The sequence below is a fragment of the Nocardia sp. A7 genome (assembly GCF_046549215.1).
Lineage (GTDB): Bacteria > Actinomycetota > Actinomycetes > Mycobacteriales > Mycobacteriaceae > Nocardia.
Map to the genome: position 1 here is coordinate 633,358 of NZ_JAJPWE010000002.1, position 115,343 is coordinate 748,700.

The 115,343-nt window shown below is 68.0% G+C and carries 102 protein-coding genes (2 of these 102 only partly in view); 50 read left to right on the plus strand and 52 right to left on the minus strand.

Annotation, left to right across the window (positions count from 1 at the left end; all coding sequences use genetic code 11):
• The 5 genes from ACLJPD_RS14355 to ACLJPD_RS14375 form a co-directional block, all read left to right on the plus strand.
• Positions 1–699, plus strand: partial view of an amidohydrolase gene (locus tag ACLJPD_RS14355; RefSeq protein WP_410872577.1) — the 3' portion only. It extends 894 nt beyond the left edge of the window; the window shows 699 of its 1,593 coding nt (coding positions 895–1,593); its start codon lies beyond the left edge, outside the window; its stop codon occupies positions 697–699.
• Positions 700–922: 223 nt separating this feature from the next.
• A complete protein-coding gene (gene lnt / locus ACLJPD_RS14360; protein ID WP_410873410.1) occupies positions 923–2,491 on the plus strand; it encodes an apolipoprotein N-acyltransferase in 1,569 nt (522 codons plus the stop codon).
• A 203-nt stretch (positions 2,492–2,694) separates the two neighbouring features.
• Positions 2,695–16,404, plus strand: coding sequence for an amino acid adenylation domain-containing protein (locus tag ACLJPD_RS14365; RefSeq protein WP_410872578.1), 13,710 nt, complete (start codon positions 2,695–2,697; stop codon positions 16,402–16,404).
• On the plus strand, positions 16,401–17,390 hold the full coding sequence (locus ACLJPD_RS14370; protein ID WP_410872579.1) for an ATP-binding cassette domain-containing protein: 990 nt from the start codon (positions 16,401–16,403) through the stop codon (positions 17,388–17,390). The genes ACLJPD_RS14365 and ACLJPD_RS14370 overlap by 4 nt, the downstream gene beginning before the upstream one ends.
• Before the next feature lie 86 nt (positions 17,391–17,476).
• On the plus strand, positions 17,477–18,277 hold the full coding sequence (locus ACLJPD_RS14375; RefSeq protein WP_410873411.1) for an ABC transporter permease: 801 nt from the start codon (positions 17,477–17,479) through the stop codon (positions 18,275–18,277).
• 172 nt (positions 18,278–18,449) lie between these two features.
• On the opposite strand, the gene ACLJPD_RS14380 is transcribed toward ACLJPD_RS14375, so the two are convergent.
• Positions 18,450–18,785, minus strand: coding sequence for an RNA polymerase-binding protein RbpA (locus ACLJPD_RS14380; protein WP_067453486.1), 336 nt, complete (start codon positions 18,783–18,785; stop codon positions 18,450–18,452).
• Positions 18,786–19,088: 303 nt separating this feature from the next.
• Between ACLJPD_RS14380 and ACLJPD_RS14385 the strand changes: the two genes are divergently transcribed.
• On the plus strand, positions 19,089–19,415 hold the full coding sequence (locus tag ACLJPD_RS14385) for a hypothetical protein (protein ID WP_056809772.1): 327 nt from the start codon (positions 19,089–19,091) through the stop codon (positions 19,413–19,415).
• Between the two features lie 79 nt (positions 19,416–19,494).
• Here the strand turns inward: ACLJPD_RS14385 and ACLJPD_RS14390 are convergent, their stop codons facing one another.
• Together ACLJPD_RS14390 and ACLJPD_RS14395 are read right to left on the minus strand one after the other, a co-directional pair.
• Positions 19,495–20,505, minus strand: a complete 1,011-nt coding sequence (locus ACLJPD_RS14390; protein ID WP_410872580.1) for a hypothetical protein — start codon at positions 20,503–20,505, stop codon at positions 19,495–19,497.
• Between the two features lie 104 nt (positions 20,506–20,609).
• Complete coding sequence (locus tag ACLJPD_RS14395) at positions 20,610–21,461, minus strand: SDR family oxidoreductase (protein WP_410872581.1); 852 nt, start codon at positions 21,459–21,461, stop codon at positions 20,610–20,612.
• 110 nt (positions 21,462–21,571) lie between these two features.
• Here ACLJPD_RS14395 and ACLJPD_RS14400 point away from each other — a divergent pair, with 110 nt between their 5' ends.
• Positions 21,572–22,174, plus strand: coding sequence for a TetR/AcrR family transcriptional regulator (locus tag ACLJPD_RS14400; RefSeq protein ID WP_410872582.1), 603 nt, complete (start codon positions 21,572–21,574; stop codon positions 22,172–22,174).
• 24 nt (positions 22,175–22,198) lie between these two features.
• Here the strand turns inward: ACLJPD_RS14400 and mqo are convergent, their stop codons facing one another.
• Entirely contained in the window at positions 22,199–23,641 is a 1,443-nt protein-coding gene (gene mqo / locus ACLJPD_RS14405) for a malate dehydrogenase (quinone) (protein ID WP_410872583.1), read from the minus strand.
• A 91-nt stretch (positions 23,642–23,732) separates the two neighbouring features.
• Here mqo and ACLJPD_RS14410 point away from each other — a divergent pair, with 91 nt between their 5' ends.
• Positions 23,733–24,635, plus strand: coding sequence for a LysR family transcriptional regulator (locus ACLJPD_RS14410; RefSeq protein ID WP_410872584.1), 903 nt, complete (start codon positions 23,733–23,735; stop codon positions 24,633–24,635).
• Between the two features lie 3 nt (positions 24,636–24,638).
• Here the strand turns inward: ACLJPD_RS14410 and ACLJPD_RS14415 are convergent, their stop codons facing one another.
• Positions 24,639–25,409: a M23 family metallopeptidase gene (locus tag ACLJPD_RS14415; RefSeq protein ID WP_410872585.1), complete on the minus strand. Its 771-nt coding sequence runs from the start codon at positions 25,407–25,409 to the stop codon at positions 24,639–24,641.
• 183 nt (positions 25,410–25,592) lie between these two features.
• Here ACLJPD_RS14415 and ACLJPD_RS14420 point away from each other — a divergent pair, with 183 nt between their 5' ends.
• Positions 25,593–25,931, plus strand: a complete 339-nt coding sequence (locus ACLJPD_RS14420; RefSeq protein ID WP_410872586.1) for an ArsR/SmtB family transcription factor — start codon at positions 25,593–25,595, stop codon at positions 25,929–25,931.
• Here the strand turns inward: ACLJPD_RS14420 and ACLJPD_RS14425 are convergent.
• On the minus strand, positions 25,913–26,887 hold the full coding sequence (locus tag ACLJPD_RS14425) for a glycosyltransferase family 9 protein (protein WP_410872587.1): 975 nt from the start codon (positions 26,885–26,887) through the stop codon (positions 25,913–25,915). The genes ACLJPD_RS14420 and ACLJPD_RS14425 overlap by 19 nt on opposite strands.
• A 162-nt stretch (positions 26,888–27,049) precedes the next feature.
• Here ACLJPD_RS14425 and ACLJPD_RS14430 point away from each other — a divergent pair, with 162 nt between their 5' ends.
• The 3 genes from ACLJPD_RS14430 (at position 27,050) to ACLJPD_RS14440 (ending at position 28,457) form a co-directional block, all read left to right on the plus strand.
• Positions 27,050–27,634: an HdeD family acid-resistance protein gene (locus ACLJPD_RS14430; RefSeq protein WP_410872588.1), complete on the plus strand. Its 585-nt coding sequence runs from the start codon at positions 27,050–27,052 to the stop codon at positions 27,632–27,634.
• A gap of 80 nt (positions 27,635–27,714) precedes the next feature.
• Entirely contained in the window at positions 27,715–28,065 is a 351-nt protein-coding gene (locus tag ACLJPD_RS14435) for a hypothetical protein (RefSeq protein ID WP_410872590.1), read from the plus strand.
• Positions 28,056–28,457: a VOC family protein gene (locus ACLJPD_RS14440; protein ID WP_410872591.1), complete on the plus strand. Its 402-nt coding sequence runs from the start codon at positions 28,056–28,058 to the stop codon at positions 28,455–28,457. Before ACLJPD_RS14435 ends, ACLJPD_RS14440 begins: the two co-directional genes overlap by 10 nt.
• Here ACLJPD_RS14440 and ACLJPD_RS14445 read toward each other — a convergent pair whose 3' ends face one another.
• The 3 genes from ACLJPD_RS14445 to ACLJPD_RS14455 all read right to left on the minus strand — a co-directional run bounded on the left by ACLJPD_RS14445 (position 28,458) and on the right by ACLJPD_RS14455 (position 31,468).
• Complete coding sequence (locus ACLJPD_RS14445) at positions 28,458–29,258, minus strand: HugZ family protein (protein ID WP_410872593.1); 801 nt, start codon at positions 29,256–29,258, stop codon at positions 28,458–28,460.
• A complete protein-coding gene (locus ACLJPD_RS14450; protein ID WP_410872594.1) occupies positions 29,255–30,511 on the minus strand; it encodes a lipase family alpha/beta hydrolase in 1,257 nt (418 codons plus the stop codon). The genes ACLJPD_RS14445 and ACLJPD_RS14450 overlap by 4 nt, the downstream gene beginning before the upstream one ends.
• A gap of 240 nt (positions 30,512–30,751) precedes the next feature.
• Positions 30,752–31,468, minus strand: a complete 717-nt coding sequence (locus ACLJPD_RS14455; protein ID WP_410872595.1) for a metal-dependent hydrolase — start codon at positions 31,466–31,468, stop codon at positions 30,752–30,754.
• A 145-nt stretch (positions 31,469–31,613) separates the two neighbouring features.
• On the opposite strand from ACLJPD_RS14455, the gene ACLJPD_RS14460 reads away from it, so the two are divergent.
• Complete coding sequence (locus ACLJPD_RS14460) at positions 31,614–32,069, plus strand: SRPBCC family protein (protein WP_410872596.1); 456 nt, start codon at positions 31,614–31,616, stop codon at positions 32,067–32,069.
• Between the two features lie 56 nt (positions 32,070–32,125).
• Here ACLJPD_RS14460 and katG read toward each other — a convergent pair whose 3' ends face one another.
• Both katG and ACLJPD_RS14470 read right to left on the minus strand, forming a co-directional pair.
• Positions 32,126–34,351 carry a catalase/peroxidase HPI gene (gene katG, locus ACLJPD_RS14465; RefSeq protein WP_410873412.1) on the minus strand — a complete coding sequence of 742 codons (2,226 nt, stop codon included), beginning with the start codon at positions 34,349–34,351 and terminating at the stop codon, positions 32,126–32,128.
• 11 nt (positions 34,352–34,362) lie between these two features.
• Entirely contained in the window at positions 34,363–34,770 is a 408-nt protein-coding gene (locus tag ACLJPD_RS14470; RefSeq protein WP_410873413.1) for a Fur family transcriptional regulator, read from the minus strand.
• Between the two features lie 458 nt (positions 34,771–35,228).
• Here ACLJPD_RS14470 and ACLJPD_RS14475 point away from each other — a divergent pair, with 458 nt between their 5' ends.
• Entirely contained in the window at positions 35,229–36,275 is a 1,047-nt protein-coding gene (locus ACLJPD_RS14475) for a fused (3R)-hydroxyacyl-ACP dehydratase subunits HadA/HadB (RefSeq protein WP_410872597.1), read from the plus strand.
• Between the two features lie 53 nt (positions 36,276–36,328).
• On the opposite strand, the gene ACLJPD_RS14480 is transcribed toward ACLJPD_RS14475, so the two are convergent.
• Positions 36,329–36,940: a TetR/AcrR family transcriptional regulator gene (locus ACLJPD_RS14480; protein ID WP_410872598.1), complete on the minus strand. Its 612-nt coding sequence runs from the start codon at positions 36,938–36,940 to the stop codon at positions 36,329–36,331.
• A 117-nt stretch (positions 36,941–37,057) separates the two neighbouring features.
• Between ACLJPD_RS14480 and ACLJPD_RS14485 the strand changes: the two genes are divergently transcribed.
• Positions 37,058–37,906: an SDR family NAD(P)-dependent oxidoreductase gene (locus ACLJPD_RS14485; RefSeq protein ID WP_410872599.1), complete on the plus strand. Its 849-nt coding sequence runs from the start codon at positions 37,058–37,060 to the stop codon at positions 37,904–37,906.
• A gap of 4 nt (positions 37,907–37,910) precedes the next feature.
• Here ACLJPD_RS14485 and ACLJPD_RS14490 read toward each other — a convergent pair whose 3' ends face one another.
• From ACLJPD_RS14490 to ACLJPD_RS14540, 11 genes are all read right to left on the minus strand, one after another.
• Positions 37,911–38,516 carry a GTP-binding protein gene (locus ACLJPD_RS14490; protein ID WP_410872600.1) on the minus strand — a complete coding sequence of 202 codons (606 nt, stop codon included), beginning with the start codon at positions 38,514–38,516 and terminating at the stop codon, positions 37,911–37,913.
• The gene (locus ACLJPD_RS14495) at positions 38,497–38,871 is read right to left on the minus strand and encodes a DUF742 domain-containing protein (protein ID WP_410872601.1); all 375 of its coding nucleotides are present in this window, start codon (positions 38,869–38,871) and stop codon (positions 38,497–38,499) included. Before ACLJPD_RS14495 ends, ACLJPD_RS14490 begins: the two co-directional genes overlap by 20 nt.
• Positions 38,872–38,883: 12 nt before the next feature.
• Entirely contained in the window at positions 38,884–39,288 is a 405-nt protein-coding gene (locus tag ACLJPD_RS14500) for a roadblock/LC7 domain-containing protein (protein WP_056809728.1), read from the minus strand.
• 1 nt (position 39,289) lies between these two features.
• Positions 39,290–41,626, minus strand: coding sequence for a nitrate- and nitrite sensing domain-containing protein (locus tag ACLJPD_RS14505; RefSeq protein ID WP_410872602.1), 2,337 nt, complete (start codon positions 41,624–41,626; stop codon positions 39,290–39,292).
• 219 nt (positions 41,627–41,845) lie between these two features.
• Positions 41,846–42,253 carry a DUF779 domain-containing protein gene (locus tag ACLJPD_RS14510; RefSeq protein ID WP_410872603.1) on the minus strand — a complete coding sequence of 136 codons (408 nt, stop codon included), beginning with the start codon at positions 42,251–42,253 and terminating at the stop codon, positions 41,846–41,848.
• Entirely contained in the window at positions 42,253–43,770 is a 1,518-nt protein-coding gene (locus ACLJPD_RS14515) for an aldehyde dehydrogenase family protein (protein WP_410872604.1), read from the minus strand. Before ACLJPD_RS14515 ends, ACLJPD_RS14510 begins: the two co-directional genes overlap by 1 nt.
• 106 nt (positions 43,771–43,876) lie before the next feature.
• Entirely contained in the window at positions 43,877–45,103 is a 1,227-nt protein-coding gene (locus tag ACLJPD_RS14520) for a transcriptional regulator (protein ID WP_410873414.1), read from the minus strand.
• A 203-nt stretch (positions 45,104–45,306) separates the two neighbouring features.
• Positions 45,307–45,627 (minus strand): hypothetical protein, encoded by a 321-nt coding sequence (locus tag ACLJPD_RS14525; protein WP_410872605.1) that lies wholly within the window; start codon positions 45,625–45,627, stop codon positions 45,307–45,309.
• A 63-nt stretch (positions 45,628–45,690) separates the two neighbouring features.
• Entirely contained in the window at positions 45,691–46,839 is a 1,149-nt protein-coding gene (locus tag ACLJPD_RS14530) for an alkaline phosphatase family protein (RefSeq protein WP_410872606.1), read from the minus strand.
• Positions 46,836–47,156, minus strand: a complete 321-nt coding sequence (locus ACLJPD_RS14535; RefSeq protein ID WP_410872607.1) for a nuclear transport factor 2 family protein — start codon at positions 47,154–47,156, stop codon at positions 46,836–46,838. The genes ACLJPD_RS14530 and ACLJPD_RS14535 overlap by 4 nt, the downstream gene beginning before the upstream one ends.
• 96 nt (positions 47,157–47,252) lie before the next feature.
• Complete coding sequence (locus ACLJPD_RS14540) at positions 47,253–47,876, minus strand: TetR/AcrR family transcriptional regulator (protein WP_410872608.1); 624 nt, start codon at positions 47,874–47,876, stop codon at positions 47,253–47,255.
• Positions 47,877–47,974: 98 nt separating this feature from the next.
• On the opposite strand from ACLJPD_RS14540, the gene ACLJPD_RS14545 reads away from it, so the two are divergent.
• Positions 47,975–49,030, plus strand: a complete 1,056-nt coding sequence (locus tag ACLJPD_RS14545) for an NAD-dependent epimerase/dehydratase family protein (protein ID WP_410872609.1) — start codon at positions 47,975–47,977, stop codon at positions 49,028–49,030.
• A gap of 91 nt (positions 49,031–49,121) precedes the next feature.
• On the opposite strand, the gene ACLJPD_RS14550 is transcribed toward ACLJPD_RS14545, so the two are convergent.
• The 3 genes from ACLJPD_RS14550 to ACLJPD_RS14560 form a co-directional block, all read right to left on the minus strand.
• Positions 49,122–49,703, minus strand: coding sequence for a class I SAM-dependent methyltransferase (locus ACLJPD_RS14550; protein ID WP_410872610.1), 582 nt, complete (start codon positions 49,701–49,703; stop codon positions 49,122–49,124).
• 68 nt (positions 49,704–49,771) lie between these two features.
• Positions 49,772–50,386, minus strand: coding sequence for an HAD family hydrolase (locus ACLJPD_RS14555; protein WP_410872611.1), 615 nt, complete (start codon positions 50,384–50,386; stop codon positions 49,772–49,774).
• A gap of 292 nt (positions 50,387–50,678) precedes the next feature.
• Positions 50,679–51,833 (minus strand): LLM class flavin-dependent oxidoreductase, encoded by a 1,155-nt coding sequence (locus ACLJPD_RS14560; protein ID WP_410872612.1) that lies wholly within the window; start codon positions 51,831–51,833, stop codon positions 50,679–50,681.
• Positions 51,834–52,012: 179 nt separating this feature from the next.
• Between ACLJPD_RS14560 and ACLJPD_RS14565 the strand changes: the two genes are divergently transcribed.
• The 9 genes from ACLJPD_RS14565 (at position 52,013) to ACLJPD_RS14605 (ending at position 63,424) form a co-directional block, all read left to right on the plus strand.
• Entirely contained in the window at positions 52,013–53,512 is a 1,500-nt protein-coding gene (locus ACLJPD_RS14565) for a flavin-containing monooxygenase (protein ID WP_410872613.1), read from the plus strand.
• A 151-nt stretch (positions 53,513–53,663) separates the two neighbouring features.
• Positions 53,664–54,935: a hypothetical protein gene (locus tag ACLJPD_RS14570; protein WP_410872614.1), complete on the plus strand. Its 1,272-nt coding sequence runs from the start codon at positions 53,664–53,666 to the stop codon at positions 54,933–54,935.
• Positions 54,932–55,897, plus strand: coding sequence for a glutamate ABC transporter substrate-binding protein (locus ACLJPD_RS14575; protein WP_410872615.1), 966 nt, complete (start codon positions 54,932–54,934; stop codon positions 55,895–55,897). Before ACLJPD_RS14570 ends, ACLJPD_RS14575 begins: the two co-directional genes overlap by 4 nt.
• Positions 55,894–57,066 (plus strand): hypothetical protein, encoded by a 1,173-nt coding sequence (locus ACLJPD_RS14580; protein WP_410872616.1) that lies wholly within the window; start codon positions 55,894–55,896, stop codon positions 57,064–57,066. Before ACLJPD_RS14575 ends, ACLJPD_RS14580 begins: the two co-directional genes overlap by 4 nt.
• Positions 57,063–59,522, plus strand: coding sequence for a tetratricopeptide repeat protein (locus ACLJPD_RS14585; RefSeq protein ID WP_410872617.1), 2,460 nt, complete (start codon positions 57,063–57,065; stop codon positions 59,520–59,522). The genes ACLJPD_RS14580 and ACLJPD_RS14585 overlap by 4 nt, the downstream gene beginning before the upstream one ends.
• The gene (locus ACLJPD_RS14590) at positions 59,519–60,529 is read left to right on the plus strand and encodes a PP2C family protein-serine/threonine phosphatase (RefSeq protein WP_410872618.1); all 1,011 of its coding nucleotides are present in this window, start codon (positions 59,519–59,521) and stop codon (positions 60,527–60,529) included. The genes ACLJPD_RS14585 and ACLJPD_RS14590 overlap by 4 nt, the downstream gene beginning before the upstream one ends.
• Positions 60,526–61,815, plus strand: a complete 1,290-nt coding sequence (locus ACLJPD_RS14595) for a VWA domain-containing protein (protein WP_410872619.1) — start codon at positions 60,526–60,528, stop codon at positions 61,813–61,815. The genes ACLJPD_RS14590 and ACLJPD_RS14595 overlap by 4 nt, the downstream gene beginning before the upstream one ends.
• Position 61,816: 1 nt before the next feature.
• A complete protein-coding gene (locus ACLJPD_RS14600) occupies positions 61,817–62,536 on the plus strand; it encodes an FHA domain-containing protein (protein WP_410872620.1) in 720 nt (239 codons plus the stop codon).
• A gap of 33 nt (positions 62,537–62,569) precedes the next feature.
• Positions 62,570–63,424, plus strand: a complete 855-nt coding sequence (locus ACLJPD_RS14605; RefSeq protein WP_410872622.1) for an SDR family oxidoreductase — start codon at positions 62,570–62,572, stop codon at positions 63,422–63,424.
• Here the strand turns inward: ACLJPD_RS14605 and ACLJPD_RS14610 are convergent.
• Positions 63,421–64,365: a threonine/serine dehydratase gene (locus tag ACLJPD_RS14610; protein WP_410872623.1), complete on the minus strand. Its 945-nt coding sequence runs from the start codon at positions 64,363–64,365 to the stop codon at positions 63,421–63,423. The two genes, ACLJPD_RS14605 and ACLJPD_RS14610, sit on opposite strands and share 4 nt — an antisense overlap.
• 282 nt (positions 64,366–64,647) lie before the next feature.
• Between ACLJPD_RS14610 and ACLJPD_RS14615 the strand changes: the two genes are divergently transcribed.
• From ACLJPD_RS14615 to thpD, 5 genes are all read left to right on the plus strand, one after another.
• Complete coding sequence (locus ACLJPD_RS14615; protein WP_410872624.1) at positions 64,648–65,361, plus strand: response regulator transcription factor; 714 nt, start codon at positions 64,648–64,650, stop codon at positions 65,359–65,361.
• Between the two features lie 68 nt (positions 65,362–65,429).
• A complete protein-coding gene (gene ectA / locus ACLJPD_RS14620) occupies positions 65,430–65,978 on the plus strand; it encodes a diaminobutyrate acetyltransferase (protein ID WP_410872625.1) in 549 nt (182 codons plus the stop codon).
• A complete protein-coding gene (gene ectB / locus ACLJPD_RS14625) occupies positions 65,975–67,246 on the plus strand; it encodes a diaminobutyrate--2-oxoglutarate transaminase (RefSeq protein ID WP_410872626.1) in 1,272 nt (423 codons plus the stop codon). The genes ectA and ectB overlap by 4 nt, the downstream gene beginning before the upstream one ends.
• Positions 67,243–67,650: an ectoine synthase gene (locus ACLJPD_RS14630; protein ID WP_410872627.1), complete on the plus strand. Its 408-nt coding sequence runs from the start codon at positions 67,243–67,245 to the stop codon at positions 67,648–67,650. The genes ectB and ACLJPD_RS14630 overlap by 4 nt, the downstream gene beginning before the upstream one ends.
• The gene (thpD, locus tag ACLJPD_RS14635; protein WP_410872628.1) at positions 67,634–68,560 is read left to right on the plus strand and encodes an ectoine hydroxylase; all 927 of its coding nucleotides are present in this window, start codon (positions 67,634–67,636) and stop codon (positions 68,558–68,560) included. The genes ACLJPD_RS14630 and thpD overlap by 17 nt, the downstream gene beginning before the upstream one ends.
• On the opposite strand, the gene ACLJPD_RS14640 is transcribed toward thpD, so the two are convergent.
• Together ACLJPD_RS14640 and ACLJPD_RS14645 are read right to left on the minus strand one after the other, a co-directional pair.
• Entirely contained in the window at positions 68,557–69,444 is an 888-nt protein-coding gene (locus tag ACLJPD_RS14640; RefSeq protein WP_410872629.1) for a tetratricopeptide repeat protein, read from the minus strand. The genes thpD and ACLJPD_RS14640 overlap by 4 nt on opposite strands.
• A gap of 117 nt (positions 69,445–69,561) precedes the next feature.
• Entirely contained in the window at positions 69,562–70,581 is a 1,020-nt protein-coding gene (locus tag ACLJPD_RS14645) for a hypothetical protein (RefSeq protein ID WP_410872630.1), read from the minus strand.
• A gap of 58 nt (positions 70,582–70,639) precedes the next feature.
• Between ACLJPD_RS14645 and ACLJPD_RS14650 the strand changes: the two genes are divergently transcribed.
• Positions 70,640–71,071: a MarR family winged helix-turn-helix transcriptional regulator gene (locus ACLJPD_RS14650; RefSeq protein WP_410872631.1), complete on the plus strand. Its 432-nt coding sequence runs from the start codon at positions 70,640–70,642 to the stop codon at positions 71,069–71,071.
• A gap of 86 nt (positions 71,072–71,157) precedes the next feature.
• Positions 71,158–72,429 carry a glycosyltransferase 87 family protein gene (locus ACLJPD_RS14655; protein ID WP_410872632.1) on the plus strand — a complete coding sequence of 424 codons (1,272 nt, stop codon included), beginning with the start codon at positions 71,158–71,160 and terminating at the stop codon, positions 72,427–72,429.
• Positions 72,430–72,489: 60 nt separating this feature from the next.
• On the opposite strand, the gene dmpG is transcribed toward ACLJPD_RS14655, so the two are convergent.
• The 5 genes from dmpG to ACLJPD_RS14680 form a co-directional block, all read right to left on the minus strand.
• Positions 72,490–73,524, minus strand: a complete 1,035-nt coding sequence (gene dmpG / locus ACLJPD_RS14660) for a 4-hydroxy-2-oxovalerate aldolase (protein WP_410872633.1) — start codon at positions 73,522–73,524, stop codon at positions 72,490–72,492.
• A gap of 15 nt (positions 73,525–73,539) precedes the next feature.
• Positions 73,540–74,448 carry an acetaldehyde dehydrogenase (acetylating) gene (locus tag ACLJPD_RS14665; RefSeq protein ID WP_410872634.1) on the minus strand — a complete coding sequence of 303 codons (909 nt, stop codon included), beginning with the start codon at positions 74,446–74,448 and terminating at the stop codon, positions 73,540–73,542.
• Positions 74,449–74,521: 73 nt separating this feature from the next.
• Positions 74,522–75,307, minus strand: coding sequence for a 2-keto-4-pentenoate hydratase (locus ACLJPD_RS14670; protein WP_410872635.1), 786 nt, complete (start codon positions 75,305–75,307; stop codon positions 74,522–74,524).
• Positions 75,301–76,803 carry an MDR family MFS transporter gene (locus ACLJPD_RS14675; protein ID WP_410872636.1) on the minus strand — a complete coding sequence of 501 codons (1,503 nt, stop codon included), beginning with the start codon at positions 76,801–76,803 and terminating at the stop codon, positions 75,301–75,303. Before ACLJPD_RS14675 ends, ACLJPD_RS14670 begins: the two co-directional genes overlap by 7 nt.
• A gap of 15 nt (positions 76,804–76,818) precedes the next feature.
• On the minus strand, positions 76,819–77,874 hold the full coding sequence (locus tag ACLJPD_RS14680; protein WP_410872637.1) for a 2Fe-2S iron-sulfur cluster-binding protein: 1,056 nt from the start codon (positions 77,872–77,874) through the stop codon (positions 76,819–76,821).
• A 192-nt stretch (positions 77,875–78,066) separates the two neighbouring features.
• Here ACLJPD_RS14680 and ACLJPD_RS14685 point away from each other — a divergent pair, with 192 nt between their 5' ends.
• Together ACLJPD_RS14685 and ACLJPD_RS14690 are read left to right on the plus strand one after the other, a co-directional pair.
• Positions 78,067–78,864: a mycofactocin-coupled SDR family oxidoreductase gene (locus ACLJPD_RS14685; RefSeq protein ID WP_410872638.1), complete on the plus strand. Its 798-nt coding sequence runs from the start codon at positions 78,067–78,069 to the stop codon at positions 78,862–78,864.
• A 1-nt stretch (position 78,865) separates the two neighbouring features.
• A complete protein-coding gene (locus ACLJPD_RS14690; protein WP_410872639.1) occupies positions 78,866–79,693 on the plus strand; it encodes a mycofactocin-coupled SDR family oxidoreductase in 828 nt (275 codons plus the stop codon).
• 72 nt (positions 79,694–79,765) lie between these two features.
• Here ACLJPD_RS14690 and ACLJPD_RS14695 read toward each other — a convergent pair whose 3' ends face one another.
• From ACLJPD_RS14695 to ACLJPD_RS14720, 6 genes are all read right to left on the minus strand, one after another.
• Positions 79,766–80,635: an alpha/beta fold hydrolase gene (locus ACLJPD_RS14695; RefSeq protein WP_410872640.1), complete on the minus strand. Its 870-nt coding sequence runs from the start codon at positions 80,633–80,635 to the stop codon at positions 79,766–79,768.
• The gene (locus tag ACLJPD_RS14700; RefSeq protein WP_410872641.1) at positions 80,632–81,423 is read right to left on the minus strand and encodes an SDR family NAD(P)-dependent oxidoreductase; all 792 of its coding nucleotides are present in this window, start codon (positions 81,421–81,423) and stop codon (positions 80,632–80,634) included. The genes ACLJPD_RS14695 and ACLJPD_RS14700 overlap by 4 nt, the downstream gene beginning before the upstream one ends.
• A gap of 21 nt (positions 81,424–81,444) precedes the next feature.
• On the minus strand, positions 81,445–81,702 hold the full coding sequence (locus ACLJPD_RS14705) for a hypothetical protein (RefSeq protein ID WP_410872642.1): 258 nt from the start codon (positions 81,700–81,702) through the stop codon (positions 81,445–81,447).
• Between the two features lie 10 nt (positions 81,703–81,712).
• Positions 81,713–83,374 carry an FAD-dependent oxidoreductase gene (locus ACLJPD_RS14710; protein ID WP_410872644.1) on the minus strand — a complete coding sequence of 554 codons (1,662 nt, stop codon included), beginning with the start codon at positions 83,372–83,374 and terminating at the stop codon, positions 81,713–81,715.
• Positions 83,375–83,385: 11 nt separating this feature from the next.
• On the minus strand, positions 83,386–83,757 hold the full coding sequence (locus ACLJPD_RS14715; RefSeq protein WP_410872645.1) for a nuclear transport factor 2 family protein: 372 nt from the start codon (positions 83,755–83,757) through the stop codon (positions 83,386–83,388).
• A gap of 103 nt (positions 83,758–83,860) precedes the next feature.
• On the minus strand, positions 83,861–85,396 hold the full coding sequence (locus ACLJPD_RS14720; RefSeq protein WP_410872646.1) for an FAD-binding protein: 1,536 nt from the start codon (positions 85,394–85,396) through the stop codon (positions 83,861–83,863).
• A 186-nt stretch (positions 85,397–85,582) separates the two neighbouring features.
• Here ACLJPD_RS14720 and ACLJPD_RS14725 point away from each other — a divergent pair, with 186 nt between their 5' ends.
• Positions 85,583–87,214 (plus strand): flavin-containing monooxygenase, encoded by a 1,632-nt coding sequence (locus ACLJPD_RS14725; protein ID WP_410872647.1) that lies wholly within the window; start codon positions 85,583–85,585, stop codon positions 87,212–87,214.
• A 45-nt stretch (positions 87,215–87,259) separates the two neighbouring features.
• Here ACLJPD_RS14725 and ACLJPD_RS14730 read toward each other — a convergent pair whose 3' ends face one another.
• Positions 87,260–87,766, minus strand: coding sequence for a flavin reductase family protein (locus tag ACLJPD_RS14730; RefSeq protein WP_410872648.1), 507 nt, complete (start codon positions 87,764–87,766; stop codon positions 87,260–87,262).
• A 128-nt stretch (positions 87,767–87,894) separates the two neighbouring features.
• Between ACLJPD_RS14730 and ACLJPD_RS14735 the strand changes: the two genes are divergently transcribed.
• Positions 87,895–88,590 (plus strand): PadR family transcriptional regulator, encoded by a 696-nt coding sequence (locus ACLJPD_RS14735; RefSeq protein WP_410872649.1) that lies wholly within the window; start codon positions 87,895–87,897, stop codon positions 88,588–88,590.
• A 24-nt stretch (positions 88,591–88,614) separates the two neighbouring features.
• On the opposite strand, the gene ACLJPD_RS14740 is transcribed toward ACLJPD_RS14735, so the two are convergent.
• Together ACLJPD_RS14740 and ACLJPD_RS14745 are read right to left on the minus strand one after the other, a co-directional pair.
• Entirely contained in the window at positions 88,615–89,700 is a 1,086-nt protein-coding gene (locus ACLJPD_RS14740) for a dihydrodipicolinate reductase (RefSeq protein WP_410872651.1), read from the minus strand.
• Positions 89,697–90,731 carry a Rieske 2Fe-2S domain-containing protein gene (locus tag ACLJPD_RS14745; protein WP_410872652.1) on the minus strand — a complete coding sequence of 345 codons (1,035 nt, stop codon included), beginning with the start codon at positions 90,729–90,731 and terminating at the stop codon, positions 89,697–89,699. The genes ACLJPD_RS14740 and ACLJPD_RS14745 overlap by 4 nt, the downstream gene beginning before the upstream one ends.
• Positions 90,732–90,955: 224 nt before the next feature.
• On the opposite strand from ACLJPD_RS14745, the gene ACLJPD_RS14750 reads away from it, so the two are divergent.
• Positions 90,956–91,510 (plus strand): TetR/AcrR family transcriptional regulator, encoded by a 555-nt coding sequence (locus ACLJPD_RS14750; protein WP_410872653.1) that lies wholly within the window; start codon positions 90,956–90,958, stop codon positions 91,508–91,510.
• 39 nt (positions 91,511–91,549) lie between these two features.
• A complete protein-coding gene (locus ACLJPD_RS14755) occupies positions 91,550–91,837 on the plus strand; it encodes a putative quinol monooxygenase (RefSeq protein ID WP_410872654.1) in 288 nt (95 codons plus the stop codon).
• Between the two features lie 54 nt (positions 91,838–91,891).
• Here the strand turns inward: ACLJPD_RS14755 and ACLJPD_RS14760 are convergent, their stop codons facing one another.
• A complete protein-coding gene (locus ACLJPD_RS14760) occupies positions 91,892–92,866 on the minus strand; it encodes an alpha/beta hydrolase (protein WP_410872655.1) in 975 nt (324 codons plus the stop codon).
• Positions 92,867–93,006: 140 nt separating this feature from the next.
• Between ACLJPD_RS14760 and ACLJPD_RS14765 the strand changes: the two genes are divergently transcribed.
• Both ACLJPD_RS14765 and ACLJPD_RS14770 read left to right on the plus strand, forming a co-directional pair.
• Positions 93,007–93,354: a hypothetical protein gene (locus tag ACLJPD_RS14765; RefSeq protein ID WP_410872656.1), complete on the plus strand. Its 348-nt coding sequence runs from the start codon at positions 93,007–93,009 to the stop codon at positions 93,352–93,354.
• Complete coding sequence (locus ACLJPD_RS14770; RefSeq protein WP_410872657.1) at positions 93,347–93,979, plus strand: Dabb family protein; 633 nt, start codon at positions 93,347–93,349, stop codon at positions 93,977–93,979. The genes ACLJPD_RS14765 and ACLJPD_RS14770 overlap by 8 nt, the downstream gene beginning before the upstream one ends.
• An 18-nt stretch (positions 93,980–93,997) precedes the next feature.
• On the opposite strand, the gene ACLJPD_RS14775 is transcribed toward ACLJPD_RS14770, so the two are convergent.
• The 4 genes from ACLJPD_RS14775 to ACLJPD_RS14790 all read right to left on the minus strand — a co-directional run bounded on the left by ACLJPD_RS14775 (position 93,998) and on the right by ACLJPD_RS14790 (position 98,350).
• The gene (locus tag ACLJPD_RS14775; protein ID WP_410872658.1) at positions 93,998–94,846 is read right to left on the minus strand and encodes an IclR family transcriptional regulator; all 849 of its coding nucleotides are present in this window, start codon (positions 94,844–94,846) and stop codon (positions 93,998–94,000) included.
• A 183-nt stretch (positions 94,847–95,029) separates the two neighbouring features.
• Positions 95,030–95,935, minus strand: a complete 906-nt coding sequence (gene bphC, locus ACLJPD_RS14780) for a biphenyl-2,3-diol 1,2-dioxygenase (RefSeq protein ID WP_410872659.1) — start codon at positions 95,933–95,935, stop codon at positions 95,030–95,032.
• Positions 95,936–95,961: 26 nt separating this feature from the next.
• A complete protein-coding gene (locus tag ACLJPD_RS14785) occupies positions 95,962–97,140 on the minus strand; it encodes an acyl-CoA dehydrogenase family protein (protein ID WP_410872660.1) in 1,179 nt (392 codons plus the stop codon).
• A 34-nt stretch (positions 97,141–97,174) separates the two neighbouring features.
• A complete protein-coding gene (locus ACLJPD_RS14790) occupies positions 97,175–98,350 on the minus strand; it encodes a Rieske 2Fe-2S domain-containing protein (RefSeq protein ID WP_410872662.1) in 1,176 nt (391 codons plus the stop codon).
• A gap of 204 nt (positions 98,351–98,554) precedes the next feature.
• On the opposite strand from ACLJPD_RS14790, the gene ACLJPD_RS14795 reads away from it, so the two are divergent.
• Both ACLJPD_RS14795 and ACLJPD_RS14800 read left to right on the plus strand, forming a co-directional pair.
• A complete protein-coding gene (locus ACLJPD_RS14795) occupies positions 98,555–99,142 on the plus strand; it encodes a hypothetical protein (RefSeq protein WP_410872663.1) in 588 nt (195 codons plus the stop codon).
• 128 nt (positions 99,143–99,270) lie between these two features.
• Positions 99,271–101,112 (plus strand): glycoside hydrolase family 15 protein, encoded by a 1,842-nt coding sequence (locus ACLJPD_RS14800; RefSeq protein ID WP_410872664.1) that lies wholly within the window; start codon positions 99,271–99,273, stop codon positions 101,110–101,112.
• Between the two features lie 32 nt (positions 101,113–101,144).
• On the opposite strand, the gene ACLJPD_RS14805 is transcribed toward ACLJPD_RS14800, so the two are convergent.
• The gene (locus tag ACLJPD_RS14805) at positions 101,145–102,428 is read right to left on the minus strand and encodes a PucR family transcriptional regulator (protein ID WP_410872665.1); all 1,284 of its coding nucleotides are present in this window, start codon (positions 102,426–102,428) and stop codon (positions 101,145–101,147) included.
• 814 nt (positions 102,429–103,242) lie between these two features.
• Between ACLJPD_RS14805 and ACLJPD_RS14810 the strand changes: the two genes are divergently transcribed.
• Positions 103,243–103,767, plus strand: a complete 525-nt coding sequence (locus tag ACLJPD_RS14810; protein ID WP_410872667.1) for an OmpA family protein — start codon at positions 103,243–103,245, stop codon at positions 103,765–103,767.
• A gap of 223 nt (positions 103,768–103,990) precedes the next feature.
• On the opposite strand, the gene ACLJPD_RS14815 is transcribed toward ACLJPD_RS14810, so the two are convergent.
• Positions 103,991–104,509, minus strand: coding sequence for a MarR family winged helix-turn-helix transcriptional regulator (locus ACLJPD_RS14815; protein ID WP_410872668.1), 519 nt, complete (start codon positions 104,507–104,509; stop codon positions 103,991–103,993).
• Between the two features lie 74 nt (positions 104,510–104,583).
• On the opposite strand from ACLJPD_RS14815, the gene ACLJPD_RS14820 reads away from it, so the two are divergent.
• Positions 104,584–106,071 carry an FUSC family protein gene (locus tag ACLJPD_RS14820; protein WP_410872669.1) on the plus strand — a complete coding sequence of 496 codons (1,488 nt, stop codon included), beginning with the start codon at positions 104,584–104,586 and terminating at the stop codon, positions 106,069–106,071.
• Here the strand turns inward: ACLJPD_RS14820 and ACLJPD_RS14825 are convergent.
• Positions 106,063–107,166 (minus strand): GGDEF domain-containing protein, encoded by a 1,104-nt coding sequence (locus tag ACLJPD_RS14825; protein ID WP_410872670.1) that lies wholly within the window; start codon positions 107,164–107,166, stop codon positions 106,063–106,065. The two genes, ACLJPD_RS14820 and ACLJPD_RS14825, sit on opposite strands and share 9 nt — an antisense overlap.
• Positions 107,167–107,369: 203 nt before the next feature.
• On the opposite strand from ACLJPD_RS14825, the gene ACLJPD_RS14830 reads away from it, so the two are divergent.
• From ACLJPD_RS14830 to ACLJPD_RS14840, 3 genes are all read left to right on the plus strand, one after another.
• Positions 107,370–107,978: a TetR/AcrR family transcriptional regulator gene (locus ACLJPD_RS14830; protein WP_410872671.1), complete on the plus strand. Its 609-nt coding sequence runs from the start codon at positions 107,370–107,372 to the stop codon at positions 107,976–107,978.
• A 19-nt stretch (positions 107,979–107,997) separates the two neighbouring features.
• The gene (locus ACLJPD_RS14835; RefSeq protein ID WP_410872672.1) at positions 107,998–109,191 is read left to right on the plus strand and encodes an oxygenase MpaB family protein; all 1,194 of its coding nucleotides are present in this window, start codon (positions 107,998–108,000) and stop codon (positions 109,189–109,191) included.
• 155 nt (positions 109,192–109,346) lie between these two features.
• Positions 109,347–110,234, plus strand: a complete 888-nt coding sequence (locus ACLJPD_RS14840) for a tyrosine-protein phosphatase (RefSeq protein WP_410872673.1) — start codon at positions 109,347–109,349, stop codon at positions 110,232–110,234.
• Positions 110,235–110,319: 85 nt separating this feature from the next.
• Here the strand turns inward: ACLJPD_RS14840 and ACLJPD_RS14845 are convergent, their stop codons facing one another.
• Positions 110,320–112,707: a beta-glucosidase family protein gene (locus ACLJPD_RS14845; RefSeq protein WP_410872674.1), complete on the minus strand. Its 2,388-nt coding sequence runs from the start codon at positions 112,705–112,707 to the stop codon at positions 110,320–110,322.
• Between the two features lie 160 nt (positions 112,708–112,867).
• Between ACLJPD_RS14845 and ACLJPD_RS14850 the strand changes: the two genes are divergently transcribed.
• From ACLJPD_RS14850 to ACLJPD_RS14860, 3 genes are all read left to right on the plus strand, one after another.
• Entirely contained in the window at positions 112,868–113,704 is an 837-nt protein-coding gene (locus tag ACLJPD_RS14850) for an LLM class F420-dependent oxidoreductase (protein ID WP_410872675.1), read from the plus strand.
• A gap of 128 nt (positions 113,705–113,832) precedes the next feature.
• The gene (locus tag ACLJPD_RS14855) at positions 113,833–114,957 is read left to right on the plus strand and encodes a TIGR03857 family LLM class F420-dependent oxidoreductase (RefSeq protein WP_410872676.1); all 1,125 of its coding nucleotides are present in this window, start codon (positions 113,833–113,835) and stop codon (positions 114,955–114,957) included.
• Positions 114,954–115,343, plus strand: partial view of a phosphotransferase gene (locus ACLJPD_RS14860; RefSeq protein ID WP_410872677.1) — the 5' end (the start) only. 693 nt of this gene lie beyond the right edge of the window; the window shows 390 of its 1,083 coding nt (coding positions 1–390); it begins with the start codon at positions 114,954–114,956; its stop codon lies beyond the right edge, outside the window. Before ACLJPD_RS14855 ends, ACLJPD_RS14860 begins: the two co-directional genes overlap by 4 nt.

Below are 115,343 nucleotides of genomic sequence, written 5' to 3' on the forward strand. Positions count from 1 at the left end.
CATATCCGCGCCTGCACCGAGGCGGGGATCCAGGCGGGCTTCCACGCCATCGGCGACGCCGCGATGGACACCGTGGTCGCCGGATTCGCCCGTGTCGCCGGCGAACTCGGCGGACCGGCGATCGCGTCACGCGGGCACCGCGTCGAGCACGCGGAGATGATCGACCCCGCCGCGATCGAAAAACTCGCCGCCCTCGGCGTGATCGCGTCCGTGCAGCCGGGCTTCGACGCCGCATGGGGCGGACCCGACGGGATGTACGCGACCCGACTCGGCGCCGAACGCGCCGCGGGCCTCAACCCCTTCGCGGCGATGGCCGCGGCCGGCATCTCCCTCGCCATCGGCTCCGACGCACCCGTCACCGCCATGAACCCGTGGGAACAGGTGCGTGCGGCCGTCCACCACCGCACCCCCGGCCACGGACTGTCCCCGCGCGCCGCGTTCGCCGCCGCCACCCGCGGCGCCTGGCGAGCGGGAGGGGTTCGAGACGGCATGGCGGGCACCCTGGTTCCCGGCGCGCCGGCCTCCTACGCGGTCTGGGAGGCCGGTGACCTCGTCGTCGCCGCGGCCGCCGACACCGTGCAGCGCTGGTCGACCGACCCGCGCTCCCGCGTGCCGGGCCTGCCACGTCTCGACCCGGGCGCGGACCTGCCGACCTGCCTGCGCACCGTGCACAACGGCACCACGATCTACACCGCCTGACCAGCCGTCAGCGCCGCGCACGCAACGAATCACGGAGCAGCACACCATGATCGACCCCGCGACGGGCGACCGTCCCGATTCCGCAGCCGACGAGCCGTCATCGGCCGACCGCGATCTGGATCCGGGTGGGTCGAAGTCGGCCACGGCGGCACCCGGACCGGAACTCACGTCCGTCGGGTCGCGCCCGGTGTCGGCTGATCCGGGGTTGACCGGGACGAAGCTGATGATGCTGCGGATGCTGGCCGCTACCGCAGGTGGGCTGTTGCTCTTCGGCAGCTTCCCACCGCGCCCGTTCTGGTTTCTCGCGCCGGTGGCCATCGCGTTGCTCGTCGTCGCGGTGCGCGGGCCGGGCAAGCCAGGTGGCGGGTTCGGGTACGGGATGCTCGGTGGGCTGGCGTTCTTCGTGCCGCTGCTGCCGTGGACCGGGATCTATGTGGGGCCGGTGCCGTGGCTGGCGCTCTCGACGGTCTGTGCGGTGTACTTCGGGCTCTGGGGTGTGCTCGCCCGGTGGTTGAGCGCGCTGCCGGGTTGGCCGGTGTGGCTGGCTCTGGCGTGGACCGCGACCGAATGGCTCAGATCGAGCTTTCCGTTCGGCGGATTTCCCTGGGGGCGTGTCGCTTTCGGTCAAGCCGATGGCTGGTACCTGCCGCTGGCCGCCTATGGTGGTGCTCCGCTGGTCGGTTTCGCTGTAGCGCTGACCGGCGCCGGTCTCGCCGCGTTGGCCCTGCGCCTGGTCGCGTGGTCGCGGACCCCCGCGCCGCGCGCGAAGGTTCACGGCGCGCGCACCGGATTTGCCACCGCCGTGGTGGCCGTGGCTATCATGCCCCTGGCCGGAGTGATCCTGCGGCCGACGCTGCCCGCCCCGGATGCAGGCACCCGGACGATCACGGTCGCCGCCATCCAGGGCAGTGTGCCGCGGCTCGGGCTCGACTTCAACGCCCAGCGCCGCGCCGTGCTGGACAACCACGTCCGGCGCACCGAGGAGTTGGCCGACGCCGTCACCCACGGCCGGGCCGCGCGGCCCGACATCGTGATCTGGCCCGAGAACTCCTCCGATATCGACCCACTGCGCAATGCCGACGCCGCCGCTGAGATCACCGAAGCCTCGGTGCGGATCGGGGCCCCGATCCTGGTCGGCGCAGTCCTGGTGAACGGTGACCGCACGACCACCAACTCGGTGATCGTGTGGAACGGCGCGGACGGCCCCGGTGAGCGACACGACAAGAAGATCATCCAGCCGTTCGGCGAATACCTGCCGATGCGTGGATTCTTCCGTTTGTTCTCTTCCTATGCCGACCGCGCGGGGTATTTCGTACCGGGTGACGGTGACGGGACTGTCACGGCCGCCGGTGTGCCGATCGGTGTGGCGACCTGTTACGAGGTCGCTTTCGATCGGGCATTTCGGGACTCTCTCGCCGCGGGTGCTCAATTGCTGACGGTGCCGACCAACAACGCCACGTTCGGCGAGAGCGAGATGACCTATCAGCAACTCGCCATGTCGCGGGTGCGGGCGGTCGAACACGGGCGTGCGCTCGTGGTCGCAGCAACCACGGGAGTCAGTGGGATCATCACCGCAGATGGCGAGCTCAGGCAGAGCACCGAGCAGGTTGTGCCAGCTGCGTTGGTGGCCCAGCTACCTTTGCGCGACACAACAACAATCGCAACCCGAATCGGTGCGTGGCCCGAACTCGCGTCCGTTATCCTGACCGCGATCGGTGTCGGATTGCTATTACTTCGACGCCGCCGTGCGAATCCGACGCACCTTGTGCGAAGTTCGGACAATTCTGAATAAGCGGTTTGTTTCAACCGGGGGAAAGCGGCACACAGTTGCGGCTTCAGGGGTGTAATTCGTTGAGCTCGAAATAAATTCACATCGGTAGCCATCCGGCCGCCGTAGTACTCCGAATCATGGGCGTGGATAAGCCACGCCCTGGGCCGTCGTGTGCCCGGGCGCTGCTCGGGGAGTTGTGACACAAGGCAGAAACGGAGTGCTTGATGAGTTCTTTGGCCACCGACCACGTCAGCTCTAGCGTCACCGACGAGGACCCGGGCCAACCGTTCGCCCTCTCACCCGGTCAGACAGCACTGTGGTACGCGCAACGGATTCGGCCCGATATTCCGCTCACCATCGCTCACTACGTCGAAATGCACGGTGATCTAGACGTCGGCCGGTTGCTCTACGCGGTGGAGCGCTACGGCGCGGAATCCCAGGTGGGACACGTGCGCCTACTCGAGATCGACGGCGTGCCCCACCAGCGAGTGGACCCCACGTGGCGGCCCGGCTGGGCTCGGATCGACCTCCGCGGTGAAGCCGACCCCCGGGCCGCCGCGCTGGCCTGGATGAACACCCACGCCAGCACCCCGATCGACATGGAGCACGAGCCGCTCACCATCAACGTGGTGTTGCGCATCGGTGACCGGGAGTGGTTCTGGTACGAGCGCGGGCACCACATCGTCATCGACGGCTACGGTGCGATGAACGCCCTCGCCCGCACCGCCGAGATCTACACGGCTGTCGGCGAGCAGCGCGAACCGTCGGTCTCCCGCGCCGCCGCGCTAGTCGACCTCTACGCCGACGAATCCCGCTACCGTGAATCCAGCCGGTTCCGCGCCGACCGCGAGTACTGGATGGAACAACTCGCCGGTGTGGGCGAACCGATGACGCTGTCGTCGGTCACCGCCGCGGGCGACACCAACGACGCCGGCCGCCACCGCGCCACCGCGGTGCTCGACGCCGACCTCGACACCCTGCTCACCGACGCGATCGCCAGGCACGGCTCGGCCAACTCCGCGCTGATCGTCGCCGCGCTGGCCGCCTACGTCCGTTCGGTCACCGGTGACCCCGATGTCGTGCTGAGCCTGCCGGTTTCGGCTCGCACCACCGTGGCGTTGCGCCGTTCGGCCGGCGTGGTATCGAACGTGGTGCCGCTGCGGGTCCGATTCGACGAGCACACCACCGTCGCCGACGTCGTGCGCCAGACCGAACTGCAGATCACCGGCGCCCTGCGCCACCAGCGCTACCGCTCCGACGACATCCGTCGCGACTGCGGCTACTCCCGCGACTCACGCGGCTTCTTCGGGCCGATGGTCAACATCATGCTTTTCCACGACGAGTTGAAGTTCGACGATATCGCCGGTCAGCTGAACGTTCTTGCCACCGGACCCGTCGAAGACCTCTCGATCAACATCTACAACCGCGACGGCGGCCGCATCCAACTCGACTTCGAGGCCAACCCGAAGCTCTACGGTGAGGCCGAGAACGCCGCCCATCACGGCCGCTACCTCGACTTCCTCGCGCGCTTCCTGGCTGCCGAACCGACCACCCCCACCTACACGCTCACCGCGATCACCGACGTCGAGAACGACCGGGTGCTGCGGGAGTGGAACACCACCGAGATGCCGATGCAGGCCGCGACGCTGGTCTCGCTGTTCTCCGAACAGGTGCACCGCAGCCCGCACGCCATCGGTCTCGAATTCGGCGACCGCACACTCGGTTACACCGAACTCGGTGACCGGGTGAACCAGCTGGCGCGCGAACTCATCACCCGCGGCGCGGGCCCGGAGACCACCGTCGGCGTGTGCCTGCATCGCAGCGTCGATCTGGTCGTCGGGATCTACGCGGTGCTCGCGACCGGCGCCGCCTACCTGCCGATCGATCCGGAACACCCGATCGATCGCATGGAAGCGGTGATGACGCAGGCGCATCCGGTGTGTGTGCTCACCGCGGACCGCGACGGGGTCGGGCTGCCCGCGGGCACGGTGCGGATCGATCTGGACACCCTCGATGTCAGCGGGAACGACGTCGCGCCGATCGCCGACGCCGACCGGCTCGCGCCGCTGCGGCCCGATCACCTCGCCTACGTCATCTTCACCTCCGGCTCCACCGGTAGACCCAAGGGCGTCGGCGTCACCCACGCCGCGATCGTGAACCGGTTGCGCTGGATGCAGGCCGAATACCCGCTCGACTACACCGACGCGGTCCTGCAGAAGACTCCGGCCACCTTCGACGTGTCGGTGTGGGAGTTCTTCTGGCCGTTGCAGGTCGGTGCCCGCCTGGTCGTCGCCGCACCAGAAGGGCATCGAGACCCGGCCTACCTCGCCCGCATCATCACCGAAAGGGCCATCACCACAGCGCATTTCGTGCCCTCCATGCTGTCGCTGTTCGTCACCGACCCGCGGGTGCGCGGCGGGGCGGGACTGCGGCGGGTGTTCTGCAGTGGTGAGGCGCTGCCCGGCGCCACCGTCGCCGATTTCCATGCCGCGCTGCACGGGCCCGACGGCGGACCGGAACTGCACAACCTGTACGGGCCCACCGAGGCCGCTGTCGACGTCACCTACTGGCCGTGCCCGGTCGGCGCCACCACGGTGCCGATCGGTTCGCCGGTCTGGAACACCCAGACCTACGTGCTCGACCAGCACCTGCGACCGGTGCCGCCCGGCGTCGTCGGCGAGCTGTACCTGGCCGGTGCGCAACTGGCTCGCGGCTACCTCGGCCGCCCCGACCTGAGCGCCGACCGGTTCGTCGCCAACCCCTTCACACCGGGGGAGCGGATGTACCGCACCGGTGACCTGGCCCGCTGGCAGATCGACGGCGGCGTCCTGGAATACCTGGGCCGCACCGACTTCCAGGTCAAGATCCGCGGCCTGCGCATCGAACTCGGCGAGATCGAATCCGCGTTGCTCGCCGAGCGCGACATCGCGCGCGCTGTCTGCGTGGCCCGCGCCGGGCGCACCGGTGAAGACGAGCTCGTCGCCTATGTGGTGGCTGTACAGGGCACCCCGGCGCCCGACCCCACCGCCTTGCTCTCGCTGCTGCGCCGCGGCCTGCCGTCCTACATGGTGCCCTCGGCTCTGGTCGTGCTCGACGAACTACCGTTGAGCGCCAACGGCAAGGTCGATCGTAAAGCGCTGCCCGCGCCGGAGGTGGGCGTGCGGGTCACCACCGGCGCCGCCGCACCGCAGACCGAACTGGAATGTGCCCTCGCGGAGATCTTCACCGAAGTACTCGCTCTGGACGGCACCGCGATCGGTGTCGAGGACAGCTTCTTCGATCTCGGTGGCAACTCCCTGATCGCCGCGCGCGCGGTTGCCAGGATCAACACCACCCTCGACGCGAACGTGACCATCCGCGAGATGTTCGAGGCGCCGACGATCGCCGCGCTGGCCGACTACATCAGCACCCACCGATCCGAAACATCAACGCCGAAACTGGTTCCCGTGCGCAGGCCCGAACGGGTACCGCTGTCGCTGGCCCAGCAGCGGCTGTGGATTCTCAACCGGTTCGCCGAACACGCCGCCGCCTACAACATGCCCCTGGGCCTGCGGCTCAGCGGACACCTCGACCTCGACGCGCTGCGCGTGGGTCTGCGCGATGTCCTCGACCGCCACGAGAGCCTGCGCACCAGCTTCCCCGAAGGCCCCGACGGCCCGTACCAGTTCATCCACCCGGCTGCCGGGGTGGAACCCGAACTCGCGCCGATCGACGTGGCCGCCGCCGACATCACCGCGCTGGTCGCGCAGGTGGCGGGGCGCGGGTTCGATCTGCGGACCGAGACGCCGCTGCGGGTCGCGCTGTACCGGGTCGGACCCGAGGAGCACCTGCTGCTCGTGGTGCTGCACCACATCAGCGGTGACGGTTGGTCGGTGGCCCCGCTGGCCAGGGACCTGATGGTGGCGGTGGCGGCGCGCGCGGGCGGTGCCGCACCACAGTGGGCGGCGCTGCCGGTGCAGTACGCCGATTTCGCGATGTGGCAGCGGGAACTGCTCGGTGAGGAAACCGACGCCGAGTCGCCCATCGCGCGCCAGCTCGGGCACTGGCGCGGCACCCTGGCCGGGCTCCCCGATCAGCTCGACCTCCCCCTCGACCGGCCACGGCCACTGCAGCGTGGCACCGGCGGGGACACCGTCGAATTCGTCATCGATGCCGAAACCCGTCGTGCGGCAGCCGAACTCGCGACCGGTCGCGGGGTGAGCATGTTCATGGTGCTGCACGCGGCACTGGCCACCCTGCTGGCCAGGCTGTGCGCGAGCACCGACGTCACCATCGGCACGCCGATCGCAGGCCGCTCCGATCCGGCCCTCGACGAGCTGGTCGGCATGTTCGTCAACACCCTGGTACTGCGCACCGACGTCGACCTCGCTGCCGGGTTCGACCGCATGCTCGATCTGGTGCGCGAGACCGACCTCAACGCTTTCGCCAACCCCGACGTGCCCTTCGAACGGCTCGTGGAACTGGTCAACCCCGATCGTTCGACCAGCAGGCACCCGTTGTTCCAGGTGATGCTGTCCTACGACCGCACCCCCGAACTGCGCGTCGAATTGCCCGGTGTCACCGCGGAACTGGTGCCGATCGAGATCGGCGTCGCCAAGTTCGACCTGCAGCTCGAGGTCCGCGACAGCCACGACGACGGACCGTTGCACGCCGAATTCGGTTTTGCCACCGACGTTTTCGACCGCGCCGCGGTGGAGGCCATCGCCCGGCGGTTCACCACCCTGCTGGCCGCCGCGGTCGCCGCACCCGCCGCCGCGATCGGCGACCTCGACGTGCTCGACCGCCGCGAGATCGCCCGACTGGTACCCGTGGCCGGTGCACCGGCCGAACCGGCGGGCACCCTGGCCCGGCTGCTCAGCGACACCGCCCAGCACCTGCCCGATTCGGTGGCGGTGCGTTACCTGGGCTTCGACACCACCTACGGGGAACTCGACGAACAATCGAACCAGTTGGCGCGCAGCCTCATCGCGCACGGTGCCGCGCCCGAAACGGTGGTCGCCGTCGCGCTGCCGCGCAGCCTCGAGTCGATCATCGCCATCTGGGCGGTCGCCAAAACCGGCGCCGCGTACGTGCCCGTCGACCCCGCCTACCCGGCCGAGCGCATCGCGCACATGATCGGTGACTCCGGCGCCACCCTCGGGCTCACCCTGCCCGAACACCTCGCCGCGCTGCCCACCGGCACCGGAAAGCACCGGTCGGCACCGGAGTGGATGGTCTTCGGGACGGCCGATTTCGAAGCCGACTGTGCGATCCGGTCGGCCACCCCGCTCTCCGACGCCGACCGCAGGCACCCGATGCGGGCGGGTCAGCCCGCGTACCTCATCTACACCTCGGGCTCGACCGGCACCCCCAAGGCCGTCGTGGTGACCCATGCGGGCATCGCCTCGCTGGCCAGTGAGCAGACCCAGCTGTTCAAGGTGACCGAGCACGCGCGCACGATGCACTTCTCCTCGCCCAGCTTCGACGCCTCGGTGCTCGAACTGCTGCTCGGGTTCGCCGCGGGTGCCACGATCGTGGTTGCCCCGGCCGACCTCTACGGCGGTGCGGAACTGGCCGGATTCCTGCGCTCGGAACGCATCACCCACGCGTTCATCACCCCCGCCGCGCTGGCCACCGTGCCCGTGGGCGACTTCCCCGCCCTCGGCACGGTCATCGTCGGTGGTGAGGCCTGCTCGGACGAACTCGTCGAAGCCTGGGCCTCGAAATACCGGATGCACAACATGTACGGCCCGTCCGAGGCCACCGTCGCGGTCACCGCGAGCGCGGCCATGGTGCCGGGGGAGCCGGTGCCGCTGGGTGGGCCCGTGCGTGGCATGCGGTTGTTCGTCCTCGACGGCCGGATGAACCCGGTGCCGCCGGGGACACCGGGCGAGCTGTACGTCTCCGGGCCGGGTCTGGCCCGCGGGTACTTCGGCAAGCTGGCACTCACCGCGCAGCGGTTCGTCGCCAACCCACACGGCCGGGTCGGTGAAAGGATGTATCGCACAGGCGATCTCGTGGTCGCCGAGATGACGGGCCGCCTGCGGTTCCTCGGCCGCGCCGACGACCAGATCAAGATCCGTGGCTTCCGCGTCGAACTGCGCGAAATCGACCACGTGCTGCGTGCACACCCGGGCGTGCGGTCCGCGCTGACCGTCGTCCATGTCGACGAGCAGGGGCAGCAGCGGCTGGCCTCCTACGTCACCGCCGACCGCCCGATCGACCCGGCCACCGTGCTCGACACCGCCCGCGCCACGCTGCCCGGCTACATGGTGCCCGCCGCGCTGGCGGTGCTGGACACGATGCCGGTCACCCCGGCGGGCAAACTGGACCGAAAGGCGCTGCCCGCACCGGAATTCGTCGTCACCGGCGGGTCGCGCGCACCGCGCACACACCTCGAGATGCGGGTGGCCGCGGTGTTCACCGAGATTCTCGGGCGCCCGATTCCGGGCGCGGAGGACAGCTTCTTCGACATCGGCGGCAACTCGCTGCTGGCCACCCGGCTCGCCGCCGCGGTGCACGCCGACTTCGAGGTCGACCTACCCGTCCGGCAGATCTTCGCGGCGCCGACCGTGGCGGGCATCGCCCGACTGATCACGGAAGCGCCCCGGACGCAGCGGGTGGCGCTGGCGGTACACACCCCGCGCCCGGGACGCATACCACTGTCGTTGCCGCAGCAACGGCTGTGGTTCCTGAACCGATTGTCTCCCGAATCGAGCGCCTACAACATCGCATTCGTCTTGCGAATCGGCGGAGATCTGGACATCGCCGCGTTGAGGGCCGCCCTCGCCGACCTGGTGGAGCGCCACGAAGTACTGCGCACGGTCTTCCCCGAAGATCTCTCCGGCGCCCAGCAGGTGATTCTGCCGCTCGCGCAGGCCATGCCCGCGATCAAGGTCGTCGACACCGCACCGGATCAGGCGCGCGCGGCGCTGACCGCAGTCGACACCGCACCGGATCAGGCGCGCGCGGCGCTGACCGCACTGGCCCGCCGGGGATTCGACCTCACCCGGCAGACACCGTTGCGAGTGTCGTTGCTGCGCACCGCAGCCGACGAACATCTGCTCGGTGTCGTGGTGCACCACATCGCCGCCGACGGTTGGTCGCTCGGTCCGCTGACGCGTGACCTCGCCCTGGCCTACGTGGCCCGGACCGGTGGCGTCGTACCCGAACCCGCGCCGTTGCCCGTGCAGTACGCCGACTTCAGCCTCTGGCAGCGGGCGGTTCTCGGCACCGAGGACGATCCGGACAGCATCACTGCCACCCAGCTCGCGTTCTGGCGCGACACCCTGGCCGAGCTGCCCGACGAGCTGCCGCTGCCGTTCGACCGGCCCCGTCCCGTCGAACCGACCGGGGCGGCGGGCACCGTGACCTGCCAGGTCTCGGCACCGCTGCAGCAGGCACTGGACGAGCTGGCGAGCACCACCGGTGTCAGCCTGTTCATGGTCGTGCGCTCGGCGCTGTCGGTGCTGCTGCGCGGCGTCACCGGCGGACGCGACATCCCCATCGGGACCCCGGTCGCCGGGCGCACCGACATCCAGCTCGACGATCTCGTCGGCATGTTCGTCAACACCCTGGTCCTGCGCTCCGATGTCGACCCCGGCCGCAGTTTCACCGAACTGCTGCACGCCGACCGCGACGCCGAACTCGCCGCGCTCGCGCACGCCGATGTGCCGTTCGAACGGGTCGTCGACGCGCTCGGCCGGGAGAGCAGGGCGAGCAACCGGCATCCACTGTTCCAGGTCGCGCTGAGCATGCAGGACGGCCGCACACCCGAGCTGGAGCTGCCCGGACTGCGGCTGTCGGCGGAAGAGCTCGACATCGCCCTGGCCAAGTTCGATCTGGAACTGCGCGTCGCGCCCGCCGACGAGGAAGGGCTGCGGTTCGACTTCGTCTACGCCACCGAACTGTTCGACACCGCCACCATCGACACCCTCGCCGACCGGTTCGTGCAGATCCTCACCCAGGTGACCGCCGACCCGGGGCAACTGGTGTGTGATCTCGACCCCCTCACGGTGTCCGAACATCGCGACCGGGTTCCCGCGCAGGGGCCCGCCGCGGTCACGCCAATCATCCTGGCCGACATTCTCGAGCGAGCCGCGACGAAGTATCCGCACCGACCGGCGCTGCGCTGGTTCGCCGACGGCAGTGTGGCCGGGGAGGTGGGCGAGCTCGACTACGCCGAAGTCGCCACCCGGGCACACCGGCTCGGCAGGGCACTGATCGCCCGTGGCATCGGCACTGGCGACCGGGTGGCCGTCGGCCTGACCCGCTCGCTCGACTGCGCCCTCGCCATCTTCGGCGTCGCGGCAAGCGGTGCGGCGTTCGTGCCCGTCGACCCGCGCTACCCGGCCGACCGGGTGCGGCACATGCTCACCGACTCCGGTGCCGCCGCGGTGCTCACCGCCCGTGCGGACGCGGACGCACTGCGCGAGGCCGCGGGGCCGATCGACACCCAGTGGTTGCTGATCGACGGCGACGAGCTGAACGCCGAGCTGGCAGGCTACAACGGCGCCCGGATCACCGACGCCGAACGAATCCGTCCGGTGCGCACCGCCGATCTGGCCTATCAGATCTACACGTCCGGCTCGACCGGTCTGCCCAAGGGCGTGACGGTCACCCACAGCGGTCTCACCAGCCTCGCGCTCGACCTGCGCGAACGCATGGGGCTCGACCGGTTCTCCCGAACGTTCTTCTTCTCCACGCCGAGTTTCGACGTCTCCGTGCTCGACATGCTCCTGGCCGTCTACTCGGGCGCCGAAATGGTGATCGGCCCGATCGATATCTACGGCGGTGACGAACTCGGGGCACTGCTGGAACACGAGCAGATCACCCACACGTTCCTGACGCCTGCGGTGCTGGCCTCGATCGATGCCACCCGCTGGCCGCTGCCGATGCTGCGCGGCCTGATGGCCGGTGGTGAGGCGGTGCCGCCGGACCTGGTGCAGAACTGGGCGCCGGGGCGGCGGTTCGTCAACGCCTACGGGCCCACCGAGTTCACCGTCATCGCCGCGATGTCGGAGCTGCGGGTGGGTGTCCCGGTGGCCATCGGAACACCGGTCCGCGGTTCGCGGGCGCTCGTGCTCGACGAACGGCTGCGCCCGGTCGTCACCGGGGTGCCGGGTGAGCTCTACATCGGCGGCGCCGGCATCGCCCAGGGCTATCACGAGCGCTACGGCCTGACCGCGGGACGCTTCATCGCCGACCCGTTCGGCCCGGCGGGCAGCCGGATGTATCGCACCGGTGACGTGGTGCGCTGGACCGCGACCGGCGAGATCGACTACCTCGGCCGCAGTGACCACCAGGTCAAGGTGCGCGGGTTCCGGATCGAACTCGGCGAGATCAGCGCCGTCCTCGGCAGCCATCCCGAGGTCCGCTTCGCGCACACCGAGGTCCGGCGGATCGCGGGCGACGATCGGATCGTCGCCTGGATCCAGTTGAACGAGGGTGTGGATCCGGCGGAGATGGCCGAGGTGAAACGTCACGCGACGGTGCGGCTGGCCGGGCACATGGTGCCCGCGTCGCTGAACCTGATCGAGCGGGTTCCGCTCACACCGGTCGGCAAGCTGGACCGCACCGCGCTGCCGGAACCGGAGTTCACCGCCTCCGCGGGCCGGGCACCACAGACCGAAGCCGAGCGGACCGTCGCGCGGGTGTTCGAAGATCTGGTCGGGGCGAGCGAGGTTCGCGCCACCGACAGCTTCTTCGACATCGGCGGCAACTCGCTGCTGGCCACCCAGTTGGTGGCCCGCCTGGCCGCGGCCAGCAATGTGCGACTGGAAGTGCGCACGGTGTTCGCGGCGCCGACGGTCGCCGAACTCGCCGCTCTCATCGAATCCGGACCGTCCGGCGACGAATACCGGCCGGACCTGGTACCCCAGCCGCGACCGGAGCGAATCCCGCTGTCCGCGGCGCAGCGCAGGCTGTGGTTCCTCAACCGTTTCAACGCGGGCGCCGACGTCGACGGTCAGTCGGCGGGCGCCTACAACATCCCGGTGGTGCTGCGCCTGCACGGCACCGTCGATCTCGATGCACTCATTGCCGCTTTGCACACGGTGCAACGTCGACATGAGACGCTGCGCACGGTGTTCCCCGAAACCGGGGGCGAGCCCGAGCAGTTGGTGCTCGACCCGGCGATCGCGGCCGTCACGCTGTTCCATGCGACGGCCACCGCGCGCGAGGTCGACACCGCCGTGACCCGTTTCGCCACTCCGGGATTCGACCTGTCGGCCTCGGTGCCGATCCGGGCGGCGCTGATCAGCGTCGACCACACCGGGAAGTCGGCACCGACCAAGGCCAAGTACGCGGTCGCGCGCTCGACCGAGCATGTGCTGGTGCTGGTCGTGCACCACATCGCGATGGACGGCTGGTCGCTCGAACCCCTCGCCGCCGAAGTGGCCGCCGCCTACCGGGGCATCCAGATCGGTGAACCGTTCGGCGCACAGGCCCCGGCGGTCCAGTACGCCGACTACACCCTGTGGCAGCAGGAACTCCTCGGCACCGAGGACGATCCGGACTCGCTGATCAGCAAACAGCTCGAGCACTGGCGGGGCGTGCTCGACGGGCTGCCCGAACTGCTCACCGTGCCCGCCGACCGGTCGCGTCCGCCGGTGCCTTCCTATCGGGGCGGCACCGTCGACTGCGCGGTCGACGCGGCGACCCACCGCGCCTTGCGTGGTATCGCCACCGCGAACAACGTCAGCATGTTCATGGTGCTGCACGCGGCACTGGCGGTGCTGCTGCACCGGGTCACCGGCACCGAGGACATCGCCGTCGGCACCGCAAGCGCGGGTCGTGGACACCCGGCGCTCGACGCGATGATCGGCATGTTCGTCAACACCCTGGTGCTGCGCACCGAGGTGGCCGACGAGCACGCGTTCGTCGACCTGTTGCGCACCGTCCGCGACGGGGACCTCGACGCCTTCGCCAACGCCGACGTGCCCTTCGAACGGCTCGTCGAAGTGGTCAATCCGGCGCGCTCCCAGTCCCATCACCCGCTGTTCCAGGTGATGCTGTCGGTGCGCAACAACCCCGTGCGCATGCTGGAACTGCCCGGCCTGCGGATCGAAGCGGTCGACGCCGACGCCGGTATCGCCAAGTTCGACCTGCAGTTCACCTTCACCGAAACGCAGACCGCTGACCGGGTGGGCGACGGGATCAGCCTGTCGGTGAACTACGCGGCCGATCTGTTCGACGAGGTCACCGCGCGCAGGCTCGGCGACCGTCTGGTCCGGCTGCTCACCGCAGTGGCCGCCGACCCGAACACCGCGGTGGGCGATCTGGCACTGCTCGACGCGGTCGAGTGGACCGCGTTGGCCCCGGTGCACGGCACCCGCGCCGAACCACCGGTCACGCTGCCCGCGGTGTTCGGCGCCGCAGTCGCCCGCTCCCGCGACGGTGTCGCGCTGTGCGCAGGCGAGACGGTGGTCACCTACGACGCCCTCGATCGCTGGACGAACCGGCTCGCCCGGCTCCTCATCGGTCATGGCATCGGGCCCGAAAGTCTGGTTGCCCTCGGCATTCCGCGCTCGGTGGAGTCGGTGGCGACTATGCTGGCCGTCGCCAAGGCGGGCGCCGCGTTCGTGCCCGTCGACCCGAACTACCCACCGCAGCGGATCAGTCACATGCTCACCGATTCCGATGCGGCACTGGGTCTGACGCTGCTCGCACATCGCGATCAGCTGCCGGGCGAAACCCGCTGGCTGGTCCTGGACGACCCGCAGACCAGGGCCACCGTGCTCGGCACCGACGACTCGCCGATCACCGACGCCGACCGGATTCGCCCACTGCGCCTGCACAATCCGGCGTACGTGATCTACACGTCGGGTTCCACCGGCACCCCCAAGGGCGTCGTCGTCACGCACGGTGGCCTGTCGAATTTCGCCGGCGAGACCGCCGACCGCTTCGATGTGCGGCCGGGCAGCCGGGTGCTGCACTTCGCCACCCCGAGCTTCGACGCCGCCATGCTCGACATCCTGTTCGCGCTCGGTGGCGCGGCGACACTGGTGATCGCCCCGGCAGGCGTGGTCGGCGGCGAGGACCTGCGTCAGCTGTTCATCCGGGAGCGGATCACCCACGCGTTCATCACCACCGCCGCGCTGGGCACCGTCGACCCGACGGGTGTGCACTCCCTCGCCCACGTGCTCACCGGTGGTGAAGCGCTACCGCCGGAACTGCTCGCGCGCTGGGCGCCGGGACGCAACTTCTACAACGTGTACGGCCCCACCGAGACGACCATCGTCACGCTGATGCCGCAGCCGATGAGCCCGCAAGGCCCGATCACCATCGGTGGGCCGATCCGCGGGGTCGCGGCCAGCGTGCTCGACCGGCGCCTGCACCCGACGCCCATCGGTGTCACCGGTGAACTGCAGCTGGCAGGCTCGGCCCTGGCCCGCGGCTACCTCAACCGGCCGGGTCTGACCGCACAGCGCTTCGTCGCCGATCCGTACGGCGCACCGGGTGAGCGGATGTACCGCACCGGCGACCTGGTGCGCTGGCGTGACGGCGCTAAGTCGGCACTGGACGTGGAGTACGTCGGCCGCACCGACCATCAGGTGAAGGTACGCGGGTTCCGGATCGAACTCGGCGAGATCGACGTCGCGTTCGCCCGGCACGCCGATGTCGAGCTCGCGCTCACGATCGGTCACACCACGCAGGCCGGCGTCACGGCCCTGGTCTCGTATGTGAAGGCCCGCAACGGGGCAGCGCCGAGCGTGCCCGACCTGCTCGAGCACGTCGCCGGGCATGTGCCGAACTACATGGTCCCGCAGGCGATCATGCTGCTCGACGAGGTCCCGCTGAGTCCGGTCGGCAAGCTCGATCGCGCTCGGCTGCCCGAGCCGGTGTTCACCGCGTCCGGGGGCTACCGGGCGCCGGTGACCACCGCCGAGGTGGCGCTGTGCGCGGTGTTCACCGAGGTGCTCGGGGTCGAGCGGGTCGGCGTGGACGACGGGTTCTTCGAGCTCGGCGGCAACTCGCTGCTGGCCACCAAAGTCGTTGCGCTACTGCGTGAGCAGGGCTACGAGATGCCCGTGCAGATGATGTTCGGCGGTGCCACCCCCGCGGCCATCGCGGCCAAGCTCGACGGCATCGACCCGGACTCGGTGATCGAGGCGGCCACCGGCCCGGTGCTGGCCATCCGTCCGTCCACCAGCCCGCACGACACTCCGCTGTTCTGCGTGCACCCGGCGATCGGCCTGGCCTGGTGCTACGCGGGACTGCTCGCCCATCTCGCCCCACAGCGCCCGGTCTACGGTCTGCAGGCTCCGCACGTCTCCGGCGACGAGAGCTTCACCTCGATTCCCGAAGCCGCCGGACACTATGTGGCCCACATCAAGTCGGTCCAGCCGCACGGCCCCTACCATCTGCTCGGCTGGTCGCTCGGCGGCCTGATCGCGCAGGAGGTCGCGGTGCAACTGCAGGACGCGGGCGAAGACGTCGCGCTGCTGGCCATGATGGACAGCTACCAGCTCGGCGACCGGTGGCTCGACACCTCGATGCCCAGCGTCGCCGACATCCTCGGCGAATTCGGCGCGGACCTGGTCGACGGCGCACCGATACCCGCCGACCTGGACCTGCACGAAGCGGCGGATCTGCTCCGGGCGCAGGCGGGCCCGTTCGCGGCGCTCTCGGTGGATCACCTGCAACGCCTCTACACCGGGTACGCCGACGGCACCGTCATGGCCAACCGGTTCCGGCCACGCACCTTCGACGGCGATCTCGTGTTCTTCACCGCCGCGGCGGACGAGATCAACGCCGCCGATCCGAACCGGTGTGCCGAAGCCTGGCAGCCGTTCGTCACCGGCAACATCCACAACCACGACCTGCCCTGCAGGCACGCGGCGATGACCACCCCGGAATCGCTGGCGGCGATCGGCCCTGTGCTGCATCGCCACCTCGACGCCGTCCCGGAGATCACCGTGTGCGGTAGCGGCCAGAAGGAGATGCACCAGTGAGTCTCGCGGTAGAAGTGCGCGGCCTTGCCAAGAGCTACGGCAAGGTGCGCGTGCTGAAGGAGATCGACCTGGAAATCCCGGCGGGCACCGTGCTCGGCCTGCTCGGGCCCAACGGCGCGGGCAAGACCACCACCGTGCGGATCGTCACCACGTTGTTGCGGCCCGACGCGGGCTCGGTGCGGGTTGCCGGCATCGACGTGCTGGCCGACCCGGCCGGCGCGCGCACCCGGATCGGGTTGTCCGGCCAGTACGCGGCGGTCGACGCGAACCTGACCGGCTACGAGAACCTGCGCATGGTGGCACGCCTGTACGGCATGGGCCGCAAGCAATCCGTGGCCCGCGTGGAGGAACTGCTCACCGCGTTCGGCCTCGATCACGCGGCGGGCAGGCGGGCGGGTACCTACTCCGGTGGTATGGCGCGCCGCCTCGACCTGGCCGGTGCGCTGGTGGCGCGGCCGCCGGTGGTGGTGCTCGACGAACCGACCACGGGCCTCGACCCGCGCGGACGCCTGGACATGTGGCAGGTGATCGGTGATCTCGTCGACGACGGCACCACCGTCCTGCTCACCACCCAGTACCTCGAAGAGGCCGACCTGCTCGCCGACCGGATCACCGTCATCGACAAGGGCACGGTCATCGCCCGTGGTTCGGCCGACGAACTCAAGACTTCCATCGGTGGTGACCGGCTCACCGTCACCCTCGCCGCCGGGCAGAGCCCGATTGCCGCGCTCTCGGTCCTGCAGCAGGTCGGCGTCGGCGAACCGATCCACGAACCCGGCAGCGGCGAAGTGTCGGTGGTGGTGGGCAACGGGTCACGCACGATGGTCGAAGCGCTGCGCCGACTCGACGACGCCGGGGTCTGGGTCTTGGACGCGAACGTCGTGCGCCCCACCCTCGACGACGTGTTCCTTTCCCTCACGGGTACCCCGGCCGAGCCGATCCCCGAACCCGAAACCGACGATGTGCAAGAGGAGGTCCTGTCGTGAGTGCCCCCGAGGTCACGGTGGACGAGTACGAAACCCGCGACCTGCAGATCCAGTCCGCCACCCCGCGGCCCGACCCATCCGACGAGATGGCACCGCGCGCCCGGTTCGTGCGCGACAGCGCGATCGTCGCCTACCGCAACCTGCTGACCATCCTGCGGGTGCCGACGCTGCTGGTCACCGCCACCATCCAGCCGCTGATGTTCGTGTTCCTGTTCGCCTACATCTTCGGCGCCTCACTGGGCGGTGACCAGTACCGGGAGTTCCTGCTGGCCGGCATCTTCACCCAGACGGTGGCGTTCAATGCCGCGTTCACCACCGTCGGCCTGGCCGGTGACCTGCAGAAGGGCATCATCGACCGGATGCGAACGCTGCCGATGTCGAGGCTGGCGGTGCTGATGGGGCGCACCCTCTCGGACCTGGTCGTCAATATCGTGAGCCTGGGCGTGATGTCGATCTGCGGGTACATCGTCGGCTGGCGTATCCACGGCAGCTTCGGCGACGCCGTGATCGCCTTCGCCATCATCTTGCTGTTCGCGTTCGCGATGTCGTGGGTGGGCGCCCTGACCGGCCTGATCTCCCCGACGGTGGAGGTGGCACAGAGTGCGGGTCTGATCTGGCTGTTCCCGCTGACGTTCATCTCCTCGGCGTTCATCTCCGCCGAAACTCTGCCAGGACCGCTGCGCGCCATCGCCGAATGGAATCCGATCACCGCGGTCTCGGCAGCGGGCCGCAAGCTCTTCGAAAACGACTCACCCCCGGCCTTCGTCCCCGCGACGGGCTGGGCCGCCGAGAACTGCATCCTCTACGCGATCATCTGCTCGCTGGTCATCCTCGCGATCGCGATGCCCGCGGCACTTCTGCAATACCGCAAGGTCGCCAGTCACTGAGTTGTTGGCGGCTGGCGCCGCGGTTCTCGGCGCTTAACTCCGCCTCTTCCCTCCCTACGGGCACTCCTTCGTCGCACCCTTCGGTCAGTCCATCGGCGGAGGCGCGCCGAGAACGCCGAAGGCCGCCTTCCCGAATCGGGTAGGCGGCCTTCGGCGTCGTGCGTTCGAACCGCTAACCGCGGCGGCGGGTCTTCAGGAGGTCGAGGCGCTCCTTGAGCAGCTCCTCGAGCTCCTCCTTGCTGCGACGTTCCAGCAGCATGTCCCAGTGGGTGCGCGGCGGCTTGACCTTCTTGGTCTCCACGGAGGTGCCCTCCATGAGCTGACCCTCCTGGCCGTTGCGGCACAACCAGGTGGGCGGGATCTCCGCGTCGTCGGCGAACGGGACGTCGAACTCCTCACCGTTGTCGGTGCGGTAGCGGGCGATCCGGCGCGGGGCCAGGTCGTGGTCGCGATCGGTCTCGTAGCTCACCGCTCCGAGCCGACTGCCCCGGAGTACGCGATCTGCCATGTGTGCTCCTGTATATATGGCGGCCGGGGCCGCGGTTTTCGGCGCTGAACTCCGCCTCTTCCCTCCCTACGGGCATTCCTTCGTCGCACCCTTCGGTCAGTCCATCGGCGGAGGCGCGCCGAAAACAGGACTAAGTACTACCTCAACGCGCGGGAGGTCTGAACTGTTCCATTGTAGTCGTAGGGCTACGTGGGCCGAGCAACCCCCGAATCTGTGGTGGCGGTGGGTCGGTGTCGCCGACGGTGCCCGCTCACCGAGACCTGAACCGGCGAATTGTTTCGCGGGCCGATAGGGTCTCCGATCATGTCGCGCAGTCGCCTGCTGTCCTGCCTGTGGTGCGGGCGGGAGATCGTGGATTCGGAGTCGGGGCGGCGTCGCCGTTATTGCCGCCAGTCGTGCCGCCAACGTGCCTATGAACACCGCAGCAGTCTCAAGGGGACCGGGATTCCCGAGGATGCTGTCGTGCTGACCGCGCAGGAGGCCGCCGATCTCGCCGATCGGTGGTTCGCGGCGCGGTGTGCGGCCGAGGACGTGGCGACGGCGGTGGGGGAGGGGGCCTCCCCGGCGGAACTGGCGCAGTTGAGTGCGACGTTGGTGCAGTTGGCTCGCGAAGCTGAGCGGCTTCGCTGAACGCACGAAACCCTGTGTGGCCCACTGGAAATGGGGCACGGGAGTTTCGGACCGGTGGCCTGCCCGGCCGGCGGTGGCGCTAGTTCGCGGCCGACTCCCTCGCGCGCAGGTACACGGCTGTCACACCTCCCGCGACACAGACCGCCAGCGCGGCCGCGGCACCGGCGGTCGAGAGGTCCGGGTCGGTCAGTGACTGGCCGCGCAGGGCCTGCCAGACCACGAGGGTGAGCAGACCGAAGTAGCCGCCCGCGGCGACCACGAGCAGGGCCGCGCGGGTGGTTTCGGCCCGCAGCCAGGAGTAACGCGGCGCGAGGGCGACCAAGGCGACGGCGAGCAGCAGGAGCACCTGGATACCGTGCAGGCCGACGAAATGCGGGATCCGCAAGTCGCCGCCGGTGGTGCTCCAGTGGGTGATCGGCATGCCCGCGGCACTGTCACGTGCTGTATCGCCGGGCCGCACCGTGTGCCCGGCGACCAACCCCACGACGGTGCCGTCGGACTGGCGGACGAGTTGCGGCCCGGTGAACCCCATCAGGTAGCCGAGCGCCATCCCGGTCACGGCCAGCCACAGGCCCGCTTTCAACGCGATCCTGGTCGGCCGGTCCGCCAGTTTCTGCCACGAAATGATCACCGCCAGTACGAGATTCGCGAGGAACAAGCCGGGCACGCCGGAGGTGAACACCAGCTGTCCGATCTCGTTGACCGGGTCGGTGGAGTCGTTGAAATGACTGAAGGTCCCGCGTGCCGCCTGCAGGGCGATGAACCCGACATCGACGACACCGGTGATCGCGAAGACGGTGCCGAGCCACCAGGTGGCCCGCCGCCCGCGATGCGGCAGCCGCAGAATCCAGGCCAGGGTCACGCCGTAGAGCGCGAAGGCGAGACCGAATTTGGCCGGCTTCAGCCACACGGATTCGCCGAGCAGTAACCGATCGTCGACCACCATCCCGACCATCGACACCACGACCAGCGCGGCCATGAGCACCGAATTCACCAGCAGTGGGCCGTGCCAGGGAGCGCGGTCGGTCGCATCGCCCGCAGTGCGGAACCTGATGCGGGACAGGGTGTGGGTGAGGTCGATCGTCGCCATGGATCGAAGGTAGAAATCCGCTGCACCACACCACGTCCCGCTGCGGAACGGTTCTACTTCGATACCGGGGTACGGGTCGGCCTACTCCGGTTCTAGGGGTTGGCTCAGATCCCCATGCGCCAGATCGCGGCATCGACCGCACGGGGCGAGACGAGGGCGAGTGCCTGCAGCACGCGGGTGTAGGTCGGGTACAGCTCGACCGGGCGGGTGCGGATCGCGGTGGTGATCCAGTCGGCGGCTTCCTCGGCCGACAGTGCCGCCGCGTCGGTGTACTTGCCGGTGGGCGCGATCATCTCGGTGCGCACCAGTGGATAGCCGATCGTGGTGACATGCACGCCGCGTCGCCTGGTCTCCGCGCCGAGGCTGCGCCCGAACGCGCCGAGCGCCGCCTTCGACGCGTGATAGGCGGTGAACAGCGGCATCGATCCGGCGGCCACCCCCCACGTCGCGACGTTCACGATGTGCCCGGCACCCGCGTCGAGCATCGACGGCAGCAGTCCCATCGTGAGCCGCGTCGCCCCGAAGTAGTTCAGCGCCATAGTTCGCTCGTAATCGTGAAACCGGTCGGTGGTGTCGGCGGCACCACGGCGGATCGACCGGCCCGCGTTGTTCACCAGCACGTCGACGGTCCCGAACTGCTCGAGCAGGGCTTTCACCAGCGCGTCGGTCTGCTCGGCATCGGCGAGATCGCAGGTGATCAGCTCGGCCTGCCCGCCTTCGGCGCGCACCGCATCGCGTACCGCGGCCAGCGGCTCGGCGTTCCTGGCAACAAGAATCACCCGCGCGCCTGCCCTGGCGAGCGCGTGCGCCGCGGCTTTGCCGACTCCCGACGAGGCGCCCGTCAACACCACGGTCTTGCCCGCGATCTCGTGCCGCTCACCACGGACCAATCGTGCGAGGACGCGGGGCAGCGCGGGCGGGTTGAGCAGCACCGATTGTGCGACTTTGGCGAACACGGGACTCCTGTCGAGTCGAACGGCGGGGACATGCACGTAATTTACTGAATAGTAAATTACAAAGGGGTCAATTGGTCAACAGGGAAGTGGGTCGATGGTTGGATGGACCTGTGAGTACAGCCGGTACCAAAGGCGTCCCGCGCCCCGAGCGCGAACAGCAGATTCTCGACGCGGCGGTCGCCGAGATCGGCCGCGTCGGTTACGCGGGACTGTCCCTGGCCGAGGTCGCCCAGCGCGCCGGCGTATCCAAGCCGCTGGTCTACACCTATTTCCAGTCCAAGGATGGGCTCTACACCGCCTGCGTCGATCGCGCGGCCACCGTCCTGTTCGACGCGATCGCGCCCGCTGTCGCAGGCGCGGGTGGTCTCGGCAAGGCCGAACGCACTCTCGCCGCGATCTTCGCCGCCCTGGAACCGCGCCCGCACGACTGGACCGTCCTGTTCGATCGCTCCCACCCTGATGAGGGCCCCGCCGCCGACACCGTCCGCGCCGCCCGCCGCCGCATCGCCGCCCAAGCCGCCCGCGGTGTCGCCGACGCCATCACCGCCGTCGACCTCACCGACCCCACCGATCTCTCCGCCCTGACCGATGTCTGGATGGGCGCGGTGACCTCCCTGGTCCTGTGGTGGCTACGCCACCCCGAGCAGACCGGCGCCCAGATGACCGCCCGCACCCACCGCCTGATCACCGCCCTCCTGTCCGCACCACGCTGAACGGTTCGGCTGTCCCACAGTCATTTACGACGACATCTCGGTCGGCGAACCGGCGGTCGGCAGCAATTCCGCGAGCAGCTGGGCCCACTCGTGGCGGCGTCCGGGGAAGCAGCGGTCCAGCAGGTCCTGCATGATCGACGGTGCGATCGAGGCGCCGGGGGAGGCGCCGAGTAGGCCGGCGATGGTGCCGTCGGCGCCGGTGACCAGTTCGGTGCCGAATTCGAGGACGCCGCCGCGCCGGCGATCGGGTTTCACCAGTTGGGCGCGTTGCCCGGCGTCGATCAGGGTCCAGTCGGTGGGGTCGGCGGTGGGGTAGAAGCGCTGGAGTTGGGCGAACTTGCGCCGGGGGGAGGCCAGGAGTTCGGTGATGAGGTAGCGGACCAGGTCGAAATTCTGGAGGCCGACCGCCAGGAGCGGGACGATGTTGTGCGGGCGCAGGGTGGTGAACAGGTCGGTGAGTTTGCCGTGGCGCAACAGGCGGGTGCTGAAAGTGGCGTAGGGGCCGAACAACAGCGCACCCGCGCCGTCGACTTCGCGGCGATCCAGATGGGGGACCGACATCGGTGGGGCGCCGAGGGCGGCTTGGCTGTAGACCTTGGCGTGATGCTCGGCGACGACGTCGGGGTTGTCGGTGCGCAGGAATTGCGCACCGAGCGGGAACACCCCGTACCCGCGCACCTCGGGCAGACCGGCCCGCTGCAACAGCCGCAACGCGTAGCCGCCCGCGCCGACGAACACGAACCGGGTCCGCACCACGAATCGCCGCCCACTGTCGAGATCGCGTCCGCGCACGGTCCACAGCCCGTCCTTGCCGCGCGTGAGCCCGGTGATCTCACGATGCATCCGGACCGCATTGCCCGCGCCCCGCATCGTCGACAGCAACGACCTGGTCAGCGCGCCGAAGTCGACATCGGTGCCCGCGGTGTGCCGGGTGGCCGCCATCGCCTCGCCGTCGGCCCGGCCGCGTACGAGCAGTGGCGCCCACTGCGCGATCACCGCACGGTCGGTGGTGAATTCCATCGCCGCGAACGCGGGCAGTTCACGCAGCGTCGCGTACCGCTGGCGCAGGTAGGCGATATCGCGCTCGCCGAACACCGCGGTGACGTGCGGTGTCGGAGTGAGGAAGGTGGCGGGTTCGAGCTCGCCACGGTGCGCCAGCGCGGACCAGAACCGGCGCGAGAGCGCGAACTGATCGGCGATCCCCGCGGCTTTGGCGCCGTCGCTCGCGTCGGGCATGTAGTTGAGCTCGCACATCCCGGAGTGCCCGGTCCCGGCGTTGTTCCAGGGATGGCTGCTCTCGGCCGCCGGTTCGCCGAGTCGCTCGAACAGCGCGATCGACCAGTCCGGTGCGAGCGTGCTCAGCAGGGCACCGAGCGTGGCCGACATGATGCCGCCACCGATCAGTACCGCGTCGAGAATGTCGTCGCCACTGCCGGATTCGGGCCGGGTGGGTGTGGTGTCGTTCATTGTCGAACCTCCCGTGAACTGGTGTACCGCTATCGTCCCGCCGGGAGCAGTCATCCGTCCAACACGGAATCGCCGAGGTTATAATCCGAATATGGATGATTCAGCGGAGGTGGGAGCGCAGGCAGTGGCTCCGCTGCTGGCGGCCTTCGACGCGGCCGCCGAAGCGGGGCACTTCACCCGCGCCGCGCAGCGACTCGGCGTGCCGCAGTCCTCGCTCAGCCGCCGCATCAAGACATTGGAGCAGCTCCTCGGAGTGGCCCTGTTCCAACCGGTCGGACGCGGGGTCGCCCTCACTCCGCAGGGGCGCGACCTCTACGAACACACGCGTGGACTGGTGAGCACCCTCGACGACGCCATCAGGCGGGTTCGCGCCGACGCCGATCCGGACAGCGGGCTGGTGCGTTTCGGGTTCCCGCTCACGCTGGGTCCGGTCAGCATCCCCTCGCTGCTCGCCCAGTTCCACACCCGCGCACCACGAATCCGGCTGCACCTGGTGCAGGCACACGGCGAGGCGCTGGCCGAACAGGTGCGCGACGGCAGACTCGACCTGGCGGTGATGATCCCGCCCCCACCAGACCTGCCGACCACCGATCTCGGGCGCCAACGCATCTACCTGCACGTGGCGCGCACGCACGCTATGGCCGGGCGCACCCGCATCGACCTCGCAGAACTCGAGGGCGAGGCGTTCATCGCGAACCCGCCCAGCTATCAGCTGCGCACGCTGCTCGATTCATGGTGTGCCGCATCAGGTTTCACGCCACGCGTGGTGTTCGAGATCACCGAATTCGAAACCTTGCGCGCGCTGGTCGCGCTGGGGCAGGGCGTCGCGCTCCTGCCCGCCGCCGAAGTCGAGAACCCCGACCTGGCGGTGATACCCATCGATGGCGAACGCGACCGCGAGGTCGGCCTGGTCTCGGGAGACCATGACTCGACGCTCGCGGTCGCGCGGCTTCGGGAATTCCTGATCGCGCGCCGGGCGGCGATCAGTGGGTAGGGGTCAGTCCTGGGCGACGCCGGCATCGACGCCACGCGCGGCGAGCCACGGGTGCGGGTCGATCGGGGCGCCGTACTGGGAGCCGTCCGGCACGTGCACCTCGTAGTGCAGGTGGGGGCCGGTGGAGTTGCCACGGTTACCGACGGTGGCGATGGTGTCACCGGCGTTCACGTGCTGGCCGGGAGCGACCAGAATGTCGTTGACGTGGCCGAACACGCCGATGGTGCCGTCATCCTGCTGGACGCGGACCCACAGGCCGAAGCCGGAAGCAGGCCCGGTCTCGATCACGGTACCGTCGGTGACGGCGAAGACGGGCGCGCCGATCGGGTCACCGAAGTCGATGCCGTTGTGCGCGGTGCCCCAGCGGGCGCCGTAGTAGGAGGTCAGCCGACCGTTGACGGGGCGAACGGTCTGCGGGCGCGGCGGCGGCGGGGGCGCGATGAACGGCAGCTGCGGCAGCTGCGGCAGTTCCAGGGCCACCGCTTCGCGGTGCTCCTCCCACGGGATCGGGGCGGACGCGGGGAGCTCGCCCTGCGGGCCCTGGGCCTCGGCGGGGGTGTACGCGGTGAAGCGGTACGGCGACTGGCCGGAGTTGATGGCCTCGGTGGAGTCCGCGGCGATCGTGGTAGTGGGGACAGGGCTCTCGGGCTCACTGAAAGTGGCGACGGAGGTACCAACGAGTGCGGACAAAGCCACCGCACCCGCGACCACGCCTCCCCAACGACCTGCGAAGGCGTCGGAGACTCGGGCAGATAACGGGTTGGTCACGAACATGTTTAAGAACGTAGCTAAACCGTAACCTTCGCGGCCAATCCTGTGGCTGCGATCACGAACCGCTATAACGCCAGTTGATCTATAACAATACCCTAACGAATGTCGACATCCTGGTACTCACCGGGTGAAATGCCGCCGTGCAAGATCGTTGCCGAAACGCGGCATCCCGGGGACACTGATTCAGTGGACGCTAACGGAGTCCGTGCCATCACAGCGTTGTCCGACCCCACTCGGCGCGCGATCTTCGAGTTGTTGCCGCAGGGTCCCCGCTCGGTGGCCGACCTCGCCGCCGCTACCGGAATCACCAGCTCAGCCGCTTCGCAGCACCTGCGAGCCCTGCGGGAAGCCCACCTCGTGCGGATGCGCCGCGCCGGGAACAGGCACCTCTACTCGCTGGACCCCCGTGGCCTCAACGACGCCCGCGACTATCTCGACAAGTACTGGCCCAGCGCACTGGCCGCCCACGCCGCCGCCCTCCGGGAGGCGGTCGACGCCGATCCGGCTCAGCCCACCCGGCGATAGCGCGACCTGCCGGACTCGGCCCACGCCTGCTTGTCCAGCTGCATGTCGACCGCCGAGATCACCTCGGGTACCCCGATCCGCAGCAGGCCAGGATCGGTCGACAGGCCGTCCGGATCGCCGACGGCCCCGGCCCACAACACCGCGTGCCTGCCGATCAGGTGGGCAGGCGGGCCGCCCCGGCGCGGTGGCGTCGGCCCGAACAGCAGGACCGTGCGGGTGCCGAACGCCGTCGCCAGATGCGCGACACCGGTATCGCCGCTGATCACGAGCGCGGCCTCGGCGACCGTAGCCGCGAGATCGGTGAGGTTCTGTCGGCCGGCGAGGACCCGGTCGTCGGGCAGACCCGCCTGCACGGCCACCTGGCTGGCGATCTCGTGCTCGAACGGGTCGCCGGTGAGCACCACGTCGCGGCCGAGCACCAGCAGGTGCCGCACCACCGCGGCGAACCGCTCCGGCGGCCACCGGCGCGCGGGAGCACCCGCACCGATATGGACGACGACGCAATCGCGGCGGCTGATCGAGGTCACCGGCGGCACCAACCCGAGGTTGCGCCGATCGGCGTCGATGCCCTCACTCTCGAGGAGTCGGCACCACCGGTCGACCACGTGCGCGTCGGGATCCCAGCGTGGACCGGCGAGTTTGGGCAGGGCGGGGGTGCGGTGGCCGATGATCCGGGTTGCGCCGGTATCGGCCAGCGCCCGTGCGCTGTCGCCGTCGGGGCCGTGCAGGTTCACCGCCAACTCCGGCGCGGGACCATCCCAGATCAGGGCGGCCGGATCGGCGGTGGCGACGAGTTCGTCGACCGAGGAGATCAGGTCGACGATCTGCTCCAGCCGATGTGGCGCCGCCAGGACGATCCGGCTCTGCGGTTCGGCCCGGCGCAGGGCACGCAGAGCCGGGACCGCGGCGAGAAGCTCACCGAGGCCCCGAGCTTGCAGCACGAGTACAACCGACACCTTCTTCATCTACCCGAGACGGTCGCGGACCAAACTTTTCGCGAGGGAAACGATGTGACGGGCGGCACTCGTGTCCGGCTATCGCGCCGTCCACGATCGCGACACGATGCCCGCTCCAGCTAATGTCCAGAAAACCGGAGCGAGCGGGCATAACATCTCGTCATGACGACAACTACCGTGGTAGGGAGCCCCTTTACGGCTCTTGCCAAGAAAACCTGGCAAACAGTTCTGGTCACCGGCCTGCTAGCGGTGGTCCTCGGCATCATCGTGCTCGTGTGGCCCGGTCCATCACTTCTCGTGGCGGGCATCCTGTTCGGTATCTACATGGTTGTCAGCGGCATCTTCCAGCTGATCGCCGCCTTCACCCATCTGCCGAGCACCAGCTTCCGGGTGCTGTCGTTCATCAGTGGCGTGCTGTCGCTGATCATCGGTGTGTTCTGCTTCCGCGACGACCTCGCCTCGATTGTGTTGCTGGGGTTGTGGATCGGCATCAGCTGGCTGTTCCGCGGCGTCGCGGTGCTGTTCTCCGCGATCGCGGAGCCGAGCGTGCCCGGCCGGGGCTGGCAGATCTTCTACGGGGCCATCAGCGCGCTGGCCGGTGTCGTCCTGATCGTGTGGCCGATCAGTTCCATCGCCACGCTGGTCTGGGTCGTCGGCATCTTCCTGATCGTCATCGGCGTCATGGAAGTGATCACCGCGTTCGGCATCCGGAAGGACGCGCACCTGCTGGACGAACAGCTGGGCTGACTCTCTCCACGGAAAGTTCGTCTGAACCGGCCGGTGCCTTCGGGCACCGGCCGCTTTCGTCTGAACTACGCTTGGAACCCATGGAATTCGTTTACAACCTGGTGGTTGTCACCCACCTGCTCGGCATGGCCGCGGTGGTCGGTGGGTATGTCGCGTCGCGTCCGGTGGTGTCGGAGCTGATGGTGTGGGGCGCTCGCGCGCAGCTGATCACCGGGGTGATCCTGGCCGGGCTGGCTTCGGGTGTCGATTCGCTCGACAAGGAGCCGGATACGACGAAACTGGCAGTGAAGCTGGCTATCTCGGTCGCGGTGGCCGCGTTCGCCGAAATGGGCAGGGGCGATGCCAAGCGGGGCAAGCAGATCGACTGGATGACCGACGCGGCGGGTGGGCTCGCGATCGTGAACGTGCTCGTCGCTGTCCTGTGGACCTGACCGGCGTGCGATTTCTCGGCATCCATCACGTCGCGATCATCGCCACCGACTACGCGCGCTCGAAACGTTTCTACACCGAAACCCTCGGCGGCACCGTCCTCGACGAGAACTATCGCGCCGATCGCGATTCGTGGAAACTCGACATCGAGTTGGCCGGCGGCGTTCGTATCGAACTGTTCTCGTTCCCCGACCCGCCCACACGCCCGAGCAGGCCGGAGGCGGCGGGCTTGCGGCATCTGGCCTTGGCCGTCGCGGATGTGCCCGCTGCCCTCGCGGAACTGCGGGCGCGGGGCGTCCGGACCGAGGAACTGCGCACCGATGAGCACACCGGCAAGCAGATGGCCTTCTTCTTCGATCCGGACGACCTGCCGCTCGAGCTGTACCAGGCCTGATCAGTGTGTCGCGCGGGCCCGACGCGTGAGTTCGACTGTCGCCGCGCGCAATTCGCTGATGTCCGACAGCGGTGCGGCGTAGCCGACACGGGTGCGGGCCACTCCGCGTGGTGATTCCACCCGCAGGTCGAGGCCGTAGCGATCGGCGCGCTCGCAGGTGGCGGCGATGGCGTCGGGGAAGCCACCGAGCTGCTGGGCCATCGCCAGCAGTGCTTCGGCGTGGTCGGCGTTGAGGTGCGCGATACCGGGTGCGGCGTGCGTGACGATCGGATCCGGCTGGGCGGCGAGGTACTCCGCGGCCGAGGCCGAATCCATCCGGCCGTAACCACCGACCCAGCGCACCCGTTCGATCCGCAGCACCCAGAGCGTGAAATCGCTGTAGTCGATGTAGTACTTCGCCGCCGGGATGGCCGTCAGGTGGGCCGCGCGGGCCGCCTCGGCCTCGGCGCCGGTGGGGCGCTCCACGTGTCCGGCGAGGGTGATCCGCGTGCCGGCGAGGGGATCGGCCGGGATGTCGGGCGTGACGATCGCGATGCTGGCGCGCGGATCGGCGGCCAGGTTGCGGCCGTGTTCGGCCAGGCGCGACACGCTCAGCACCGGAGCGCCGTCGAGCAGTCCATAGGTGATGAACGATGCCCACGGTGCGCCGTCGGCGGTGAGGCTGGCGAGGGTACCGGTATTGGTGCCCGCCGCGATCGTTCTGGCTTCTTCGGCCGGCGAGGGGCGGGCCTCGTTGGCCAGGGGGGCGGTCGGCAGCGGAATGGCAGGTGCGTCGCCCGGGTCGCCGTGGTCGAGAGTCATGGCGACAGCGTATCCACCTGACGCTGGCGGCGTGGCGTGCTCGACAACCAGCTGTGCAGCGCATCGTAGACAGCGTCGTGATTGAGCAGGCTGAAATGGTTCGCCGCGGGGATGTGCAGGCTGTTCACCGCGTCGAAGTCGAGGCGTTTGGTCCGCCCGCGCCCCGATCCGCTGCCCGAGAGCACCATGCCGTCGCCGATGATCACGCCGAGCGGATGCTTCGGGCTGTGGGTGATGGTCGTGGTGACGAAGTAGTGGTCGACCCCGGGCAGCAGCGGTACTTCCTTCACCGCTCGCGCGCGCAGGGTGTTCACGTCGAGGTCACGCCAATCGTCGTCGACCAGTGAGCCCTGCCGCAGATCCCGGATGCCCGCGCTGCGTCTGCGCAGCAGTGTGCTCAAGGGTCTGGTCTCGGGCAGCAGGTCGAGCGCGGCGGACGCGTAGTGCACGAACTGTTCGAGTGGGGCGCCGAGGTGGGGCGAACCCAGGCACACCACCTGCCGCACCGACCGCACCCACGTCTCGCCTGCCTGTTCGGCCTGATGGCAGGCGCTGCGCATGACCAGCCCGCCCATCGAGTGCCCGATCAGGCAGATCTCGTGGACGGGCATCGGCCAGCTGTCGACCAGGCGGGTGAGCAGGGCGCTGAGCTGGGCGGCATTCTCGGAGATGTGCAGGCCGGAATTGAAGCGGACGAAGACGGGGGTGTAGCCGAGGTCGTCTTCCAGGCGCTCACCGTAGGTGGGGCGCCCGCCGAGGCGCCAGGCGTGTTCGGTCTCCACGAGTCCGTGCAGGAGCACGACCAGCCGGGTGGTCGGCACCGGGACATAGGCGGCGAACTCCTCGGGCGGGACTGGGGTGCCGTCGACGCGAAAGGTCATGGGGGAGGAGAGGATCGGGGCCTCGTCCGCGAGCGTGTCACCGATCAGCCCCTGGATCGCGGCCAGTATGCCCGCGCCCCACACGGTCCGCGACGGTGCGGTGACGCCGGACAGTTGGACCGCGCTCGCCATTTCGCCGACGACGAAGCCGGTGCCGCTGACGGCCGCGTACACGCTGTCGGTGATGGCGTCGTGCACGAGCTTCGCCGGAGCCGCGGCGGGTCCGACGCCCAGCCGAACCGCCGCGAACACCCGGTCGGAGATGGCGCGGTGCATCGCTGCGACTCCCTCGACCGCGCCGATGAACTCGTCACCGGCCAGCCGCGTGAGCGCCTGTACTTCAGCCTGGGATTGGGGGAGCTGCTCTGTCACAAGGTTGAGAGTACAACTGTGCACTGAATTGCACATAGGAAGGGGTGGGTTCTGTGACCAGCGACGATTCCTGACCTTCCGTGCTGTTGCGCACCAAAATCCATCCAGATACAGAGATATGCGCATTAAAACATGTGGGTGCAGATGGTGAAATGCGCGAAGGGTCGGCTACGCCGACCTGGCAGGGGGGCGTCGGCCGGGTTCGCCGACGGCGGTGTGTGAGGCCGCCGTCGGTGACGATCACGGCTGATGCGTGATCGCGTACCAGAGCGCGCCCATCGTGCCGAGCACGAAAAGTGGTGAGATGACCCAGGTTTCGACCCGGTTTCCGGTTCGCTCGATCAGCGGAACCCGCGTGCGCAACGGGAACGGCCACAGCAGTCGACACCCTCGATCTGTCAGGCAGTCGCCGAGCAGGTGCGCCAGACACCCCAGTCCCACACAGATCGGGAGCCACACCGGTCGGTCGACGATCCAGTGGTCGACAGCGAAGGTCCCCGCCGACGCCAGCACGATCACCGTCCCGTAGGTCCGCACGCTCTTCCCCGGTGGGCACAGGTGCAACGACCGCACCGCCAGTGCGAGCAGAAAGAACACCAGGCTCAAGGTGAACGGCCGCCCCAGATAGTGCTCGCCCGCCCAGGTGGCCGCGATCGCCGCGACCACGAACAGCAGCGAATGCGTTCCGTGCCGATGCCCGCCCGACACCCAGGAGATCAACCGGCACAGGTGATGCGACACCGGCCCGAGCACGTGGGAGATGGTGCCGCTCGGATGATCGGCGTCCGGCAACAGCGCCGCTCCCGCGGTGAGGAACGTACCTATGATGAGTTCGGCGATGCCGAATTGCGTTGTGTCGCTGTCGAACAGGGGGAAAGCGGCGACCGTGAGCGGTAACGCCGCGGCCGTACCGGCCCAGGCCAGCGCCCCACTCGTCGCATGTGAATGTCCTAGCACCCCGCAACGTTAGAGTAAGTCACGACCTCGGCGCATATGCCGTGCACAGCGCCGAATACGGGGCGAGCGTTGATCGTTGAAGGACTTGGCGACTGCCTCGAGCGGAAAGGTTGTCGGGGTGGTGAGCTGCTGGTTCTATCGCCTGGTGACCGAAACCATCGACGTGCCACGCATCGTCCACGCCTCCCGCGACATCGCGGCGAGCCCCGCTGTGATCTTCGACCTGATCGCCGATCCCGCGCAGCAGCCGCGCTGGGACGGCAACGACAATCTCGCGCAGGCGAGCGAGGATCAGCGGGTCCGCGCGGTCGGTGACGTGTTCACCACCACGCTGACCAACGGAGCCGTGCGCGACAATCACATCGTCGAGTTCGAGGAGGGTCGGCGCATCGCATGGAACCCGTCCGAGCCCGACAAGACCCCGCCCGGTCACCTGTGGCGCTGGGAGCTCGAGCCGGTCGACGACACCCACACCCGGGTGACCCACACCTACGACTGGACGGCACTGCACGACGAGCTGCGTCAGGTGCGGGCCAAGGCGACGACCGCCGACAAGCTGCAGGCGTCGGTGGACCGGCTGGCCGCGCTCGCCGAGTCCTGAACAACAGCGAGAGGCCCTGCGAATCGTGCTGATTCGCAGGGCCTTTCGTCGTGGGATCAGACCAGGTCGAAGCGGTCCAGGTTGCTCACCTTGGTCCACGCGGCGACGAAGTCGTGCACGAACTTCTCCTTCGCGTCGTCGGTGGCGTAGGCCTCGGCCACGGCCCGCAGCTGCGAGTTGGAGCCGAACACCAGGTCGACCCGGCTACCGGTCCAGGTGACGGCACCGGTGACGCGATCGCGGCCCTCGTAGACGCCGTCGTCGGTCGCCGACGGTGTCCACTCGGTACCCATGTCGAGCAGGTTGACGAAGAAGTCGTTCGTCAACGCACCCGGGGTCTCGGTGAATTCGCCCAGCGGCGCGGACCGGTGGTTCGCGCCGAGCACCCGCAGACCACCGATCAGCACAGTCATCTCCGGTGCACTGAGGGTGAGCAGGTTCGCCTTGTCGATGAGCAGGAACTCCGCGGGCAGCTGCGCGTCCTTGGACACATAGTTGCGGAATCCGTCGGCCTCGGGCTCGAGTGCGTCGAACGACTCGATGTCGGTCTGCTCCTGGGTCGCGTCGGTGCGGCCCGGCGTGAACGGCACCGTCACCGGGAAACCGGCGGCCTGGGCTGCCTGTTCGACACCGACCGCGCCGCCGAGGACGACCAGATCGGCGAACGACACCTGCGTACCGCCCGTGGCGTTGAACGTGTCCTGGATACCCTCGTAGACCCGCACCACCTGGGCGAGTTCGTCGGGCTGGTTGACCGCCCAGCCTGCCTGCGGCTGCAGCCGGATCCGGCCACCGTTGGCACCGCCGCGCTTGTCGCTGCCGCGGAACGAGGAGGCCGCCGCCCACGTCGTCGACACCAGCTGGGCGATGGTCAGACCCGAGGCCTGGATCTGGCCCTTGAGCGCGGCGATCTCGCCTTCCCCGATGACCGGCCCGTTCTGGGCGGGAACCGGGTCCTGCCACAGCAGTTCCTCGGACGGGACCAGCGGGCCGAGGTAGCGGACGATCGGTCCCATATCGCGGTGGGTGAGCTTGTACCAGGCGCGGGCGAAGGCGTCGGCGAACTCGGCCGGGTTCTCCAGCCAGCGGCGGGTGATCGGCCCGTAGACGGGGTCGAACCGCAGCGACAGGTCGGTGGTCAGCATGACCGGTGTGCGCTTCTTGCCCGGGATGAACGGGTCGGGCACGGTGTCGGCGCCCGCGCCGTCCTTCGGGATCCACTGGTGCGCGCCCGCCGGGCTCTTGGTGAGCTCCCACTCGAACCCGTAGAGGGTTTCGAGGAAGTTGTTGTCCCAGGTGATGGGCGTGCTGTTCCAGATGCCTTCCAGGCCGCTGGTGATCGCGTCCTCGCCGACACCGGTGCCGAAGCCGCTCTTCCAGCCCAGACCCTGCAGTTCCAGCGGGGCGGCCTCGGGTTCGGGGCCGACATGGTCGGCGGGGCCCGCACCGTGGGTCTTGCCGAAGGTGTGGCCGCCCGCGATGAGCGCGGCGGTCTCCTCGTCGTTCATCGCCATCCGCGCGAAGGTCTCGCGGATGTCGACGGCGGCGGCGATCGGATCCGGATTGCCGTTGGGGCCTTCGGGATTGACGTAGATCAAGCCCATCTGGACCGCTGACAGCGGACGCTCGAGGTTGCGGTCACCGGTGTAGCGTTCGTCGCCGAGCCAGGTGCGCTCGGGACCCCAGAAGACGTCTTCCTCCGGCTCCCACGCGTCGACGCGGCCGCCACCGAAACCGAAGGTGGGCAAGCCCATCGATTCGAGCGCGACATTGCCGGTGTAGACGATGAGGTCGGCCCACGACAGTTTGCGGCCGTACTTCTTCTTCACCGGCCAGAGCAGGCGGCGCGCCTTGTCGAGGCTGGCGTTGTCGGGCCAGCTGTTGAGCGGGGCGAAGCGCTGCAGGCCGGCGCCCGCGCCGCCGCGGCCGTCGCCGACGCGGTAGGTGCCCGCGGAGTGCCAGGCCATCCGGATGAAGAACGGGCCGTAGTGGCCGAAGTCGGCAGGCCACCAGGACTGCGAGGTCGTCATGACCTGCTCGATGTCGGCCTTCACCGCTGCCAGGTCGAGAGTGGCGAACTCGGCCGCGTAGTCGAAGTCCGAGCCCATCGGGTTGACCGCGGGCGGATTCTTCTGCAGCAGTGTGAGATTGAGCTGGTTCGGCCACCATTCGCTGTTGGCACCACGCGCGGCGGTGGCGGCGAACGGACGGTGCATGACGGGGCAACCACTGTCACCGGGTTCCGTTTGGGCTTCGGCGATGGGTGGGTGTTCCTCGGGCAAGGTGGATCCCTTCAAGAGAGTGAACGTGATGTCGTGCAGTCGGGGCAGCGGCCCCAGTAGATGACCTCGGCCTCGTCGACGACGAAACCGCGGTTGTCGTGGGGAGTCAGACAGGGTGCGTCGCCGACTGCGCACTCGACATCGACGATCACCCCACAGGACCGGCACACCAGGTGATGATGGTTGTCACCGACGCGGGTCTCATAACGCGCGACGGTGCCCATCGGCTGGATTCGCCGGAGCAGGCCGGCGCTGGTGAGGGCCCGCAGTACGTCGTAGACGGCCTGCTGGCTGACGGCCCCGAGGGTGGCTCTGACTCGGCTCAGGATGGTGTCCGTGTCGGCATGCGGATGCTGGTGCACTGCGGTGAGCACCGCAAGGCGCGGCGCGGTGACGCGCAGTGAGGCGGCACGTAGCATCTGCTCGAAGTCCGGTTGTTTGGACACATTCCAGATTATGACTTATTCCAGATAGCTTGGCAAGGGTCTTCGCGAAATTCTCGACATGACATCGCTGGCGAATCACGCGATAGCTGGCGAGGAAGACCGGCTCGGGGAGTCCGGTCCACGAGTACGGGGGTCGAGGCCGCGCCGACGAGCAGCACGGCGAAGACCACCACCACGACCACCTCCGCCGCGCCGGTCCAGAACCGCCGAGGCGAGAACGGCGCCGTGGTCCAGCAGGACGGGCTGGTCGGTGCGGGCTGGACGATCACGCTGCAGCCCTCGATCGGTGGCAACGCCAGCACCAGCGACGTACCCTCTTTATGACCGCGGCGACCGGGCTCAGAACTGTGAAGTGTGCCAAGGAATGCCCGGTCCGCCTGCGCGTCGACTAGCCTGCCGGGTGTCCGTTCCCCGAACGAAGGTGATACATAGTGACTTCCGTAGTCGATGCCCCGCCCGTCGATGGCCCTGATGTCGCGTCGAAGGTAGGGCACTACTACCGGGTAGAGGGTGTCTACGAGGTCGGCCGCGAGAAGATCCGCGAATACGCGCGCGCGGTCCAGGACTTCCACCCCGCGCACTGGGAGGACGAGGCCGCCGCCGCGCTCGGCTACTCGGGTCTGGTCGCGCCGCTGACCTTCGTCTCCATCCCAGCTATGGCGGCGAACAGACTGCTCTTCGAAACCGTGGTCGTCGGCTACGACATGTTCGTGCAGACCGAGCAGGTCTTCGAACAGCACAAGCCGATCGTGGCCGGTGACCGCCTCGTCGTCGACGTGGAGCTGTCGTCGGTGCGCACGATCGCGGGCAAGGACCTGATCACCGTCACCAACACCTTCGTCGACGAACTCGGCGAGACCGTGCACATCATGCACACCACCGTGCTCGGCGTCAGCGGCGAGGACGACATCGACCCCGAGATCACCCGCGCGGTGGAGAACGTCATGCTGCACGGGGTGAAGGTGTACAGCGCGGACCGGGACTCCGTCGTGGAGACCACGTTGCGACCCGAGGGTGAGGTGCGCCTGTCGGTCGAGGGCGCCGCGCGCGTGCCGAACACCGAGCTGTCGTTCGACGAGCTCTCCGTCGGCGACGAGATCCCGCTCCGCGACGCTCGCATCTCGCGCGGTGACCTCGTCAACTACGCGGGCGTCTCCGGCGACAACAACCCCATCCACTGGGACGAGAAGATCGCCGAGCTGGCCGGCCTGCCCGACATCATCGCCCACGGCATGCTGACGATGGGCCTGGGCGCGGGCTTCCTCTCCGCCTGGTCCGGCGACCCCGGCGCTGTCACCCGCTACGGCGTTCGGCTGTCGAACTACACCGTGGTCGCCAGGGAAGGTGGCCAGGTCGAATACACCGGCCGCGTGAAGTCGCTCGACCCGGCCGCCCGTACCGCCATGATCGCCATCGTCGCCAAGTCCGGCGGTCGCAAGATCTACGGTCTCGCCACCGCGAACCTGCGCTTTCGCTGACTCCTGGTCGCGGTGAACCTGTTCGGATTCACCGCGACGACCAAGGGCTGAGGTCAGCCGCGCAGGCCGCGCAACGCGGTCTCGACCACGCGGTCGGCGAACTCGGTGGTGAGCGTCCCGCTCCGCAGCAGCCAGCGGTCCATCAGTGGACCCCAGATCATCGCGATCGCGACGTCGAGGTCGATGTCGTCGGCGATCTGGCCTGCGGCCTTGGCGGCTGTGAGCCTGCGACGTTTCAGGTCGTCGACCGGCCCCTGGAGGCGTTCGACGTAGGTGGCGGCCAGCGCGGTGTCGTGCATGATCGCGCTGGTCAGGCCGCGTAGCGGCAGATCGAAGCGCGGGTCGGCGAGCTCGTCGACCGTGGCACGGAGGACGAGTTTCAGGTCGGCTTCCAGATCGCCGGTGTCGGGCAGGCCCGGCCCCTCGTCGCCGGCCTCGCTGAGCATCAGGAAGGCGTCGAGCAGGACGGCGCCCTTGGACGGCCACCAGCGGTAGATCGTCTGCTTGCCGACGCCTGCCCTGGCGGCGATCGCCTCGATGGTCAGCTTGTCGTAGCCGATCTCGCCTGCCAGCTCGAAGGCGGCGGACAGGATCGCGCGTCGGGATCCTTCGTTACGCCGGGTGGCGTCCGCCGACGGCCGGGGCGTGGGTTTCACCTGACTCATGACGTCATCCTAGCAATCAAAGAGACGAGACGTTGCGTCTTGACGACGTAAGGAATCGGTGGCATTCTCGAAGCATCAGGCGAGACGCAACGTCTTGTCTAGCTGAGGAGGAATATCATGACCACCGCACCCCGGGTCTGGTTCATCACCGGAGCGAGCCGCGGTCTGGGCCGCGCCTTCGCCAAAGCCGCACTGGCGGCGGGGGACCGGGTCGCCGTCGCGGCCCGCACCCGATCCGCACTCGACGAGCTGGCTGCCGCACACCCGGACAAAGTGCTGCCGCTGACTCTCGACGTCACCGATCGCGCCGCGGTGCACGAGGCGGTCGATGCCGCCGTCGCGCACTTCGGCCGCCTCGACATCGTGGTCAACAACGCGGGCACCCTGTCGATGGGCATGATCGAGGAATTCACCGAAGCGCAGGCGCGCGCCCAGATGGAGGTCAACTTCTTCGGCGCGCTGTGGGTGAGCCAGGCCGCGCTCGCGCACCTGCGTGCCCAGCGGTCCGGACACCTCGTGCAGGTCTCCAGCATCGGCGGACTCGCCGGATTCCCGCTGTCGGGGATGTATGCCGCGAGCAAGTTCGCGCTGGAGGGCATGAGCGAGGCCATGGCGATGGAAGCCGCGCAATTCGGTGTGCGCGTGAGCATTCTGCAACCGGGCGGCTACTGGACCGACCTGTACGCGGCGATGCGGAACACCACCCCGATCGAGGCCTACGCCCCGTTGCGCGCCCAGCTCGAGGCGCAATGGGCCGAGGGGTCGATCGACAGTGAACCCGCGCTGGCCGCCGAGGCGCTGCTCACCCTCGTCGGCGCCGAGGAACCGCCGCTGCGCCTGCTGCTCGGAAACATGGTGTACGACTTGGCCTTCGACCTCGCGCGCGCCAAGATGGCCACCTGGTCGGCCTGGGAGCAGACCAGCCGAGCCGCGGAACGGGCAGTCCCCGCGCCGGGCTCGGCGTAGTCGCTCAGGTCGTGACGGGCGTGCGTGCGGCGCGATCGATCAGGTACTCGACCAGGTGGGTGAGCACCGCCTTGGCCGAGGGCCGATCGCGCGCGTCGCACAGGACCACCGGGGTGTTCGGGTCGAGGTCGAGTGCGTCGCGCACCTCGTCGACCGTGTAGCGCGGCGCACCGTCGAAGCAGTTCACCGCGATCAGGAACGGCAAGCCGCGCCGCTCGAAGAAGTCCACCGCCGCGAAGGAATTGCTCAACCGCCGGGTATCCGCCAGCACGATCGCGCCGAGCGCGCCACGGCACAGCTCGTCCCACAGGAACCAGAAGCGGTCCTGGCCGGGCGTGCCGAACAGGTACAGCACCAGGTCCCGGTCGATGGTGATACGCCCGAAGTCCAGCGCGACGGTGGTCGTGTGCTTCTGCTCCACGCCCGACAGATCGTCGACACCGGTGCTGACCTCGGTGATCAGCTCTTCGGTCCGCAGCGGCGCGATCTCGCTGATCGCGCCGACCATGGTGGTCTTGCCGACGCCGAAGCCGCCGGCGATGAGAATCTTGACCGAGGCGGCCATGTGCTGGTCGCCTGCGGACGTCAGGTCAAAGTTTTCGGATGCCATCCAGAACCGCTCGCAATATGTTGAGGTCACCGGCACCGGCCTCGGCCGATACCGGAGCCCGGAAGATGAGGTGGCCCTCGGCGATGAGATCACCGACGAGGATCTTGGTCACCGCCAGAGGCAGTTTCAGCACGGCCGAGACCTCGGCCACCGACTGTGGACGCTTGCACAGCTGTGCGATCGTCCGGTACTCGGGTTCTGGTCTGCGCAGGGTAGGGGCAGGATGTACTGCTACCACCACCGTGAGCATGTCCAGGTCGTGCGCCGCACCCATGGTGCGGCCGCGGGTCACCGCGTACGGCCGGACGAGAGGTCCGGCCGCTTCGTCGAACCACGGATCGCCGAGTCGAGTCATTGTCGAAACTTTCTATAGCTGCGCATGCCCGTGCCGCGGCTCCGTCGACAGATAGCTGCCGACCCGCTGCACAGTGAGATTCATTTCGTAGGCGACCATGCCGAGATTGGCCGACTCGTTGGCTTGCAGTGCCAGGCAAGCATTTTCACCTGCCGAGGTGACGAACAGCACTGCCCGATCGAGCTCGATCACCGCTTGGCGCACGCCGCCACCGTCGAACCGGCTGCCCGCGCTGCGCGCGAGACCGTAGAGGGTCGAGGACATGGCGGCGAAGTGTTCGGCGTCTTCACGCTTCATCTGCGAGGAACGTCCGAGCAGCAGTCCGTCGGTGGACAGCACGACCGCGTAGCGGACCCCTGCCAGCCGGTCGACGAGATCGTCGAGTAGCCAGTTGAGATCACCGGGGGAAGAGTTCACCTCAGCCTTCCTGTTCGTCCTGATTCGAAGGGGTCTGTTGTTTGCGACCCTGGCGGGTGCCGTTCTCGATCGCGGACATGATGTCGCGCGCCTGTTCGGGGGAGCGAGGACGCTCCGGTGCACTCGGCGACTCGGCGGCGGGCTCGGAGAGCTCGGGCGCCAGATTCGCCTGCCTGCTGCGACGCGGCAGCGCGGGACGTTCGTCGGAGTCGGTGTCATAGCGCGCAGGTGCCGCGGCGGGCCTTTCCGGGGCCGGTGCCATCGGACGCGGCGTCGGCGGATCGGCCACCAGCGTCGCGACCGGCGCCGGTGCCGATTCGAGGGCGGCGACCGGTCCGGACTCCTGCGGCGCGGGCAGGCCACGGCGCAGCGGGCCGGTCGTCGCGGGCGGCACACCCGCCAGCTCGGCCTCGCCCGCCAGCAACTGCTGGGGGATCAGCACGATGGCACGGATGCCGCCGTAGTCGGATTCGCTCAGCCGCACAGACACACCGTGCGCGACGGCGAGGCGGGCGACCACGAACAGACCGAGGCGCGAGTCCGAGGACAGCGTGCCGACGCCGAAGTCCGGCGGATCGGCCAGCATGGAGTTGTAGCGGACCAGGTCGTCGTCGCTCATTCCCATGCCCTGGTCGGTGATCTCGACGACCACGCCCTTGCCGACCACATTGCCGCCTGCCTCGACCCGCGACTGCGGCGGGGAGAACGCGGTGGCGTTGTCGACGAGCTCCGCGAGCAGGTGCACGAGGTCGGCCACGACGGTGCCGACGACGTTGACCTCGGGCAGCTTGGTGACCCGCACGCGCGCGTAGTCGAGCGTCTCGCCGATCGCACTGCGCACCACGTCCATCACCGGCACGGGCTGACGCCACTGCCGTCCCGGCCGACCGCCGCCGAGGATGATCAGGTTCTCGGCGTTGCGGCGTTCGCGGGTGGCCAGGTGGTCGAGCCGGAACAGGGTCTCGAGCAGTGCCGGATCCTCTTGTCGGCGTTCGGCTTCGTCGAGGATCTCGAGCTGACGGTGCACCACGATCTGGCTGCGGTGGGCGATGTTGAGGAACACCGCGCGCACACCCTCACGCGTGCGGGCCTCGTCGACAGCGGCACCGATCGCGGCGGCGGCGGCGTGCTCGAAGGCCTTGGCGACCTGACCGATCTCGTCGGTTCCGAAATCGAGGGTCGGCGACGTCTCGGCCGGGTCGACCTCGCCGCCGTCGCGCAGGGTGCGCATGGTGGCGGGCAGCTTTTCGTCGGCGAGCTGCAGCGTGGCAGTGCGCAGGCGGCGCAGGCGGCGAATGATCCGATTGGCGAGGATCAGCGCGATCAGGAAGGCGAGCACGCTCAGGGCGATGACGCCGCCGCCCGCCGCGGCCGCGGTCGCCTCAGCGCGCTGCGAGGAGTCCTTCGCCAGGGTCTGGATGAACCTGTTGTGACCGGTGTAGATATCGAGCAGCCCCCGGTTGACGGTCGCCGCGGCGCTCTGCCATTCGGCGGCGGGCATCGGCAGCGCGGGCGGGGTGGCCGTCCTGGCAGTGCCCGTGGTGACCGCGGGAGTGGCGAAGCGCGCGATGATCGCGTTGTCCATCTGGGTCAGTTGCTGCCACTGCGCCGAGGCGGTCAGCGCGACGACAGCGTTGCGCTCGGACTCGGGGAGCTCGGCGGTGAGGTTGGTGAGTTCGGTGCGGTAGAAGCCACTCTGGCGGATGAATTCGTCGATCCCGACAGCGAAGTCGCCGTCGGAGGCGACCAGGGCCGAACCGAGCGCGTTGCCGCGCGACATGGCCTCGATGATGTTGAGCAGACGCAAACCCTCACCCACACCGGAGGACACGGTCGCGTCGGGCGCGGCGAGTACGGCGATCTTGGTGCCCTGGATGAACGAGTCGATCACCAGATTGAAGAACATGTAGGCGTCCGTGGCGGGCAGCATGCCCGCGTCGGCGCCGCCGCGCATGGCTTTGAGATGCTGCTGCGAGGTGGCGAATTCGGCCTGACTCTCGCCGATATCTGCGCCGTCGACGGCCTGCATCTGCTGCACGATCTGGTTGAGCTTCACGAACGCGGCGTCCGTGCGCGTTCGCGCGGCGGGTAGCGCGAGCGTCGCGGTCATGTCGCCCGCGACCAGCGACATCGTGAGGTGGCGCTCGGACTGGATCGACTCGACCATCTCCTGCGTCGAGGGGCCTGCCTGTTGGAGCTCGGTGGCCCACGCTTTGGCCTTGTTGCTCTCGTTGACCAGATAGCCGGCGGTACCGACGCCGACGACCACCAAAGTTAAACTCGGGATGAGAGCAATCGCCAGAATCCGGGTGCGCACACCGAGTCTCGCTAAGAACATCGCCATAACGTAACGGAATCGTTGCACTGTTGTCGTGTCTGTCTCGGTGAGCGAGACGCGATTTGGTTTGTGTCCGAACACCTTTGCTATATAGGGCCGAAACGAAAAAACGGCGAGCTCACCCCGCCGGCTGAGCCTCGATGGCCCAGTCGGCGGGGGCTCGCCGCGACCTGGCAGCGCCGGGAAAGACGCTGCCAGGTCAGGTTTTCGACGGCGCCGCTACAGTGTGCGGTCGGCGCCGGTGCGTGGTGGCGGAGCGGCCGCCAGTGCCGCGTTCTCCGCCGCGGTCAACTGTCGGGCGCGCAAGACGAAGTGCTGGCCGTGACCGGCGTCGAGGGAGTCCTCGGTGGCCTCGCCGCGCGCCACGTCGACGGTGAGGTGGGTATCTTTCCAGCATTCGAACTGTTCGGGGCTGATCCAGAATTCAGTGTGCCAGCTGAGCCGCCCGAGCAGGATGTCGGCCTTCTCGATCGGGAACTGTTTGGCCGACAGGCACACCGGGGCGCTGTCGTCGTCGCAGCTCTCACCCGTATGCCGGAACAGTACCGGCCCGTTGTCCTCGATGATGCGGCGTAGCAGGTTCTGGGCGCGCTCGGTGATCTCGACACGGTGGATTCGATTCTGCATCAGAACATCCCGAGTTTCGTCGTCGAATAACTGACCAGCATGTTCTTGGTCTGCTGGTAGTGCCCGAGCATCATCGCGTGGTTCTCCCGGCCGAATCCCGACTTCTTGTAGCCGCCGAACGCGGCGTGGGCGGGATAGGCGTGGTAGCAGTTGGTCCAGACCCGGCCTGCCTTGATGCCGCGGCCCAGACGGTGGGCGGTGTTCAGATCGCGGGTCCACACGCCCGCACCGAGACCGTAGAGGGTGTCATTGGCGATGCGGATCGCTTCGTCGACGGTATCGAAGCGGGTGACCGCGACGACCGGGCCGAAGATCTCCTCCTGGAAGATCCGCATCGTGTTCTCACCTGCGAAGACAGTGGGTTCGATGTAGTACCCACCCGGTAGGCCGTCGACCTTGCGTGCTTCCCCTCCAGTGAGCACGCGGGCGCCTTCGGCTCTGCCGATGTCGAAATAGGACAGAATCTTCTCGTACTGGTCGTTGCCGGCCTGCGCGCCGATCATCGTTTCGGTGTCGAGCGGATGACCGGACACTATGGCCTCGGTGCGGGCGATGGCGCGGGCGAGGAACTCGTCGTAGATCGACGAGTGGATCAGTGCCCGCGACGGGCACGTGCACACCTCGCCCTGGTTCAGGGCGAACATGACGAACCCCTCGACGGCCTTGTCGAGGTAGTCGTCGTCGGCGGCGAGCACATCGGGCAGGAAGATGTTGGGGCTCTTGCCGCCGAGTTCGAGGGTGACCGGGGTGATGTTCTCGCTGGCGTACTGCATGATCAGGCGCCCGGTGGTGGTCTCGCCGGTGAAGGCGATCTTGGCCACGCGCGGGCTCTGCGCCAGCGGCTTGCCCGCCTCGACGCCGAAACCGTTGACCACGTTGAGAACTCCGTCGGGCAGCAGGTCGGCGATGAGTTCGACGACGAGCAGCAGCGAGGCCGGTGTCTGCTCGGCCGGTTTGACGACCACACAGTTGCCCGCCGCCAGCGCGGGCGCGAGTTTCCAGGCGGCCATCAGGATCGGGAAGTTCCACGGGATGATCTGCCCGACCACTCCGAGCGGTTCGTGGTAGTGGTAGGCGACCGTGTCGGCGTCGATCTGTGACAGCGAACCCTCTCGGGCGCGAAGCACTCCCGCGAAGTAGCGGAAGTGGTCGATGGCCAGCGGCAGGTCGGCAGCCAGGGTTTCGCGGACCGGTTTGCCGTTGTCCCAGGTCTCGGCCACGGCCAGTGGTTCGAGGCTGTTCTCGATCCGGTCGGCGATCTTGAGCAGGATGTCGGATCGTTCGGTGGCCGAGGTCGCGGCCCAACGCTCGGTGGCGCGATGCGCGGCTTCCAGGGCCATGTCGATATCGGCGGCCGTGGAACGGGCTACCGCGCAGAATGTCTCACCGTCGACCGGCGAGGTGTTGTCGAAATAACGGCCTTCGACAGGGGGAGCCCAGTCACCTCCGATGAAGTTGTCGTATCGGGCGGCATAGCTGACTATGCCGGTATCCGATCCGGGTTTGCCGTAGATCATTCGCCTCGCTCCTCGCGACCTGTTGAACGCTTCGCGTCCTTCGCGTCGTGCTGCACACTATGGTCGGCGAAGGTTGGTACGAGGTTGGTGACGGCGTTTGCGCAGGTCAGCCCTGGCGTGCGGTGAAAAGTCGGGCGGTGACGACGGCGCGGCGAACATCGTCGCGTGGCAGTAGCCGCAGAGCGTGCTCGTGCACGGCGACATCGCCGGGGCACCGCTGCCCGAACGCGACCGCGTGTTCGGGCCGGTCGCTGCCGAGCACCGCGTTGCGGATGCCGACGTCGAGGTGGGCGCGCCACTGTTCGACGCCGGGCAGATCCGATCCGGGTAGCAGCGGCCCGCGATACAGCCAGAGCGCCGAGGTGAGGTCGCCGCCCTCGATGGCGGCCAGCAGGTCCACCGCGTCGCAGGACACGGCGCCGGTGAGCATGTAGCGCCGGTTCGCGATCTCGCCGCGGGTGGCCCGGCGCAGGTGTGAGACATCGGCTTTGAGCGTGTTCAGCGACACCGACCGCTCACCGTAGACCGCGGCGTGCAACTGCTCAGGGGTGTAGCCGTCGGGCTCGAGCGCCAGCAGAGCCAGGATCTCGAGTTGACGCGGCGGCAGCGGCACCGGTCGGCCGTCGCGCAAAAGCCTTGCGGCGCCCAGGCATTCGAGTCGCACCCCGGGTGCCGGGGTGGGTGCTTCGGCGCGAAGCATCGTCTCCACGGCGGTGACAAGCGCGCGTACCGAGGTCATCACCATCGGATGCGAGCGTTCCCATGTGGAGGACAGGTCGAGCACGCCGACCGTGCGGCCGTCGGGGCCGTGGATGGGCGCGGAATAGCAGACCCAGCCGTGCAGCGCGGCGACGAGGTGCTCGGCGGAGAACACGGTGACGGCCCGGTCGTCGTGCAGGGCCAGCGAAAGCCCGTTGGTCCCCATGTGGCTTTCGTCCCAGACCCCACCCGGCGCGAAGTTCACCGCTTCCCCTTGGCGGCGCAGCGTGCGGTCGCCCGCGGTCCACAGGATGGTGCCCGATTCGTCACTGACGACTGCGAGATAGCCCGATTCCTCGGCCATTCCGCGCAGTTGGCCCGCGAGTTCGGTGACGGGCCTGCGCAGCGGGGATTCCGACCAGCGGTCACTGATGTCGCTGAATCCGGGCGCGACTTCGGTGGCGGGGTCGACGGTGTGCAGGGAGCGCTGCCAGGATTTGGCGACATCGTTGCGCACGGCGCCGGTGTCGCGGGGCAGAGTCAGCGGACGGGAGGGCGCGGCGAGACGGTTCCACTGCTTCTCGAGCTCGACGCGGTAGTCGGAGAGGCGTTCGGGCCTGTGTGCTCCGGCGATCGGGTCGACTGCGGCGCCTGGTCGAGCCCTGCTGGGTTGCTCGTCCACGTTCGCTCCCTGCTCGTCGGTGACGCACCGTTCCTGCGACGAGAACGGGTGTGGCGCTTATTGTTTATCAGTTGCGCCACCACCATGGGAACGTTTACGCCGAGGACTGTCGGGTCACCGGACTTGTGCCTGTCGCGTCGCCTTGACGCGCCCGACTACTTGTTGAGGAAGATCCCGGCGATATCGGCGTTCTTGATCGGGGTGTCGACATTGCGCTGGGTCGCGCACAGCAGGTCGACCTGCACGATCATCGAGTCGACCACGGTGCCCGCCGGTTCGTTGTCGTTGCCGGTCTGCTGCTTGATCGCCTTGGTGATGGTGATCCGCTTGGTGTTCGCGTCCTGATTGACGTAGTCGCGACAGCTCGTGTCGCCGCCCTGGTTGAGCACCCGCTCGACCTCGGTGCATCCGGTGACCAGTGCCGCCAGCACCGCGACGCCCACCGCGGCAGCGCCGGTTCGGGTGTTGGCAGCCATGTTTCCTCCTGGAATGGTTCCCTGCGCGCGTCTGCGCGTCGGTGCCAGCTTAGGTGGTGGTGCTCAGGCGCGATGGATCCGCAGGGGTACCCGCAGTTCGGTGGGGGTGAGGGAGCCGTGGTGGCCGATCATCAGCGATTGCAGCGGTTCGGCGCCGGAGCGGATGACACCGCCGTTGCCGGTCGCGATCACCACGAGATCGCCGATGCGCGCGGCGGCGTCGCGGGTCACCGCGGGCCCGAACCAGCCCGCCTCGATCGCCTCCGCGCGGGTACGCACCAGGAAACCGTCCCCGAGAACGCCGCGCCAGGTATCGGCCACGGACGTGCTGTCGTCGGTGTAGACGTGGCGGGCGCGCGGTTCACCGCCGAGTGCTGCGACGTTGTCGGACAGGTGCGGGTGCGTGTCGAAGTCGATGCGCTCGACGAGTTCGACCATGCCGTGATCGGCGGTGACGATCAGCGCCGAGCGGGCGGGCAACCGCGCCGCGATCTCGGCGGCGATCCGGTCGACATTGGCGAGCTCGAACCGCCATGCCCGGCTGGCGGGACCGCGGGCATGGCCGGTGGTGTCGAGTTCCGAATGATAGGTGTAGACAAGTGTTTTCGGGGCCGAGGTGAGTGCGGTCAACACGCCGTCGACGAGATCGCCCACCGAATAGGCCGTGCGGAATCCACCGCCGCGCCAGCCGGCCAGCGTCAGCCCGGATCCGTCCTGGTAGCTCGGCGCGACCTGCACCGCCGCGATGCCCGCGTCGGTGGCGCGCTCGAAGATGGTGCGGTGCGGCTGGATTCGGTCGGGCGGCAGCGTGGTGCGCGCGTCGACCTTCGGCCCGTCGCCCATGAGCTGCCACCGCAGCGAATTGAACAGGCGTTCTTCGCCGGGCAGGCGCATGCAGTAGCCGACGATGCCGTGCTCGCCCGAGGGCAGGCCGGTGCCCAGGGTGGTCAGGCTCGTGGCCGTGGTGCTCGGGAAACCGGCGTCGATGCTCGCCTCGGGCAGGCTCGTCAGGAATGGTGCCGCAGCGGATTCGGCCGCCAGGGCTTGTGCGCCGAGTCCGTCGACGAGGAGCACGCAGACCCGGTCGACATCGAGGGCGAGGCCGAGGCGGTCGGTGTCGCCGGGTGCGCCTAGGCACGACAGGACCGAGGGGAGCAGATCGGCGAGTGAGGCTGTGCCGTAACGCGGGGCGAGCAGAAGATCGTCGATCACGCCTGTCCTGTTTCGAATCGGCTGATCAGCCCGTCGCGCAGGACGAACCGCCAGGTGGTGCGCATCGAACCCCACCGGCTGTTGGTGTAGTCGGCGGTGAGTGCGAGACCGTCGTCGGAGTCGATCGTGTCCACGACGAGATGTCCGTTGCTGCTGAAGATCTCGGCCTCGGTCCATTGCGTGAGATTGCGTTCGACACCATCATCGGACATGGTCGCGTCCTCGGTGAGCACACCGTAGAACTGGTCGGTGTCCTGCGCGTTGAGCGCGTCGACGAACGCCTCGACCACGGGATCGAGTTTCGCGGTGCCAGACATCGTGCCTCCTGCTCGAAACGGCTACGCAACGACAACACGGGTTTTACCCACTGTAGGCGAGTGACCGCGCCCGGTTGTCGCAAAATCGGCGGCGCGTCAGGCGGTGGACGGGTCCGGCGGGATCAGCGTGGTGAACATGCGCATGATCGTGTCGACGAGCTCGGGCGCGTGGGTGCCCATCTGTTCGCTGCGTTTCTCGAGATGACCGTCGAGCCACAGCGAGGCCAGCCCGTGCGCCAGCCCCCACCACGCGACGGCGAGGGTGTCGGCGCGGTCGGCGGGCAGAGCGCCTGCGGCGACACCGTCGGCGACGGTGTCGACCAGGACGTTGAAGGCGGCGTCGCCGGCGGCGTTGGCGGCGGGGTGCTTTTCCGGTTGGGACAGCTCCGGCCGGAACATGAGCCGGAACTGGGCGGGGTGCTCGCGAGAGAACCGCACGTAGGCGTCGCCGAGTTCGGTGAGCGCGGTCAGTGGGTCGGGCGACGCGGCCCTGGCGGTGATCATGTAGGTGGCCAGCTGCTGGAAGCCGTCGATCGACAGCGCGGACAGCAGCGCGGCGCGGTCGGCGAAATGGTGATAGGGCGCGCCGCTGCTGACGCCGGCCTCCCTGGCGACCCGGCGCAGGCTCACCGCGGCCAGGCCCTCGTTCTCGATCAGGCGAAGGCAGGCGTCCATCAGCGTGGCGCGCAGGTCGCCGTGGTGGTACCTAATGCGCTTCACCCTTGCGAGCGTAGGCGAGAAACCGGCCGGAATTGGCACTGGACAGGAAATCTATGCAGTGCTTAGATTAACTGAGCATTGCTTAGATTGGAGACATCATGACCACTCGGGTACTCGTCACCGGCGCGACAGGTTTCGTCGCGGGCCACTGCATCGCCGAACTCCTCGACCACGGCTACGCCGTCCGCGCCACCGTGCGCGACCTCAGCGCGCACACCAGGCGCGCACACCTCACCGAACTCGCCCGACGCACCGGGGGTGAGCTGGAATTCGTCGCCGCCTCGCTCGACGACGACGCGGGCTGGGCCGCGGCGGTCACCGACTGCGACACCGTGCTGCACGTCGCGTCACCGTTCCCTTCCACACCGCCCGAGAATGAGCGAGACCTCATCGAACCCGCGGTCGGGGGCACGCTGCGGGTGCTGCGCGCCGCCGCGGCCGCCGGGGTCCGTCGCGTCGTGCTGACTTCCTCGGTCGCCGCCGTCGCCTACGGCCATGACGTGGACGCGGTGCGCACCGAGGACGACTGGTCGGTGGTCGACCGCATCCCCGCCTACCAGAAGAGCAAGACGCTCGCCGAACGCGCCGCCTGGGATTTCATCGAATCCTCGCCCGCCACAACCGAACTCGTGGTGCTGAACCCCGGCATGATTCTCGGCCCACTGCTCGAAGCCCGGACGAGCACCTCCCACGAACCGGTCCGCCGCCTGCTGGCCCGCGACGTCCCCGGCTCGGTGAACACCGGCTGGACCCCCGTCGACGTGCGCGACCTCGCCATCGCGCACCGCCTGGCGATGGAAACCCCCGCGGCCGCGGGCAACCGATACATCTGTGCCGCCGATCCGCTGTGGATGGGCGAGCTGGCCCGCCTACTGGCCCGCGACTACGCCGCCGCGGGTTTCCGCGTCCCCACCAGGGTCCTGCCGAACTGGCTGATCCGCCTCGTCGCGGTCTTCGACAAAGGCGTCCGCTTGACCGTGCCGGGTCTGGGCCGAACCGAGAACGTCAGCGCCGACAAGGCCCGACGCGAACTGGGCTGGACCATGCGCCCGATCGAGGACACCATCCGCGACACCGCCGACAGCCTGATCGCGTTCGGCATCGTCACCGGCCGTCCCGCGAAGTCGTCGCGTGCCGCTGTCGGAACACGGTGAGTCAGCGCCGTTCCCACACCCACACCGGTTCCGCCGACTGCTGCTCGTCGTCGACGGCGGCCAAGTCGGCTTTCCGGCAGTGACGGGTAGCTCAGCGGGGGCGGTGCCAGCGCAGGGTGTACCGCCACATCAGGCGGCGCCGGATCTCTGCGCCGGGGAGGTGTTCGGCCGCCGCCGCGCGGATTTCGGCCATCGTCTCCTGTGCGTCCCGAACGGCTACCGCCGGGTCGCCGTAGGACCGATGCCGCCAGCGGTCCAGCCCCCAGATCGCGGGTAGCAGCGGGAGGTAGTGAAAGTCGGTGACGGGGTGCATCTTCCAGAGCCCGACCACCGCGAGGGTGCCGCCGGGGGCGACGAGGTGGCGCAGGGTGGAGATGCCGTCACGCACGGGAACATGGTGCAGGGTGGCGACGGCGGTGACCACGTCGAAGGTCTGGTCGAGATCGCGGAAGTCGGCGTGTTCGAGGTGGACGTTGGGTGCGGCGGGCGCGTTGGCGATGACCTGGTCGTCGATATCGACCCCGAGGACCGCGTCGCACCGGGTCGCCAGTTTGCGGGCGAGCAATCCGTCACCGCAGCCGATATCCAATGCCGTGCGGGCATCGTCGGGCACCTGATCGAGTACCCAGGGGTGGTAGTGCACATTGTGGTTCCAGTAGGGGTCGGTCGGCATGACCGGTCAACGTGCCGGGTCTGCGATGGGTTCCGGAACTGGGTTGCGTCACACACTGTTTCGACGAACTATCGGGCCACCGCCGCGTGAGCGGACAACCACTCGGCGAACTGGGTGAGATCGTCGAGGACCACATCCGCGCCCGCGGCCCACAATCCGTCGGCATCGTAGGGCCCGGTCGTCACGCCGACGGCCACCACACCGGCGGCCTTGGCGCCGCGCATGTCACCCGCGTGATCACCGACGAACACGTGCGCCGATTCCTCGCGCAACACATCGGTCTTCCCGGTCGACCACAGATCACCGGCGAGACGGTCGACCTGCCAGCCGAGGTGATCGACGTGCAGTCGCGCGTGCGGCTCGAATTTCCCGGTGACGACCAACGTGCGCCCACCCCCCGCGCGCACGGCGGCCAAGGCGTCGTCGGCGCCGGGGAGCGCGGGGATGCGGTCGATGACATTCGGGTAGAGCTCGCGGTAGCGGGCGACCAGATGGGGGACCAGGTCATCGGGCGCGCCCGCATCGCCCAGGAGCGTGGCCAGTGGCGGCCCGAGGTGCTCCGCGAAGTGCGAGCCGTCCATCGGCAGATCGAATTCGCGGGCGAGGGTGTCGATCGCCAGTGCGACTCCCGGACGCGAGTCGATGAGAGTCATGTCCAGGTCGAAGCCGACGGTGATGGTCACGCTGTGGAGCCTATCGCCGGGGTCGCTGCCCCTGCTGATCGCTGTCCGACCTGCTCTGATTCACGTGGAACCCCGGCTGCACTCGATGCCGAAATCAGTTGGGGGAGTGCGGTGCAGCGAAGCACGGTGTGCGTCACGGCATTTCGGGCCGACTGGTCGGTAACCCGAAGATCGGCAGGTCACACCCGCATCGAGGAGGTGGCGAAATACGTTGGCTCACCGCATCACCGGACGTGCGGCGGTGAGCGCAACAATGCAACGACTGCCATCTCGTCGCCGCGATCTCTCGGAATCAACTACTGGCAGCCGCGGTGAACGGTGCGACCGTGGGCACCGACACCGGTCGCGACGGATGGGTCCACACCCCCTTGCCCTCCAAGATCGGCAGCACCCCCTCGCCGAACCAGTACGCCTCCTCCAGGTGCGGGTACCCGGAGAGGATGAAGTGGTCGATTCCGATCGCGGCGTATTCGAGCAGGCGATCGGCCACCTCGGCATGCGAGCCGACCAGCGCCGTCCCCGCACCGCCGCGAACCAGGCCGACGCCCGCCCACAGATTCGGGGCGATCTCGAGCCCGTCGGTGCGCCCGTTGTGCAGCCGCGCCATCCGGCGCTGCCCTTCGGAGTCGCTCTTGGCCAGGTTCGCCTGCACCCGCTCGATCTCACCGGGGGAGATGCCGTCGAGGAGCCGGTCGGCCTCGGTCCACGCCTCGGCGGCGGTATCGCGGCTGATCACGTGGATGCGCAGGCCGAAGTCGACGGTGCGGCCCTCGATCGCGGCCAGCCCGCGGATCCAGTCCAGCTTCTTCGCGACGGCGTCGACCGGTTCACCCCAGGTGAGGTAGGTGTCGGCGTAACGGGCGGCGATCGGCCCGGCCGGACCCGAGGAGCCGCCGAAGAACACGGGCGGAATCGGGTCGGGGCGGGCGCTGAGGATCGCGTCCTTCACCCGCAGGTGTTCGCCGGTGAAGGTGAACGGTTCGGTCGCCGACCAGAGTTCACGCACGATGTGCAGGAACTCGCCGGTGCGCGCGTAGCGCTCGGTTTTGTCGAGGAAGTCGCCGTAGGCCTGCTGCTCGCGCTGTTCGCCGCCGGTGACGACATTGAGCAGCAGCCGCCCGGCGGAATGGCGCTGGAAGGTCGCCGCCATCTGGGCGGCGAGGGTGGGGCTGGTCAGTCCGGGGCGCAGCGCGACCAGGAACTTCAGCGTCTCGCTGGTCTGCACCAGCATGGCCGTGGTCAGCCACGCGTCCTCGCACCAGGCGCCGGTCGGCGTGAGCACCCCCTCGAAGCCGTTGTCCTCGGCGGCGGCGGTGAGCTGGTTGAGATAGCGCAGCGTCGCGGGACGATCACCGGACATGAAGCTGCCGTGTCCGCCCGCCATCAGCCCGCGGGAATCGCCGTAGGTGGGCAGGAACCAGTGAAACGACAGTCGGTGCTCGGTCATCCCTCGATGCTGACCGGTGCGCCCGCCCTCGTCACGGATTCCGATCACCGTGCGCGCAACCCCCGACACGCCGCGGCGCGAACACACCGAACTAGACGTAACTATGCGAAACACGTAACCTCGATGCAGGCTCGGGCGACGATGCTCGGGTCGGCGGCCCTACGAAACGAGTTTCCTTCATGACGCGGCATGTCGACGTACTGATCATCGGCGCTGGCCTGTCCGGAATCGGCACGGCCTGTCACCTGATCCGCGAGCAGACCGGACGCACCTACGCGATCCTCGAGCGCCGCGAGAACATCGGTGGCACCTGGGACCTGTTCAAGTACCCCGGCATCCGCTCGGACTCGGACATGCTCACCTTCGGTTTCGGCTTCCGTCCCTGGATCGGCACCAAGGTTCTCGCCGACGGCGCCAGCATTCGCCAGTACGTCGAGGACACCGCCAAGGAATACGGCGTCACCGACCACATCACCTTCGGCCGTAAGGTCTCCCACCTCGCGTTCGATCGCGCCGCCGCGCTCTGGACCGTGACGGCCGAGATCGAGGCCACCGGCGAGACCGAGACCTGGACCGCCAACTTCGTCGTCGGCGCCAGCGGCTACTACAACTACGACAAGGGCTACCAGCCGGAATTTCCCGGTCAGGCCGACTTCACGGGCCAGATCGTGCATCCGCAGCACTGGCCCGAGGATCTGGACTACACCGGCAAGAAGGTCGTCGTCATCGGTTCCGGTGCCACCGCGATCACCCTGATCCCGTCGATGGCCGACACCGCCGCGCACGTCACCATGCTGCAGCGTTCGCCCACCTGGATCCAGGCGCTGCCCTCGGACGACCCGGTCGCGATCGGTTTCAAGAAGTCGCGTGTGCCCGACGCCATCGCCTACAGGATCGGCCGTGCCCGCAATATCGCGCTGCAGCGCGCCAGCTTCCAGCTCTCACGCACCAACCCCGAGCTGGCCAAGAAGCTGATGCTGGCTCAGGTGCGCCTGCAGCTCGGCAAGAAGGTGGACCTGCGCCACTTCACCCCCAGCTACAACCCGTGGGACCAGCGCCTGTGCGTGGTGCCCAACGGGGATCTGTTCAAGGTGCTCAAGAGCGGCAAGGCCGACATCGTCACCGACCGCATCGCGAAGTTCACCGAGAAGGGCATCCTGACCGAGTCGGGTCAGGAACTCGAGGCCGACATCATCGTCACCGCGACCGGCCTGAACGTGCAGATCCTCGGCGGCGCGACGATGAGCATCGACGACGAGCCGGTGAAGATGAACGAGACGGTCGCCTACAAGAGCGTGCTGTACTCCGACATCCCGAACTTCCTGATGATCATCGGCTACACCAACGCGTCCTGGACGCTCAAGGCCGACCTCGCCGCCGCCTACCTGTGCCGCGTGCTCAACATCATGCGCGACCGTGGCCACACCACCTTCGAGGTGCACGCCAACCCCGATGACTTCGCCGCGGAATCCCTCATGGGCGGCGCACTTACCTCGGGTTACATCCAGCGCGGCAATGGTGAGATGCCCCGCCAGGGCGCGCGTGGCGCCTGGAAGCTGGTCAACAACTACTACCGCGACCGCACGCTGATGCACAAGGCCCCGATCGAGGACGGCGTGCTGCAGTTCAGCAAGACCGGCACCGCTGTCGAACCCGGCGTGAAGGCCGTCGGCGCGTAGCCACCGAAGCTGACCAAGGCCCGCCACATCGCAGTGTGGCGGGCCTTTTCGCTGTCGGTGATCGACCGATTTCCTTTACCCGGGCGAACTTTCAGCTCCTCCCGTACTATCGCGATCGAAGACACCGCCCGGGGAGATGAAGGAGGACGGTGTGGGATCTCGCCTACCGGCGACCATCCGTGACGCGGGGACGTGGCTGCGGCGATTCGCCGCGACGACGCCAGGTGTGATCGGGGTGGTCCTCGTCGTGACCACGGTGGCCTGTCTGATCGCCGGACTGACTGTGGGACAACAACTCGACGCCAAGATCGCGCGCACCGAACAGGTCCTCGACCGGACCGAGCCCCTGGCCTTCGCCGCACAGAGTCTGTATGTATCGCTGTCGGCCGCCGACGCGGGCGCGGCGACGGCCTTCCTGTCCGGCGGGATCGAATCACCGCAGGTACGAGACAGTTACGAGCAGGCACTCGCCGAAGCCGCCGCCGCGCTGGCGGAAGCGACCGCCGGTGCCACCGACGCGCAGACCAGGGCGATCGTGGCCCGCATCGCGGCCGACCTGCCGACCTATACGGGCTTGGTCGAGACAGCGCGCGCCAACAATCGTCAGGGCTTCCCGGTCGGCTCGGCGTATCTGCGGCAAGCCTCGGATCTGATGCAGACCTCCCTGCTGCCCAATGCCGAACAACTCAGCACGGCTCGCTTCGCCGCGGTGCGCGAGGACCAGCAGCGCGTCGGCGCGTTGCCGTGGACGAGCATCGTGCTCCTGCTGCTCGTCCTCGCGGCCTGCGTGGTCGGCTCGGTCGTGTTGCTGCGTCGCACCAATCGGCTGGTGAACGCCGGCATGGCCATGGCGGCACTGGCCGCCCTGGTGGCACTGCTGTGGACCGCGGGCGCCACCCTGACGGCCGCGCAACTGCTCGAGACCGGGAGTTCCGGTGCCGGTGCGCGCGTGGAGAACCTGGCAGGCGCCCGCATCCTGGCCCAGCAGGCCCGCACCGACGAAACCCTGGCCCTGATCACCCGCGGCGACATCACCGCCACGGAGAAGTCCTTCCAGACCCACAGCGACGACCTTGGCGGGCGCCTCACCGCCGCAGGTGGCCGCGACTCCGATGCCGAACGCGCGCTCACGAATTGGCGTGCGGGCCACAACGCCCAGCGCACCGCCTACGAGAAGGCCGACTACCCCGGCGCGGTCACCCAGGCGATCGGCACCGGCCCCGACAGCTCGGCCACCAGCTTTGCCCGCCTCGACCAGGAACTGCGCGACGATCTCGCCCAGGCCCGCGACGATCTGCGCGACGGCGTCGCCGCCGCCGGAAACTCGTTGACACTGAGCCCCTTCGGCACACTGCTCCTGCTGCTGGCCGCGGCCGGCGCGGTGATCAGCGGACTCTGGCCACGCATGAAGGAGTTCCTGTGAGACGCCCCTTGCTCCTGGTGTTCGCCGCGGCCGTCCTGGTGGTCGCGGGGTGCGGTGATGCTCCCGAACCGTCGACCGTTCCCGCCACCGCCGTCGCCCCACCGCTGCCCGGCGCGGAAGCGATCACCTCGGCACCGACGGCCGAAGGCACCGGATCCTGCGATACCGAAGCGACTCTGGCGCCGACGGCCCAGCCGCGACCGGGTGCGATGCCCGCGGGATCGGCGATGGCCGCGATCGTGGCCAACGGCAGGCTGCGGGTGGGTGTCGACCAGAACACCTACATGTTCGGGTTCCGCAATCCGACGACCGGCAGGCTGGAGGGCTTCGACATCGACCTCGCCAGGGAGATCGCCCGCGACCTGTTCGGTGACCCGGACAAGATCGAACTGCGCTCCGTCACCGCGGCCGACCGGATCCCGCTGCTGCAGGACAAGAAGGTCGACATGATCGTGCGCACTTTCTCGGCGACCTGCGAACGCCGCCGTGATGTCGACTTCTCCAGCGTGTACTACCGCGCGGCGCAACGCATCGCGGCCCCACACGGCGCGGGCATCACCAGCGGGGCCGGGCTCGCGGGCAAGCGGGTGTGCGTGGCGAAGGGCACGACCGCGGCCGCACCACTGTTCACCTTGCCGACACCCCCGACGGTGCTCGGCGTGACCAACTGGACCGACTGCCTGGTCGCCCTCCAGCAGGGCACCGTCGACGCGATCAGCGGCGACGAGCCGATCCTGGCGGGCCTGGTCGCCCAGGACCACAACCTCGAGGTGGTGGGCGACCCGATCGGTGCGGGCGCGTACGCGGTCGGCGTGCCGCGCGGCAGCGACGAACTGGTGCGTTTCGTCAACGGCGTGCTCGACCGCACCCGCACCGACGGCACCTGGCAGCAGATCTACGGCAGGCACCTGTCGACCCTCGGCGCCTCACCGGGTCCGCCGGTGCCCCGGTACGTCGGATGACCTGGCCGATGCTCGGCGTACTCGAGATCGATCGTGAACTGGCCGGGCGCACAGCGGAATTGGCGAAGGTGACCACGACGCTGCTGGAACTGGACCGCCACCCCGGCCTGGCCTTGGTCCGCCGCTACCCGCCGACGGGGGAGACCGCGCGGCGCTGGGTGTCGGTGGAGCAGGCACTGGGCCAACTCTGGGAGGACCTCGGTCGGGTGCGGGCCATCCTCGGCGAAGCCGAGACGGTGCGTGCCGGGCGCGGCAAGGTCGACGATCGTGCCCGCGGGCGACTCTCCGAGCTGCTGCGTGGCCGCCCGCACGAGGTGGCGAGGATCCCGATCCCCTTGGCGCAGCGGGGCCTGACCGGCCCCAGTGAAACCGTCGTGACGGTGGGCATCGCCGATTGCCTGGACCGGATGCGCGCCGCGTTCGCTTTCGTCGCGCCGTTCGCCGACGAGGTCGCGACGGTGGACGAACGGGTACTCGGCACGCTCGCGCCCTTGCAACAGCGTGTCGAACAGGCCAGGGGCGCGCTGGATGCGGCCGCCGAACCACTGGCCACCCTGCTGCGTCGCGCAGGCACCGATCCACTCGGTTTCGGACCGGGCGAGATCGATACCGCCCTCGCCTCGCTCACCGCGCTGATCGACACCGAATCTGCCCGCCACAGTGCGCATCTCGCCGTTGCCGCCGACCTGCCCGGCGCGGTCGCCGACCTGCGGGCCCAACTGTCCGCGCTCGGCGAACTCCAACAGCACGCCGACCACACCGCCACCCAGGCCGAGCACAAGGTCGCGACCGGCGAGCTACCCGACGGCGGCGAACCGGCCACCCGGCTGCGCGCCGAACTCGACACCCTCGGTGATTCACCCGACCGCGCGACGGTCGAACACCTCTTGGCGTTGCGGGTGCGCACCACCGACGCGACCGACAAGGCAACGCAGCGAGACGATTTGGCACGCGGGCTGCTCGATCGTCGCGCCGAACTACGCGGCCGACTCACGGCCTACCGCGCCAAGGCTTCGCGGCTGGGGGTGAGCGAGGACCGTGACGTGCTCGCCGCCGACCGGATCGCGGCCGGTCTGCTCACCCGCACACCATGCGATCTGGCCGCGGTCACCCGGGCGGTCGCGGACTATCGTTCGATCATCGGGGAGAAAGCGGGGCGGACAGCATGACGTGCAATGAACCGGGGTGCGGCGGCACGATCGAAGACGGCTACTGCGCACTGTGCGGTACCGCCCCCGTCGCGAGCGCACCACCGGCACCGGCACTCGCCGCGGGTAACGGCCGGTCCGGGCGCACCACAGCGCAACCGCGCAGCGGAAACCGTGAGGCCCCACCGGCGCCCCTGCCGGCGCCCGGTGCCTGTGGCGAACCCGAGTGCGGCGGAACGATCGTCGACGGCTACTGCGACACCTGCGGTACCGCACCGGCTTCGGTGACAGCCTCGATGCACAGCCCGTCCGCCTCGACGGTCAGCGCGAGCGGGCGCACCTCGAGCCGTTCGGTCCGCACCCGTTCGAGCTCGGCCCGTTCGGCCGCGCGCGGCAGGCTCGGCGCCGGACTCGTCGAAGTACCACCGGTGCCGCGCGTCGACCCGGTCACCGCGGTGCTCACCGACCCGCAGGTCCCCGAATCCGACCGCTTCTGCGGCAAGTGCGACAAACCCGTCGGCCGCGGCCAGGCAGGCGCGCCCGGCCGCACCTCCGGGTTCTGTCCGCACTGTGGCACCCGCTATTCGTTCGTGCCCCGGTTGCGCGCGGGTGATCTCGTCGGCGGCCAGTACGAGGTGGCCGGGGCACTGGCCCACGGCGGTCTCGGCTGGATCTATCTGGCCACCGACCGCGCCGTCAACAAGCGCTGGGTGGTGCTCAAGGGCCTCATCGACACCGGCGACGCCGACGCGCTGGCCGCCGCGCTCGCCGAGCGCAGGTTCCTGGCCGAGGTCGACCATCCGAACATCGTCAAGATCCACAACTTCACCGAACACGCCGACGCCGACGGCGAGCCGGTCGGCTACATCGTCATGGCCTACGTCGGCGGCACCTCGCTCAAACAGATCCTGCGCGCCTACCGCGCCGAAAACCAGCGCTATCTGCCGCCGGCGCAAGCGATCGCCTATGTGCTGGAAATGCTGCCCGCCCTCGGCTATCTGCACGCCCGTGGCTGGGCCTACTGCGATTTCAAGCCCGACAATGTGATGCAGACCGAGGAACGCCTCGAGCTGATCGACCTCGGCGCGGTGATCGCGATGGACGACCGCACCAGCCCCATCTACGGCACGCTCGGTTACCAGGCACCCGAGATCGCCGAAACCGGACCCACCGTGGCCACCGAGATCTACACCGCGGGCCGCACACTGGCCGTGCTGATGATGCGAGTGCCCTCCGTCGACGGCAAACTGGGCCCGATTCCCGGCCCCGACACCGAACCGTTACTGGCCGAACATGATTCGCTGCACCGATTCCTGCAGCGGTCCACCGACCCCGACCCACTGGCCCGCTTCGCCTCGACGAGCGAAATGGCCGACCAGCTCACCGGCGTCCTGCGTGAGGTGCTGGCCACCGGCGACGGCATCCCCCGGCCCGGCATGTCGAGCCAGTTCGGCCCCGCCCGCGCGGTCTTCGGAATCGACAGCGCCACACCCGAACCCGCCGCGCTCATCACCGGTCTGCCCGCCCCGCTGGTCGACCCCGGCGACAGCGGCGCGGCCCTGCTGGCGACCACCGATGCCGCGACTCCCGCCGAACTCGAGCAGGCACTCACCGCCGGATTGCGTGCGGTGGTCACCGGATCGGGCGAGTCGGTCGAGATCCCGCTGCGACTGGTCCGCGCCGAACTCGAAGCAGGCGACGCCCCAGCGGCACTGAACCGTCTCGCGGCCCTGGACGCCGATCTCGAATTCGACTGGCGCCCGGTCTGGTACCGAGCGCAGGCGGCCCTGCTGGCAGGCGACTATTCGGCTGCCGCAGCGGATTTCGAGTCCGTCTACGCGGCGCTGCCCGGTGAACCCGCCCCTAAACTCGCCCTGGCCGCCGCCCTGGAACTCGGCGCCGGGGCCGCCCGCAGCGAGAACCCAGACACCGCGGTACCCGTTCCGAACCCGCCCCTGTCCCGCGAGCGCAGCCGCGCGCTGGCGCTCTACGAAGTCGTCTGGCGCACCGACCACACCTACCTGTCCGCCGCCTTCGGTGCCGCACGACTGCGCCGCACCAACGGCGACCGCACCGGTGCGGTCGCGATCCTCGACCAGGTCGACCGCACCTCCTCGATGTTCACCGAGGCCAGGGTCTCCGCCGTCGAAACCCTGTTGGCGCACCGTGACCCGGCCGACCTCGACGAAACACTGCTGCGTGCGACCGGTGCGCGCGTCGAGGCGCTGCGTCTCGACTCGCGCACCCGCACCGCGCAGGTGCGCATGTTCGTGCTCGAGGCGGCACTGAACTGGATCCGGTCGGGACAACGACCGAGCACACCAGGCAAGCTATTGGACGTGGAATTCACCGAACAGGGCGTGCGGACGGGACTGGAACGATGCTTGCGGACACTGGCGCGCGAGGCCGACGACATGTGGACCCGATTCGTCCTGGTGGACCAGGCGAACACGGTGCGCCCGAGGACCACCCTGTGACCGCCCCCGGCTGCGCCGACTGCGCGGGCTCGGCACGATCGGGACACCGCTTCTGCGAAGGCTGCGGTCGCGAACTCGGGGTGCGTAAAGTCGCGCTGCCCGTCCATGATCCGGTCGCGGTGCCGCAGTGCTCGACCTGTGGCGAACGGGCCTACGAGGGCGGCTTCTGCCTCAAGTGCGGCAGCCCCAAGCCCGTCCCCGACCGTTTCGAGGAAGACCTCGGTGCGGTGTATGTCCTCACCGATCGCGGAATCAGCCACTCCCGCAACGAAGACGCGGTCGCGGCCGCGGTGCGCGAGGGCGACGGCATCCGGGTGATCGTGGTCAGCGACGGCGTCTCCACTTCCCAGGACCCCCAGGCCGCCTCCGGCAACGCCGCCCGCACCGGCGTCGATGCGGCACTGGCCGCACTGGCCGAGGGCCGCGCCGACTCCGACGCCGCGATGGCGGGTCTGGCCGCGGCGACCGCCGCGGTGCGCGGCATGTCACGTACCCCCGAGTACGCGCCGTCGTGCACCTACGTCTCCGCGATCGTGCGCGAGACGGGCCTCGGCACCGACATCACCATCGCCAATGTCGGTGACAGCAGGGCCTTCTGGCTCGCCGCGGGCGATCCCACCGCCTCACGCCGACTCAGCATCGACGATTCGTGGGCCCAGGCACTGGTCGACGCGGGCGCCCTCGACGAAACCGCCGCCATGAACGACCCGCGCGCCCACACCCTGCTGCGCTGGCTCGGCGCCGACGGCGGCGAAGCGCCATGGTCGGCGAACTGCCTGCAACGCATGCTTGCCACCGAACCGGGCACGCTGCTGCTGTGCACCGACGGCCTGTGGAACTACCTGCCCGAGGCGATCACGCTCGCCGGCTTCACCGTCGAGACCTCACCGCAGGCCGCGGCTCGCGCGCTCGCCGACTTCGCCCTGAACAGCGGGGGCAGTGACAACATCACGGTCGCACTGGCTCCGGTGCCCGTCGCCGTATCGCAAGAACCAGGAGTGTCATGAGTTCCCCTGAGACAGCCGGTATTTCGATCGCCGTCGACCAGAACGAATTCCTCGCCGAAGGCGCGAACGTGGTGGACGCGGTGCTGACGGTGGCCACCGGTCCCGAACTCGCCGCCGTCGCCACGCCGCCGCCGCGACTCGAGATCCTGATCATCGACTGCTCCGGTTCGATGGGCAACAAACGCAAATTCGAGAACGCGCGCAACGCCACCCGCACCGCCATGGACGAAATCCCCGACGGCACCGCGTTCGCCATCATCGAGGGCACCGAAGCGGCCCGGATGATCTACCCGACCGGCAGAGTCATGTCCGCGCCCGCCGATGACGCGCACCGCGGCTCGGCCCGCCGGGCGCTCGACCGGTTACGTCCCGACGGCGGCACCGCGATGGGCTCGTGGCTGGCGCTGGCCCGCCAGGTCGCCGCCGCCCACCCCGGTGCCCAAGCGCACGCGATCCTGCTCACCGACGGCAAGAACGAACACGAGACCCCACAGCAGCTCGCCACCGAACTCGACCGTGCCGAAGGGCTTTTCGTCTGTGACTGCCGCGGTGTCGGCGACGACTGGGTCGCCGAGGAACTGCGCAAGATCGCCTCGAAACTGTCCGGCGACGCGAACATCGTCGCCGATCCGAAGGACCTGGCAGCCGACTTCGCCGCGATGATGCGCTCGTCGGCCGCCCGGGTGATCCCGGAACTGACCCTGAAGGTCTGGACCCCCGCCGGTGCGCGGGTGCGGATGGTCAAGCAGGTCTCGCCGGTGCTCGAGGATCTGACCGAGCGCCGGACCGACGTGGGCGCGCAGGTGGGGGAGTACCCGCTGTCGTCGTGGGCCGCCGAGGAACGCGAATACCACGTGCAGATCGAACTGGAGCCTGCCGCGCCGGGCCGGGAGAAGCTGGCCGCGCGGCTGAGCGTGCTGGCCGGTGACGAGGTCCTCGGCCAGGGCCTCGTGCGCGCCGTCTGGACCACCGATTCGACCCTGTCGACCCGCATCAGCACCCGCGTGGCCCACTACACCGGCCAGGTCGAACTGGCCAAGGCGGTCCAGGAGGGTCTGGCGGCCCGCCGCAACGGCGACGTCACCACCGCGACCGCGAAACTGCGGCGCGCGGTGGAACTGGCCGCTGCCTCGGGCCACGAATCCACCGCCAAACTGCTGCGCGGGGTGGTCGAGGTCGACCACGACGGCACCGTGAAGCTGCGTGGCCAGGTCGCCGCGGCCGACGAGCTCGCCCTCGACATCCGCTCGACCAAGACCGCCAGGGTGCGGCCGGAGGGCGGCTGACATGCCCGTGTGCGCGGACGGACACCAGTCGCAGTCGACCGATTACTGCGATGTGTGCGGCTCGGCACTCGGCGGCGCGCCCGCGCCCGATCAGGCGGCCCTGCGCCTGTGCCCCCACTGCCAGGCCCCGACGAGTGGGCGCTTCTGCGAGGGCTGCGGCCACGATTCGGCCCTGCCACCGGCAGCCGCGCCGCGCCCGGGGGACCGACCGGAAACGGTTGACCCGTTCACGGCAGGTGCTCGACCCGACGATCGGGGTGGGTTCGATTCCACCGTGATCGCGTCGGGCACGCCGGTCGACAGCGCCGGGTCCGGGATATGGGTCGCCCGGATCTTCGCCGACCGCGAGTTCTACGCGCGCGTCCAAGCCCGTAAGGGGCCCGATGCCGAACGCGTCGAGTTCCCCGACTTCTACCCCGAGCGCCGAATCACCTTGCGTGGCAACCAGTTCCTGATCGGAAAAAGATCGGCCTCGCAGGGCATCGTGCCCGAGATCGACCTCGGCATCGCCCCCGCGGATATCGGTGTCTCGCGCGCGCATGCGATGATCCAGGTCGATCAGGGCGGTGCGCTCACCATTACCGACCTCGGCTCCACCAACGGAACCAGCCTGGACGGCGCCGAAACACCGATCGCTCCGCAGCAGGCGGTCGCGTTGCGCGAAGGCAGCCGGATCCACGTCGGCGGCTGGACCACCATCGCGATCACCGCGGAACCGTAGACGCAGCTGTTCACCAAACGTAGGGTCGGGGCCATGACGAAGTTCGACGGGAAGACCTGCCTGATCACCGGCGCCGCCAGCGGCCTCGGCCGCGCCACCGCCTTCGCGGCCGCCGCCAAAGGGGCGTCACTCGTCCTGACCGACATCACCGCCGACGCGCTCGCCACCACCGCCGAGGAGCTGCGCGCGGCCGGAGCCACGGTGCATCTGGCACACGCGGCCGACGTCAGCGACCATTCCGCGGTCATCGGCTTGGCCGCCCACACCTTCGAGGCGGTCAGCAACGTCGACATCGTCATGAACGTGGCCGGCATCGCCACCTGGGGCACCGTCGACCGGCTCACGCCCCAGCAGTGGCGCCGCACCGTCGACATCAACCTGATGGGCCCGATCCACGTGATCGAGGAGTTCGTGCGCCCGATGATCACCGCGGGCCGTGGCGGTCACCTGGTGAACGTGTCCTCTGCGGCGGGCATCTTCGGCCTACCGTGGCACGCCCCCTACAGCGCCACCAAGTTCGGCCTGCGCGGCGTCTCCGAGGTACTGCGTTTCGACCTGCGCCGCCACAAGATCGGCGTCAGCCTGGTCTGCCCCGGCGCGATGGCCACCCCCATGGCCGACACCATCGACATCGCCGGTGTCGACCGCGACAACGCGGCCTTACAGAAGGCGATCCGCCTGTTCATGCGCCACGCCGTCACACCCGACCAGGCCGCCACCGCCGTGATCAAGGGCGTCGAACGCAACCGCTACTGGGTCTACACCTCCCGCGACATCCAGCTCGCCCACTGGGGCCAGCGCTACTTCCCCTACGGCTACACCCTGGCCATGCGCGGCCTGAACTCCGCAATGACCAACTACGCCGAGAAGAACGCCCTGGTCCGCTAGGTGAGGTCGCTCGGGTCGGTGTTGGCGCCGCAGAGGATGACGCACACTCGTTCGCCGGGTTCGGGCTGGTAGGCCGGTCCCGAACCGGTGTCGAGCAGGGCTGCCAGGGCGGTGGCCGCGCCGTTTTCCACGGCGATGCGGTGTGAGTCCCACAACTGCTGTCTGGCCGCGCGGATCGCCTCGTCGGGCACCAGCAGGGAACGCACGTTCGGATGCTGGGCCGCGGCCAAGGCCATCGCGGACACGTTCGGTGCGCCGAGGGAGTCCGAGGCGATCGAGTCGACGGTGACCTCGACCGGGCGGCCTGCTTCGAGGGCGGCGTTGAGCGATCGCGAGCCCTGTGGTTCGACGGCGACCGTGTGAATCCCGAAATGCTGTGCGGCGATCGCTGTTCCGGTGAACAACCCGCCGCCACCGACCGCGACGAGCACCGTATCCAGATCAGGGATTCGCGCCTGGATCTCGCGCATCAGCGTGCCCGCGCCCGCGGCGATCAGTGGGTGGTCGTAGGCGTGGGAGGCCAGCGCCCCACTGGTCTCGGCGAATTCTCGGCACGCGGCGAGCGCCTGCTTGTACTCGGGACCGATCAGTCGTACCGCTGCGCCGTAGTCACGAAGTCGACCAATTTTGACCGGGGGAGCGGTCTCGGGCAGAAACACCGTGGCGGGCACCCCCGCCTCCCGTGCCGCCCACGCACACGCCAACCCCGCGTTGCCACCTGAGGCGATCGTCACACCCGCGTCCGGCAACGTCCCCGCAGCCGCGTGCGCGCGCACGAAATTCTGCGCCCCACGCGCCTTGAAAGTGCCGGTGAACTGCAGGAATTCCAGCGCGAACCAGAGCGGGTCCGTGCCTGGTCCCGCGGGTGCGACGGTGATCGGGCGAACCAGTCCGTCGATGCGCGCCGCGGCGGCTTCGATGTCAGCGAAAGTCGGGGTCACGCCCACGACTATGCCACCGGATCGGCCGTGCCGAACCGCCCGTTGACCCGGCGCATTGTTACGACGGGTTTACGCCGGGGGCAGTCTGGGTACATAACAGAACGGTAACAAGCTCGAAGGCGGGTAGTCGTGTCGGTCTGGGGACGCGAAACCCCCCAGTGCACCGGCACACGCCCGGCGTGTCAGCAAAGGATGTGCACACACAATGAGCGAGCGAAGCGAGCGGGTAGATACAGCCGCCATCGCGGTCATGTCGGCGCCGAGCGTCAGCGAGGTGTCGGCATGAGCGCGAACCTGATGATTGTCGACGATGACGTCCAGATGCGTGGCGACCTCCGTCGCGCGATGGAGGACGAGGGGTACGCGGTCGCCGAGGCGGGCGTCCCTTCCGACGCCCTCGATCGGCTGCGCAACGACGGGCCACCCGATCTGATGATCGTCGACCTGATGCGCGGCGAGGCCGACGGCTTCGACTGCATCCGGGAGATCCGTCGCGACCACGACGTGCCGATCATCGTGATCAGCACCCGTTACGACACCCACGATGTGGTCGCGGCCCTGGAGGCGGGGGCCGACGACTTCGTGAGCAAACCGTTCGAAATCAAAGAGATCACCGCCAGGATGCGCGCGCTCCGCCGTCGCGCCCGCATCACCGCCGACCGCGACACGACTCCCGAGGCCGTACTCGACGCCGATCCGCACGCTCCGCTGGTGCTCGCCGCCGACGCGGGCGCCGTGCGACGCGGCACCGAGGAGATCCACCTCACGGTCACCGAATTCCGTTTGCTGTGCGAATTGGCGGAGACCCCGGGCCGGGTGCTGAGTCGATCTGTGCTGCTCGAAAGAGTATGGGACCAGGGCTTTTTCGGTGACGAGCGGATCGTCGACGTCCACGTGCGCCGACTGCGCACCAAGATCGAACGCGACCCGTCCGACCCGCGCATCGTGGTTACCGTGCGCGGTCTCGGGTATCGCCTCGATGTGCAGGCGAAGTAAACGATTCGTCATGCAACCGCAAAGAGTTCGACACAAAGACCGCAAAGTCGGCTGGGCACCTTAGGTATATGACAACGTCCACCATGCCCATCGAGCCGACCGCCAGCGCGGCCTCTGGTTCGGAACCGAGATTGCGTCATCCGCGACTGGGCGATGGTGCCCAGCTGTGGCGGATCGCTCGCGACTCGCAGGTACTCGACGTCAATTCCAGCTACGCGTACCTGCTGTGGTGTCGCGATTTCGCCGCGACCTCGCTGGTCGCCGAGCTCGACGGTCAGCCCGTCGGATTCGTCATCGGATATGTGCGCCCGGAGGCTCCGGACACGCTGTTCGTCTGGCAGATCGCCGTCGACGCGCAATGCCGTGGCCGCGGCCTGGCCGCCACGATCCTGCACGCACTGCTCGATTCGGTCGCGGGCGCGGGCATTACGACGTTGGAAACCACGATCTCACCCGGAAACACCGCCTCGCAGGCGCTGTTCTCCGCGGTGGCCCGGGAACGCGGTGCCGATTTGCGCACCGTGGACCTGTTCGAAGAAAACGATTTCCCCGATTCACACGAGGCCGAGCTGCTGTATGTGATTTCACCGGCTCAGCGCCAGGAGGAACGACGATGATCACGACCACCGACACCAGCATTTTCGAGGCTATGGAATCGAACGTGCGCGGATACTGCCGTGACTGGCCGGCCATCTTCAGCACCGCCGAAGGCGCCTGGCTGCGCGACGAGCAGGGCCGCGAATACCTCGACTTCTTCGCGGGCGCCGGCGCGTTGAACTATGGACACAACAACCCGATTCTGAAGAAGGCGCTGCTGGACTACATCGGCAGCAACGGCATCACCCACGGTCTCGACATGTCGACCGTGGCCAAACGCGAGCTACTCGAGACCATCCGCGACAATCTCCTCTCGCCGCGTGGCCTCGACTACAAGGTGCAGTTCCCTGGGCCGACCGGCGCGAACGCCGTCGAAGCCGCGCTCAAGCTGGCTCGCAAGGTCACCGGGCGCAAGACCATCCTGAGCTTCACCAATGCCTTCCACGGCATGACCCTCGGTGCGCTGTCGGTCACCGGCAACGCCGCCAAGCGGGCCGGTGCCGGGGTGCCGCTCGAGCACTCCACCCCGATGCCCTACGACGGCTACTTCGACAACACCATCGAGGACTTCGGCTGGATGCAGCGCGTCCTCGACGACAGCTCCTCGGGTTTCGATCGCCCCGCCGCGGTGATCGTGGAGACCGTGCAGGGTGAGGGCGGGGTCAACCTGGCCCGCGCCGAATGGCTGCGCCACCTGGCCGGACTGTGCGCCGCGCGCGACATCCTGCTCATCGTCGACGACGTGCAGATGGGTTGCGGGCGCACCGGTCCGTTCTTCTCCTTCGAGATCGCGGGCATCACCCCCGATATCGTGACGCTGTCGAAGTCGATCGGTGGCTACGGCCTGCCGATGGCGCTGGTGCTGCTCAAGCCCGAGCACGACCAGTGGGCGCCCGGTGAGCACAACGGCACCTTCCGCGGCAACAACCCCGCCTTCGTCACCGCCACCGCCGCCCTGCGCGAGTACTGGTCCGACGACAAGCTGGCCCAGCGCACCGCCGAGAACGGCGCATACGTGGGCCGCACGTTGAGCGCGGTCGCCGACCGCCACTCCGGGGTGTCCACCCGGGGCCGCGGCATGGTGCACGGCATCGTCTTCGACGACCCGTCGCAGGCGAGCAAGGTGTGCCGCACCGCGTTCGAACAGGGCCTGCTGGTGGAGACCTCGGGTTCGATGGACGAGGTCGTGAAACTGTTGCCGCCGTTGACCCTCGGGAGCGACGAACTCGATCAGGGCCTTTCGGTGCTGGTCTCCTCGATCGACACCGTGTGTGGCGGTGCCGCATGATCGTGCGCACCACCGAAGAGATCACCGGCACCGACCGCGATGTGGCAGGGCCGGGTTGGCGTAGCAAGCGCATCGTGCTCGGCGGCGACAGGGTCGGCTTCTCCTTCCACGAGACGACGATCGAGGCGGGCACCGTCCACAGGTTCCATTACCAGAACCACGTGGAGGCGGTCTGGCTGGTCGAGGGCGAGGGCACGCTGCTCGATCTCGACAACGAGACCGAATACCCGCTGGGTCCTGGCTCGATGTATCTGCTCAACGGCCACGAACTCCATCAGGTCACCGCCCGCACCCAACTGCGGATGCTGTGTGTTTTCAATCCGCCGGTCACCGGCCGCGAGGTGCACGATGAGAACGGGGTGTACCCGCTGATCGTCGAGGAGGAGGATGCCGCCAGTGTCTGATCAGGTCGACCGCTACCCGACCCGGTTGTCCGAGCCTGCCCCGCACATCGAACGCACCGATTCTGCGGTGTGGGGCAAGGTCACCTCGCCGGAGCTGGCCGGATTCGACGCGAACGGTTTCGCGACGATCCCCGACCTGCTCACCCCCGACGAGGTGGCCGCCTTCGGTGCCGAGATCGGTCACCTGGCGGCCGACCCCGTGCTCTACGGCGACGAACGAGTGATCGTGGAACCGGTAGCGGGGCAGGTGCGCTCGGTGTTCGGGGTGCATCAGCTCAGCAAACCGATCGCGGAGTTGATCACCGAATCGCGGATCGTCGGTCTCGCCGAGCAGATCCTCGGTTCGCCGGTCTACCTGCATCAGACCCGGGTGAACTACATGCCCGGTTTCGGCGGTAGCGGTTTTGCCTGGCATTCCGATTTCGAGACCTGGCACGCCGAGGACGGCATGCGCGCGCCCCGGGCGGTAAGTCTGTCGATCGCGTTGACCGACAACTATCCGTTCAACGGCAGCCTGATGATGATGCCGGGTTCGCACCGCACCTTCGTGCCGTGCCTGGGCGAAACGCCCACCGAGCATTATCGGGAGTCGTTGCGCGAGCAGCGAATCGGGATTCCGACGCCGGACGACATCACGTTCCTCGCCGCCCGCTACGGCATCACCCAGTTCATCGGGCAGGCCGGTTCGGCGCTGTTGTTCGACTCCAACCTGATGCACGGATCATCGAACAACATCACCCCGTTCCCCCGCTCGAACATCTTCGTGGTGTTCAACAGCGTGGACAACGCCTTGGTGGAGCCCTTCGCGGCCCCCAAGCGCCGCCCGCAACACATCGCGGGCCGCGACTTCACGCCGGTGCGTGCGGCCACGCCGGAAACTGTTGGCGTACTGGCGGAACAGACGCCCTAGGGCAGCTCGGACAGCGCGGTGAGGGAGGCCGCCGCTCGCGGATCGTCGCGGGCGGCGGCCTTCCACCATTGTTCGGCGGCGTCGCGCTCGCCCTGTTGCAACAACAGGGCACCGAGGTCGTAGGCGGCGCCGCTGTGGCCTGCCTGGGCCGCCTGGGTCCAGAGCGCGCGGGCCGAATCGTGTTCGCCGCGTTCGTGCATCGCGGTTCCGAGATCGTGCAGGGCGCCGCCGACGCCCTGGCTGGCCGGTCGCGGGGGAGGCGGTGCGATGGGGCCTTCCGGCACGGGATCGGCGACCGCGGGTGCCGTGACAACGGGAGTCGGTTCGACAGTGCCGACCGGCCTGATCGGCACGGCGGAAATGACGGGTGTGCGGGGGCCTGTCGGTTCGGCAGGCCCGGTCGACAGCTCGACGACCAGCTCGTTGAAATCGGGTGTCCCGGGGCCGGTGCTGCACCACAGTGTCGACGCCCCGTCGGGGAGCAGGTCGACGACCATCCCGTAATTGCCGGTCCAGGACTGATGGGTGCCCGACCCCGCCACCCAGACGGGCGTGAGGGTGAACAGCGCGTCGGGTGCGTCCGCGGTCACCGAGATGTCGATGCCCTCGGCCAGCGCTTCGTACCAGACGTCCACGCCCGCCAGCGATCTCCCGTTCAGATTCACGTGCCCGTCGTGGACGGAGAGCCCGAGACCGAGGCCCGTCACGTCCTCGGGTGCCATCACCGAGAGCGCACGCAGATGGACCGCGGTCGTCCCGGCGGGCAGCGCTTCGGTGTACATCGGATACACCTGCGCGCCACACCATTCGATCGGATCGGCCCCGTGGTAGCGCTGATCGAGCGGCACCGGGTCGCCAGGGCGTTGCGCGCCGGGATCATTCATCGGTGGCACCCACCCTTTCCGCTGTCGAACCCCCTCGCGGCGTCGAGCGATCCGCGGTTGCGCGCTACACCGTACTCGTGTCTACGCGGGGCCGTGGCCGATTCGCGGCGTCGGCGGTCAGACGGCGACCGATTCGCCGATCTCCTCCTCGACCGCGGCTGCCGCGATCGGTGTCGGCGCGTGGCGTGCCTCGTACCGGCCCGCCACCACGACGAGCACCACACCGACCGCCAACCAGACGAACAGGCCGATCAGACGAGAACCGAACCCGGCGCCGCTGTCGAAGTAGAGCAGATCGCGCAGGCCTTCGACGAAGTCGGCACCGTTCCAGAACGAGTGCAGCGCACCGAAGAAGCCGTTCTGGAGTTCGGGACCGTAGACGCCGCCGGAAGTGGTGAAGTTCAGCATCACGAACAGGGTGATCAGGGCCAGGGTGGTCCAGCGCTTCAGGAAGGTGTGCAGGCCGACACCGATCAGGATGATGCCGCAGCTGTAGAGCCAGGCGATGCCGAACACGCTCGCGAAGTCGCTGTCGATCACGCCGAACACCGGGCCCGCCACGAGCACACCGATCAGGCTGACGATCAGCGCGGTAGCCACCCCGACCGCCGCGCGCATCCGCATCCGCAACATCGCGCCCGCCGCGCCGATCACCGCGACGCTGCCGTACGCACCGACGCTCAACGCGACCAACAGGAAGAAGATGCCCTGCCCCGTCGGATCACCGTCGGCCTTGGTCGTCACATCGGTGACCATCAGCGGCACCCCTTGATGGTCGGACACCGACCGGAACGCCACTTCCGCGGCCATCGCGGTGGTATCGGAGCTCGCCGTGGCGACGAGCAGTTCCGGCCTGGTGGCGTCGGGCACGTAGGCGCCGACGAGCTCGCGGTTCTGCAGCGCGCTGATGGCCGCAGCACGGTCGGGCACGGTGACCATATCGAGGCCCGCGCCGCCGCTGTCCTTCATCGTCTGCGCCAGCACCATCGCTTGCGGTGAGTCGCCGACGACGGCGAGCGTCAGATTGTTCGGCTCGGGCTGGTGGAACGCGCCGAGGTAGGCGAAGGCCATTCCGAGGCACATCAACAGCGGTGTCAGCAGATGTCCGGCGAGGTGCCGGAACTGTGTGCGCGTCATCGAGGAAGATCTCCAAACAGTTGGTAAATGCAACTATGTATGGTTGTAGGATACAACTATGAATGCGCGCGACACAAGAACCGTGGCTGTGGACACCATCCAGCGCGAACTCACCGCCTTCGCCCGTCGCGCCCGCGGCCGCGCCGCCGAACTACACCCCGAGCTGAGCCTGGTCGCCTACAGCATTCTCGACCTGATCCTCGAGCGTGACGGTTGTCTGGCCACCGACCTCGCCGAACAGTTCCTGCTCGACAAGTCGACCGTCAGCAGGCAGGTCGGCGCGCTCGAGCAGCTCGGTTATCTCGAGCGCGTGGTCGACCCAGGCAATCGGCGCAATCACGTCCTGCACGCCACCGCTGCGGGCCGAACTGTCGTCCGGGCCGCCGAGCGTCGCCGCAGGGAGGCCTTCCAGGCGCGTTTCGCCGACTGGACCGACTCCGACGTCGCGGCGATGGCCGGTTACCTGACCCGCTACAACCGCGGCGACTGACCAGCATCCAGTCGGCTATTGCGCGCGTCACTCCCGCCGGTGGGCGGTGCCCCGGTGACGCACGCGAGTCGGTATAGTCGCCGCGGATGAGTAGTGACACCACCCACCCCGAGCAAGCGCGTTCCCCACGCCCGATCAATCGAGCATGGTGGCTGGTGCCGGTGTTGCTCACCATTGTCTCGGTCGTCTGTGTCCGGACGCCGATCTGGCCCTTCGAACGCTATTCCGACGTGTTCATCGATCTTCAGGTCTACCGTCTCGGCATCGAGGCCATGCGCGACGGCGCCGACATGTACGGGCAGCTGCCCAAGACGTCCTTCGGCATCGGCCTGCCGTTCATCTACCCGCCGTTCGCGGCCATCGCGCTGGCACCGTTCGCGCTGCTGCCGTGGGGTGCGGCGAAAATCCTTTACGTCGTGGTGTCGATCGCCGCCCTCGCCTGGACCCTGTACCTGGTCGCCCGCCGCTACCACCCCGACCGCAAGCAGGCTGCGCTGCTCGTCACCGCCTGCGCGGTCCCGCTCGCGATGCTGCTGGAACCGGTCCGCTCGACCATCGACTTCGGCCAGGTCAACCTGCTGCTGATGGTGCTCGTCGCCACCGACTGCTTGCTCCCGAAAACCCGCTACCCCCGTGGCATGCTGATCGGCCTGGCCGCGGCCATCAAGCTCACGCCGGCCGCGTTCGTTCTCTACTTCCTCGTCCGCAAGGACTACAAGGCCGCCGCGACCGCCGCGGCCACCGGCGCGATCGCGACCGTGGCCTCGTTCGCGTTCCTGCCCAAGGAGTCGACGAACTACTGGTTCGGCGGACTGGGAAATGTCTCCGGTCTGAGCGGCTCGGCCTTCCACACCAATCAGTCGATCCAGGCCGTGATGGCGCGCCTGCACATCACCGGGCTCCCCTTCGACGTGCTGTGGCTCGTGCTGGGCGCGCTGCTGCTGGTCCTCGTCGTGGCCGCGATGCGCAAGGCCGCCGACGCCCCCGCGATCGCCCTGTCCCTCAACGCGGTCTTCACACTGCTGCTGTCGCCGATCTCGTGGTCGCACCACTGGGTCTGGATCGCGCCCGCGTTGCTCGCGATGGTCTGCCATGCCCGCACCCTGCCGGTCAGCAGCGCTCGCGGCTGGTACGCCACCGCCGTCGTCGTCGCCGCGGTCTTCGTGATCGCCCCGCACAGTTTCCTGCCCGACGGCGAACACCGCGAGACCTCATGGACGTGGGATCAACACATCATCGGCGACACGTACGTGTGGCTGGCTGTCGCGCTGGTGGTGCTGTTCCTCGTGACCGGTCGACGCTCCGCGCCCGCGCCGAAGGAACCCGTTGCGGTCGACGAGCACGCGCGCGTCGCTTGAGCGATTTTCGTAACGACAGAGGCCCCGATCCATGGATCGGGGCCCCTTTTTTCGTACCGGTCAGATGGTGACGGAGGCTTCGCGTTGGAGTTCCAATGCGATGTCGATGAGTTGGTCTTCTTGGCCGCCGACGAGTTTGCGTTTGCCCGCGCGGACGAGCATTTCGGCTGCGGAGACGTTGTAGCGTTCGGCTTGGCGTTCGGCGTGCTTGAGGAAGCTCGAATACACCCCCGCGTAGCCCATCATCAGCGATTGACGGTCGAGCAGACATTCCTGGGGCATCGCGGGGCGGACGACGTCTTCGGCGGCGTCAGCGATAGCGAAGAAATCGACACCGGTTCTGATGCCGAGTTTGTCGGCGACTCCGACGAACGCTTCGACCGGGGTATTACCCGCACCCGCGCCGAAACGACGTGTGGAGCCGTCGATCTGGGTGGCGCCGGCGCGGACCGCGTAGACGGAGTTGGCGACGGCCAGACCGAGGTTTTCGTGGCCGTGGAAGCCGACTTGGGCGTCGGTGCCGAGTTCGGCCACGACCGCCGATACCCGATCGGAGACCTGTTCGAGGACCAGTGCTCCGGCGGAGTCGACGATGTAGACGCATTGGCAGCCGGCGTCGGCCATGATCCGGGCTTGCTCGGCCAGGACCTCGGGGGGTTGGGTGTGCGACATCATCAAGAATCCGACGGTTTCCAGGCCGAGGTCGCGGGCGTAGCCGAAGTGTTGGATGGAGACGTCGGCTTCGGTGCAGTGGGTCGCGATCCGGCAGATCGAGGCGCCGTTGGCTTGGGAGATCTTGATGTCTTCTTTGACACCGACACCGGGCAGCATGAGGAACGCGATCTTCGCGTTCTTGGCTGTTTCGGCCGCGATCGTGATCAGTTCTTGTTCCGGGGTTTTGGAGAACCCGTAGTTGAACGAGGAACCACCGAGGCCGTCGCCGTGGGTGACTTCGATGACGGGGACACCGGCGTTGTCGAGGGCGGCGACAATGTCGCGGACTTCGGTGGTGGTGAATTGGTGGCGTTTGTGGTGGGAACCGTCACGCAGACAGGTGTCGGTGATACGGATGTCGAGTTCTGTTGAATAGACCATGGTTTCACAAGCTCCTTACACCCGGGCCGAGAGGATCTGGGCGGCGATGACCTCGCCGACGCGGGTCGCGGCGGCGGTCATGATGTCGAGGTTGCCCGCATACGGGGGCAGGAAATCGCCCGCGCCTTCGACTTCGACGAACACCGACACCTTCGCCAGCCCACCGGAAACGACCGACGGCTCGTCGAACTGTGGTTCGTTCAAAAGCCGGTAACCGGGGACGTATTGCTGGATATCGGTCACCATTTGGTGGATGGAGGTGGTGATCGCGTCGTGGTCGGCGTCTTCGGGGATGGCGCAGAAGATGGTGTCGCGCATGATCATCGGTGGTTCGGCCGGGTTCAAGATGATGATGGCTTTGCCACGTTGGGCTCCGCCGATGGTTTCCACGCCACGGCTGGTGGTTTTGGTGAACTCGTCGATGTTGGCACGTGTACCCGGGCCTGCCGAGACCGAGGAGACGGAGGCGACGATTTCGGCGTATGGCACGGGCACGACGCGGGAGACGGCGGCGACGATCGGGATGGTGGCCTGTCCACCGCAGGTGATCATGTTGACGTTCGGTGCATCGAGCAGCGAGGCGAGGTTCACCGGGGGGACTACAGCGGGCCCGACTGCGGCGGGGGTGAGGTCCACGGCGCGGATGCCGAGTTCGGCGTAGCGGGGTGCGGCGGCGCGGTGGACGTAGGCCGACGTCGCCTCGAAGACCATGTCGGGCAAGGTGTCTTGGGCGAGTAGCCAGTCCACACCGTCGGCGGAGGTTTCCAGGCCGAGCCCGCGAGCGCGTTTGAGGCCTTCGCTGTCGGGGTCGATGCCGATCATCCAACGCGGTTTGAGGCCTTCGCTGCGCAGCAGTTTGTAGAGCAGATCGGTGCTGATGTTGCCGGATCCGACGATCGCGGCGGTGACGTTGGCGTGGGACACGGTAGGCCTCCTAGGGGCGGCCGGAACAGACCGGCGAGATGGATGGCTCAGGCGATGAGCGCACGGCGATGGCCTAGGCGAAGTTCAGGCGGACGGAACCGAGTCCGGTGAACTCGGCGTGGAAGGCGTCGCCGGGTCGGGCGTCGATGGCGCGGGTGCAGGAACCGGGCAACACGATGTCACCGGCTTTCAACCGGACACCGAAGTCGGCGACTTTGCGGGCCAGCCACGCGACCGCGATCAACGGGTCACCGAGGACGGCGTCGCTGCGTCCTTCGGCGACGACCTCACCGTTTCGGGTCAGGACCGCATCGATGGCGGTGATGTCGATGTCAGCGGGTGCGACGCGTTGCTTGCCGAGCACCCATCCGGCCGAGGAGGCGTTGTCGGAGATGGTGTCGGCCAGCCCGATTTTCCAGTCGGTGATCCGGGAGTCGATCAACTCGATCGAGGGGGCGTAGGCGACGGTCGCGGCCAACACGTCGGCTTCGGTGCAGTCCTGACCGGGTAGGTCGGTGCCGAGGACGAACCCGACCTCGACCTCGACTCGGGGCAGCAGGAATTTCGAGGTGTCGACGGGGACGTCTTCGTAGACTTCCATGTCGGCGAGCAGGTGTCCGTAGTCGGGCTCGTCGACGCCCATCATCTGCTGCATCGCCAGCGACGACAGACCTACCTTGTGCCCGACGACCTTCCCGCCCTCATCGAGCCTGCGCCGGATGTTGAGCAGCTGGATCTCGTAGGCGTCCACCACATCGATCCCCGGATACCGGTCGACGACGGGGGACACGGCCACCCGATCCAGCTCCGCCCGCGCCAGTTCGGCGGCGAGCCCGGTGCGCATGCCGGTTGTCAGCATCCTGGTTCCCTCTTCTCGTCTGATGTTGCCACCCCATGCTCGTGGTCGAGACCACCCACCGGGCCGCGCCTTCCCGCTGGATGGACAGGAAATTCCGCAGCCGGGCCGGGAATCGCCGCGCACGCGATCACCAGCACGACGGTCGTGACCGCGATGGTCGCGAACACCAGATGTATTGCGGCCGAGAGAGATTGCGGTGTCGACACACCTGCACCATCGAGGCGCGCGTTGACGATCGCGCCGAATATCGCGACGCCAACCGCACTGCCGAGTGACCGCGCGAACATGGTGGCAGAGGTGACGACACCACGTTCGGCCCATCGCGCGCTCGTCTGCGCCGCGATGAGCGTGGGTGTGGCCACCAAACCCATCCCCGCCCCGACCACGAAACACGACGCGGCGACCTGCCACAGCGCCGAAGACTCGTCGAGCAGCAGAGTCGTCGCCGCACCTATCGCCGCGACGGTACTGCCGATCACCGCGCACATCCGGAATCCGAAGCGCAGGTACACCTTTCCCGCCCTGGCAGCGGCCAGCGGCCAGCCGAGGGTCAGTGCTCCGGTGACCAGTCCCGCGACCAGCGCGCTGGTGCCGAGCACGCCCTGATTGAACATCGGCACGTACGTCGTGAATCCGAACAGCAGCGCCCCGCCCAGCATGGCGGCGACGCTGCTCGCGATCACCACCCGCCGGGTGAACACCCACAGCGGCAGAATCGGTTGCGCCGCACGAGATTCGACAATCACGAACAGGATCAGAGACAGTGCGGCGCACCCGAAGACCGCGAAGCCGACCGGCGATCCCCACGCCCAGGCTTGACCGCCCTCGAGCAGTCCGAGCACCAACGCTCCCGCACCCAGCGTGAGAAGCACCGCCCCCGCGTAGTCGATTCCGCGGCGATGCCGGGGCGCGGACTCGTCGAATTTGCGGACAAGCATCCACGCGGCGAGCGCGGCCAGCGGCAGGTTCACCAGGAAGATCCACCGCCAGCCCAGGTAGTCGGCACAGATACCGCCGAGCAACGGGCCCGTTACCGATGCCGCCGCCCACACCCCGGCCAGATAGCCCTGGACAGTGGCACGTTCGGCCAGCGTGTACAGGTCACTGGCGATCACCATGGTCGTCGGCTGGATGGCACCGGCGCCGATGCCCTGAATCGCGCGGAACACGATCAGGGCGAGCATGCTGCTCGCCAGCCCACACAGCAGCGAGCCGAGCGCGAACACCGCGATCCCGAACAGCATCACCGGCTTTCGGCCGAACGTGTCCGCGAGCGCGCCGTAGATCGGCACCGTGACCGCCTGGGCGAGCAGATAGCTCGTGAACAGCCACGGGAACAGTGTGAAGTCGCCGAGACTGTCGGTGATCGACAGCACCGCGGTCGCCAGGATCGTCGAATCGAGCGCGACGAGTCCGGTGGCGAGCATCAGCGAGGCGAGTACCGGCCCGCGTTCCGAGCCGAACCCGACCTCGGATCGTGCGGTATCGGTTGCCACAGAACACCTTTCGCCTCAGAAGCGGATACGGACCTGATCGGTGCGCGGACGAGCCTGGCAAGCCAGGGTGTAACCGGCGTCGATGTCGTCCTGATCGAGGATCGCCGAGTCGGTCATGGTGACCTCGCCGTCGACGACGGTGCACGCACACGAACCGCATTCGCCTTCGCGGCAGGAATAGGGAACATCGAGCCCGTCGGCGAGCATGACGTCGACGAGGGTGCGCGAGCGCGGCCAGCTCAGCGTGTGCACCGCCCCGTCGAGCTCCACCTCCACACGCGCGGCGTCCTCGGAGTCGACGGGGTCGAGCGGCTCCGGCTCGGCGAACGGATCACCGGACAGCGAGACGAACACCTCGGTGGTGACGCGCTCGCGCGGCCACCCGGCACCGGACAGCGCCCCGGTCACCGCCGACATGAACGGGCCCGGCCCGCACACGAACGACTCGAAGGCCGAATAGGGCGCGGCGAAATCGGCCAACTGGGCCGCCGTGGGTAGCCCCTGGAGCGATTCGAGCCAGTGTGCCACGGTGATTCGGCCCGGATACCGCGCGACGAGATCGCGCAGGGCGTCGGCGAAGATGACCGACTCCTGGTCGCGATTGGCGTAGAACAGCACCACCCGGCCCGCACCGTGGGCCAGGGCGGAGCGCAGGATCGACATGAGCGGCGTGATGCCACTGCCCGCCGCCCACAACAGCAGATCGCTGTCGAGACAGGCCGGGGTGAAGGTGCCCTGCGGCGGCAGGACATCGAGGGTGTCGCCGACGGAGATGTTGTCGCACAACCAGTTCGAGCCGTAGCCGCCGACCGTGCGTTTGATCGTGACCTGCGGCGGATCGCCGGTGAACGGCGAACTCGCCAGCGAATAGCAGCGCGCCACCGGTCCGGTCCGCTCGCTCGGGATGCGCACCGTGAGGAACTGGCCCGGCCGGTAGGCGAAGCGTTCCGCGATCGCTTCGGGCACATCGAACACCAGCGAGCGCGCGTCGGCGGTCTCCTCGATCACCGCCGATACCCGCAGCGTCACCACCCGCGAGCCACGCGGAACGTCGACAGTCGCCCTCGTCACTGGTGTCCTCCTCGATCACAGAACCGGCGTTGCGCAGCAACCGTCGCAGGAACGGCGTCGGTGCGGAGCCCGGGTTCCCAGTGGTCGGGAGATCGCCGGGTACTGCCCGCTGACCGGGAAGACCAGGGCAGATGTCGTGGGCGGCGCCCCTAGCGTCGGGCTCGTGGACACCAGATACTCCGGGGGCGCCCGATGAACCGCATGCAGCACACCGTCGCGCTGGTGACCGGCGCGGCCGGGGGAATGGGCCGAGCCCATTGCCGTCGGCTGGCCGAGGAAGGCGCCGACATCATCGCACTCGACATCGAGGCCGCCGCGGCCGAATTGGCCGAGACGGCACAGCAAGTCGAGGCAACCGGTCGCCAGTGCGTCACCGGCGTCGCCGACGTGCGTGACCAGGCATCCCTGGACGTGGCGGTCGCCGACGGCGTCGCCGCACTGGGCCGCCTCGACGTGATCGTCGCCAACGCCGGCATCTACACCGACCTCGGCCTGTCCTGGGAACTGTCGGACCAGGCCTGGCAACGCACCATCGACATCAACCTCACCGGCATGTGGCACACCGTGCGCGCGGCCGTTCCGGCCCTGACCGACGGTGGCTCGGTCGTGATCGTGAGCTCCACCAACGGCATCATCGGCGCGGCTGCAGCCGCGCACTACTCGGCGAGCAAGCACGCCGTGGTCGGACTCGCCCGCACCCTGGCCAACGAACTCGGCCCGCGCGGGATCCGGGTGAACACCGTGCATCCCGGTTCGGTCGCCACGCCGATGATCCTCAACGACACCGTGTACGCCAAACTGCGCCCCGACCTGCCGAATCCCACTCGGGAGGACGCGGCGGAGGCGCTGGCCCGTCGCACGATTCTGCCCGTGCCGTGGGTGGATCCGGTCGACATCAGCAATGCCGTGCTCTACCTCGCATCCGACGAGTCCCGTTACGTGACGGGAATTCAACTCGTGGTGGATGCCGGACTTACTCAGAAGGTGTGACATGGGACGGGTTTCGGGCAAGATCGCGCTGATCACCGGCGCCGCGCGCGGCATCGGGCGCGCACAGGCGATCCGGCTGGCCGAGGAAGGTGCCGACATCGTCGCGGTCGATATCTGCGGACCGGTCGAAACGGTGGTGTCGCCGGGTGCGACCCCCGACGACCTCGCCGAGACCGTGCGTGCGGTCGAGGCGACCGGCGCGCGGATCGTCGCCGCGACGGTCGACGTCCGCGACGGCGCGGCGCTACGGGCCGCTGTCGACGCCGCTGTCGAGGAGCTGGGTGGTCTCGACATCGTCTGCGCCACCGCTGGAATCAGTTCCAGCGGTGCGGCATTGGAGCTGACCGAACTGCAGTGGCAGACGATGATCGACGTCAACCTGACGGGCGTGTGGCAGACGTGCAAGGCCGCCACCCCGCATCTGATCGCGCGCGGTGGCGGCGCGATGATCCTGACCAGCTCGATCGCCGGACTGCGCGGCCTGGTCGGCGTCGCGCACTACACCGCCGCCAAACACGGGGTGGTGGGACTGATGCGCTCGCTCGCGAAAGAGCTCGCCCCGCACCATGTCCGGGTGAACTCGGTGCATCCGACCAACGTCGACACCCCGATGATCCAGAACGACATGGTGCGCAAGGTGTTCCGGCCCGACCGGGAGAATCCCACCCGCGAGGAGTTTGCGGAGGCGGCTGTGTCGATGAACATGCTGCCGATCCCGTGGGTCGACCCGGTCGACATCGCCAATGCCGCCCTGTTCCTCGGCTCGGACGAGGGCCGCTACATCACCGCGGTGACCCTGCCCATCGACGCGGGCAGCACCCAGCGCTAGCCGCGGAAACAGCTAACCGCGGAAACAACGAATGCGCGGGCCGCCGAAATGGCGGCCCGCGCATTCGGTTGTTCAGCGTGCAGCGTCCTTGCGCGTGAGGAAAGCCAGTACCGCCGACTCGAATTCGTTCTTGCGTTCGATCATCGCCCAGTGCCCGCAATTCGGGAACACGTGCAGTTCGGCGCGCGGGATCGTGCGCATCGGGATCAGCGCCATATCGAGGGGGCTCACCCGGTCGTCGCGCCCCCAGGTGATCAGCGTCGGCGCTTTGACCTTGTGCAGCATCGCCCACGGCGGCGGTGCGTCCGAGGCCTCCATGGCCTTGATCATCATCGCGAACGCGGCCTTGCTGTACATCCGGCGGGCACTGTCGAGGGTCGCGGGATCGGTGGCCTGGGTCCAGCGCTCCTCGATCAATTCCTCGGTGACCATCGCCGGGTCGTACACCATCGAATGCAGCCACTGGATCAGCCGCTCGCGGGTGGGTTCCTCGGTGAACTCCTGCAGCAGCTTGATGCCCTCGCCGGGCCCGGGGCTGAACAGATTGCGGCCGATACCGCCGATCGTCGCCAGCTTGCCGACCCGCTCCGGGTGGGCGATGGCGTAGTTGAGCGCCACCCCGCCACCCATCGAGTTGCCGATGATGTCGACGCTGTCCAGACCGAGCGCGTCGACGAAACGGCCCACCGCGTCGAGCGCGGTGACCATCGGATGGCCACCGAAGTCGTCGCTCACCCCGAAACCGGGGAATTCCAGGACGAGACAACGGAATCGGTCCGTGAAGGCAGCGAGATTGCCGCGGAAGTTGCGCCACCCGGTGACGCCGGGTCCCGATCCGTGCAGGAGCAGCAGCGGCGGACCCTCGCCCGCCTCGTGATAGCGCAGAACGCCTGCGTCGGTAGCGATCTCGCGCAGCGTGCCCTCGTAGCTCAGGTCGGTCACGCGTGGGTACCGCCGTCGATGCGGATCTCGGTGCCGGTGATGAACGCACCGTCCTCGGAGACGAGCATCGCGATCACGCCCGCCACCGCGGTCGGGTCACCCATGCCCGCACCGCCGGATTCGCGGTCGGTCGGCAGGACGGGAGACAGCTTGCCGAACAGTGCCCAGTCGGCGTCGGCGGGCACGTATCCCGGTGTGGCGTCGGTGATCCCGGACTTGATGCTGCCGGGCGCGACGCAGACCGCACGCAGGCCCTTGCCGCCGTATTCGAGGGCGATAGCGTGGGTGAAGGACTGGATGCCGCCCTTGCTCGCCGCGTACGCCGCCATGTACGGGTGCGCGAACGCCGCCGAGGTGGAGCTGAAATTCACCACGGTCGCGCGCGGATTGGCCAGTAGGGCGGGCAGTGCCTCGCGGACCACCAGGAAGGTGCCGGTGAGGTTCACCCGGATGATCAGGTCCCACAGGTCGAGGGAGGTCTGCTCGGTGTGCGAGGCGCGCAGGATGCCCGCCGCGTTCACCAGCGAATCCAGTCCGCCGAGGGACTCGACCGAGGATCGAACGCCCGCGATCACCGACTGTTCGTCGCCGATATCGAGGACAAGGGTGCTGAGCCGGTCCGCGGTGCCGCGCTCGGCGGCCTGTGCGCTGGTCGCGGCGAGACCGTCGGCCGACACGTCGGCCGCGACCACCATGGCGCCCTCGTCGAGCAGCCGCAGCGCGGTGGCCTGGCCGATGCCCGATGCGGAGCCGGTGACCAGCGTCCGGTGATTGTCGAGTCTGTTCATCATTGTCTCCTGGTCTTGGTGTCAGCCGAGTCGGCCGGGAACCGGTTCGTGGCGGAGCTGATCGGTCGCCAATACGCCTGCGCGGACGGCATTCTCGATGGAATCGCGCAGGGCGGGGCAGGTGGGGATCCAGCTGCTGTGCTCACCGAGTGCCGCGCGTCGAGCGAACTCGGGGCACGAGGACTCGGCGTCGTCGAGCCACTGGATACTGGTGTGGCTCGGACTGAATTTCTCTGCCAGCACCTTGTTACCGCAGGTGGCGCATTCGACGGGTTGCACGGCCGCCCGCCTATCGCTCGCCGGCGGCATGGCGCGCGCCGATGTAGCCGAACACCATGGCCGGACCGATCGTCGCGCCCGCACCGGCGTAGTCGTTGCCCATCACCGCCGCCGATGTATTGCCCGCGGCGTAGAGGCCGGGGATGGGGGAGCCGTCGGCGCGCAGCACCTGGGCGTCGGCGTTGTAGACCAGTCCGCCCTTGGTGCCGAGGTCGCCGATCCGTACGCGCAGCGCGTAGAACGGGCCCTTGTCCAGCGCATCGAGTGCGGGGGTGGCCAGGGTCGGATCGCCGTAGTAGTTGTCGTAGGCGCTGACACCGCGGCCGAAGTCCGCGTCGTGCCCCTCGCGGGCGAAACCGTTGAAGCGTCCGACGGTCTCGCGCAACGCGTCGACGGGCACGTCGATCGCGGCGGCGAGTCCCTCGATGTCGGGTGCGGACCGAATGAGGCCGGTAGACGTCCATGAGGCCGGGAACTTCTGACCGGGCACAATGCCGCCGATGGGGTAGCGGCTCTTGGCTTTCGCGTCGAAGATCAGCCAGGCCGGATCATGGCCGCCCTTCAGCTGGGCGTGCACGAACGTCACATACGGGGAGGCTTCGTTGGTGAAGCGCTTGCCCGCGCTGTCGACGATGATCGAGCGCGGGATCGACCGCTCCGCCACCAGCACCTGGTTGATGCCTTCCGGGCGCTGGAACGATGGCATCCACCACGCGTCGTCCATGAGATCGACTGCCGCGCCGATTTTTTCACCCGCGATGATGCCGTCGCCGGTGTTGTCCGCCGACGCCGCGCTGAAATTGTCGCGCCCGCCCTCGGGCAGGTGGTCCTTGCGCATGGCCTGGTTGTATTCGAAACCGCCGGTGGCGAGCAGCACACCGTCGCGCGCCCTGATCCGGATCTCCCGGCCGTCGCGTTCGGCGAGGACACCGAGCACCGCGCCTGTGTCGTCGGTGATCAGCGAGCGCAGCGGGGTGTCGAGCCACAGCGGCGCCCCGGCATCGCGCACCGCCAGCCGCAGCCGGGCGATCAGTGCCCGGCCGAGCGTGTCCATGTGCCTGCGCAACACGATCGCCTTGATCGCCCGCAGCCCGGTCAGCAGCGCGGTCCAGCGTGCCTTCCAGGTGCGGGTCACCATATTGAGCTGGACGAAGTCCTTGGAGGTGATGAACAGTCCGGGCGGCGTCGCCAGCGCGGCGGGACGCAGGAGATCCTCGTCCGCGCCGAGCTGTTTGAGATCGACCGGCAGCGGCTCGATGGACCGGCCCGCGGGCCGACCGCCCGGTGCTTCGGGGTGGTAGTCGGAATAGCCGGTGCACCACTGGAAACGCAGGTGCGGGCTCGTTTCGAGGAACGCGAGCATCTTCGGGCCCTCGTCGATGAAGGCGTCGAGGTTGTCGGTCGGCACGCGATCGCCGACGACGGCGTCGAGGTAGGCGCGCACGTCGGCACGGGAATCGCCAAGGCCTTCGCGCAGCAGGGTCGGATTGTTGGGCACCCAGATGCCGCCACCCGAGAGTGCGGTACTGCCGCCGTAGACCGAGGCCTTCTCGATGATCAGCGTGTCCAGGCCGCGGTCGGCGGCGGCGAGCGCGGCGGTCAGCCCGCCCGCGCCGCTGCCGACGACGAGGAAGCCGACTTCGTGATCCCAGTGTTGTTCTGTCACAGTCATTCTCGCCTCGCTCAGCCGACGACCATGTCGTCCTGGGACCAGAACGCGCGCATGCTCACGATGCGGGCGTCCTCGTCGAAGGTCATGACATCGATCGGATCCAGGGTGAAGGTCTGCTCGCCGAACTTGGTGACCACCCGGAAGCTGAACGCGGCGCTGTCGCCCGCGACGCGAATGGTGAACAGTTCGGTCGAGCGCTCCAGTGGCTCGATGTTCTCGTAGAACTTCGTGATCGCGGCATGGCCGACGTACGGGTCGGTGCCGACCGGGTCCTCCACCGTCGCGTCCTCGCGGTAGAGGGCGACGACGTCGGCGGCCGTACCGCTGCCGACGGCCTCCACATATTTGCGCACCGTCGCGCGAATGTCGTCCGCTGAAGCCATCGTGTCGCTCCTGAAGTAGTAAGGGTGAGTAGGTGAACCGAACCACAGTTCGCGGCCCGAGGGGCCCGGTCTCTCCCGACCAGCGGGAGAGACCGGGAGTGGGTCATTCGCCGAGGATGTGGCGGACGGCGAGGTGGCTGAACAGCATGGACGCGCCGATCGGGTTGCCACCGCCGGGGTACACCTCGCCGCTCACGGCGGCCATGGTGTTGCCCGCGGCGTAGAGGCCGGGGATCGGTGCGCCGTCGCGGCCGAGCACCCGCGCCGCGCTGTCGGTGCGCAGGCCACCCTTGGTGCCCAGATCGGAGATGCCGAACGCCGCGGCGTGGAACGGGCCCTTCTCGATGGTCACCAGCGGCGGTTCGCCATTGGAGAACGCGCGGTCGTAGGCTTCGTCGCCGCGTCCGAAATCAGGGTCGACGCCGGTGGCGACCATCGCGTTGAACCGCTCGACGGTGGCCTCCAGGTTCGCCGCGGGCACACCGATCTTCGCGGCGAGTTCGGCGAGGGTGTCAGCGGTGTGCCACAGCCCGGCCTCGACGTACTTCTCGGTCTCGACCATGGAGACATTGGTGGCCTTGATCGGTGGCACCTCGCCTTCTTGGTCGTCGTAGACCATCCAGAACGGCAGGGTCAGCCCGCGTTCGCGCATCTGCCGGATGACATCGCGACCGAGCCGGTCATAGGGTGCCGACTCGTTGACGAAACGATTGCCCTGCTGGTCGACGAAGATGCCACCGGTGAACCACAGCGCGAATGCCGAACGCCCGTCCGGATGGGTCAGTCCGGGCGACCACCACGCCTGATCCATCAGATCGGTATCGGCGCCCACCGCGATGCCCGCCTCGTGCGCCTTGCCCTGATTTCCCCACGGCCCCATCGTGTCTCGCGCGTCGCCGGGCACGCCGTACTGCTCGCGCAGCGCCGCGTTCTGCTCGAAACCGCCCGCCGCGAGGATCACGCCGCGGCGCGCGCGGATCGCGACCCTGGCACCGTCGCGTTCGACGATCGCGCCGGTCACCACACCGTCGGAGACCACCAGTTCCACCAGCGGCGAATCCAGGTGCAGCTGCGCGTGCGGATAGCTCGAGATCGCCCGCAGCATCCGCCCGATCAGCGCCTGACCACCGATCAGCAGGTCCGGCAGTGGCGCGCCGAGCCGGTCGGTGTCGAGCGGTCCGCGCAGCGACTCGCGCAGCGGGCCGAGCTCCGCGGCAGGCAGCGGTGTCGGCATGATGTGGCGCTGACCGTCGAGCCGGGCCTTGGGCGCCTTCCCGAAGTAGTCCGGCCACGGCAGTGGCATGAACGCGAAATGATCGTCGGTTTCGAGGTATTCGATGAGATCGCGACCCCGCCGGACGTAGGTCTGCTGCAACTCGTCCGGCGTGCGGTCACCGACCACGGCGCGGTAGTACGTCAGCGCGTCGTCGATGGTGTCGTCGGTGCCCGCCCGCTCGAGCACCGGGTTGCAGGGGAACCACACTCCGCCGCCGCCCGAATACGCCGTCGTGCCACCGAACTTGTCGGTCGCCTCGACCACCGCGACGCTGAGTCCCTCGCGGGCGGCGGTGTAGGCGCCGGCCAGGCCGCCACCCGACCCCGCGACCAGCACATCGACCTCGTCGTTCCAGTCCACCATCGTTCCTCCTGGTACCACCTCGAATTGTGCTCGACGGTAGGCCGCGCGCCCGCGGTGGTGGGGTGGATCTCCCGATCACCGGGAGGGCGAAATGTGCCGGTCAGCGGGAAGGGGGCCTGCTCGAACGCGGTGCGCGTCCTTAGCGTCGCCCGCAGAGAAACCGGTCTCCATCGAAAGGTAGGCACTGTGAACCCCGAGACCCCATCGGCACCAGCGAAAGGCCAGGCCGACGTCGACGTGGTCGTCGTCGGCGCGGGCATCGCCGGCCTCTACGCGCTGCACCGTTTCCGCGGCAGCGGTCTCACCGTGCGGGTGTTCGAAGCCGGTGACGGAGTGGGCGGCGTCTGGTACTGGAACCGGTATCCGGGCGCGCGCTGCGATGTCGAGAGCGTCGACTACTCGTACTCCTTTGACGACGCGTTGCAACAGGAGTGGGACTGGAGCGAGAAGTACGCCACCCAGCCCGAGATCCTGGCCTACCTCGAGCACGTCGCCGACCGCTACGACCTGCGCCGCGACATCGAGTTCAACACCCGCGTCACCGATATCGTGCTCGACGAGCAGACGCTGCGCTGGCAGGTCGACACCGACACCGGCCGCGTGGTCTCGGCCCGGTTCGTCGTGCTGGCCACCGGCCCGCTGTCGAACGCCAACACCCCGGCCATCGACGGACTCGACACCTTCGCCGGGCAGCTCCTGCACACCTCGCACTGGCCGCACGAGGGGGTCGACCTCACCGGCCGCAGGGTCGGCGTGATCGGCACCGGATCCTCCGGCATCCAGACGATCCCGTGCGTGGCCGAACAAGCCGAGCGGCTGCACGTGTTCCAGCGCACCGCCAATTACAGTGTGCCCGCGGGCAATACGCCGCTGACCGAGCAGGACCGGTTGGCGCAGAAGGCGAACTATCCCGAGCGCAGGCGGCTCTCGATGGCCAGCGGCGGCGGATCGCCGCACCAGGCGCATCCGGAATCGGCGATCGCGGTGAGCGCGCAGCGACGGCGCGAAGCCTACGAGAAGCGCTGGGCGCTGGGCGGTGTGCTGTTCAGCAAGACCTTCCCGGACCAGCTCACCTCCCTCGCCGCCAACGACACCGCCCGCCAATTCTGGGAGGAGAAGGTGCGGGCCGTGATCGCGGACCCGCGCGTCGCCGATCTGCTCGTTCCGCACGACCACCCCATCGGCACCAAGCGGATCTGCACCGACACGAACTACTACCAGACCTTCAATCGCGACAATGTCGAGTTGGTCGACCTGAAGGCGACCCCGATCACCCGGATCGACGCCACGGGCGTGCACACCACCGACACCCACTATCGGCTCGACACCCTCGTGCTCGCGACCGGATTCGACGCGATGACCGGCTCGGTATCGCGGATGAACATCGTCGGACGGGGTGGCGAGACGCTCAACCAGGCCTGGCGGGAAGGGCCGAAGACCTATCTGGGACTGGGGATGACGGGCTTTCCGAACCTGTTCAACCTCACCGGCCCCGGCAGTCCGTCGGTGCTGGCCAACATGGTGCTGCACTCGGAACTGCACGTCGACTGGGTGGCCGAAGCCATCGGCTTCCTGGACGAGAGGGGAGCGGCGGCGCTCGAGGCGCGGGCGGACGCGGTGGCGGACTGGGTTCAGGAATGCGGGAACCGGGCCGCGGGAACGCTGATGACACAGGCGAATTCGTGGTACCTGGGTGCGAACATCGAGGGCAGGCCGCGGGTGTTCATGCCCTTCGTCGGCGGGTTCGGCGTCTACGGCGAGATCATCGCCGAGGTCGCGGCCGCCGGGTACAAGGGCTTCGACGTCATCGAGGCGTGAGAGTCGACGACGGGGTGGTCCGCTGCGGACCACCCCGTCGTCGTGTCAGGCCGCGAAGCCGCCGAACCCACCCTTGTAGAACAGCAGCGGCCTGGCACCCTCGGTAGCCCGCAGGTCACCGACGCGGGCGAGCACCACCGTGTGATCGCCCGCGTCGTGCTCGAGCTTCACCGTCACCTCGATCTGGGCCAGCGCGCCGACCAGCGCGGGCGCGCCGTTGCCAGCCCTGTCCCACTCGACGCCCGCGAACTTGTCCGCCCCGCTCACCGCGAACTGGCGGCACAGCGCGCTCTGCTCCTGCGCCAGAATGTTGATGCACAGCGCGCCCACCCGGCGCAGCAGCGGCCAGCTGGTCGAGCTCTTGGCCGGGCAGAACGACACATACGGCGGGTCAAGCGACACCGACACCACCGACTGACAGGTGAAGCCGAGCGGTCGCGTCCCGTCATGGGCGGCGATCACCGCGACGCCGGTCGCGAAGTGCCCGAGCACTCGGCGCAGCTCCGCGGGAGCAGGGATACCCGCGTCGACGACGACGTTGTCCGCATTCATAGAGGTCCTTCCGAACGGAATTCGATGCGTCCAGAATCCGGGAAGATCGGGGATCGGCTCAAGACGGCCTCCCGGTCAGTGGTTGTCGAGGGGCGAATTGCGAGAAGACCGGTTGCTAATATGCGGCAATGGCTACCTCCGACCCCGACTCCGGCGTGCCCAACCTGCCGCCGACCAGCTGGGCGGTGCTCGCCATGCTCTCCTACGAGGAGGAGATCTCCGGTTACGACCTGAAGAAATGGGCCGACTGGAGCCTGCGCTACATCTACTGGACCCCGTCCTACAGCCAGATCTACGCCGAGCTGAAGAAGCTCGAACAGCACGGCTTCGCGAGCTCGCGTCTCGATCCCGACAACACCATGCGTGCCAGGCGGCTGTACCAGATCACCGCGGAGGGTCGGGCCGCGGTGACCACGTGGTGGAACAAGGCACCCGTGGATCCGTCGGTACTCAAACACCACGTGCTGCTGCGCGTCATGTTCGGCCATCTCGGGTCCCCGGATCGGCTCAAGCAGATCCTGCACGACCATATCGCCGACGTCGACGAACTCGCCCAACGTGCCGCGATCGATGCCGAGGCCGCGAAATCCGAACCGGGCTGGGCCTACTCGCAGCTCGTGCTGCAATGGGCGCAGCGCCACTACGCGACCGAACGCGACCTCGCCCAGCAGCTGATCGATGACATCGACAACGCGGCCACCGTGTTGGCGGACGCCGAACACGACGACCGCGCCGAATACCCCCATCCGACGCCGGGCCGCTGGCGCGAGATCGAGCAGCGTGTGCGCGCAGAAGTACTCGAGCGGCACGACCCGGCAGACTAGGCCGCGTTTCCCCTGGGGCTGTTTTCAGATCTTGAAGCGTCCCGCGAAGGCTCGCAAGGGGAGATCCGCGCTGGTGATGATTCCCGAGGGTGCCGCAACCACCGATGTGATGGCGTTGAGTGCGGGCAGCCCGGTCACCGTCATGCCGATCGAGGCGAAGTTCCGCGGATCCGACAGGTCGAACCCTTTGCGCGGGAAGATCATGTGCTTGCTGTAGATGTTGGGATCGCCGGTCACCTGAGTGATGTAGCAGCCCTTGATATCCCACGCCGGATCGGTGTGCGGGGTCATCTGCCATTCGAGATGTGATTCCACCCGCGCGACGCCGTCGACCATGCCCTGGTACTTGATGTAGTTGGCGCCCAATGACCCTTTCGGCAGGAAGTACCAGCCGAGATCGACGTCCTCGGTGCAGGCGCCGAGTTCGTACCCGAACCGCACTTCGTCGAGTTCGAGGCCGAAGGCATCGGCCATCAGGTAGACGGCGTCAGCGAAGACCGCGGTGTATTTGTGCAGCGATTCCCCGATCGTGGGGTCGTCGATCGGGCGCCCGTACCCGACGGCCTTCCAGGTGTCGACCGAGTGGTGACACGAGACGTCGACCGACTCGGTGACGGTGATGTTCTCGATCTCGGAAACATCGGCGGTATGCACGATTCCGAGGATCTGACTCAGTCCCGGATTCATGCCGGTGCCGTAGAAGGTGGAATCGCCGCGCTCGCACGCGGCCGCGATCACCTCGCTGACCTTTCTGCCGGACGGGTGTGGATGGTTGGTGTCGCGGTGGAAGCCGGTGATCCAGTCCGCGGTGGTCACCACATCGATGCCTGCCTCGAGGACTTTCTCGTAGAGGTCTTCGTCGGGAAATACGCCGTGAAAGGTCAGGACGTCGGGGCGTGCGGCGAGGATCTGCTCGACCGAGCCGGTGGCGGTTACGCCGATCGGACCGATACCGACGATCTCGCCGGCGTCGCGTCCGATCTTGTCGGGCGAGTAGCAGTGCAGTCCGACCAGTTCGAGATCGGGATGCTGTTGGATGCGTCCGATCATCTCGGTGCCGAGATTGCCGGTCGCCACTTGGAATACACGGACTCTGCCGGAGGTGCTCATGCGGTACGTCCTTGTGTCGCGGGTCGTCGGTCGGGATCTGTGCCTGCGCCGTTGTCGGGATAGAACTGGGCGGCCCACGCGCGCAGCGCGGTGAACCCGTCGAATTCCCTGCGCGACAACGCTGGTGGGTCGGAGTAGCGCTGATGCGCCCAGATATGGATGTCGGCTGCGAACTGCTCGATGATGTAGGCGGCCATCGTCTTGCCGTAGGTGGTGATCTCGGGGCTGTCGTCGCCGGGTTCGCGTCCGATCCAGACGGTGAAGCGGACGTCGGAGGTGGCATCGTCGACCGGTGTCACCGCGGGCATGGTGCGGTTGTCGACCATGCCCCAACTCTTGGTGACCGTGCAGCCCAAACCCGCGTTGATCGATTCGACGCCGCTGTTGACGTCGTTCTCGGCGATGCCCGCGTCGAAGGCGATGGTGAAGTCCACGAACGACACCGGCCCGGAGAAGTCGTGGCGAGTGAAATTCGGGACGAACGGTGTCTTGTGCACGAACTTGAAGTGGGCGAAGTCGACACCGTTCTCCAGCACGTACTGCGGATGAAGTTCCAGCCGCTGCCGATAGAGCGTCGCGGCGGGGACCGGCGGGTAGTAGTCGGCGGCGGTCTTGTCGTCGCCGAAGTCCGCGAAGATATCGGGCACTTCGAAATGTGGTGCCCGGCCCTGGGTGTCGTACCAGATCCACACCGCCTCGTTGCGTTCCACCACGGGATAGGTGCGGATGCGGCGGCCCTTGTTCGGATGGCTCTCGTACGGGATGCAGACATTGCGGCCTTCGCGGTTCCATTCCCAGCCGTGGAACGGGCACACGAGATTCTCGCCCTCGACATGCCCGCCGTAACCGAGGTGGGCACCCAGATGCTCGCAATAGGCGTCGAATACCGCGATCCGGCCGGAAGCCGAACGCCAGGCGACCATTTCGCGCCCGAAGTACTTCATCCGGTGGACGGTGCCGACGGTGATCTCGGTGCACCACGCCACTTGGAACCAGCCCGTCGGTTCCATCGGCAGGGGTGTTCTGGCCATCGAAATCCTCCAGCGGCACCCGGCACATGCCGACGCGGTGATGAGCTGTTCGGTGTGATGCCGACCACAGAACGAGATTAGAATAGAACCCTCTATCAAAAAATACAAGAGGGTTCAGTGAAACTAGATGGTGCAGCTCATGGCAGCTATAGTCGATCCTCGTGACAGAACCGGCGATCGGTGGGCGACGCGCGAACAGGCGCGGTATCCAATCGCGAGACAGCATGATCCAGGCGGCTATCGCGTCGTTGGCCACCGGCGATCCCGCAGCGGTATCGGGCAATCGCATCGCTCGCGATATCGGTGCCACCTGGGGTGTGGTCAAGTACCAGTTCGGTGATATCGACGGACTGTGGGCCGCGGTGCTGCGCTACACCGCCGACAAACGCGGCGACCTGCCCGCGAACCTGCGGCCGGACGGGACATTGCACGAACGCGTCGCCGCCATCATCGACACCATGGCCGTCGGCCTGCGCACGCCGGAGTCACTGGCCATCGAGACGTTGCGCGCCGCACTGCCGCGTGAGCAGGCCGAACTCGAACGCGAGTTCCCGCTCACCGCCGCGGAATTGTCGTCGTGGAAACCGAACTGGGACCAGGCCTGCCAACGTGCGTTCGCGGATCTGGGGGTCGACCCGGTCAGGGTGCGGCAGGTGGCCGCGCTGATCCCCGCGGCGATGCGCGGCATCACCTCCGAACGCACGCTCGGCACCTACGGCAACCTCGAGGATGCCCTAGCAGGGCTCACCGGCAGCATCGTGGCCTATCTGCGAGCCTGAGCGAGGCTCGCGTACTGTCGCACGAAAAGGAGAGAAATCATGATCGCAGTCATCGCCGAGGTCACCGTGAAGGCCGGTGCGGGTGCGGAGTTCGAATCCGTCGTCGCCGATCTCATCGCACAGATCAAGGCCAATGAGCCGGGCAATCTGACCTATCAGCTGGTGCGTTCGCGCACCGATGCCGAGCACTACCGGTTCTTCGAACTGTATTCCGACGACGCCGCTGTCGAAGCCCACGGCCGGTCCGAGCATTTCCGCGCGGCAGGCAAGTTGATGGCACCCTTGCTGGCGGCTGCGCCGAAGATCGAGTACTTCACCGCAGTCTGAACTCGAACTGCCACGCCGGGCGGCGATCCCGGGAGTGGGCGCTATCGGTGCCGATCAACGCGGGTTGCGGGGCAGGTCGAGCATCTCGCGCGCCATCGCCCAGATCTGGGTGCGCGCGGTGGCGGTGGCGGACAGCGACGGGATGCTGAGGAAGCCGTGGAACAGTCCGTTGTAGCGGCGATGACGTACCGCGACGCCGTCGGCTGCCAGGCGCCGGGCGTAGGTGTCCCCGGCCGAACACGGCGGGTCCAGTTCGGCGGTGATCACCACCGCGGGCGGTAGGCCGGCGAGCGAGTCCGCCCTGGTCGGGACAAGGCGCGCGTCGTCGGTGCCGTGCGGGGCGTAGTTGCGCCAGTACCACCGCATGGCGCTGGTCGTGTTGTAGTGGCCCGTACCGAATCGCTGGTAGGACTCGGTCTCGAAATCGTCGTCGATCACCGGATAGATCAGGATCTGCGCGGCGACCGGAGGACCACCGTTGTCCCTGGCCGCGATGGCCACCGTGGCCGCGAGGTTACCGCCCGCGCTGTCACCGGCCAGCGCGATCCTCGACGGATCACCGCCGTGGGCACCGGCGTTGGCCGCGGCCCACCGCAACGCCGCGAACATGTCGTCATGGGCCGCGGGCCCGGCGTGCTCGGGTGCGAGCCGGTAGTCGACCGAGACCACCACCGCACCGACACCGGCCGCCATCGAGCGGCAGAATTCGTCGTGACTGTCGAGATCGCAGAAGACGAAGCCGCCGCCGTGCGCGAACACGATCACCGGCAGCGCCCCGCCGTCGTGATGGGGTCGGAACACCCGCAGTGCCAGCGGCCCGCCGGGCCCGTCGATGGTGATGTCGCGTGCCTCGCGCATGTCGGGAAGTCGTTGCAGCGGAGCACGTCTGGCGCGGATCGCGGCACGCACGTCGGTCGCCGTCATCGTGGCGACATCGGGGAATCCGGCGTCGAGTGTGGCGAGCATGGCCGCGACTTCCGGATCAGGAACCGCACCCGGCCCGGTGGTCGGGAAAGTTCGCACAGTCACTGGTCCTCCTGGTTTTCGGCGACGGAATCGAACGTCGTCGGCCTCACCGTAAAGTCGCGCCCCCACGATCCGAACCGCGTTCTCCCACTGGGCGGAAACACCAGGTCGATGCCTGTCGCAGGGCTGCCTACGGTCGGTGGATGGAAGCCACGAAGGTATATGTGATCGACACCGTAGTGACCAAGCCAGGGCGGGCCCGGGAATTCGTCGACGCGTATCTGCGCGATTACGTCCCGGGTGCGCGCGAACGCGGCATGACCCTCGACAGGATCGTGGTGAGTCCGCCGGTCTGGTTTCCGGACGAGTCGAACACGGTCATCGCCAGTTGGGTGCTCGACGGTGCGCAGGGCTGGTGGGCGATGACCTGGCAGGGACGTGGCGACGAGTCGGTGCGGCAGTGGTGGGCCTCGGCGGCGGAACTGATCGTCGAACGGACTCGCTCGACCGGTGCGCTCGCTGCCGATATCGACAGGCTCGGCGATGTTTGAAGTGACTCGGCTGGTTCATCTTTCACCCGATACCGATGCCACGGCGCGCGACCGGTTGATGACTCGGGTGCGTGAGATCGCCGCCCCGGCCGCGCGTCGGGTACTGGTCGAGCCCACATTGCCGGGCGTGCGCAACGGTGGTGATGTCCTGGTCCACTTGCGCTTCGACCATTCCGCCGACTGGACGGGGCCCGTGGCCGAAGTGGACGCGTTGCTGCGCGGGAGCCCGGTCATTCATGTCGACGGTGCCGAATATCAGGGCGGCACAGCGGGAATCGCCGAGCCGGGCGCTACCGGATCGGTCTACCGGGTACTGCTGCTACGCGTCGCCCCGGACATACCGCGCGCGACGGTCGAGCGCTTCGAAGCCGAACTGTTGCGGATGCCCGGCTACCTTCCGGGTATCCGCTCCTGGCAGTTGAGCCGGGTCACCCGCGGCACCGGGCTCTCGCCGTGGACGCATGTCTGGGAGCAGGAGTTCACCGACCTCGACGCGCTCACCGGCCCCTACCTGATGCATCCCGTCCACTGGGCACACGTCGACCGCTGGTTCGATCCCGAATGCCCGGACGTGATCGTCCGCGACCGCATCTGTCACAGCTTCTGTGTGAATCGTCCGGTCTGACACCTCCGGGACGCGGGATCACGCCGTACGCGGCCCACGCTGGTCCGCGTACGGCCGAGAAGTCCCGAGCGGACGAGGATGCTGCTGCAACGTCGGGTGCACCCGCACCCGGCCGTCGTCGACGTGGCGCCAGATATTGAGCGCGGTCGTGCGCACCGGCGCGCTGAGACGGTGATCGAACAGCATCCGATCCACCGGCCCGCACACCGACACCGCCGCCACCGCGGCCTCGCCCAGATCACCGATGGGCGCCGCGATACAGCCGAAGCCGGGCAGCGATTCCTCGCGCTCGACGGCGATTCCGTGCGCGCGCACCTTGTCCAGTTCGGTGTCGAGCTGGGCCTTGTTGGTGATCGAGTAGCGGGTCCGCGTACTGGACTGTCCTGCCAGGGCTTCGGCGATGTGGCGCTCGTCGGAGTAGGCCAGGATCGCCTTGCCGACCGCGGTGCAGGCCGCAGGCCGCCTGCCACCGACGCGAGTGGGCACCACCGCCGACAGCTCACCGCCGACCTTGTCGAGATACACGACATCGGGACCGTCCAACACGGCCAGGTGCACGACGAAGCCGGTGACCCGGTGCAGCTCGTGCAGGAACGGCATCGCCGCACGGTGCAGCCGGTCCTGATGCACGGCCAGGGACCCGAGTTCCATCAACCGGATGCCGAGCTCGTAATCGCGTCCCTCGCGACGTAGCCAGCGCAATTGCACGAGCCGATCGAGCATGCGATGCGCCGAGGACCGGGGTAGACCGGTGCGCCGGACGATCTGGGCGAGCGTGAGCCTGCCCGGGCCGTCGAAGGCGTCGAGCAGCAGGGACGCGCGATCGAGGATCGCGCTCGGGGTGGTGGCCTCGGCCTGGATGACCATGAGCTCTCCATTCGGATCTACGAGCTGATGCCCACTCGAATATTTCGATTAGGCATATACCTATTCATACCATCCTCTGTGGTCGTTGTCACATGATTCGGCGGTTTCGTATGAAAACGACGACGGCCCCTGGCCGAGCGATGTGCTCGGGCCAGGGGCCGTCGTGGGTTGTTCGCGGGCGTGCTACATCGCCGCGAGCGGCTCGCTGCCGGACCAGTCGTGGCCCCAGTAGCTGTCGGCGGTGATCTCCTCGGCGCTGTAGTACGTCTCGTCGACCCGCATGCCGTCGGTGCCGAACTCGATGTCCCAGCCGCCGGGCGCGCGGACGTAGAACGACACCATCTTGTCGTTGGTGTGCCTGCCCAGCGTCGAGGACACCGAGAAGCCGTCCTTGGTCACCCGATCCAGGGCCTGACCCACCGCGTCGAGGGTGTCGACCTCCACCATGATGTGGATCAGGCCGGGCGCACCGCTGTGGGGAGCCGGGCACAGCGCCAGGCTGTGGTGGCGCTCGTTGACACCGAGGAACCGGACCCGCATGGGCCCGAACTCCGGCGGCGCCGGGATGCGGAAGGCGCCGCGCGGCAGGAACCCGAGCACGTCGGTGTAGAAGCCGAACGCGCCGTTGGGGTCCATGGTCGGCAGCACGACATGGCCCAAACCCTGTGCGCCCGTGACGAATCGCCCGCCGAACGGGGTCACCACCGGGCTGTGGTCGAGCACCGCGCCGTGGAAGATCTCCAGGGTGGCGCCGGTCGGGTCCTGGAAGGTGACGACCTCCTCGACCCGGCGAGCGTCGGCCTCCTCGACCGACAGCGGTTTCACCGCGATCCCGGCCGCGGTCACGGCTTCCTGCACGCGGACCAGCGCGGTATGGTCGCGGACCTCCCAGCCGATCGTCACGATTTCGTCGCTGTCACCCGGCACGACGGTGATCCGCGCCGCGCGCTCGTCCATCCGCAGGTACAGCGCGTCCTCGTCGGGCCCGCTGCCCTGCGCGAAACCGAGCACCTCGAACGCGAACTTGCGCCACCGGTCCATGTCGGCGGTCTGGATCTTGACGTAGCCGAGGCCTTTGATGTCTGTCATTTCCGTTGTCCTTCTTGGTATTCGGGTCAGATCATCGAGCGCAGGTTGTCCGCGGGCTCGAGACCGAGGGAGCTGACGGCCGAGGCGTGGTACACCGTGCTCGGCACATGGATGGCGTGGGCGAGGCCGACGTGCGCGTCGCGCCAGTAGCGCTGCAGCGGCTTGTCCATCCGCATGGCGTTGCCGCCGGAGCGGGCGAAGATCTGGTCCACGGCAGAGACCGCGCGCCAGGCAGCGCGGACCTGGGTGCGCCGGACTGCGGCCCGCTCGGCGAAGCTGATCTCCTTGCCCGCATCGACCGCGTCGAAGATCTTGTCGGCATTGGCGAGCAGCTCCTGGCGGGCGGCGTTGATGTCGGCGGCGGCCTCGCCGATGGCGAACAGCACGTACGGATCGTCCTTGACCGCGGTGCCCTGCGCGCCGACCCGGTCGCGTTGGTAGTCCAGGTGCGCGGCCAGCGCGCCCTCGGCGATGCCGACCACCGCGGAGCTGATGCCCAGCGGGAACATCGTCGACCACGGCATCTTGTACAGCGTCTCGGTGACGCCGTACTCCTTCTGCGCGGTGCCGTCGATGACGTGGTCACCGTTCATCACCCGGTAGTCGGGCACGAACGCGTCCTTGACGATGATGTCCTTGGACCCGGTGCCCTTGAGGCCGACCACATTCCAGGAGTCCTCGACGATCTGGTAGTCCTGGCGCGGCAGGATCATGTGCAGCATCGTCGGCGGCATCGCCATCTTGCCTTCGGTGTCACCGAGCATGGCGCCCAGGAAGATCCAGTCGCAGTGGTCGGTGCCGGAGCTGAACTGCCAGCGGCCGTTGAAGATGTAGCCGCCGTCGACCGGACGGGCGATTCCGGTCGGCGCGTAGGGCGAGGCCATCCAGGTGTCGTGGTCGTCGGCCCACACCTCGTCCTGCACCTTCGGATCGGCGAAGGCCAGCTGCCACGGGTGCACGCCGACGATGCCGGCGATCCAGCCGCTGGCCGGGTCGAGTGCGGCAGTGGCCATCACCGTCTCGGCGAACTCGCGTGGATGCGCCTCGAACCCGCTGTACTTCTTGGGCTGCAGCAGGCGGATCGGGCCCGCCGTCTTGAGCAGCTGCGCCGTGGCATCGGGGAGTTGCCCGAGACGCTCGGCCTCCGGGGCCTGATCGCGCAGCTTGTCCGCGATCGCGGCGATGTTGTCGAGAACTCTGGTCATCGTCGGTGATGCTTTCTGTTCGGAGGGGTTGGGGTCAGGACATGGTGTTGACGACGGCGCCGCGGGCGATGTTGTCGGCCACCTCGGCCTCCCAGCTCGTCACCGCGCGTTCGGTATCGATCTCGAACTCGAACCGCGTGGTCATGTCCTCGGTGACGTCGTCGACGTCGACATAGAACTGCTTGTACCAGCGGCGCAGCTGATACACCGGGCCGTCCTCCTCCGACAGCAACGGATTGTCGATGGGCGCCTTGTTCTTCCAGATCTCGACGTCCTGCTCGAAGCCGTACTCGACGCCCTGCGCGAACTGCGCCGCCATCGCGTTGGCGTCGGAGTCGGACATGCCCTGCGGCTTCTTGACCATCGCGCCGTACTGCAGCACGAACGAGTTCTCGTCGACCGGGTAGTGACAGTTGACGAGCACCGTCTCGATTGTCATCCCGTTCGATTCGCTCCACAGCCAATCGAGCATGTAAGACGGCCCGAAGTACGACGCGTCCGACCGCAGGGCGGAATCCGGGTCGTCGTAGCTGGTGCCGACGGTCACGTCGTGGCGGGGGGTCGAGCGCATGTACTGGGTGGCGACGTGGCCCTCGAAGACGTTCTTGAAATAGCGGGGGAACGAGTAGTGCACGTAGAAGAAGTGCGCCATGTCGACGACATTGTCGACGATCTCGCGGCAGTGCGAGCCCTCGATCAGAATCGAATTCCAGGTCAGGTCCGTCCATTCCGGAGTGCCGTAGCCCTCGATCTCGGGAATGGTCACCTCGTCGGTGGGCTTGGAGCCCTGCGGGTCGTGCCAGACGTAGAGCTGGCCGTTGCGTTCGAGTGTCGGCCAGGTGCGGGTCTTGGCGAGCGGCGGCACTCGGCGCGCGTACGGAATGGCCGTGCACTTGCCGTTGCCGCCCCAGCGCCAGTCGTGGAACGGACAGGCGATGGAATCGCCCTTGATGGTGCCGTGCGCGAGGTTGCCGCCCATGTGACGGCAGTAGCCGTCGAGCACGTTCAGCGCGCCGTCGGATTCGGACGCGAACACCACGAGCATGGTGCCGAAGGCCTTCACTTCGTGCGGTCGGCCGTCGCGGAACGACGAGAGCAGGCCGAGGCAGTGCCAGCCGCGGGCGAATCGAGTCGGCGCCGCGGCGGCCTCGATCTGCCGATAGTCGGTGGTGGTGTCCTGTGATCGGCCGTTCGGCGAGTTCTCCGGCATCGAAACCTCCATGTTCGGACGGAGTGGGGATGAGCTGCGCTGATGGTCGCGCCGCGCGGGGGTCGGCGGGGCGTCGTGTTCCCGGTCAGCGGACATGTTTTCGTGCCGGTGGACCGACGTCCCGATGACCGGGAGAGGAACCGATCACAGTCTGCGCACCGCCCTACGGTGACGGCATCGGGTTTCGACGAGCAGGAGTGAATCATGGGTAACGTCGCGGTGGTCTTGGACACCGATGCCATCCGGCTGTTCGCACAAGCCGCGCGCTCCGACAATCCGGCCTATCGGCTCGCCGATCGGCCCGTGGTCCCGCCGACCTTCCTGCCCGCCGACGGAGCCGCGACGGGGGAGCGGGTCGAGACCGATCACCGGTTCTTCGGTCCGCCGCCGCGCGCGGGCGACCAGCTGACCGCGATCCGCGCGGGCACCCCCGGCCAGCCCGTCGTCGCCGCCGCGGAGTCGCTGACCCGATACTTCGACCGCACCGGCGGCCTCGTCGCCGAGTCGTGGGCAGCCGCGGAAACCCTTGCGGCCGAGCGGGTTTCACCACAGTCCGCGGCCCTGCTGGCGACCTACGCCACCGACTGGCTAGGCGCCGAGTCGATCCGCCGTTTCCGCACCAGATCGGTGCGACCGCTGCCGCCCGGCGACATCATGACCTGCTCGGGCCAGATCGTCCAGAGCTATGTGCAGGACGGCGAATCGCGCGTGGACGTCACCCTGGCAGGCACCGACGCCGCGGGCAACATCGTCGTCCGCGCCTGGGCTACCTTCACCGTGCCAGTGGACTGATCCGGGCCCGCCACTGTGCCGATCCCAGCACGGGATTCACCCGTTCCGGGTGAGGTCGGCCTCGACGGTGCCTGGTTGGCTGAATCTCGCCGACCGCCCGGACGAGCGGTCCGACGCGAGGAGCGCGCGTGAACTCGTACCCGCCGATCGACGAGCACGGCATCGTCGGTGATCTGCAGACAGCGGCGCTGGTATCGGCCGACGGAACGATCGACTGGTGGTGCGCGCCGCGCTTCGATTCGCCGAGTGTGTTCGCGTCGCTGCTCGACAGCGAGAAGGGCGGACACTGTTCACTCGCCGTCGAACCCACCGCCAGCGCGGTGACCATCCGGCAGCTGTACCTACCCGATACCGCCATTCTGTTGACGCGGTTCTCCGGGCCCGACGGCGTGGGCGAGGTCGCCGACTTCATGGAACCGATCAGGGGCACCGAACCCGCGGCGCGGCACAGGTTGGTTCGGGTCGCGCGGGTGGTGCGCGGAAGTCTGACCTTCACCCTCGCCTGCCGCCCCCGGTTCGATTACGCCCGCGCCACCCACACCCTCGATCTGACCGACGAACGAACAGCCGTCTTCCGTTCTTCCACAGCCGATCTCCACTTGCAGGCCACCGACGCGATCGCACTCGACCCCGACGGCGCGGATATCACCGCGCGCTTCACGTTGTCCGCAGGCGAGCGCGCCGCCGTGGTACTGACCACCGCCTCCGTCGGCGCGGCTGTCTCGGCGGCGCCCGCGTGGGAGTCGATCGCGGACGAATTCGACCGGTGCCGCTTCTTCTGGCAGACCTGGCTGCGGTCGTCCACCTACCGCGGACGCTGGCGCGACATGGTCAACCGTTCCGCGATCACCCTCAAACTTCTCACCTACGCCCCGAGCGGCGCCCCGATCGCCGCGGCCACCATGGGATTGCCCGAACAGATCGGCGGCGAACGCAATTGGGACTATCGCTATACCTGGATCCGGGACGCGTCGCTGTCGGTACGGGCGTTGACCGACCTCGGTTTCACCGAGGAGGCCTACGCCTTCCGTAACTGGCTGCGTGACCGCGTCGACGCGGGCGGCACTGCCTCCGGCGAGCCCTTGCAGATCATGTACCGCGTTGACGGTGACCCCCACCTGGAGGAAGTGACCCTGACCCACCTGGAGGGATACCAGGGTTCGGCGCCGGTTCGGCTCGGCAACGGAGCGGCAGATCAGATCCAGCTCGACATCTATGGCGAGGCCGCCGACGCGCTGGCGCAGGCCACCGGAATGGCCGGCATCGCAGGCTGGCGGACGTTCACCGGCCTCATCGACTGGCTCGCCGACAACTGGGACCGCCCCGACGAGGGCATCTGGGAAACCCGCGGCGGCCGCCAGGAATTCACCTACAGCCGACTGATGACCTGGGTGGCCTTCGACCGCAGCATCCGCATGGCGACCGAGAACGCCCGGCCCGCCGACATCGCCCGCTGGACAGGCGAACGCGATGCGGTCTTCCGGCAGATCATCGACCGGGGCTGGAGCGAGAAACGTCGAGCATTCGTCCAGCACTACGCCACCGACGTACTGGACGCCTCCTTGCTGCTCATGCCGCGGATGGGATTCCTGTCCCCGCGCGACCCGATGTGGCTGAGCACGCTCGACGCGATGGACAAGGAGCTGGTCAGCGACAGCCTGGTCTACCGCTACGACCCCGATGCATCACCTGACGGCCTGCGCGGCACCGAAGGCACCTTCAATCTGTGCAGCTTCCACTACGTCGAAGCCCTCGCCCGAACCGGCCGAGTGCAACAGGCCCGCTACGCCTTCGACAAGATGCTCACCTACGCCAACCACGTCGGCCTGTTCGCCGAGGAGATCGGCCCCTCCGGCGAACAACTGGGCAACTTCCCCCAGGCTTTCACCCACCTGGCCCTGATCGCCGCCGCCATCGCCCTCGATGAAGAGCTCGACCGCGTCGAATCCCAACCACACTCGGCACACTGACCCGAAACCCGACTGCGGGCTCGGCTGTGCAGTCACTGGTTCCGCAGCGTCGGCGGCCGTATCCGTTCGAGTCGTCCCCGCGGGGCATGCGCCGCCGGGCCCTCCGCGAACCGCTGTGATGACCGTGCCAGTTCGAATGCCCGTGCGATCACGGCTGACTTCAGCTGCCACAGACCTGCGGTATGCGTCGCATCGAGCCCGGTCAAGCCGGCGATTCGGTGTAGCCGGTAGTTGACCGTGTTCGTGTGGATGTGCAGGATTCGGGCCGTGCGCTGGCGGTTCATGTCATTGGCGATGAGGACCTGCAGTGTCCGGAACAGATCGGGATGGGCATCCAGCGGTGTGAGCAGCTGCCCGAGCGTGGCCAGGCCGGGCCCGGGTCGGGTGAGTTGGTATTCGAGCGCGAGGTCCTCGAACCGATAGAGTCGCGGCGCGTAGCCGAGCCGCCCGACGACGTCGAGAAGTTCATGAGCGCGCTGCGCGGCATCCGGAATGTCGTCGGTCCCGGCGATGATCATGGTCGCCGAGATATCGACCCGGGCGGCGTGTGAGAGCACCTCGATCAGGCTGTCGAGTCGGGTGTCATCGGAAGTGCCACCGGGGATCAGGACCGTGCCCCCGCCGATCGACAGCATGGCGAGCGCGTCATCGCGATGCTGTGCGAGGGCGGTGTGCACTCTGCGGAGTCGGCGCCGTGCGTCGATCGCGTTGTCGATCGGCGGCTCGTGATCGTCGAGGTCTCGGGGGATCGACAGTGCCAACACCCGATAGGTGTCGGCGACACTGACGCCGCAGTTGCGCGCCATGGGCGCCGTGGCTCGGCCGGCGAGGAGGGCGGAGGTCAGGGCTCGCACCGCGGTGAGGTGTTCGCTGACCACGCCGCGATACTCGCGCAGGTAGGCATCGATCATCGTGGTGGACATGAGGTTCGAGATCGCCATGGTCATGCGGAGTCTGTCGATCAGCGCGTCGCGATCGTAGGCCGCGTCGGGGGCACACATCACGTCCACGCTCACGCGCAGTGCTTCGTAGAAGGCGCGCAAGACGGTGTCGATCGGCACGCCTTCGCGAGCCCACCCTGCTGCGGCAGCCGAGAACCAGCGCAGCTGCTCGGACACGTTGCGGCCCGCGCTGATGCCGTCGCCGATCTCGAGACACTTCTTCGTCACGGTGGCGATGTCGCCGGATATCGCGTCGCCCAGATGGGTATCGCGCGTGGCGACATTGTCGATGAAGTGGTTGACGAGCTGACCGGTGAGGCTCACCGAATCGGGCAACGGCAACCGCATCGACGAGCTGTCCAGTTCGATCGTCATCGTTGGCTCCCGTTCTCCGGTCTACATGGGCGAGAATGATTAGTAACTTATCAAACTCGACCTCAACTGTCTGTAGATCGAAGAATGCGTTGCGCAACCTCGTTGTGCAACCTAAATGCCTGGTAAGTCTGTCTTGGTGATGCGGCAGTGAGCCCATGGTTGGACAGAACGAGAAGTAACTTCTACCTTGGGCGTCTGAGCGGCTGGCCAGCCAGAGCGCGGAATCCCGGTGCTGTGCCGAGCAGACCTGACCACCAAGGCACCCACGAGGCCTACATCGACGTCATCTTCGACAACTGCTGGGACCCTGACGATCCGGTGAACAATCCCAGCCCGGACCGGGTGACGTTCGGCTGCCGTGTCGGTTTGTACTGGGACGCCATCGATCACATCCTCGCCGGGCATCGTGACCGCAGGCACTGTCACCACACACTGGCTCGCCGCTCGCCTTCGCGACAGTGGATCGCGGAAGGCGCACAGGTAGGACGCACCACTTGTTGCAACGGTCGGCAGTTGTGTGCGTTCGCGCCCGCTCCGCTCAGCGGCGTCACAGGACGTGTTTACTATGATCAGCCGCGCGAAGGTCTGGTTCACCCGATTCAGGTGAGGCGCGCGGTTTGGAGTCGGCGAAAGATACGCCTACGGGATCGACTACAGGGCTCGGCCCTGTCCAAATCCTGTGCCGATGTTTTCGACGGCGCCACCCACGCGACCATTTTCACGGTGCCGGTGCGGACCAGGACTTGGGAACAATCCGGCGACCTTGATCGCTCACAGGCGGCCACTGTTCGATATCCATAGACAAGGAGATCCAGTGAAACTCGAGAAGAGCATGTATGGGATCGCGTCGATCGCTGCGGTTGTGCTGTTGACAGCGGCGTGTGGCTCCGATGATGAAGGATCCTCTCCGGCTACCACGTCGACCGTCCAGACCAGCACAATGCGTAGCAGCATCGCCGCGACGGCGTCCTCAGCGGTGAGCTCGATGCGCGACAGCACGCAGCAAGCGGTGCAGGATGCGATCAACAAGGTTTTGGTTGCGGCCCCGATCACCTTCGACGCGGGTAGTTCAGACCTCGGCGTGACCGACACCGCCACCTTGAAAGCTGTTGCGGCCGCGCTACAGGGCAACGACACCAAAATTGAAATCACGACCTATGCCGAAGATTCGAATCCGGCTGCCGCCAAAACGCTGGCCAAGGCCCGAGGTGACAATATCGCGGCCGCGCTCGAGGCTGACGGCATCGATAAATCGCGCATCACGGTGAATTCCGATGCGAACCCCTCCGATTCGGAGGTTGATGCCAATCAGGCGAAAATCACGGTTGTGGACGGATAATTGGCGACGCCCGACAAAGGCAGCAAAGGATCCGCCGCGGCGCTCTCGCCGCGGCGGATCTCTGATATGAGAGCAACTCGCTACGGAGTCGAAAGCGCAAGGAAGCAGCCCGGCTGTTCGGGTTGGTGGCTTCCGGCAATGCCCGGCGCTGCGCCCATGCGGCGCCATTCTGCGCGGACCCCGCGGCTTTCGGATGATCACCACGTGTGCGAGGCGGTTGCGTTCAGCGGCCTGCGGAGGGCCAGGAGGCCGCGTCGGTGTTTCGCGATACTCGACGCAGCAGGGCTACGAGGGTCTGCCGTTCCTGCTCGTCGAGGCCCTCCAACAGTCGGCGGTCTCTGTCGACGCGGCCGGGTAGTTCGGCGTCGACGAGTTCGCGGCCGGCCGCGGTGAGTTGCAGTAACACCACGCGGCCGTCGCGCTCGAACGGTAGGCGTTCGATCAGCCCTGTCTTCGTCAGCCGATCGGCGTGTTTGGTGGTCGAGGCGCCGCTGGACATGGTTCTTGCGGTGACCTCGCTGGCGCGCAGTGGGCGGTCGGCGCGGGCGAGGGCGCACAGGATCTCGAACTCGCTGCGGGTGATGCCCCTCGGGGTGAGCGCCTGGTCGAGCTGGTGCAGCGACAGTGTGCTGATCCGGTTGATGCGGCCGAGGACGTCGATCGTGGAAGTGTCCAGCTGCGGATAGGTTCGGGCCCATTCGGCTCGAACGCCGTCGACGAAGTCGGGGGAGGTGTCGCCCATGCGCTTATCCTAGGCGACCGGGTTCACACTGTTTCAAATATAGTTTATAAGTAAAATACTTGTAGAATGATGGAGTGCCTACCGTTACTCCCGTCCTCCAGAACCGGCCCACTGCCTCCCGGCTGCGGCACGCCGGCGGCGCGCTCGCACACTCGGTCTCGGCATCCACCTGGCGGCGGGCGCTCGAGGTGCGGTCTGCCGACGCGACCGTGGCGGCCTCGATGCGTGTCGGTGCTGCGGCCGCACTGGTGTTCGTCGGCTGTGGTCTTCTCGATCTGCGCCAGTACGCCGGCTTCGCGATGCTCGGCGCGCTGGCCTCGGCCTTCGCACGGCACGAGCCGATGGTCCGGGTCGCGGCCAAGGTGACGCTCGTCGGGGCGCTACTCGTCGCCTTTGTGGCAGGCGGCGGATTGCTGGCGCTCGCGCACGTCCCGATCTGGGTAGAGGTCGCGCTGATGTCTGTCGGTGCCGCGATGGCGGCGGCATCGGTGTCCGCCTTCCGGATCACCGGTCCCGGCCCGGTGATCCTCGTCTTCGCGGCCACCGCGGCCGTCGGTTACGTCACCACCACCGGCGACGTCGTCCGCACGTGCCTGGCGGCGGCGATCGGTGCCGCGGTGGGGTTGCTTGCCCTGGCGACGCCGCTGCTGATCCTGCCGCTCGGCCCGGCCCGGCTTGCCGTCGCGCGGGCACTGGCGGCCGTCGCCGCCCTCGAGGGCGGCGGACCGGTCGAACCGGCCCGCGCCGCGCTCGCGCAGGCTCGGGAGAAGTTGGCGCTCAGCGGTGTTCGTGGCAACGATTCGAGGCATCACAGTGACCTGATCGTGCTGCTCGACGAGGCGGAAACCGCGGTCGACGACTGGGCGGCGGGGGACTCTGCGCGGCTGTTCGAGGTGGCCCGTCACGAAGCCGAACTGCGAAAGATCAAGCGCCGCAGCACATTATTCGACAACGAGGTGACGGTCGAGGTATCCGCGCTGCCACGGCCGGCGGGATTCGTGGCGACGGGCCTGTCCGGACTGCGCTCCCGCGCGGTCCTCGGCAACGCGGTGCGTATCGCCCTCGCCGCGGCCTGCGCGGGGTGGTTCGCCGCTGCGGTGGGACTCGACCATCCGCTGTGGGCGTCGATGGGTGCGATGGCCGCGATGCAGGGTGTGTCGTACGCGCTGACCGTGCAACGGGCAATCCAGCGACTGCTCGGCAATGTCGGCGGCGCGATCATCGGGGCGCTGCTGATCGCCGCGGGACTTGGCTACTGGCCGACGGTGACAGCGATCGTGGTGCTTCAGGTGGGTGCCGAACTGATGGCCGCTCGCAGCTACGCACTCACCTCGCTCGCGGTCACGCCGATGGCGTTGCTCATGGTCGGCCTCGGGGCACACATCTCGCCTGAGATCGGCGTCAGCCGGATCGTGGATACCTTGATCGGCGTCGCGGTGGGCGTCATCGTCGCGGCGGTGACGATCAGCCGCTCGGATCTTCAGCATCTTCCGGCATCCGTGCGGGGCATGTCCGCACCGGTGGGCGCGGCAGCGAGGGGTTCGCTACCGCTGTCACGCTGAGTCGGTCGGGTGGTCATGATCCACCGGCGGGGTGAGTTCCTCGACCGCGACCAGATTCCCACCGGACTGTTTGGCTCGGTACATCGCCGCGTCGGCGGATTGCAGCAGTCGGTCCGGAGTCGGGCGGGGACATCGCGGACAGGCCGCCGCGTCGAACACCGCCACCCCGACGCTCGCGGTCACCACCACCGCGCCCTCCGCGGGTTCGGCGACCACCCGGCACAATCGTTCGGCCTCGCTGCGGGCGGCGGCCGCGGCGAGCGGGGCAGCCACCACGAACTCCTCCCCGCCCGTCCGCGCCACCACCGCCATCTCCCCGGCGGCATCGCGCAACCGCCTCGCGGTTCGCACCAGCACGAGGTCGCCGATGCGGTGACCCCAGGTGTCGTTGACGCGCTTGAACCGGTCGAGATCGAAGCAGATGACACAGATCGCGGGGTTTCGGTCCATCAGCTGCGGTAGTCGGTTCTCGAGGCCCCGCCGGTTCAGCAGTTCGGTCAACGGGTCCGACAGCGACTCGGTGCGCAGCAACCAATAGAGAAACTGGTATGCGGGCACCGTGGTGACCACCGATGCGAGCAGCAGGCCGACCGCGACGGCCAGGTGGACATCCCCGCCACCGGTGGCGATCCGCACCGAGAACACCACCACCGACAGCAGCGACCAGGCCGAGTGCACGGCCAGCGCCCGTGCGCTGTGGAAGTAGCTCAGATAACTGCCGGTGGCCAGGAGCAGCACCGCGCCCATCGCCCCGAACAGCCGATCCGGCAGCTGGAGGAATTCCACCGTGAACAGCAGGTCGGCACAGGCGATCAGCACCAGCGACTCGGTCTTGCTCGGCCAGCGCAGCAGCCACCAGCGCAGTGCCCAGAGCGTCCCGGACAGCACGCCGATCGTCGAGGCGATGCCGGGGCTGCCGGGCGGCCCCACCGGTGTTCCCGCGATCACCGCACCCATCACCGCGATCCCCGCTCCCGCGATGCCGATCAGTATTTTCAGCGGTAGGAGCGCCGACCGAGCCGCCAGGGTGCGGACCAGCCATCGGTAGTCGACCGGGTCCACCCACCAGGCCCGCAGCGTCTTGCTGTCATTCATCGACTCACCCTTGGTCCCGACCGCATCGCCCGCCTCGTTCGTGCCGACCGTGAGAATTCCCGGAGATCTCACCAGCTGATCGGCAGAAGTCTAGGCGGACCTGCTCGTATCCGACGCCGCATGCGAGTCACAGCCAGTGTGGACGTGTCGGCCGCAGCGATCCGCCGGTCCCGGATGTCACCGGGCGCGCTACGTTGCAGCCCGTGACGGAAATTTCAGGAAGCGCATCGCGTGACGAACGGCGACCGGACGTCGAACGACGGCTGATCGCGGCCGTCACGAATCTCTGCGCTGACGGTGGGCGTTTCGCCGATCTGAGCATTGCGCGGATTGTCGGTGCGGCGGGGATCGGCCGTGCGACGTTCTATCTGTATTTCCCGGATCGCTCGGCGTTCTCGCTGCGCCTCGTCGATCACGTTCGCGCGGAGTTGGCCGGCAGTGTCGCGGCGGTGTGGCGATCCGCCGGAGATCGCGACGCGTTGGCGACGGCGCTCGCCGATTTCGTCGAGATCTACGCGAACGAGTACCCGTTGATCACCGCGGTCTTCGACGCGGCCGTCACCGATGCGCAGGTGGCCGGGCGGATGGAGGACAACGTGCAGGCGTTCATCGCGGAATCCGCTCGAACTATCGAAGTCGCTCAGCAGCGGGGGATCGTCAGTGGCGATGTGCCTGCCATCGAGACCGCCTCGGCACTCGTCTGGATGGTGGAACGCACCTGCTCCCGAATGATCGGTGGCAGCGATGAGCAGGGACGCGCGCGCCTGACTCGCGCACTGACGACCATCATCTGGAACAGCCTCCATTCGTGAGAAATTGGGGTTGGACAGCATGTCCAACCCCCTGTTAACGTCGTTGTTCATGACGACCACGCGCTTTCTGAACCGCGACCTCGCTGGGCACCGTTTCGATCCCCGTCTCGTGCGGCGGTTGGAACAGGGTCTCGAAGAGGTCGACTCGCTCGCCGATGCGGTGGTCGCTTCCTTCGGCACAACTGCGGAGCACTCGTTCCGTGCTGTCAACGCGTGGCTCGATGGCGAAACCGGCGTGCCGAACAGTCTCGCGACAATGCTGGAGCCGATCGCCGAGCTACCTGATTGGCTCGACTGGAACGCAGTCGAGCAGGGTTCGACTGCGTTGTGGCGCAACGGGATTCTGTGGATCGGGCTGAGTTTCAACTGCGCGGCGCTGGCGGCCGGGTATCAATCCGGGGCCGGGGTCAAGCCGCTCACCTTCACCGGCGAATTGAACTACCGGTCCCGTCGGCGGATGCAGGAGACCGGGCGGTGGTTTCTCGCGGCGACGTCACCCGGGGCGTTGCGACGAAACGGCCCCGGTTTCCGGGAGACCGTTCGCGTCCGTTTCATGCATGCCGGCGTGCGTAAGCGCATATTCCAGTCCGGTGAATGGGACCAGCAGGCGTGGGGGATGCCGATCAATCTCACCGATACCGCCTACGGCGTCTCCGGCGAATTCTCGACGATTCCGCTCGCGGCCATGCGTGATGCGGGATTGCACTTCACCGACCGCGACCTCGATGACATCCAACATATGTGGCGCTATATCGGCTACCTGCTCGGCGTGCCCGACGACATGCTTCCCTACAACGCGGCACGGGCCAGGGAAATCATCGCGATCAAAGACCTCACGGACACACCCGCCGACGCGGATTCGCGACAGCTGGTGAAGGCACTGATCGAAAACGGCTTCGACCCGGCCACGGTGCTGCCGAAGTCGATGGTCGACATCGGCACCGGCCCGCTTGTCGCGACGCTGTACGCACTGACCCGACGATGGGCAGGCGAGGAAGTGGCCGACAGCCTCGGCCTGCCGAATACGAGTCTGAAGCACCTACCGACGCTGCTGCGGCCCGCGGTGCGGGCGGGCGAGGTTGCGCGCAGATGGGGACTGCGCGACGATCAGCGACTGGCCCGCCGAACCCGGGAGAGTTTTCGCGCACTGCTCGACGACGCTCGGGCTCCATCGACTGTCGCCGCCGAAGCCGTTGTACGAGCGGCCCTCTGAAACGTCGGCCTGCGGTGGTTTTCGGGCCCGCGGGTCGAGTGGCGGTCACCGCACGGTCGTGTTCATTGAGCGGCCTCTTCTGGTTCATTCGTTGCGAGTACCGATGATGTATTCGATCGTAGGTTGACATGCACAAAGCAATTGGGAGTAGTTCAGTGCCGGTTTCATGGCGTCGTAGCACCACCGTTCTCGCCCTCTGTGGAGGCTTGCTCACCTCCCCGATCCTGGGTGCGAACCTGACCGCGGCCGGTGCCGCGCCGACTACCGGATCATCGGATTTCGCGCAGTTCGCCGACACCCCGCGACTCGGTAGCGTCGACAACTTCCGCGATGTCGCCGGTACCGGCGCCGGATACATCAACCAGGACGGCCACCATGTCGCCAGAGGTGCGTTCTATCGCTCGAATGCCGTGACACCCGACGACATCGATTGGGCCACACTGAGTCTGCTCGGCCTGCGCAATGTCTATGACCTGCGTAGCGCGAGCGAGATCACGGCCAAGGCCGACCGTCTGCCGTTGGGCGCGAACTATCTCAATATCCCGATCATGAGTGGGGATCTGGGCCAGACATTCCGGGTGAGCACTGCCGAACAGGCCCGCGAACTGCTGCGCGAGGCCAACAGGTCCTTTGTCACCGGTGCGTTCGAACGGGCCGGATTCGCGACACTGCTCACCCAACTGGCGCAACAGCCCGGTCCCGCGGTATTCCATTGCACAGCGGGCAAGGACCGTACCGGCTGGGCAACGTATCTGCTGCTGAGTCTCGCGGGCGTGGATCGGGAAACCATCATCGCCGACTATCTGCTCACCAACGAGTATTCCGCCGCGTCCATCTCCGCCACCATCGCCCAGATGGAAAAGACCAGGGGTGCCGAATTCGCCGCCGCCTATGCCCCGCTGATGGGTGTGGAGCGCGAGTTCCTCGAAGCGGGCATCGACGAGCTCGCGCTCAGCTACGGGTCGGTCGACAATTACCTGCGCGCGGGACTCGGGCTGAGCGAGACCACCATCGAGCAGTTGCGCACCAAACTCGTCCGCTGACCGAATACCGGACCCTGCGGTCGGCCCCGGTGTGACGCACCGGGGCCGAATCTGTCGCGCATCGACTTCTGTGCGGCAGTAGGGCTCAGGCGATCTCAGCGGTGAGCGGCAGCGCGATCACCGAGGTGCCGACGTGCAGGGTGAACCCGCCGGGTTCGACGGCCCACCCCGTGTCGGTCCAGTGTTCGAAGGCACGCTGTGGCAGCTCGATGGTGACGGTGCGTGTCTCGCCGGGTTCGGCGGTGATCGTGGCGAATCCGGCGAGCCAGCGGACCGGCCGGTCGACGGCGCTGTGCTCGCGCGAGAGGTAGGCCTGCACGACCTGCTTGCCCGCGCGTTCGCCGGTATTGGCGACCGTGACGGTGCAGCTACGGCCGGAAACGGTGAGCTCGCTGAGTTCCCAGCTGGTGTAGCCGAGCCCGTGGCCGAACGGGTAGGCGGGCGCCACACCGTGTTTCAACCATGCCCGGTAGCCGACGTGAATGCCTTCGGAGTAGACGAGGGCGCCGGATTCGTCGGGTGTGGTGTTCAGGACCGGGACGTCGTCGATGGTCTTGGGCCAGGTGGTCGGCAACCGCCCGCCGGGTTCGGTGGCACCGGTGAGCACATCGGCCAGTGCCGCCCCGAATTCCTGCCCGGGGAACCATGCCAGCAGCACCGCCGCTACATCTTCACGCCACGGCATCTCCACGGGCGCACCGGAATTCACCACGACAACGGTGCGCGGGTTCACCGCGGCGACGGCCGCGACCAACTCGTTCTGGCGGCCGGGCAACCGGAGATCGGTGCGGTCGAAACCTTCGGATTCGATCTGCTCGGTGGTACCGACCACGACCACCGCGACATCGGCGGACCGTGCCGCTTCGATGGCGGCGGCGAACTCTTCGTCGGCGGAGCGCTGCGGGCGGGTGATGCCGAAGGTGACCCCGAGAATCACTCCGAGACCGGGGATCGCCGGTGGAGTGGCCACGGTGATGCGGACATCGACCTCCTGGCCCTCGGCGAGCCTTCGAGTGACCGACCGCTGCGGCGGGTACAGGATCGCGCCGACCGGGTCGGTGCCCTCGAAGGCGATGGTCTGCTCGAGCACCTGCTCGCCGTCGAGTTCCAGGCGGGCAAGGCCGAGAGTGCCGACGCCGATCTCCCACTCACCCGCCATATCTGCGCGCAACCGGGCGCGGATCTCGATGGTCGTGGTGTCGGCGGCCTTCGTGTCGCCGAACAACATGAGGTTGCCCGCGGTCCGGTGCTGGGTGTCGACGACGGCGTCGCCGTCGAGGTATCGCAGCGACAGGCCCGGGGTGCCGGTTTCGGGGTCGGTCACCAGGTCCATCGGCACCGGAACGAGCTTGTCGTCCAAGCGAATGCCGGGCGTATGTGTCACGGGCAGAACAGCTTCGAGGCCGTCGAGGGGAGTGGTGGTGTGCGACGGGATGACGGTGGCGCTACCTCCGCCCATGAACCGCGGCGCGGCGGCATGCGGACCGAGCACCGCGACCTTCGTCTGCGGCCGCAGGGGAAGTACACCGTCGTTGTGCACGAGCACCATGCCGTCGGCGGCGGCCCGGCGGAGCAGCTCCCGCGCCTGCTCGTCATCGAATTGCGGTGCGGGAGCGGGTTCGTCGTCCAGCGCGCCGACCCGTGTCGCGAAACGCAGGATGCGACGGACCTTCTCGTCGATCGCCGACTCGGGCACCTCGCCCTGACGCACGGCTTCTTCCAGCGGCGCGCCCCACAGCGTCCACGGTCCCGGCATCGCCAGGTCGGTGCCCTCGGCGGCGCCGACGGTCGAGCGCACCGCCGTCCAGTCCGACACCACCACCCCGTCGAATCCCCAACTGCCCTTGAGTGGTTCGTTCAGCAACGCGTTCTCGGTCATGGTGGTGCCGTTGACCGAGTTGTAGGCGTCCATGATCATCCAGGCCCCGGCGCGCACGCTCCGTTCGAACGGATACAGGTACAGCTCGTGCAGCGCGCGATCATCGACCCGCACGTCGACGGTGAAGCGGTCGGTCTCGGCGTCGTTGGCCACGTAGTGTTTCGGGCACGCGCTCACCCCGTGCGCCTGCACGGCTTCGACGTAGGCGGCCGACATCTCGCCGGTCAGTACCGGGTCCTCGGAGAAGCATTCGAAATGCCTTCCGCCGAGCGGGGATCGGTGCAGGTTGATGGTCGGCCCGAGCACCGCGTACACGCCTTTGCGCCGTGCCTCGTGCGCGATGAGCGCGCCGATCTCGCTGAGCAGTTCCGGGTTCCAGCTCGCCGCCACCGCGGTCCCCGACGGCAGGCTCACCGACGGGTCGCGTTCGTCCCACTGCTCACCGCGCACCCCGGACGGACCATCCGACACCGGCATCTCCGCCAGCCCGATCGCCGCCTCACCCGCGAACCGGAACATCCCCGCGCCGGAGATCAGTCGCAATTTCCCGGGCAGGTCGAGCTTCGCGAGCAGTTCTTCGATGCGGTCGTCCACGTGGATGTCCTGTCTCGAGTCGGATGACAGCTATCAGGCTACTGACGCGCTCCGGAAATCAGCCTCGTGACGTTTGCTCGGCGCAGCGACAAGGAGAGGTTTGTCCACGTCACGGTGCCGGTTTCGGAATAGTTGCGATGGGGCCCGTGTTGCCTCCGGCATGACCAATAGCGATCTCGGGAAATTCGGTGTGTGGCGCTATTACGAGGGGTTCACCCCCGCGGCAGCCCGCGAGCTCGAGGAACTGGGATATGGCGCGTTGTGGCTCGGGGGTTCGCCGCCTGCGGATTTGCCGGTGACCGAATCGCTGCTGGAGGCGACGGAGTCGCTGACCGTCGGTACCAGCATCGTCAATATCTGGACGGCGCCCGCCCAGACCGTCGCCGAGTCCTTTCACCGCATCGACCAGCGGTTTCCTGGCCGTTTCCTGCTCGGCATCGGGGTCGGGCACCGGGAGGCCAACGGTGCGGGGGCGGTCAAGCCGTACGACGCGCTCGTGGCCTACCTGGACGAACTCGACGCGGCGGGGGTGCCGAAGGAGCGCAGGGCGCTGGCCGCGCTCGGACCGCGCGTGTTGAAACTCGCCCGCGACCGCACCGCGGGCGCGCTGCCCTACCTCGCCCCGCCCGAGCACACCGAAACCGCCCGCGAAACTCTCGGCGCAGGCGCGCTGCTCGTCCCGGAGCAGAAAGTGGTCCTGGATGACGATGCGGCAAGGGCACGGGAGGTCGCCAGGGGCACGGTCTCCATGTATCTGGGGCTGGTGAACTACCTGGGCAATCTGCGCCGCCTCGGCTTCTCCGAGGAGGACATCACCAAGCCGGGCAGCGATCGGCTGATCGACATCCTGGCCGTCAACGGCACACCGACCGAAGTCGCGGCCGGATTGGTGGCGCACCTGGACGCGGGGGCCGACCATGTCGCGATCCAGCCGTTGAACGAGGACTACCTCGAGGCGCTCCGCGCGCTGGCCTCGGTGCTGCCGTTCACTCGGTGAAGGCGCAGGGCGGAGTAGACAATATTTCAAATCTGTATACAACTGGTGAGAACCTGTTCTAAATTTGGCTTCGACGACGCGAATCGCGGTCGATCACTGACGAATCGCCGCCACGGAGGTCGCTGTCGATGCCATCGGGTGAACCACTCTCGCCACAACTGACCGAACTCGGCTATTACGCGCTGTCGCGGCATCCGGTCACACCCGCCGAACTCGCGGACGAGGCGGTGCTGGCCGACCGGATCGGTCTGGGCACCGCCTTCGTCTCCGAGCGGTTCAACATCAAAGACGCCGCCGTTCTCGCCGGCGCACTGGCCGCGGTGTCGACCAGGCTCGGCATCGCCACCGCGGCGACCAACCACAACACGCGTCATCCGATCGTCACCGCGAACATGGGCGCGACCCTTGCCGAACTCAGTGGCGGCCGTTTCGCGCTCGGTCTCGGACGCGGAATCGCGCCACTGTGGCAGGTTCTCGGACTGGCGAACGTGACCGGCGCGCAACTGGGCGAGATCACCGACATCCTGCGCAGATTGTGGCGCGGGGAGACGATCATCGGCCACGACGGCGCGATCGGTTCCTTCCCGGTGCTGCATCTCGGCGTGACACTCGCGTCGCCACCGCCGGTGCTGCTGGTCACCATGAGCCCGCGAACCCTGCAACTGGCGGGCCGCATCGCGGACGCCGTCGTCCTGCACACCTTCCTCAGCGCGGAAGCCACCGCCGCCGCGGTGTCGACGGTGCGCGAGGCCGCCGAACGCGCCGGGCGTGATCCGAACTCGGTGCGGATCTGGTCGGTCGTGGCCACCGTCGGCGACGATCTCGACGAGCAGGACCAACTGCGTCGCCTCTACGGCCGCCTGGCCACCTATCTGCAGGGCTATCCCGACATTCTGATGCGCGCGAACGGCTGGCACACCGACGATCTGGCACGGGTGCGGGCGAGCGCAGCGTTCACCTCGGCGCGCGGCGCGATCGACGCGACCGCTGAGGCCGCCGAACTCGCCGAACTCGCGAAGGTGATTCCGCGGGAATGGGTGCGTGACTGCGCAACCGGTTCCCCGACCGCGTGCGCCGCGGCCATCGACCGCCAATTCGAACTCGGCGTCGACTCGGTGATCATGCACGGCGCCACCCCGACCGAATTGGTCCCGGTCATCGAGGCCTACCGGGCAATCCGCTCGACCCGGCGCGCACTGCCGGCCAACCCGGGTTCGGTCGCACTTCCCCTCTCGTCAGGAGTTTCCGCATGAGCGCCGAATACGCACCCGAGACGGTTTCGGGTGATATTCCGACCGATCCGGCCTCTCTCACCCCGGCCTGGCTCACCGCGACACTGCGCGCCGATGGCCACGCCGTCGACGTCGACAGCGTGACCGTGACACCGGTGGGTTCGGGGCAGATGGCCGGCTCGTACCGGCTGGTGCTGCGCTATCGCGGCGACACCCGGCTGCCGGTCAGCATGGTCGCCAAACTCGCCATCGGTTCCGAGGACCATCGCCGATTCGGCGCGGGCGCGTTCCGCAACGAGGTGCGCTTCTACCGTGATCTGGCGGCGACGCTGCGTGCACCGGTGCCGGGCTGTCACGCCGCGGTCATCTCGGAATTCGGCAGCGAATTCGTGCTGTTACTCGATGAT

What these genes read in the sequence shown, in the direction of transcription:
- ACLJPD_RS14640 (WP_410872629.1), bottom strand. Translation starts at nt 69,444, where the DNA reads ATGAATGATCCCGGCGCGCAACGCCCTGGCGACCCGGTGCCGCTCGAT.
- ACLJPD_RS14790 (WP_410872662.1), bottom strand. Translation starts at nt 98,350, where the DNA reads ATGCCGGAGAACTCGCCGAACGGCCGATCACAGGACACCACCACCGAC.
- ACLJPD_RS14740 (WP_410872651.1), bottom strand. Translation starts at nt 89,700, where the DNA reads ATGAGCACCTCCGGCAGAGTCCGTGTATTCCAAGTGGCGACCGGCAAT.
- ACLJPD_RS14655 (WP_410872632.1), top strand. Translation starts at nt 71,158, where the DNA reads ATGAGTAGTGACACCACCCACCCCGAGCAAGCGCGTTCCCCACGCCCG.
- ACLJPD_RS14750 (WP_410872653.1), top strand. Translation starts at nt 90,956, where the DNA reads ATGATCCAGGCGGCTATCGCGTCGTTGGCCACCGGCGATCCCGCAGCG.
- ACLJPD_RS14770 (WP_410872657.1), top strand. Translation starts at nt 93,347, where the DNA reads ATGTTTGAAGTGACTCGGCTGGTTCATCTTTCACCCGATACCGATGCC.
- ACLJPD_RS14685 (WP_410872638.1), top strand. Translation starts at nt 78,067, where the DNA reads ATGAACCGCATGCAGCACACCGTCGCGCTGGTGACCGGCGCGGCCGGG.
- ACLJPD_RS14580 (WP_410872616.1), top strand. Translation starts at nt 55,894, where the DNA reads ATGACCTGGCCGATGCTCGGCGTACTCGAGATCGATCGTGAACTGGCC.
- ACLJPD_RS14735 (WP_410872649.1), top strand. Translation starts at nt 87,895, where the DNA reads ATGGCTACCTCCGACCCCGACTCCGGCGTGCCCAACCTGCCGCCGACC.
- ACLJPD_RS14765 (WP_410872656.1), top strand. Translation starts at nt 93,007, where the DNA reads ATGGAAGCCACGAAGGTATATGTGATCGACACCGTAGTGACCAAGCCA.
- ACLJPD_RS14410 (WP_410872584.1), top strand. Translation starts at nt 23,733, where the DNA reads ATGGATGATTCAGCGGAGGTGGGAGCGCAGGCAGTGGCTCCGCTGCTG.
- ACLJPD_RS14585 (WP_410872617.1), top strand. Translation starts at nt 57,063, where the DNA reads ATGACGTGCAATGAACCGGGGTGCGGCGGCACGATCGAAGACGGCTAC.
- ACLJPD_RS14480 (WP_410872598.1), bottom strand. Translation starts at nt 36,940, where the DNA reads ATGAGTCAGGTGAAACCCACGCCCCGGCCGTCGGCGGACGCCACCCGG.
- ACLJPD_RS14445 (WP_410872593.1), bottom strand. Translation starts at nt 29,258, where the DNA reads ATGACTCTCGACCACGGCGACCCGGGCGACGCACCTGCCATTCCGCTG.
- ACLJPD_RS14380 (WP_067453486.1), bottom strand. Translation starts at nt 18,785, where the DNA reads ATGGCAGATCGCGTACTCCGGGGCAGTCGGCTCGGAGCGGTGAGCTAC.
- ACLJPD_RS14495 (WP_410872601.1), bottom strand. Translation starts at nt 38,871, where the DNA reads ATGACTCGACTCGGCGATCCGTGGTTCGACGAAGCGGCCGGACCTCTC.
- ectB (WP_410872626.1), top strand. Translation starts at nt 65,975, where the DNA reads ATGATCACGACCACCGACACCAGCATTTTCGAGGCTATGGAATCGAAC.
- ACLJPD_RS14375 (WP_410873411.1), top strand. Translation starts at nt 17,477, where the DNA reads ATGGCACCGCGCGCCCGGTTCGTGCGCGACAGCGCGATCGTCGCCTAC.
- ACLJPD_RS14785 (WP_410872660.1), bottom strand. Translation starts at nt 97,140, where the DNA reads ATGACCAGAGTTCTCGACAACATCGCCGCGATCGCGGACAAGCTGCGC.
- ACLJPD_RS14515 (WP_410872604.1), bottom strand. Translation starts at nt 43,770, where the DNA reads ATGATCTACGGCAAACCCGGATCGGATACCGGCATAGTCAGCTATGCC.
- ACLJPD_RS14825 (WP_410872670.1), bottom strand. Translation starts at nt 107,166, where the DNA reads ATGAATGACAGCAAGACGCTGCGGGCCTGGTGGGTGGACCCGGTCGAC.
- ACLJPD_RS14365 (WP_410872578.1), top strand. Translation starts at nt 2,695, where the DNA reads ATGAGTTCTTTGGCCACCGACCACGTCAGCTCTAGCGTCACCGACGAG.
- ACLJPD_RS14490 (WP_410872600.1), bottom strand. Translation starts at nt 38,516, where the DNA reads ATGGCATCCGAAAACTTTGACCTGACGTCCGCAGGCGACCAGCACATG.
- ACLJPD_RS14430 (WP_410872588.1), top strand. Translation starts at nt 27,050, where the DNA reads ATGACGACAACTACCGTGGTAGGGAGCCCCTTTACGGCTCTTGCCAAG.
- ACLJPD_RS14730 (WP_410872648.1), bottom strand. Translation starts at nt 87,766, where the DNA reads ATGAATGCGGACAACGTCGTCGTCGACGCGGGTATCCCTGCTCCCGCG.
- lnt (WP_410873410.1), top strand. Translation starts at nt 923, where the DNA reads ATGATGCTGCGGATGCTGGCCGCTACCGCAGGTGGGCTGTTGCTCTTC.
- ACLJPD_RS14745 (WP_410872652.1), bottom strand. Translation starts at nt 90,731, where the DNA reads ATGGCCAGAACACCCCTGCCGATGGAACCGACGGGCTGGTTCCAAGTG.
- ACLJPD_RS14525 (WP_410872605.1), bottom strand. Translation starts at nt 45,627, where the DNA reads ATGGCTGCCAACACCCGAACCGGCGCTGCCGCGGTGGGCGTCGCGGTG.
- ACLJPD_RS14415 (WP_410872585.1), bottom strand. Translation starts at nt 25,409, where the DNA reads ATGTTCGTGACCAACCCGTTATCTGCCCGAGTCTCCGACGCCTTCGCA.
- ACLJPD_RS14715 (WP_410872645.1), bottom strand. Translation starts at nt 83,757, where the DNA reads ATGGCTTCAGCGGACGACATTCGCGCGACGGTGCGCAAATATGTGGAG.
- ACLJPD_RS14720 (WP_410872646.1), bottom strand. Translation starts at nt 85,396, where the DNA reads ATGGTGGACTGGAACGACGAGGTCGATGTGCTGGTCGCGGGGTCGGGT.
- ACLJPD_RS14710 (WP_410872644.1), bottom strand. Translation starts at nt 83,374, where the DNA reads ATGACTGTGACAGAACAACACTGGGATCACGAAGTCGGCTTCCTCGTC.
- ACLJPD_RS14700 (WP_410872641.1), bottom strand. Translation starts at nt 81,423, where the DNA reads ATGAACAGACTCGACAATCACCGGACGCTGGTCACCGGCTCCGCATCG.
- dmpG (WP_410872633.1), bottom strand. Translation starts at nt 73,524, where the DNA reads ATGGTCTATTCAACAGAACTCGACATCCGTATCACCGACACCTGTCTG.
- ACLJPD_RS14510 (WP_410872603.1), bottom strand. Translation starts at nt 42,253, where the DNA reads ATGCAGAATCGAATCCACCGTGTCGAGATCACCGAGCGCGCCCAGAAC.
- ACLJPD_RS14690 (WP_410872639.1), top strand. Translation starts at nt 78,866, where the DNA reads ATGGGACGGGTTTCGGGCAAGATCGCGCTGATCACCGGCGCCGCGCGC.
- ACLJPD_RS14505 (WP_410872602.1), bottom strand. Translation starts at nt 41,626, where the DNA reads ATGTTCTTAGCGAGACTCGGTGTGCGCACCCGGATTCTGGCGATTGCT.
- ACLJPD_RS14855 (WP_410872676.1), top strand. Translation starts at nt 113,833, where the DNA reads ATGCCATCGGGTGAACCACTCTCGCCACAACTGACCGAACTCGGCTAT.
- ACLJPD_RS14485 (WP_410872599.1), top strand. Translation starts at nt 37,058, where the DNA reads ATGACCACCGCACCCCGGGTCTGGTTCATCACCGGAGCGAGCCGCGGT.
- ACLJPD_RS14850 (WP_410872675.1), top strand. Translation starts at nt 112,868, where the DNA reads ATGACCAATAGCGATCTCGGGAAATTCGGTGTGTGGCGCTATTACGAG.
- ACLJPD_RS14390 (WP_410872580.1), bottom strand. Translation starts at nt 20,505, where the DNA reads ATGGCGACGATCGACCTCACCCACACCCTGTCCCGCATCAGGTTCCGC.
- ACLJPD_RS14550 (WP_410872610.1), bottom strand. Translation starts at nt 49,703, where the DNA reads ATGCCGACCGACCCCTACTGGAACCACAATGTGCACTACCACCCCTGG.
- thpD (WP_410872628.1), top strand. Translation starts at nt 67,634, where the DNA reads ATGCCGCCAGTGTCTGATCAGGTCGACCGCTACCCGACCCGGTTGTCC.
- ectA (WP_410872625.1), top strand. Translation starts at nt 65,430, where the DNA reads ATGACAACGTCCACCATGCCCATCGAGCCGACCGCCAGCGCGGCCTCT.
- ACLJPD_RS14775 (WP_410872658.1), bottom strand. Translation starts at nt 94,846, where the DNA reads ATGGTCATCCAGGCCGAGGCCACCACCCCGAGCGCGATCCTCGATCGC.
- ACLJPD_RS14815 (WP_410872668.1), bottom strand. Translation starts at nt 104,509, where the DNA reads ATGGGCGACACCTCCCCCGACTTCGTCGACGGCGTTCGAGCCGAATGG.
- ACLJPD_RS14600 (WP_410872620.1), top strand. Translation starts at nt 61,817, where the DNA reads ATGCCCGTGTGCGCGGACGGACACCAGTCGCAGTCGACCGATTACTGC.
- ACLJPD_RS14560 (WP_410872612.1), bottom strand. Translation starts at nt 51,833, where the DNA reads ATGACCGAGCACCGACTGTCGTTTCACTGGTTCCTGCCCACCTACGGC.
- ACLJPD_RS14385 (WP_056809772.1), top strand. Translation starts at nt 19,089, where the DNA reads ATGTCGCGCAGTCGCCTGCTGTCCTGCCTGTGGTGCGGGCGGGAGATC.
- ACLJPD_RS14670 (WP_410872635.1), bottom strand. Translation starts at nt 75,307, where the DNA reads ATGCTGACAACCGGCATGCGCACCGGGCTCGCCGCCGAACTGGCGCGG.
- ACLJPD_RS14835 (WP_410872672.1), top strand. Translation starts at nt 107,998, where the DNA reads ATGTCCAACCCCCTGTTAACGTCGTTGTTCATGACGACCACGCGCTTT.
- ACLJPD_RS14645 (WP_410872630.1), bottom strand. Translation starts at nt 70,581, where the DNA reads ATGACGCGCACACAGTTCCGGCACCTCGCCGGACATCTGCTGACACCG.
- ACLJPD_RS14470 (WP_410873413.1), bottom strand. Translation starts at nt 34,770, where the DNA reads ATGCTACGTGCCGCCTCACTGCGCGTCACCGCGCCGCGCCTTGCGGTG.
- ACLJPD_RS14535 (WP_410872607.1), bottom strand. Translation starts at nt 47,156, where the DNA reads ATGTCTGGCACCGCGAAACTCGATCCCGTGGTCGAGGCGTTCGTCGAC.
- ACLJPD_RS14565 (WP_410872613.1), top strand. Translation starts at nt 52,013, where the DNA reads ATGACGCGGCATGTCGACGTACTGATCATCGGCGCTGGCCTGTCCGGA.
- bphC (WP_410872659.1), bottom strand. Translation starts at nt 95,935, where the DNA reads ATGACAGACATCAAAGGCCTCGGCTACGTCAAGATCCAGACCGCCGAC.
- mqo (WP_410872583.1), bottom strand. Translation starts at nt 23,641, where the DNA reads ATGAACGACACCACACCCACCCGGCCCGAATCCGGCAGTGGCGACGAC.
- ACLJPD_RS14805 (WP_410872665.1), bottom strand. Translation starts at nt 102,428, where the DNA reads ATGACGATCGAACTGGACAGCTCGTCGATGCGGTTGCCGTTGCCCGAT.
- ACLJPD_RS14630 (WP_410872627.1), top strand. Translation starts at nt 67,243, where the DNA reads ATGATCGTGCGCACCACCGAAGAGATCACCGGCACCGACCGCGATGTG.
- ACLJPD_RS14650 (WP_410872631.1), top strand. Translation starts at nt 70,640, where the DNA reads ATGAATGCGCGCGACACAAGAACCGTGGCTGTGGACACCATCCAGCGC.
- ACLJPD_RS14605 (WP_410872622.1), top strand. Translation starts at nt 62,570, where the DNA reads ATGACGAAGTTCGACGGGAAGACCTGCCTGATCACCGGCGCCGCCAGC.
- ACLJPD_RS14435 (WP_410872590.1), top strand. Translation starts at nt 27,715, where the DNA reads ATGGAATTCGTTTACAACCTGGTGGTTGTCACCCACCTGCTCGGCATG.
- ACLJPD_RS14595 (WP_410872619.1), top strand. Translation starts at nt 60,526, where the DNA reads ATGAGTTCCCCTGAGACAGCCGGTATTTCGATCGCCGTCGACCAGAAC.
- ACLJPD_RS14615 (WP_410872624.1), top strand. Translation starts at nt 64,648, where the DNA reads ATGAGCGCGAACCTGATGATTGTCGACGATGACGTCCAGATGCGTGGC.
- ACLJPD_RS14755 (WP_410872654.1), top strand. Translation starts at nt 91,550, where the DNA reads ATGATCGCAGTCATCGCCGAGGTCACCGTGAAGGCCGGTGCGGGTGCG.
- ACLJPD_RS14795 (WP_410872663.1), top strand. Translation starts at nt 98,555, where the DNA reads ATGGGTAACGTCGCGGTGGTCTTGGACACCGATGCCATCCGGCTGTTC.
- ACLJPD_RS14545 (WP_410872609.1), top strand. Translation starts at nt 47,975, where the DNA reads ATGACCACTCGGGTACTCGTCACCGGCGCGACAGGTTTCGTCGCGGGC.